The sequence below is a fragment of the Streptomyces sp. NPDC096136 genome (assembly GCF_044763325.1).
Taxonomy (GTDB): Bacteria; Actinomycetota; Actinomycetes; order Streptomycetales; family Streptomycetaceae; genus Streptomyces.
On the sequence record NZ_JBIWFZ010000008.1, the window covers coordinates 173,454 to 283,140 of the forward strand.

The 109,687-nt window shown below is 73.4% G+C and carries 107 protein-coding genes, 2 tRNA genes and 1 pseudogene (1 of these 110 running past the window's edge); 40 read left to right on the forward strand and 70 right to left on the reverse strand.

Translation table 11 applies throughout. The features are described from left to right. Positions 1-793 precede the first annotated feature (793 nt). The 7 genes from ACIRBY_RS19120 to galU form a co-directional block, all read right to left on the reverse strand. A tRNA-Ala gene (locus tag ACIRBY_RS19120) sits at positions 794-867 on the reverse strand. Positions 868-995: 128 nt separating this feature from the next. Continuing rightward, complete coding sequence (locus tag ACIRBY_RS19125; RefSeq protein ID WP_403901821.1) at positions 996-2,036, reverse strand: hypothetical protein; 1,041 nt, start codon at positions 2,034-2,036, stop codon at positions 996-998. Between the two features lie 184 nt (positions 2,037-2,220). Then, a complete protein-coding gene (locus ACIRBY_RS19130; RefSeq protein WP_403901823.1) occupies positions 2,221-2,811 on the reverse strand; it encodes a GNAT family N-acetyltransferase in 591 nt (196 codons plus the stop codon). 17 nt (positions 2,812-2,828) lie between these two features. Further along, positions 2,829-3,389 (reverse strand): molybdenum cofactor biosynthesis protein B, encoded by a 561-nt coding sequence (locus tag ACIRBY_RS19135; RefSeq protein ID WP_403902044.1) that lies wholly within the window; start codon positions 3,387-3,389, stop codon positions 2,829-2,831. 32 nt (positions 3,390-3,421) lie between these two features. After that, on the reverse strand, positions 3,422-3,901 hold the full coding sequence (gene moaC, locus ACIRBY_RS19140) for a cyclic pyranopterin monophosphate synthase MoaC (RefSeq protein WP_403901824.1): 480 nt from the start codon (positions 3,899-3,901) through the stop codon (positions 3,422-3,424). 163 nt (positions 3,902-4,064) lie between these two features. After that, complete coding sequence (glp, locus tag ACIRBY_RS19145) at positions 4,065-5,408, reverse strand: gephyrin-like molybdotransferase Glp (RefSeq protein ID WP_403901825.1); 1,344 nt, start codon at positions 5,406-5,408, stop codon at positions 4,065-4,067. A gap of 4 nt (positions 5,409-5,412) precedes the next feature. Further along, a complete protein-coding gene (gene galU, locus ACIRBY_RS19150; protein ID WP_403901826.1) occupies positions 5,413-6,315 on the reverse strand; it encodes a UTP--glucose-1-phosphate uridylyltransferase GalU in 903 nt (300 codons plus the stop codon). 94 nt (positions 6,316-6,409) lie between these two features. On the opposite strand from galU, the gene ACIRBY_RS19155 reads away from it, so the two are divergent. Continuing rightward, complete coding sequence (locus ACIRBY_RS19155) at positions 6,410-7,036, forward strand: 5-formyltetrahydrofolate cyclo-ligase (RefSeq protein ID WP_403901828.1); 627 nt, start codon at positions 6,410-6,412, stop codon at positions 7,034-7,036. A gap of 58 nt (positions 7,037-7,094) precedes the next feature. Here the strand turns inward: ACIRBY_RS19155 and ACIRBY_RS19160 are convergent, their stop codons facing one another. Next, positions 7,095-10,040 (reverse strand): penicillin acylase family protein, encoded by a 2,946-nt coding sequence (locus ACIRBY_RS19160; protein WP_403901829.1) that lies wholly within the window; start codon positions 10,038-10,040, stop codon positions 7,095-7,097. Between the two features lie 281 nt (positions 10,041-10,321). Here ACIRBY_RS19160 and ACIRBY_RS19165 point away from each other — a divergent pair, with 281 nt between their 5' ends. The 7 genes from ACIRBY_RS19165 (at position 10,322) to mscL (ending at position 16,967) form a co-directional block, all read left to right on the forward strand. Then, positions 10,322-11,782 carry a potassium/proton antiporter gene (locus ACIRBY_RS19165; protein ID WP_403901830.1) on the forward strand — a complete coding sequence of 487 codons (1,461 nt, stop codon included), beginning with the start codon at positions 10,322-10,324 and terminating at the stop codon, positions 11,780-11,782. 414 nt (positions 11,783-12,196) lie between these two features. Then, positions 12,197-13,528 (forward strand): MFS transporter, encoded by a 1,332-nt coding sequence (locus ACIRBY_RS19170; protein WP_403901832.1) that lies wholly within the window; start codon positions 12,197-12,199, stop codon positions 13,526-13,528. A 67-nt stretch (positions 13,529-13,595) separates the two neighbouring features. Continuing rightward, complete coding sequence (locus ACIRBY_RS19175) at positions 13,596-13,907, forward strand: FmdB family zinc ribbon protein (protein WP_366450878.1); 312 nt, start codon at positions 13,596-13,598, stop codon at positions 13,905-13,907. A 79-nt stretch (positions 13,908-13,986) separates the two neighbouring features. Further along, positions 13,987-14,820, forward strand: coding sequence for an S-methyl-5'-thioadenosine phosphorylase (locus ACIRBY_RS19180; protein WP_403901834.1), 834 nt, complete (start codon positions 13,987-13,989; stop codon positions 14,818-14,820). Between the two features lie 253 nt (positions 14,821-15,073). After that, a complete protein-coding gene (locus tag ACIRBY_RS19185) occupies positions 15,074-15,631 on the forward strand; it encodes a carboxymuconolactone decarboxylase family protein (RefSeq protein WP_403901835.1) in 558 nt (185 codons plus the stop codon). Between the two features lie 160 nt (positions 15,632-15,791). Beyond that, positions 15,792-16,343, forward strand: a complete 552-nt coding sequence (locus ACIRBY_RS19190; RefSeq protein WP_403901836.1) for a hypothetical protein — start codon at positions 15,792-15,794, stop codon at positions 16,341-16,343. Between the two features lie 123 nt (positions 16,344-16,466). After that, entirely contained in the window at positions 16,467-16,967 is a 501-nt protein-coding gene (mscL, locus tag ACIRBY_RS19195; protein ID WP_403901837.1) for a large conductance mechanosensitive channel protein MscL, read from the forward strand. A gap of 13 nt (positions 16,968-16,980) precedes the next feature. Here mscL and ACIRBY_RS19200 read toward each other — a convergent pair whose 3' ends face one another. From ACIRBY_RS19200 to ACIRBY_RS19230, 7 genes and pseudogenes are all read right to left on the reverse strand, one after another. Then, positions 16,981-17,208, reverse strand: a complete 228-nt coding sequence (locus tag ACIRBY_RS19200) for a hypothetical protein (protein ID WP_403901838.1) — start codon at positions 17,206-17,208, stop codon at positions 16,981-16,983. A 73-nt stretch (positions 17,209-17,281) separates the two neighbouring features. Further along, entirely contained in the window at positions 17,282-18,709 is a 1,428-nt protein-coding gene (locus ACIRBY_RS19205; RefSeq protein WP_403901839.1) for a NarK family nitrate/nitrite MFS transporter, read from the reverse strand. 2 nt (positions 18,710-18,711) lie between these two features. Further along, complete coding sequence (locus ACIRBY_RS19210) at positions 18,712-19,080, reverse strand: hypothetical protein (protein ID WP_403901840.1); 369 nt, start codon at positions 19,078-19,080, stop codon at positions 18,712-18,714. Next, entirely contained in the window at positions 19,077-19,736 is a 660-nt protein-coding gene (locus ACIRBY_RS19215; protein ID WP_403901842.1) for a Rieske (2Fe-2S) protein, read from the reverse strand. The genes ACIRBY_RS19210 and ACIRBY_RS19215 overlap by 4 nt, the downstream gene beginning before the upstream one ends. Then, positions 19,733-20,332, reverse strand: a complete 600-nt coding sequence (locus tag ACIRBY_RS19220) for a 4Fe-4S dicluster domain-containing protein (protein WP_045946573.1) — start codon at positions 20,330-20,332, stop codon at positions 19,733-19,735. Before ACIRBY_RS19220 ends, ACIRBY_RS19215 begins: the two co-directional genes overlap by 4 nt. Before the next feature lie 7 nt (positions 20,333-20,339). After that, positions 20,340-22,659 (reverse strand): annotated as a pseudogene (locus tag ACIRBY_RS19225) (molybdopterin oxidoreductase family protein). Further along, a complete protein-coding gene (locus ACIRBY_RS19230) occupies positions 22,656-23,756 on the reverse strand; it encodes an MFS transporter (RefSeq protein WP_403901844.1) in 1,101 nt (366 codons plus the stop codon). Before ACIRBY_RS19230 ends, ACIRBY_RS19225 begins: the two are co-directional and overlap by 4 nt. A 219-nt stretch (positions 23,757-23,975) precedes the next feature. Here ACIRBY_RS19230 and ACIRBY_RS19235 point away from each other — a divergent pair, with 219 nt between their 5' ends. After that, a complete protein-coding gene (locus ACIRBY_RS19235; protein ID WP_403901846.1) occupies positions 23,976-25,133 on the forward strand; it encodes a low temperature requirement protein A in 1,158 nt (385 codons plus the stop codon). 95 nt (positions 25,134-25,228) lie between these two features. Beyond that, complete coding sequence (locus tag ACIRBY_RS19240; RefSeq protein WP_403901847.1) at positions 25,229-26,500, forward strand: cytochrome P450; 1,272 nt, start codon at positions 25,229-25,231, stop codon at positions 26,498-26,500. A 225-nt stretch (positions 26,501-26,725) separates the two neighbouring features. Here the strand turns inward: ACIRBY_RS19240 and ACIRBY_RS19245 are convergent, their stop codons facing one another. Further along, positions 26,726-27,220, reverse strand: a complete 495-nt coding sequence (locus tag ACIRBY_RS19245; protein ID WP_403901849.1) for a DUF5949 family protein — start codon at positions 27,218-27,220, stop codon at positions 26,726-26,728. A gap of 57 nt (positions 27,221-27,277) precedes the next feature. After that, positions 27,278-27,886: a hypothetical protein gene (locus tag ACIRBY_RS19250; RefSeq protein WP_403901851.1), complete on the reverse strand. Its 609-nt coding sequence runs from the start codon at positions 27,884-27,886 to the stop codon at positions 27,278-27,280. Positions 27,887-28,089: 203 nt separating this feature from the next. On the opposite strand from ACIRBY_RS19250, the gene ACIRBY_RS19255 reads away from it, so the two are divergent. Further along, positions 28,090-28,527: a DUF6299 family protein gene (locus tag ACIRBY_RS19255; RefSeq protein WP_403901853.1), complete on the forward strand. Its 438-nt coding sequence runs from the start codon at positions 28,090-28,092 to the stop codon at positions 28,525-28,527. A gap of 37 nt (positions 28,528-28,564) precedes the next feature. Here the strand turns inward: ACIRBY_RS19255 and ACIRBY_RS19260 are convergent, their stop codons facing one another. The 5 genes from ACIRBY_RS19260 to ACIRBY_RS19280 form a co-directional block, all read right to left on the reverse strand. Beyond that, positions 28,565-28,738 (reverse strand): hypothetical protein, encoded by a 174-nt coding sequence (locus tag ACIRBY_RS19260; RefSeq protein WP_403901855.1) that lies wholly within the window; start codon positions 28,736-28,738, stop codon positions 28,565-28,567. Between the two features lie 120 nt (positions 28,739-28,858). Continuing rightward, positions 28,859-30,946 (reverse strand): SpoIIE family protein phosphatase, encoded by a 2,088-nt coding sequence (locus ACIRBY_RS19265; RefSeq protein WP_403901857.1) that lies wholly within the window; start codon positions 30,944-30,946, stop codon positions 28,859-28,861. 14 nt (positions 30,947-30,960) lie between these two features. Next, the gene (locus tag ACIRBY_RS19270) at positions 30,961-31,434 is read right to left on the reverse strand and encodes a hypothetical protein (RefSeq protein ID WP_403901859.1); all 474 of its coding nucleotides are present in this window, start codon (positions 31,432-31,434) and stop codon (positions 30,961-30,963) included. Between the two features lie 23 nt (positions 31,435-31,457). Beyond that, positions 31,458-32,735, reverse strand: coding sequence for an NAD(P)-binding domain-containing protein (locus ACIRBY_RS19275; RefSeq protein ID WP_403901860.1), 1,278 nt, complete (start codon positions 32,733-32,735; stop codon positions 31,458-31,460). A gap of 127 nt (positions 32,736-32,862) precedes the next feature. Next, a complete protein-coding gene (locus ACIRBY_RS19280; RefSeq protein ID WP_403901862.1) occupies positions 32,863-34,203 on the reverse strand; it encodes an ATP-grasp domain-containing protein in 1,341 nt (446 codons plus the stop codon). 292 nt (positions 34,204-34,495) lie between these two features. Between ACIRBY_RS19280 and ACIRBY_RS19285 the strand changes: the two genes are divergently transcribed. After that, positions 34,496-36,034 (forward strand): glycoside hydrolase family 26 protein, encoded by a 1,539-nt coding sequence (locus ACIRBY_RS19285; protein ID WP_403901863.1) that lies wholly within the window; start codon positions 34,496-34,498, stop codon positions 36,032-36,034. Between the two features lie 5 nt (positions 36,035-36,039). On the opposite strand, the gene ACIRBY_RS19290 is transcribed toward ACIRBY_RS19285, so the two are convergent. The 9 genes from ACIRBY_RS19290 to ACIRBY_RS19330 are packed head-to-tail and all read right to left on the reverse strand — an operon-like array spanning position 36,040 to position 47,332. Then, positions 36,040-37,182 (reverse strand): GNAT family N-acetyltransferase, encoded by a 1,143-nt coding sequence (locus tag ACIRBY_RS19290; RefSeq protein ID WP_403901865.1) that lies wholly within the window; start codon positions 37,180-37,182, stop codon positions 36,040-36,042. Next, positions 37,179-37,907: a lipopolysaccharide biosynthesis protein gene (locus ACIRBY_RS19295; protein ID WP_403901867.1), complete on the reverse strand. Its 729-nt coding sequence runs from the start codon at positions 37,905-37,907 to the stop codon at positions 37,179-37,181. Before ACIRBY_RS19295 ends, ACIRBY_RS19290 begins: the two co-directional genes overlap by 4 nt. Before the next feature lie 54 nt (positions 37,908-37,961). Next, complete coding sequence (locus ACIRBY_RS19300; protein ID WP_403901869.1) at positions 37,962-39,182, reverse strand: glycosyltransferase; 1,221 nt, start codon at positions 39,180-39,182, stop codon at positions 37,962-37,964. After that, positions 39,179-39,961: a polysaccharide deacetylase family protein gene (locus ACIRBY_RS19305; protein WP_403901870.1), complete on the reverse strand. Its 783-nt coding sequence runs from the start codon at positions 39,959-39,961 to the stop codon at positions 39,179-39,181. The genes ACIRBY_RS19300 and ACIRBY_RS19305 overlap by 4 nt, the downstream gene beginning before the upstream one ends. After that, on the reverse strand, positions 39,951-41,969 hold the full coding sequence (gene murJ / locus ACIRBY_RS19310) for a murein biosynthesis integral membrane protein MurJ (protein ID WP_403901872.1): 2,019 nt from the start codon (positions 41,967-41,969) through the stop codon (positions 39,951-39,953). Before murJ ends, ACIRBY_RS19305 begins: the two co-directional genes overlap by 11 nt. Continuing rightward, positions 41,966-43,330, reverse strand: a complete 1,365-nt coding sequence (locus tag ACIRBY_RS19315; protein ID WP_403901873.1) for an O-antigen ligase family protein — start codon at positions 43,328-43,330, stop codon at positions 41,966-41,968. Before ACIRBY_RS19315 ends, murJ begins: the two co-directional genes overlap by 4 nt. 3 nt (positions 43,331-43,333) lie before the next feature. After that, positions 43,334-44,905 (reverse strand): exopolysaccharide biosynthesis polyprenyl glycosylphosphotransferase, encoded by a 1,572-nt coding sequence (locus ACIRBY_RS19320; RefSeq protein WP_403902045.1) that lies wholly within the window; start codon positions 44,903-44,905, stop codon positions 43,334-43,336. 2 nt (positions 44,906-44,907) lie between these two features. Beyond that, entirely contained in the window at positions 44,908-46,137 is a 1,230-nt protein-coding gene (locus ACIRBY_RS19325) for a glycosyltransferase family 4 protein (RefSeq protein WP_403901874.1), read from the reverse strand. 19 nt (positions 46,138-46,156) lie between these two features. Beyond that, positions 46,157-47,332: a DUF3344 domain-containing protein gene (locus tag ACIRBY_RS19330; protein ID WP_403901875.1), complete on the reverse strand. Its 1,176-nt coding sequence runs from the start codon at positions 47,330-47,332 to the stop codon at positions 46,157-46,159. A 110-nt stretch (positions 47,333-47,442) separates the two neighbouring features. On the opposite strand from ACIRBY_RS19330, the gene ACIRBY_RS19335 reads away from it, so the two are divergent. The 5 genes from ACIRBY_RS19335 (at position 47,443) to ACIRBY_RS19355 (ending at position 50,672) form a co-directional block, all read left to right on the forward strand. Next, the gene (locus tag ACIRBY_RS19335; RefSeq protein ID WP_403901876.1) at positions 47,443-47,694 is read left to right on the forward strand and encodes a chaplin; all 252 of its coding nucleotides are present in this window, start codon (positions 47,443-47,445) and stop codon (positions 47,692-47,694) included. Positions 47,695-47,813: 119 nt separating this feature from the next. Further along, on the forward strand, positions 47,814-48,224 hold the full coding sequence (locus ACIRBY_RS19340; protein ID WP_403901877.1) for a rodlin: 411 nt from the start codon (positions 47,814-47,816) through the stop codon (positions 48,222-48,224). A 240-nt stretch (positions 48,225-48,464) separates the two neighbouring features. Beyond that, positions 48,465-48,698 (forward strand): chaplin, encoded by a 234-nt coding sequence (locus tag ACIRBY_RS19345; protein WP_403901878.1) that lies wholly within the window; start codon positions 48,465-48,467, stop codon positions 48,696-48,698. A gap of 119 nt (positions 48,699-48,817) precedes the next feature. Further along, entirely contained in the window at positions 48,818-50,152 is a 1,335-nt protein-coding gene (locus ACIRBY_RS19350; RefSeq protein ID WP_403901880.1) for a chaplin family protein, read from the forward strand. Positions 50,153-50,330: 178 nt separating this feature from the next. Next, complete coding sequence (locus ACIRBY_RS19355) at positions 50,331-50,672, forward strand: hypothetical protein (protein WP_403901882.1); 342 nt, start codon at positions 50,331-50,333, stop codon at positions 50,670-50,672. Between the two features lie 97 nt (positions 50,673-50,769). Here ACIRBY_RS19355 and ACIRBY_RS19360 read toward each other — a convergent pair whose 3' ends face one another. Further along, positions 50,770-51,012, reverse strand: a complete 243-nt coding sequence (locus ACIRBY_RS19360) for a chaplin (RefSeq protein ID WP_358897238.1) — start codon at positions 51,010-51,012, stop codon at positions 50,770-50,772. Between the two features lie 161 nt (positions 51,013-51,173). Beyond that, positions 51,174-51,695, reverse strand: a complete 522-nt coding sequence (locus ACIRBY_RS19365; RefSeq protein WP_403901884.1) for a hypothetical protein — start codon at positions 51,693-51,695, stop codon at positions 51,174-51,176. A gap of 282 nt (positions 51,696-51,977) precedes the next feature. Here ACIRBY_RS19365 and ACIRBY_RS19370 point away from each other — a divergent pair, with 282 nt between their 5' ends. Next, complete coding sequence (locus ACIRBY_RS19370) at positions 51,978-52,388, forward strand: rodlin (protein ID WP_403901886.1); 411 nt, start codon at positions 51,978-51,980, stop codon at positions 52,386-52,388. Positions 52,389-52,496: 108 nt separating this feature from the next. Here ACIRBY_RS19370 and ACIRBY_RS19375 read toward each other — a convergent pair whose 3' ends face one another. Beyond that, a complete protein-coding gene (locus ACIRBY_RS19375) occupies positions 52,497-53,135 on the reverse strand; it encodes a vitamin K epoxide reductase family protein (RefSeq protein WP_403901890.1) in 639 nt (212 codons plus the stop codon). Between the two features lie 191 nt (positions 53,136-53,326). Here ACIRBY_RS19375 and ACIRBY_RS19380 point away from each other — a divergent pair, with 191 nt between their 5' ends. Then, on the forward strand, positions 53,327-54,124 hold the full coding sequence (locus ACIRBY_RS19380; protein ID WP_403901892.1) for a DUF6227 family protein: 798 nt from the start codon (positions 53,327-53,329) through the stop codon (positions 54,122-54,124). Positions 54,125-54,194: 70 nt separating this feature from the next. On the opposite strand, the gene pfkB is transcribed toward ACIRBY_RS19380, so the two are convergent. From pfkB to ACIRBY_RS19395, 3 genes are all read right to left on the reverse strand, one after another. Further along, complete coding sequence (pfkB, locus tag ACIRBY_RS19385; RefSeq protein ID WP_403901893.1) at positions 54,195-55,142, reverse strand: 1-phosphofructokinase; 948 nt, start codon at positions 55,140-55,142, stop codon at positions 54,195-54,197. Beyond that, entirely contained in the window at positions 55,139-55,900 is a 762-nt protein-coding gene (locus ACIRBY_RS19390; protein WP_403901895.1) for a DeoR/GlpR family DNA-binding transcription regulator, read from the reverse strand. The genes pfkB and ACIRBY_RS19390 overlap by 4 nt, the downstream gene beginning before the upstream one ends. A gap of 132 nt (positions 55,901-56,032) precedes the next feature. After that, positions 56,033-57,604 (reverse strand): MFS transporter, encoded by a 1,572-nt coding sequence (locus ACIRBY_RS19395; RefSeq protein ID WP_403901897.1) that lies wholly within the window; start codon positions 57,602-57,604, stop codon positions 56,033-56,035. 62 nt (positions 57,605-57,666) lie between these two features. Between ACIRBY_RS19395 and ACIRBY_RS19400 the strand changes: the two genes are divergently transcribed. Continuing rightward, positions 57,667-58,650, forward strand: coding sequence for a helix-turn-helix transcriptional regulator (locus ACIRBY_RS19400; RefSeq protein ID WP_403901899.1), 984 nt, complete (start codon positions 57,667-57,669; stop codon positions 58,648-58,650). 65 nt (positions 58,651-58,715) lie between these two features. Here ACIRBY_RS19400 and ACIRBY_RS19405 read toward each other — a convergent pair whose 3' ends face one another. The 4 genes from ACIRBY_RS19405 to ACIRBY_RS19420 form a co-directional block, all read right to left on the reverse strand. Next, positions 58,716-59,693 (reverse strand): RNA polymerase sigma factor RpoD/SigA, encoded by a 978-nt coding sequence (locus ACIRBY_RS19405; RefSeq protein WP_403901901.1) that lies wholly within the window; start codon positions 59,691-59,693, stop codon positions 58,716-58,718. A 518-nt stretch (positions 59,694-60,211) separates the two neighbouring features. Continuing rightward, positions 60,212-61,000, reverse strand: a complete 789-nt coding sequence (locus ACIRBY_RS19410) for a dioxygenase (protein WP_403901903.1) — start codon at positions 60,998-61,000, stop codon at positions 60,212-60,214. A gap of 134 nt (positions 61,001-61,134) precedes the next feature. Then, entirely contained in the window at positions 61,135-62,685 is a 1,551-nt protein-coding gene (locus tag ACIRBY_RS19415; protein ID WP_403901905.1) for an MFS transporter, read from the reverse strand. Between the two features lie 95 nt (positions 62,686-62,780). Further along, the gene (locus tag ACIRBY_RS19420; protein ID WP_403901907.1) at positions 62,781-63,425 is read right to left on the reverse strand and encodes a TetR/AcrR family transcriptional regulator; all 645 of its coding nucleotides are present in this window, start codon (positions 63,423-63,425) and stop codon (positions 62,781-62,783) included. Positions 63,426-63,718: 293 nt separating this feature from the next. On the opposite strand from ACIRBY_RS19420, the gene ACIRBY_RS19425 reads away from it, so the two are divergent. Together ACIRBY_RS19425 and ACIRBY_RS19430 are read left to right on the forward strand one after the other, a co-directional pair. Further along, positions 63,719-64,996: a M6 family metalloprotease domain-containing protein gene (locus ACIRBY_RS19425; RefSeq protein WP_403901909.1), complete on the forward strand. Its 1,278-nt coding sequence runs from the start codon at positions 63,719-63,721 to the stop codon at positions 64,994-64,996. Positions 64,997-65,054: 58 nt separating this feature from the next. Next, entirely contained in the window at positions 65,055-65,534 is a 480-nt protein-coding gene (locus ACIRBY_RS19430) for a RidA family protein (RefSeq protein ID WP_403901911.1), read from the forward strand. A gap of 28 nt (positions 65,535-65,562) precedes the next feature. Here the strand turns inward: ACIRBY_RS19430 and ACIRBY_RS19435 are convergent, their stop codons facing one another. Continuing rightward, positions 65,563-66,444, reverse strand: a complete 882-nt coding sequence (locus ACIRBY_RS19435) for an alpha/beta fold hydrolase (RefSeq protein ID WP_403901913.1) — start codon at positions 66,442-66,444, stop codon at positions 65,563-65,565. 125 nt (positions 66,445-66,569) lie between these two features. On the opposite strand from ACIRBY_RS19435, the gene ACIRBY_RS19440 reads away from it, so the two are divergent. From ACIRBY_RS19440 to ACIRBY_RS19450, 3 genes are all read left to right on the forward strand, one after another. After that, entirely contained in the window at positions 66,570-67,199 is a 630-nt protein-coding gene (locus ACIRBY_RS19440) for a TetR/AcrR family transcriptional regulator (protein WP_403901915.1), read from the forward strand. 62 nt (positions 67,200-67,261) lie between these two features. Continuing rightward, positions 67,262-67,334, forward strand: a tRNA-Arg gene (locus ACIRBY_RS19445). A gap of 93 nt (positions 67,335-67,427) precedes the next feature. Beyond that, positions 67,428-68,174 carry a hypothetical protein gene (locus ACIRBY_RS19450; RefSeq protein ID WP_403901917.1) on the forward strand — a complete coding sequence of 249 codons (747 nt, stop codon included), beginning with the start codon at positions 67,428-67,430 and terminating at the stop codon, positions 68,172-68,174. Positions 68,175-68,272: 98 nt separating this feature from the next. Here ACIRBY_RS19450 and ACIRBY_RS19455 read toward each other — a convergent pair whose 3' ends face one another. The 3 genes from ACIRBY_RS19455 to ACIRBY_RS19465 form a co-directional block, all read right to left on the reverse strand. Further along, positions 68,273-68,494 (reverse strand): hypothetical protein, encoded by a 222-nt coding sequence (locus tag ACIRBY_RS19455; protein WP_366450941.1) that lies wholly within the window; start codon positions 68,492-68,494, stop codon positions 68,273-68,275. Positions 68,495-68,619: 125 nt separating this feature from the next. Next, on the reverse strand, positions 68,620-70,449 hold the full coding sequence (locus tag ACIRBY_RS19460; RefSeq protein ID WP_403901919.1) for an MFS transporter: 1,830 nt from the start codon (positions 70,447-70,449) through the stop codon (positions 68,620-68,622). A 118-nt stretch (positions 70,450-70,567) separates the two neighbouring features. Further along, entirely contained in the window at positions 70,568-73,519 is a 2,952-nt protein-coding gene (locus ACIRBY_RS19465) for a hypothetical protein (protein WP_403901921.1), read from the reverse strand. A gap of 278 nt (positions 73,520-73,797) precedes the next feature. Between ACIRBY_RS19465 and ACIRBY_RS19470 the strand changes: the two genes are divergently transcribed. The 3 genes from ACIRBY_RS19470 to ACIRBY_RS19480 all read left to right on the forward strand — a co-directional run bounded on the left by ACIRBY_RS19470 (position 73,798) and on the right by ACIRBY_RS19480 (position 76,179). Continuing rightward, positions 73,798-74,538, forward strand: coding sequence for a GPP34 family phosphoprotein (locus tag ACIRBY_RS19470; protein ID WP_079427798.1), 741 nt, complete (start codon positions 73,798-73,800; stop codon positions 74,536-74,538). A 292-nt stretch (positions 74,539-74,830) separates the two neighbouring features. Continuing rightward, entirely contained in the window at positions 74,831-75,715 is an 885-nt protein-coding gene (locus ACIRBY_RS19475) for a helix-turn-helix domain-containing protein (RefSeq protein ID WP_403901923.1), read from the forward strand. A gap of 251 nt (positions 75,716-75,966) precedes the next feature. Further along, positions 75,967-76,179: a DUF397 domain-containing protein gene (locus tag ACIRBY_RS19480; RefSeq protein WP_403901925.1), complete on the forward strand. Its 213-nt coding sequence runs from the start codon at positions 75,967-75,969 to the stop codon at positions 76,177-76,179. A gap of 111 nt (positions 76,180-76,290) precedes the next feature. Here ACIRBY_RS19480 and ACIRBY_RS19485 read toward each other — a convergent pair whose 3' ends face one another. Continuing rightward, positions 76,291-77,148, reverse strand: a complete 858-nt coding sequence (locus ACIRBY_RS19485; RefSeq protein ID WP_403901927.1) for a hypothetical protein — start codon at positions 77,146-77,148, stop codon at positions 76,291-76,293. A gap of 127 nt (positions 77,149-77,275) precedes the next feature. Between ACIRBY_RS19485 and ACIRBY_RS19490 the strand changes: the two genes are divergently transcribed. After that, positions 77,276-78,481: a PLP-dependent aminotransferase family protein gene (locus tag ACIRBY_RS19490; protein WP_403901929.1), complete on the forward strand. Its 1,206-nt coding sequence runs from the start codon at positions 77,276-77,278 to the stop codon at positions 78,479-78,481. 24 nt (positions 78,482-78,505) lie between these two features. On the opposite strand, the gene ACIRBY_RS19495 is transcribed toward ACIRBY_RS19490, so the two are convergent. Then, positions 78,506-80,371: an AMP-dependent synthetase/ligase gene (locus ACIRBY_RS19495; protein ID WP_403901930.1), complete on the reverse strand. Its 1,866-nt coding sequence runs from the start codon at positions 80,369-80,371 to the stop codon at positions 78,506-78,508. A 237-nt stretch (positions 80,372-80,608) separates the two neighbouring features. On the opposite strand from ACIRBY_RS19495, the gene ACIRBY_RS19500 reads away from it, so the two are divergent. Continuing rightward, positions 80,609-81,439 carry a hypothetical protein gene (locus ACIRBY_RS19500; protein WP_403901932.1) on the forward strand — a complete coding sequence of 277 codons (831 nt, stop codon included), beginning with the start codon at positions 80,609-80,611 and terminating at the stop codon, positions 81,437-81,439. Here the strand turns inward: ACIRBY_RS19500 and ACIRBY_RS19505 are convergent. Continuing rightward, positions 81,436-82,383: a DUF1648 domain-containing protein gene (locus ACIRBY_RS19505; protein WP_403901934.1), complete on the reverse strand. Its 948-nt coding sequence runs from the start codon at positions 82,381-82,383 to the stop codon at positions 81,436-81,438. The two genes, ACIRBY_RS19500 and ACIRBY_RS19505, sit on opposite strands and share 4 nt — an antisense overlap. Then, positions 82,380-82,727: a GntR family transcriptional regulator gene (locus ACIRBY_RS19510; protein WP_403901935.1), complete on the reverse strand. Its 348-nt coding sequence runs from the start codon at positions 82,725-82,727 to the stop codon at positions 82,380-82,382. The genes ACIRBY_RS19505 and ACIRBY_RS19510 overlap by 4 nt, the downstream gene beginning before the upstream one ends. 174 nt (positions 82,728-82,901) lie before the next feature. Here ACIRBY_RS19510 and ACIRBY_RS19515 point away from each other — a divergent pair, with 174 nt between their 5' ends. Then, entirely contained in the window at positions 82,902-84,752 is a 1,851-nt protein-coding gene (locus ACIRBY_RS19515; protein WP_403901937.1) for a WD40 repeat domain-containing serine/threonine protein kinase, read from the forward strand. 28 nt (positions 84,753-84,780) lie between these two features. Then, positions 84,781-85,101, forward strand: a complete 321-nt coding sequence (locus ACIRBY_RS19520) for a hypothetical protein (RefSeq protein WP_403901939.1) — start codon at positions 84,781-84,783, stop codon at positions 85,099-85,101. A gap of 18 nt (positions 85,102-85,119) precedes the next feature. Here ACIRBY_RS19520 and ACIRBY_RS19525 read toward each other — a convergent pair whose 3' ends face one another. Continuing rightward, positions 85,120-85,554: a MarR family winged helix-turn-helix transcriptional regulator gene (locus ACIRBY_RS19525; protein WP_403901941.1), complete on the reverse strand. Its 435-nt coding sequence runs from the start codon at positions 85,552-85,554 to the stop codon at positions 85,120-85,122. Between the two features lie 111 nt (positions 85,555-85,665). On the opposite strand from ACIRBY_RS19525, the gene ACIRBY_RS19530 reads away from it, so the two are divergent. Then, on the forward strand, positions 85,666-86,535 hold the full coding sequence (locus ACIRBY_RS19530; RefSeq protein ID WP_403901943.1) for an MBL fold metallo-hydrolase: 870 nt from the start codon (positions 85,666-85,668) through the stop codon (positions 86,533-86,535). A 173-nt stretch (positions 86,536-86,708) separates the two neighbouring features. Next, positions 86,709-86,975 carry a hypothetical protein gene (locus tag ACIRBY_RS19535; protein ID WP_403901944.1) on the forward strand — a complete coding sequence of 89 codons (267 nt, stop codon included), beginning with the start codon at positions 86,709-86,711 and terminating at the stop codon, positions 86,973-86,975. Here ACIRBY_RS19535 and ACIRBY_RS19540 read toward each other — a convergent pair. Continuing rightward, entirely contained in the window at positions 86,972-87,883 is a 912-nt protein-coding gene (locus ACIRBY_RS19540) for a helix-turn-helix domain-containing protein (protein WP_403901946.1), read from the reverse strand. The two genes, ACIRBY_RS19535 and ACIRBY_RS19540, sit on opposite strands and share 4 nt — an antisense overlap. Positions 87,884-88,205: 322 nt before the next feature. Between ACIRBY_RS19540 and ACIRBY_RS19545 the strand changes: the two genes are divergently transcribed. Continuing rightward, positions 88,206-89,426: a hypothetical protein gene (locus ACIRBY_RS19545; RefSeq protein WP_403901947.1), complete on the forward strand. Its 1,221-nt coding sequence runs from the start codon at positions 88,206-88,208 to the stop codon at positions 89,424-89,426. A 19-nt stretch (positions 89,427-89,445) separates the two neighbouring features. On the opposite strand, the gene ACIRBY_RS19550 is transcribed toward ACIRBY_RS19545, so the two are convergent. From ACIRBY_RS19550 to ACIRBY_RS19575, 6 genes are all read right to left on the reverse strand, one after another. Continuing rightward, positions 89,446-90,411, reverse strand: coding sequence for a glycosyltransferase family 2 protein (locus ACIRBY_RS19550; RefSeq protein ID WP_403902046.1), 966 nt, complete (start codon positions 90,409-90,411; stop codon positions 89,446-89,448). 101 nt (positions 90,412-90,512) lie between these two features. Continuing rightward, positions 90,513-91,835 carry a dicarboxylate/amino acid:cation symporter gene (locus ACIRBY_RS19555; RefSeq protein WP_403901949.1) on the reverse strand — a complete coding sequence of 441 codons (1,323 nt, stop codon included), beginning with the start codon at positions 91,833-91,835 and terminating at the stop codon, positions 90,513-90,515. Between the two features lie 388 nt (positions 91,836-92,223). After that, the gene (locus ACIRBY_RS19560) at positions 92,224-92,532 is read right to left on the reverse strand and encodes a DUF4229 domain-containing protein (protein ID WP_390688533.1); all 309 of its coding nucleotides are present in this window, start codon (positions 92,530-92,532) and stop codon (positions 92,224-92,226) included. A 127-nt stretch (positions 92,533-92,659) separates the two neighbouring features. Continuing rightward, on the reverse strand, positions 92,660-93,184 hold the full coding sequence (locus tag ACIRBY_RS19565; protein ID WP_403901950.1) for a GNAT family N-acetyltransferase: 525 nt from the start codon (positions 93,182-93,184) through the stop codon (positions 92,660-92,662). Between the two features lie 101 nt (positions 93,185-93,285). Continuing rightward, a complete protein-coding gene (gene mqnE, locus ACIRBY_RS19570; protein ID WP_403901952.1) occupies positions 93,286-94,449 on the reverse strand; it encodes an aminofutalosine synthase MqnE in 1,164 nt (387 codons plus the stop codon). Between the two features lie 60 nt (positions 94,450-94,509). Then, a complete protein-coding gene (locus ACIRBY_RS19575) occupies positions 94,510-94,965 on the reverse strand; it encodes an Lrp/AsnC family transcriptional regulator (protein WP_042811055.1) in 456 nt (151 codons plus the stop codon). Between the two features lie 121 nt (positions 94,966-95,086). Between ACIRBY_RS19575 and ACIRBY_RS19580 the strand changes: the two genes are divergently transcribed. Then, positions 95,087-95,221: a hypothetical protein gene (locus ACIRBY_RS19580; RefSeq protein ID WP_403901953.1), complete on the forward strand. Its 135-nt coding sequence runs from the start codon at positions 95,087-95,089 to the stop codon at positions 95,219-95,221. On the opposite strand, the gene ACIRBY_RS19585 is transcribed toward ACIRBY_RS19580, so the two are convergent. Continuing rightward, a complete protein-coding gene (locus ACIRBY_RS19585) occupies positions 95,218-95,889 on the reverse strand; it encodes a UbiX family flavin prenyltransferase (protein WP_403901955.1) in 672 nt (223 codons plus the stop codon). The two genes, ACIRBY_RS19580 and ACIRBY_RS19585, sit on opposite strands and share 4 nt — an antisense overlap. Before the next feature lie 82 nt (positions 95,890-95,971). Here ACIRBY_RS19585 and ACIRBY_RS19590 point away from each other — a divergent pair, with 82 nt between their 5' ends. Then, positions 95,972-96,580 (forward strand): rhomboid family intramembrane serine protease, encoded by a 609-nt coding sequence (locus tag ACIRBY_RS19590; protein ID WP_403901957.1) that lies wholly within the window; start codon positions 95,972-95,974, stop codon positions 96,578-96,580. A gap of 200 nt (positions 96,581-96,780) precedes the next feature. Here the strand turns inward: ACIRBY_RS19590 and mqnP are convergent, their stop codons facing one another. Genes mqnP through ACIRBY_RS19605 form a run of 3 tightly spaced genes read right to left on the reverse strand, consistent with a single transcriptional unit; the run spans position 96,781 to position 99,625 of the window. Further along, the gene (gene mqnP / locus ACIRBY_RS19595) at positions 96,781-97,704 is read right to left on the reverse strand and encodes a menaquinone biosynthesis prenyltransferase MqnP (RefSeq protein WP_403901958.1); all 924 of its coding nucleotides are present in this window, start codon (positions 97,702-97,704) and stop codon (positions 96,781-96,783) included. Next, positions 97,701-98,171, reverse strand: coding sequence for a hypothetical protein (locus tag ACIRBY_RS19600; protein ID WP_403901959.1), 471 nt, complete (start codon positions 98,169-98,171; stop codon positions 97,701-97,703). Before ACIRBY_RS19600 ends, mqnP begins: the two co-directional genes overlap by 4 nt. Then, positions 98,168-99,625 carry a menaquinone biosynthesis decarboxylase gene (locus tag ACIRBY_RS19605; protein WP_366450965.1) on the reverse strand — a complete coding sequence of 486 codons (1,458 nt, stop codon included), beginning with the start codon at positions 99,623-99,625 and terminating at the stop codon, positions 98,168-98,170. The genes ACIRBY_RS19600 and ACIRBY_RS19605 overlap by 4 nt, the downstream gene beginning before the upstream one ends. A 91-nt stretch (positions 99,626-99,716) precedes the next feature. Between ACIRBY_RS19605 and ACIRBY_RS19610 the strand changes: the two genes are divergently transcribed. Further along, a complete protein-coding gene (locus tag ACIRBY_RS19610; protein ID WP_403901960.1) occupies positions 99,717-100,028 on the forward strand; it encodes a PLD nuclease N-terminal domain-containing protein in 312 nt (103 codons plus the stop codon). Between the two features lie 12 nt (positions 100,029-100,040). On the opposite strand, the gene ACIRBY_RS19615 is transcribed toward ACIRBY_RS19610, so the two are convergent. From ACIRBY_RS19615 to hemL, 7 genes are all read right to left on the reverse strand, one after another. Beyond that, entirely contained in the window at positions 100,041-100,532 is a 492-nt protein-coding gene (locus tag ACIRBY_RS19615; protein ID WP_403901961.1) for an SRPBCC domain-containing protein, read from the reverse strand. A 25-nt stretch (positions 100,533-100,557) separates the two neighbouring features. Continuing rightward, on the reverse strand, positions 100,558-101,643 hold the full coding sequence (gene ccsB / locus ACIRBY_RS19620) for a c-type cytochrome biogenesis protein CcsB (protein ID WP_403901962.1): 1,086 nt from the start codon (positions 101,641-101,643) through the stop codon (positions 100,558-100,560). Further along, positions 101,640-103,340: a cytochrome c biogenesis protein ResB gene (locus ACIRBY_RS19625; RefSeq protein WP_403901963.1), complete on the reverse strand. Its 1,701-nt coding sequence runs from the start codon at positions 103,338-103,340 to the stop codon at positions 101,640-101,642. The genes ccsB and ACIRBY_RS19625 overlap by 4 nt, the downstream gene beginning before the upstream one ends. Positions 103,341-103,353: 13 nt before the next feature. Continuing rightward, the gene (locus ACIRBY_RS19630) at positions 103,354-104,130 is read right to left on the reverse strand and encodes a cytochrome c biogenesis CcdA family protein (RefSeq protein WP_403901965.1); all 777 of its coding nucleotides are present in this window, start codon (positions 104,128-104,130) and stop codon (positions 103,354-103,356) included. Positions 104,131-104,134: 4 nt separating this feature from the next. Further along, the gene (locus ACIRBY_RS19635) at positions 104,135-104,764 is read right to left on the reverse strand and encodes a TlpA family protein disulfide reductase (protein WP_403901967.1); all 630 of its coding nucleotides are present in this window, start codon (positions 104,762-104,764) and stop codon (positions 104,135-104,137) included. An 89-nt stretch (positions 104,765-104,853) separates the two neighbouring features. Next, entirely contained in the window at positions 104,854-105,528 is a 675-nt protein-coding gene (locus tag ACIRBY_RS19640; RefSeq protein WP_403901969.1) for a histidine phosphatase family protein, read from the reverse strand. Then, positions 105,525-106,847, reverse strand: a complete 1,323-nt coding sequence (gene hemL, locus ACIRBY_RS19645; protein WP_403901970.1) for a glutamate-1-semialdehyde 2,1-aminomutase — start codon at positions 106,845-106,847, stop codon at positions 105,525-105,527. The genes ACIRBY_RS19640 and hemL overlap by 4 nt, the downstream gene beginning before the upstream one ends. Before the next feature lie 469 nt (positions 106,848-107,316). Between hemL and ACIRBY_RS19650 the strand changes: the two genes are divergently transcribed. Further along, positions 107,317-107,754, forward strand: a complete 438-nt coding sequence (locus ACIRBY_RS19650) for a hypothetical protein (protein WP_045949392.1) — start codon at positions 107,317-107,319, stop codon at positions 107,752-107,754. On the opposite strand, the gene ACIRBY_RS19655 is transcribed toward ACIRBY_RS19650, so the two are convergent. Continuing rightward, positions 107,733-108,371, reverse strand: coding sequence for a DUF2867 domain-containing protein (locus ACIRBY_RS19655; RefSeq protein WP_403901972.1), 639 nt, complete (start codon positions 108,369-108,371; stop codon positions 107,733-107,735). The two genes, ACIRBY_RS19650 and ACIRBY_RS19655, sit on opposite strands and share 22 nt — an antisense overlap. Before the next feature lie 97 nt (positions 108,372-108,468). Between ACIRBY_RS19655 and ACIRBY_RS19660 the strand changes: the two genes are divergently transcribed. Next, a complete protein-coding gene (locus tag ACIRBY_RS19660) occupies positions 108,469-109,029 on the forward strand; it encodes a TetR/AcrR family transcriptional regulator (RefSeq protein ID WP_403901973.1) in 561 nt (186 codons plus the stop codon). A 42-nt stretch (positions 109,030-109,071) separates the two neighbouring features. Here ACIRBY_RS19660 and ACIRBY_RS19665 read toward each other — a convergent pair whose 3' ends face one another. Beyond that, positions 109,072-109,687, reverse strand: the 3' portion of a protein-coding gene (locus tag ACIRBY_RS19665; RefSeq protein ID WP_403902048.1) for an NADP-dependent oxidoreductase. 284 nt of this gene lie beyond the right edge of the window; the window shows 616 of its 900 coding nt (coding positions 285-900); its start codon lies off the right edge, out of view; its stop codon occupies positions 109,072-109,074.

Sequence of the window (109,687 nt, forward strand, 5' to 3'; positions counted from 1 at the left end):
GGCTCTTCCGACCCTTCGGGTTCCTGTGGTTCCTGCGGTTCCTGCGGTTCCGGAGACTCGTCCACATCAGCTTCATCGGGGCGACTCAGAGAGGTCGCCTCGCCCGGTTCCACCGGATCCGATTCATCCGGCTCCTTCCCCCCCTCCCCCGAACCGGGTCGATCGTCCACACCCCGATCCGGGGCATCGGGTTCCACTGGAGCGTCAGTGTCACCTTCCGCCCCATTCCACGCATCCTGGGATTCCAGGAGGGTTTCATGAGGACTATCGGGCTCGAGGGGCTCCACCGAATGGTCATCGAGGGTCTCACTCGGTCGCAGGTCCCGAGCAGGACCACCCTGCTCATCGCTTGCCCCCGTACCACTCTCAGCGGCGTACAGCTCGCTCATGCGACACCTCCGAGCGATCCACAGATGGCGCCGGCCCCAGGAGGCGAAGCACGATGCACCTCCGGCATGAGCACGGTCATGTTCGACACCTTCCGCCACCCCCGTGGATCGATCATGCGCAACACCCTAGCTTCGGGCTCTTCATGACCGGCAGCCAGATCCGGGCCACTCCAATCGGGCACGTAGTGCGGGAGGGGGCTCCGGAAGCCGCGGGCGACCCAGCATGGAGGTCACCTTGATCAAGTCACACAAGGCGTCGGGCGACACCGCTGCGAGCGCGCTGGTCCCACCCGCGCCCGGACACGGCCTCGAACACACTCCGGAAACGCCGAGATCCCGCCCCACCTTGCGGTGGAACGGGATCTCGTGACGATTCCTGAGAGCTACTCAAGAACTGTCGTCTGTGGACCTGTGGGGATTTGAACCCCAGACCCCCTCGATGCGAACGAGGTGCGCTACCAGACTGCGCCACAGGCCCTTGCGACGTGTGAAACATTAGCATCCCTGCGCCGCTGCTCCAAAACGCGTTCCCGGAGGGCGGCCGCCGCCCGCCGCGGGAAGCGTCCGGCAGGGTCGGTGCAGGTCACCCGCCGGACGGCGTCCCCGTCACTCGTTCGCGGCGCGCGGCCGCTCGTCGCTCTCGTACTGGTCGAAGAGCGGGGTGCGCCCGGCGTCGCGGCCGCGCGGGCGCGGGGGGGACGGCTGGGGCTGGGGCTCCGGCTTCACGGGGGCCGGGCCCGGCTGGGCGCGCAGGCGCGGGTTGGTCGGCTCGGCGGCGCTGGAGCGGGTCGCGCTCCAGCCGTCCGGGTTGACCGGGCCCGTGGCGCGCGGTGCGACGGGCGCCGTCACGTACGTCGGCAGTGGGACCGGTACGGGCTCCCAGCTGTCGCCGCGCGCCGGGCCGCGCTCGCGCTCGCGCTGCTGGTCGACCCACTCGGCGTGGTCGGTCTGCTCGACGAGCGCGCGGCGCCCGGCCTCCTGCGGGGACACCGGCGGCGCGGGGTCCGGTTCGGCGGCGCCGGCGGGCTCGGGGGCACGGTCGCGGTCGCGGTGGCGGGAGCGGCTCTCGCGCAGGGCGCGGGCGGCCGCCTCGGCGCGGCGGCGGTCCATCGTGAACTCGTAGCGCCGCCGCTCCTGGACCCGCAGGTGCACGATGTAGGCGCTCAGCAGCAGCGCCGGCACGGCCGGCGCCCACAGGTACCGCAGCCCGCCGACGGCGGCGGCGATCGCGCCGCCGCTGAAGGCGAGGAAGAGCAGGGCCGTGGTGCGCCGGCGGCGCGCGAGGACCTGGAGGCGCTGCTGGCGCCGGACCCTCTCGACCCGCTCGACCTCGACGGATCTCGGCTCGGCCCTGGTCGGGGACACGCCGAGGGCCCGGGCGTCGGCGTCCACGGAATTCACCGTTTCCGTCGCCGCGTCCGGGTCCGCGTGGGGCTGGGGCTCCGCCTGGACTTCACCGCGCTCACGCAGCCCCTTGGCGTAACGCCGCTCCATTCCCGCCCGGCCGGAAAGCAGCCGGATGGCAGTGGAGAAGCGTTCCGTCGGACGCGCTTCGTTCAGCTCGTCCTGCCTCCGGAGCCACATGGGCACCAAGTAGGCGGCCCAGGCCCCCACGATGACTGCGTAGATGAGGCCGCTGCTGCTCACACCCCACACCGTAGAGGGGTGCGGCCGACCGGATCAGCCAATTGGGCCGGTGTGTCGCACGATCCGGCTGATATCACCGACTTTTTTTGTGATTCTTCGGATCAGGTTATGGGCGAATCGACCATCAATTCGAACGCTTTTGCGATTACCTGCTTTAAGGGGCGGTCACGGGCGGCGGGCTTTCCTACTTGCGCACCCGGTTCCAGCGGCGCAGCAGCCCCTCCGGAACCTCCTCCGCGGTGAGCGCGAAGACCAGGTGGTCGCGCCACGCCCCGTCGATGTGCAGGTAGCGCGGCCGCAGCCCCTCCTCGCGGAACCCCAGCTTCTCCACGACCCGCCGGCTGGGGCCGTTCTCCGGGCGGATGCAGACCTCGATGCGGTGCAGCCCGACCTTCAGGAAGCAGTGGTCCACGGCGAGCGCGAGCGCCGTCGGCATCACCCCGCGGCCCGCCACGTCGCGGTCCACCCAGTAGCCCACGTGGGCGGCGCACATCGAACCCCAGGTGATCCCGGCGACCGTCAGCTGGCCGACCAGCCGCCCCTGGTACTCGATGACGAAGGGCAGCATCCGGCCCGCGTTCGCCTCGGCCCGCAGGTGGCGGACCATCTGCCGGTACGTCGGCCGGTGGATCACCGGCCCCCACGGCGCCGGCGGCGGGATCGTGGCCTCCCACGGCCGCAGCCAGTCGCGGTTGCGCCGGTTGACCTCGCGCCAGGCGCGCTGGTCGCGCAGTTTTATCGGCCGCAGGGTGACGTCGCCGTCCGCCAGCACCACCGGCCAGGACGGGCCGTTCAGCTCGGGCTCCCGGGTGCCGCGTCCGGTCTGGGGTGGTCGCCGCCCCGGATCTGGTCGACGGCGTGCGGCAGGATCCGCGACAGCACGGCGAGGCCGTCGCGGACGCCGCCCGTGGAACCGGGCAGGTTCACGATCAGCGTGCGGCCCGCCACGCCGGCCAGACCCCGCGACAGGGCGGCGGTCGCCACCTTGGCGAGGCCCTCGGCGCGGATGGCCTGCGGGATGCCCGGGATCTCGTAGTCGAGCACGCGGGCGGTCGCGTCCGGGGTCCGGTCGGTCGGCGAGATGCCGGTGCCGCCCGTGGTCAGGATGACGTCGTACCCCGCGGCCACCCCCTCGCGCAGCGCCTGCTCGACGGGGTCCCCGTCCGGGACCACGCGCGGGCCGTCCACCGCGAAGCCCAGCCGCTCCAGCGCCTCGGCGAGCAGCGGGCCGCCCTCGTCGGCGTACACGCCCTGCGAGGCCCGGTTGGAGGCGGTGACCACCAGGCCGCGGGGGGCGGGCGCCTCGGCGGCCGGCGGGGCCGCCTCCCGGGCCCCGTCGGCGGCGGGCGGCAGGTGGCTGTGGACCTCGCCGCCGCGCGGGGGCGTCACGAGCGGGTCCAGTCGCCGGACTTGCCGCCCGTCTTCTCCTCCACGCGGACGTCGGTGATGACCGCGCCCTTGTCGACGGCCTTCACCATGTCGATCACGGTGAGCCCGGCGACGGCGACCGCGGTCAGCGCCTCCATCTCCACGCCCGTGCGGTCGGTGGTCTTGACGGTGGCGCGGATCTCGACGGCGTCGTCGGCGACCTCCAGGTCCACCTTCACCCCGGAGACCGCCAGCGGGTGGCAGAGCGGGATCAGGTCCGGGGTCCTCTTGGCCCCCATGATCCCGGCGATCCGCGCGGTCGCGAGGGCGTCGCCCTTCGGCACCCCCTCGCCGCGCAGCAGTTCGATCACCCGGGACGAGACCAGGACGCGGCCGCTCGCGCGCGCCGTGCGGGTGGTGACGTCCTTTGTCGATACGTCGACCATCCGGGCCGCGCCGGCCTCGTCGATGTGCGTCAGCCTGCTCTGCGTACTCATGTCTACGTGCCGCTCCCGCTCCGGGCCCCGAAACGCCGGGGCCTGTGTGGTGCAACACGCTACCCGCACCGGGCGGTCCCCAGCCGGGCAGGACCACTGGCCGAACAGGGCGTCCGGCCGTGCGCGACGGCCGGCCGGACGGGACCGCGGGCGGGCGCGGGGGCTACCCGAGCGGGACGACCTCCAGCTCGGTGCCGGGCTCCACCGAGGTGACGTCCTCCGGTACGACCATCAGCGAGTCGGCGTGCGCCAGGGCGGCGATCAGGTGCGAGCCCGATCCGCCGACCGGGCTGACGGTGCCCGCCTCGGGGTCGTACGCGCCGCGCAGGAACTGCCGGCGGCCGGCCGGGGAGCGCAGCGGCTCGTCCGCCTTCAGCACGGCCCGCACGCTCTCCCGGCTGACCTGCGACGCCGGCAGCCCCATCAGGGCGCGGATCGCGGGACGCACGAACAGCTCGAAGGAGACGTACGAGGACACCGGGTTGCCGGGCAGCGCCAGCAGCGGGGTGTGGTCGGGGCCGACCGTGCCGAAGCCCTGCGGCTTGCCTGGCTGCATCGCGAGCTTGCGGAAGTCCACGCCGCCGGCCTGCGGCTCGTCGCCGTCGCCGGTGCCGGCCGCGGTGAGGGCCTCCTTGACCACGTCGTACGCGCCGACGCTGACCCCGCCGGTGGTGACCAGCAGGTCGGCGCGGATCAGCTGGTCCTCGATCGTCGCGCGCAGCGTGTCGGCGTCGTCGGCGACCGCACCGACCCGGTAGGCGATGGCGCCCGCGTCCCGGGCGGCGGCGGCCAGCGCGAAGCTGTTGGAGTCGTAGATCGTCCCGGCGGCCAGCGCCTCACCCGGCTGGACCAGCTCGCTGCCGGTGGACAGGACGACCACGCGCGGGCGCGGCCGCACCCGTACGGTGCCCCGGCCGATCGCCGCCAGCAGCGCGATCTGCGGCGGCCCGAGGACGGTGCCGGCGGCCAGCGCCAGGTCGCCCGCCTGGACGTCGCTGCCGCGCGCGCGGACGTGCGCCCGCGCCTCGGCCGCGCGGTGCACGCGCACCTCGCCGCCGGCGCCCTCGGGCGCGGCGCTGGCCGGGGTCATCCCGGAGGCGGCGGCGCCGCCCGTGCCGCCGTCGGTCCACTCGACCGGTACGACGGCTTCCGCGCCGGGCGGCAGCGGGGCGCCGGTCATGATGCGGGCGGCCTGGCCGGGGCCGACGGTGGGCAGCTCGCCGCTGCCCGCCGCGACGTCCCCGATGACCGTGAGCACCGCGGGGAACTCTTCGCTCGCGCCCTGGACGTCGGCCGTGCGGACGGCGTACCCGTCCATGGAGCTGTTGTCGAAGGGCGGGAGGGCGACGGGCACGGTGACGTCCTCGACCAGGACGCAGCCCTGGGCGTCGAGCAGCTGGAGCTCGAGGGGCTCCAGCGGCCGGACGGCTGCGAGGACGTCCGCGAGGTGCTCGTCCACCGACCACAGGCGCTGCCGGCCGGTGTCCTGCGGTGCGCTGCTGCTCAAGGTGCTACATCTCCTCCGTGACGTAACGGTGAAGCCAGGTGCGGAACTCCGGGCCCAGGTCCTCACGTTCGCACGCGAGTCGGACGATGGCCCGCAGGTAGTCCCCCCGGTCCCCGGTGTCGTAGCGGCGGCCCCGGAAGACCACGCCGTGCACCGGGCCGCCCACGCTCTCGTCGGCGGCCAGCTTCTGCAGGGCGTCGGTGAGCTGGATCTCCCCACCGCGGCCCGGCTCGGTCTCCCGCAGTATGCCGAAGATCGCGGGGTGCAGGACGTAGCGTCCGATGACCGCGTAGTTGCTGGGCGCCTCGGCGGGCTCCGGCTTCTCGACGAGGCCGGTGATGCGGACGACGTCGCCGTCGCCGGTCGGCTCGACGGCGGCGCATCCGTAGAGGTGGACGCTGGCGGGGTCGACCTCCATCAGGGCGATGACGGTGCCGCCGGTGTTCTCGTGGACCTCGACCATCCGGCGCAGCAGGGGGTCGCGCGGGTCGATGAGGTCGTCGCCGAGGAGGACCGCGAAGGGCTCGGCGCCGACGTGCGGCTCGGCGCACAGGACGGCGTGGCCGAGGCCGCGCGGGTCGCCCTGGCGGACGTAGTGCATGGTGGCGAGGTCGCTGGACTCCTGGACCTTCTTCAGCCGGTCGTCGTCGCCCTTCGCGATCAGGGCCGACTCGAGCTCGTAGTTGCGGTCGAAGTGGTCCTCGAGGGCCCGCTTGTTACGTCCTGTGATCATGAGGACGTCATCGAGGCCGGCCGAGACGGCCTCCTCGACCACGTACTGGATGGCCGGCTTGTCCACGACCGGGAGCATTTCCTTGGGGGTCGCCTTGGTCGCCGGGAGGAAGCGAGTACCGAGGCCCGCGGCCGGAATGACGGCTTTCTTGATCACGGGGTGCGACTGAGTCATGGGCAGAACCATAGTGGGTCGTACCGAACACCCGGCCAGATTCCGGTAAATAGATCCAACTCTGTCCCGATAGAAAAGGAAATGTGACCGAACTGTGGTAGAGAGCCCGCCCGGAAACCTCCCGTTCCCTCCCGAGAAGACCGCTCTGCGCCGGGAACTCCTCGCCGCCCGGCGGACCTTGTCCCCCGCGGCCCGTGGCGCCGCCGCCCGCGCGCTCGCGCGCTCCGCGCTGGCGCTGCCCGAACTGGCCGGCGCGCGCACGGTGGCCGCGTACGTCTCCGTCGGCGCGGAGCCGGGCACCCGCGAGCTGCTCGACGCGCTGCGGGACGCCGGCAAGCGGGTGCTGCTGCCCCTGCTGCTGCCCGACAACGACCTCGACTGGGCGGCGTACGAGGGCCCGGACAGCCTGGCCGAGGCCGCGCACCCGGGCAGGATGGTGCTGCTGGAGCCCTCGGGCCCGCCGCTGGGCCCGCAGGCCGTCACCGGCGCGGACGCCGTGCTGCTGCCGGGGCTGGCGGTGGACCGGCGCGGGATGCGGCTCGGGCGCGGCGGGGGCTCCTACGACCGGGTGCTCGCGCGGCTGGAGCGGGCGGGCGCGCATCCGGCGCTGGTGGTGCTCCTCTACGACGAAGAGGTGGTCGCGCGGGTCCCGGAGGAACCGCACGACCACCCCGTCCAGGCGGTCGCCACCCCGTCGGGGGTGGTGCGCTTCACGACCTGATCACGGCGTCCGGATCACGGTCCGGACCACGGCGCCGGGACCGGGTCGTGAGCGCCGCTCACGGCTTGAGCGTCAGGGTGTCCACTGTCGACTTGTCGACGGCGGCCTTCCCGAACGGCCAGTCCAGCAGCTCACCCTTGGCCCACAGGGTCGTCTGGTCCGTGTAGTTGCCGTTGTACGCGTGGCCCGAGGCGCCGGTCAGGTTGATCCAGCGGGACTTGTCCAGGTCGCTGAGGTTGACGACCATCCGCATCGACGGCACCCAGGTGACGTCGTACCCGCTGGAGGCGTTCCAGCCGGTGGCGTTGACGGTGGCCTCGCCGCCGCCCAGGTTCCACGGGCCGCGGTTGAGGAGCCACTGCATGAAGCCCGGGCCCTCCTTGCCGATGGTCTGGTTCTTCAGCGTCAGCTGGTGCAGCCGGCCCCAGCTCCAGGTCGACTGGTCCTTGCCGAGCTTGGCGGTCAGCTCCCAGCGCGCGTCCTCCATCGCCCGGGCGAAGAGCTCGTCGCGGGTCTTGATGGGCTTGTCGTGGACCGTCTTCGGGGTGGCGGTCCACCACGGCGACTTCTCGTCCTTGACCAGGCGGCGGACCACCTCGAACCACCGGTCGCCGCCGTCCGGCTGCGCGGAGTCGGGGCCGCGGGTGCCGCACTCGCGGACGGTCTTGGCGAGGTCGTCGTTGGGGCCGGTGCCCTCCTCGATGACGTTCATGCAGCTGCCCTCGACGCGCAGCTCCTTCGGCATCTTGTCGCCGAACGCCAGCTTGAGGATGTTGCGCCAGACCGCGTTGAAGTACGCGGCCGCCGCCGAGTCGTTCTCCTGGGTGTAGTTCCAGCCCTCCAGCAGCTTCTGCGCCGAACGCACGTCCGGGTCGGAGACCGGGATCTTGGCCAGCATCGGGGTCAGCAGCGCGGCGATCTCGCTGCTGTTGTCCATCTGCATGGTGCGCATGTCGTCGGTGGAGATCTTGCCGCTGTCCTTGATCTTCGCCTCGATGAGGTCGTTGATCCGCTGGCTGCGGGCGCCGTAGCCCCAGTCGGTGGTCAGCACGTACGGGTACTTGCCCGCGCCGGTGCCGGACTCGGTGACGGCCTGGTTGGCGGTGACGATGTAGCCGCGCTGCGGGTTGAGCTCCCAGGGCAGCTCGTTCTGCGGGATGTAGCCGGCGTTGCCGTCGCGGCCGCCCTTCCAGGCGTACTTGGGGTCCCAGCCGGGGGCCGGCATGCGGCCGTCGCCCTGGCCGCGGACCGGGATGCGGCCCGGGGCCTGGTAGCCGATGTTGCCGTTGGCGCCCTTGTTGTCGGCGTAGATGAGGTTCTGCGACGGGACCTCGAAGTCCGCGGCCGCGGCCCGGAAGCTCGCGAAGTCCTTGGCGCGGTCGATCTTGAAGACGGCGTCCATCGACTTGCCGGGGTCCAGGGCGGTCCAGCGCAGGGCGACGGCGTAGCCGGTGCCGCGGTCGGGGGCCGAGCTCGGGACGGGGGCGCGGGAGCCTACGGTCTCGAGCTCGTCGCTGCGGTCGGAGATCAGCGGTCCGTTGTTCGTGGTGCGGACGGTGATCTTCTTCGTCGCGCCGCCGGCGACCTTGATCTCCTCTTCACGGGTGGTGAAGGGGACGACCTTGTTGTCGTAGACGTAGCCCTCGGGACGGACCTGCTCCAGGTAGAGGTCGGTGACGTCGGCGCCGAGGTTGGTCATGCCCCAGGCGATGTCGGCGTTGTGGCCGATGACCACGCCGGGCATGCCGGAGAAGGTGAAGCCGGCGACGTCGTACTGGCACTGGGCCGAGACGGCGCGGCAGTGCAGGCCCATCTGGTACCAGACCGAGGGCAGCTGCGGGGACAGGTGCGGGTCGTTCGCCAGCAGCGGCTTGCCGGTGGTCGTGTACTTGCCCGAGACGACCCAGGAGTTCGAGCCGATGCCGCTGCCGTTGGGGCCGAGGATCGCCGGGATGTCGTCCAGGGTCTTGGCGAGGGAGGTCAGCTGCGTGCGCAGGCCGACGGTCGCGCCCTGGGCGCTCGCGTTGTCGGCGAGGCCGGTGGCGGGGTTGGTGCCGCCGTTGGGGGTCGCCTGCGAGCCGGTGCCGGTGGTGGAGCCCGTGGTGCCGGTGGTTCCGCCGGTGCCGGTGGTGGAGCCGGTGCCCGTGGTGCCGGTACCGGTCGTGCCGGTGGAGGTGCCCGTCGTGGAGCCCGTGCCCGTCGCGGAGGTGCCGGTGCCCGAGGTGGTGGCGCCCGGGGTGCCCTGGGGGGCGTACTTGCCGCCCGCGACGGTGCCCCCCTCGACGATCGACTTGTTCCGGTCGAACGGGTACGCCGGGTAGAGCTCGTCTATCTGGGCCTGCGTGAGCTTGTTCGACATCAGCGAGCGGTCGATCTCGTCCTGCATGTTGCCGCGCAGGTCCCAGGCCATCGCCTTGAGCCAGGCCACCGAGTCGACCGGCGTCCACTTCTCGGGCTTGTAGCTGTCGGTGATCTTGAGGGCGGCGTGCTCGACGGAGAGGTCCTTGCCGGACTTCCCCTTCAGGTACGCGTTGACCCCGTCGGCGTAGGCCTGGAGGTACTTCTTCGTCTCGGGCGAGAGCTTCTTGTCGTACTCCTCCTGCGCGACCTGGCGCCAGCCGAGGGTGCGCAGGAAGGCGTCGGTCTCGACCTGGCCGGAGCCGAACATCTCCGACAGCCGGCCGGAGGTCATGTGGCGGCGTACGTCCATCTCCCAGAACCGGTCCTGCGCGTGCACGAAGCCCTGCGCGCGGAAGAGGTCCTCGTCGTTGTCGGCGTAGAGCTGCGGAATGCCGTGCTCGTCGCGCTTGACGTCGACGGTCCCGGTCAGGCCGGGGACCTTGAGGGAGCCGGTGGTCTGCGGGAAAGAAGCGCGTACGGTGTCCGCGCTCCAGTACGCGCCGTAGCCGAGGACCGCCAAGAGCGCCAGGACCATGACGAGCACGAGCAGGCGTGCGCGTCGTCCCTTCTTCTTGACGGAAGGTCCGGATTCTTTGGCGGGCATCGCTGTCCTTCGAGGGGCAGGGTGGTCCTGGGAGTGCTGGGAGCAACCATAGGCGCAGGACCGCCTCCGTTGATCCGCCAGGGGTCAAGGTCCGTAGGACAGGGGCGAACTGCCGTTTCACAATGTGGGTATCGCGTAAAGAGTCCGTCAAAGATTAGGTAAGGTAACGAAGCACTTGCCGAATACGCCGCCGGTGGAACGTTCCGTCGTGCGCGCTTTGAGGAAAGGGCCGCCCACTGACTGTCCACACGCTCAATGAGCTCCTGCTGGTCTGCTCGCTCGTGCTGCTCGTCGCGGTCGCGGCGGTACGCATCTCTTCACGCAGCGGCCTCCCCAGCCTGCTCATCTACCTCGGCATAGGCATCGCGATAGGCCAGGACGGCATCGGCAACGTCGTGTTCGACAACGCCGAGCTGACCCAGGTCATCGGTTACGCCGCGCTCGTCGTCATCCTTGCCGAGGGCGGCCTGGGCACGAAGTGGAAAGAGATCAAACCGGCCCTGCCGCAGGCGGTCGTCCTGTCGCTGGTCGGCGTCGCGGTCAGCGTGAGCGTCACCGCGGCCGGCGCGCACTACCTGGTGGGACTCGAATGGCGGCAGGCGCTGCTGATCGGTGCGGTCGTCTCCTCGACCGACGCGGCGGCGGTCTTCTCGGTCCTGCGGAAGGTCCCGCTGCCCGCGCGGGTGACCGGCGTGCTGGAGGCCGAGTCGGGCTTCAACGACGCCCCCGTCGTCATCCTGGTGGTCGCCTTCGCGACGGTCGCGCCGGTGGACGCGTGGTACGTGCTGGTCGGCAAGATCGCGCTGGAGCTGGCCATCGGCGCCGCGATCGGCCTGGCCGTGGGCTTCCTGGGGGCGTACGCACTGCGGCACGTGGCACTGCCCGCCTCCGGCCTCTACCCGATCGCGGTGATGGCGATCGCCGTGAGCGCGTACGCCGCCGGCGCGATGGCGCACGGATCCGGCTTCCTCGCCGTCTACCTGGCGGCGATGGTGCTGGGGAACGCGAAGCTGCCGCACTGGCCGGCCACGCGGGGGTTCGCGGACGGGCTGGGCTGGATCGCGCAGATCGGCATGTTCGTGCTGCTCGGCCTGCTCGTCACCCCGCACGAACTGGCGGGCGACTTCTGGCCCGCCGTGATCATCGGACTGGTGCTGACGATGGTGGCGCGGCCGCTGGAGGTGTTCGTCAGCCTGCTGCCGTTCCGCGTCGCGTGGCAGGAGCAGGTGCTGATGTCGTGGGCGGGCCTGCGCGGAGCCGTGCCGATCATCCTGGCGACGATCCCGATGGTGACGGGGATCGAGGGCAGCGACCGCGTCTTCAACATCGTCTTCGTGCTGGTCGTCGTCTACACGCTGGTGCAGGGCCCCACCCTGCCCTGGCTGGCGCGCAAGCTGAACCTGCGCGAGACCGGCGAGGCCGCGGCGGACCTGGGCATCGAGTCGGCGCCGCTGGAGAAGCTGCGCGGGCACCTGCTGTCCTTCGCGATACCGGAGGCCTCGCGGATGCACGGTGTGGAGGTCGGCGAGCTGCGGCTGCCGGCCGGCGCCTCGGTGACGCTGGTGGTCCGGGACGCGAAGAGCTTCGTGCCGGCGCCGTCGACGGTGCTGCGCCGGGGGGACGAGCTGCTGGTGGTGGCCACGGATCCGGTGCGGGACGCGGCCGAGGCGCGGCTGCGGGCGGTGGCGCGCGGGGGCAAGCTCGCGGGGTGGCTGGGCACGGGCGGCGGAGCGTCACTCTAGGTGCCGGAGGGTGGCCGAAACGGCCGCCTGAGCAGGGGATTCCGGTTAGAGCGGCATTCTAATTCGGCCATTTTCGGTGGCTTGCAACCGACCTTGCCCGCATTTCGGAGGGTCGGAATGCGAAGTTCCAGTTAATCGCAGGTGAAGACATGCCTTGTCACCGTAATCACAGGGCGTGGTAGTGGATTCCCCTGTACGATGAAGGCACACCAGATCGAACCAACTCTGCCTGACGCAGAGCTGGCGCGACCGCAAAGCGGCCGTGGCACCCTCCCGCAGTGGGCGCCCAGGTATCACTCGGTTCTGCGCAAGAGGACAGCTCTCGGGGCTCCCACATGTACGGGTGCGGTCGCTCACAAGGCGGCCGGCCGTCCGCAGACGGGGAGCTCTACCAGGCAGCGGAAAGGCCAGGCCGTGACATCCGCGGTCACGACCGACACGTCCGCCCGACCCGGCTACGCGCAGCTGCTGCGCACCCCCGGCGCCCTCTCCTTCGTCCTCCCCGGCTTCGCCGCCCGTCTGCCCTTCGGCATGCTGACCATCAGCATCCTGCTGCTCGTCCGGCACGCCACCGGCTCCTACGGCGACGCGGGCATCGTCTCCGCCGTCACCGGCGTCTCCATGGCCCTGTTCGCGCCGGTCATGGGCAAGCTCACCGACCGCCGCGGCCAGAGCGCCGTCCTCGTGCCGGTCGTCCTCGCCCACGCCACTGCGGTCTCCGCTCTGACCGCGCTGGCCCTCCTCGGCGCCCCCCTGTGGGCGCTCGCGCTGGCCGCCGTCCCGGCCGGCGCCTCCGTCCCGCAGGTCGGCCCCATGGTCCGGACCCGCTGGGCGGCCAAGCTGGAAGGCTCCCCGCTGCTGCCGACGGCGGCTGCGTTCGAGTCCGTCACCGACGAGTTCACCTTCGTCGTCGGCCCGGTGCTCGCCACCGCGCTGTGCACCGGCGTCCACCCGGCCGCCGGCCTGGCCACCGAAGCGGCGCTGACCCTGCTCGGCGGCCTGTTCTTCGCCGCTCAGCGCTCCACCGAGCCGAAGACCGCCCCTCAGGCGGCCCACGGCGAGAAGCACGCCTCGGCGCTGTCCTTCCCCGGCCTGCGCGTCCTGATCGTCGCATTCCTCGGCATCGGCGCCGTCTTCGGCGGCATGCAGGTGTCGCTCACCGCCTTCGCCGGCGAGATCGGCAACCCGGGCGCCAACGGCCTGCTCTACGGCGTCTTCGCGGCCGGCAACATGATCGCCGGCATCACCATGGGCGCCGTCGCCTGGAAGATCGGCCCGCGCCGCCGCCTGATCCTGGGCTACGTCGGCCTGACCGCCACCGCCTCGGTCCTGTGGGCCGTGAACTCCGCCGTCCTGATGGGCGCGGTCGGCCTGCTCGTCGGCCTGTGCATCGCCCCCGCACTGATCACCGGCTACACGATGATCGAGCAGCTCGTGCCGGCCGCCTCGCGCACCGAGGCCTTCACCTGGCTGACCGGCGCGGTCGCCTTCGGCCAGGCCGTCGCCGTGATCGTGGCCGGCCGCCTGACGGACGCGCACGGTTCCTCGTACGGCTTCCTGGTGCCGCTGGCCGCCACCGCGCTCGCGCTGGCCACCCTGGTGGCGCTGCGCGGGAAGCTGGCGCCCAAGGCCCCGAGCCGCGTCGTGAACACGTCCGCGCCGGCCGCCGCCGCAGCCGAACCGGCCGGGCGGGAGCGCGCGGCCGAGCGTGGGCTCGGTCACCGCACGCCCGTAACGGTGGACTGATCCGCCGGAATACGTCACCATGGAGCGTCGTTAGCACTCATTGAGTCAGAGTGCCAGGAGGAAATTCGTGCCGACCTACCAGTACCAGTGCACCGAGTGCGGTGAGGGCCTTGAGGCCGTGCAGAAGTTCACCGACGAAGCGCTGACCGTGTGCCCGAGCTGCGACGGACGCCTGAAGAAGGTGTTCTCCGCCGTCGGCATCGTCTTCAAGGGCTCCGGTTTCTACCGGAACGACAGCCGTGGCGCCTCGTCGAGCAGCACGCCCGCCTCGAAGTCCACGTCCTCGTCGTCCACGACGACGTCGACCGCTTCGGCTCCGGCCGCCGCGTCCTCCTCGACGTCCTCGAGCACGGGCAGCAGCTCCAGCTCGGCCGCCTGACCTCTTACGTTTCCCGAACGGCCCCGTCAGCCCCTCCTGGGCGGACGGGGCCTTTCGCGTCCCCCGTTAGGGTGGCCGCATGGTGAACGCAGAGATCGGTGTAATCGGCGGCTCGGGCTTCTACTCCTTCCTGGAGGACGTCTCCGAGATCCAGGTCCAGACCCCCTACGGGCCCCCGAGCGACTCCCTGTACCTGGGCGAGCTGGCCGGCCGGCAGGTGGCGTTCCTGCCGCGGCACGGACGCAGCCACACCGTGCCGCCGCACAAGATCAACTATCGGGCGAACCTGTGGGCGCTGCGCTCGGTCGGCGTCCGGCAGGTGCTGGGGCCGTGCGCGGTGGGCGGCCTGCGGGCGGAGTACGGGCCGGGCACGCTGCTGGTCCCGGACCAGCTGGTCGACCGTACGAAGTCGCGCGTGCAGACCTTCTTCGACGGGGAGCCGCTGCCGGACGGCAGCGTCCCGAACGTCGTCCACACCACCTTCGCCGACCCGTACTGCCCGGTGGGGCGCTCGGTGGCGCTCGCGGCGGCGCGCGGGCGGGAGTGGGAGCCGGTGGACGGCGGCACCATGGTCGTCGTGGAGGGGCCGCGGTTCTCGACGCGCGCGGAGTCGCGGTGGCACGCGGCGGCCGGCTGGTCGGTGGTGGGCATGACCGGTCACCCGGAGGCGGTACTCGCCCGGGAGCTGGGGCTCTGCTACACGTCGATGGCCCTCGTGACGGACCTGGACGCGGGTGCCGAGACGGGTGAGGGGGTCTCGCACGCGGAGGTCCTGAAGGTGTTCGGCGAGAACGTCAGCCGACTGCGCGAGGTCCTCTTCGACGCCGTGGCGGCCCTTCCGGCGGCCGAGGAGCGCGACTGCCTGTGCACCCACGCCCACGACGGCTGGGACCTGGGGATCGAACTGCCGTAGGCGGGCTGGACACAGGCTGGAGGCGGGCGACAGCCCTGCCGGAGTCCGCACGGGCCCGGGCCCGGCCTTCGGCGCCGCGGCCGGGCCCTGCGGTGGGTGCGGCCGGGCCCTCTGGTGGGTGCGGCGCCGGCGCGAGCGGCCGGCGCCCTGCGGGAGGGGAAACGATTCCTCGCGGGTGATGTCACGTTCCGCGGGACTGTCCTGTCTCCACGGCGAAGGGGTCGACGGGACCCCCTCCCGGAAGAGGCCAGCCATGCCGCGCATCTCGCTCACCCCGCCCCGCACCCTCCTGACGCGCGTCGGCGCCTGGTACTCGCGCCGCACCTACGGCAAGGTGCTCGAACCCGGCCAGGCCTACGGGCACAACGCGCGCGTCCTGTTCTCGTACGTCCGGATGGAGCAGCGGGCGGCGAGGTGGAACACGCTAGACGCCGGGCTGAAGCACCTCGCGGTGATGGCCTGCGCCGCGCGGATCAACTGCTCGTGGTGCATGGACTTCGGTTACTGGGAGGGCCACGAGCTGGGCCTGTCGCCGGAGAAGATCGAGCGGGTGCCGCGGTGGCGGGAGGCCCGCGAGGTGTTCACCGGGACGGAGCTCCTGGTCATGGAGTACGCGGAGGCGATGACCGAGACCGAGCCGGCTGTCACCGACGAGATGGCGGCCGGGCTCATCTCGCGGCTCGGGGAGGCGGCGTTCGTCGAACTCACCGCCGTGGTCGCGCTCGAGAACTGGCGCTCGCGGGTGAACAGCGCCTTCGGTCTGAGCAGCCAGGGATTCTCGGAGGCCTGCCGGGTGCCGGGCCGGTCCTGAGCGGCGGCCCGGAGCCGCCCTGCCCCTGAGGGTGAACGGGTTGTCCACAACCTGGGGATCGTCCACAGGCCGGAGCGGGCCAGGGCGGAACGGCGGATCGTGGGAGGGTCCGGGCGCTGGACCCGGACACCGGATCTCGACCCTTTCGGCGGTGACCAGCATGTCCAGGACCTCTCCCGACTCCCCCGTACCCGCGGCTTCCCCGGATGCACCGGTTCCTCACCCGTCCCCTTCCTCCGTGTGCCGCCCCGCGCGCCCGGTGCCACCGTTTCCGCCGCTGCGCGTGGGCCGCGCCCGCGGGCGGCTGCGCCGCGCGGTGCGCCGCAAGCGGCGGCTCGCCTCGGCCGGCCTGGCCGTGGTGGCGGCCGCCCTGGCCGTGGGCGGGACGGATGCCCGGGCCTCTCGGGGCGCGGCCCCGCCCGAGGTGAAGCCGTCTCCCGCGGCGGTGCGCATGGTGTCGGCTCCCGTGCGCATCGCGGACGCGGCCACGGTGCGGCTCCTGCGGCCAGGGGACCGGGTGGACGTGGTGGCGGCGGAGCGCGCGGGGCCGCCGAGGGTGGTGGCGGCGGGGGCCAGGGTGACCGAGGTTCCGGCGCCGGAGAAGGGGTGGGGGGACGGTGGGGCGCTGGTGGTGCTGTCCGTTCCCCGGGAGACCGCGCGGGCCCTGGTGGGCGCGGGGGCGGTGGCACGGCTGGCGGTGGCGTTGTGCTGATTCGCACTGGCGCACAGTCGAGTCGCTCTGAGGTGACCGCCGATTGGACATGGCGTGCCGTGACTGCCGTAGCTTTCGGAACCGTTGGCTCCGTGTACAGCAGTGACGAAGAGAGGCTCAGTCGTGAGCGAGAAGAAGAAGGAGAGCGTACTGGCGGGCTTCAAGGCCTTCCTGATGCGCGGCAACGTGGTGGACCTGGCCGTGGCCGTGGTCATCGGCGCCGCGTTCACGAACATCGTGAACTCGATCGTGAAGGGCATCATCAGCCCGGTCGTGGGTGCCATCGGCACCAAAAGCCTGGATGTCTACACCTCGTGTCTGAAAGCACCTTGTGGGGTGGACGCCAAGGGCGAGCCGACCGGCGTCAACATCATGTGGGGCTCGGTCCTGAACGCCACGCTGACCTTCCTGATCACCGCCGCGGTCGTGTACTTCCTGATGGTCCTGCCGATGGCGAAGTACCTGTCCCGGCAGGAGGCGCGCCGCAAGGCCAGGGAGGGCGTGAAGGAGACCATCGAGATCACCGAGCTGGAGGTGCTCAAGGAGATCCGCGACACCCTGGTCGCGCAGCGCAGCGTGAACGGCGAGAACGCCAGGACTTCGGGGGCGCGCGACGCAGTCTGACCGCCGCGGCGGATCAGATGTGGTGCGGGGGCTTCTCGTCGAGGAAGCGGGCCAGGTCGGCCGCGCTTCCGCCGGCGGGAGGCCGCTCGCCCCAGCCCCGGTCGGTGTCGTCCGAGGACTGCTGGTCCAGCGGGTCGTCGAAGACCAGCTTCGGCCTGGGGCTGGCCGTCGGCTTGTGGTCGGGCTTCGTCCCGGCTGCGGGCTCGGGGGACTGCGGGTCGGAGGCGGGGGCGGTGCTCATGCGTCAAGGGTACGGGCGTCCCCGCCGCGCGCCTCGGTCCGAGGCGGGGGCCCGGCTCCGGCCCCGGCCCGGGTCAGCTGGGGGCTTCCGCGCCCGTGCGGGCGTAGAACCACCAGCAGACCGCGAGGCAGGTCGCGTAGAAGCCGATGAACATCCACAGGGCGGTCGTGACGGCGGTGGCCGCGAACATGGCGGGGATGAAGAAGAAGCCGTAGGCGGCGATGGCGGACGAGAAACCGGTGACGGCGCCGGCCTCCATCTCCGACTGCTTCAGCGCGGCCGCCTGCGCCTCGGGGCCCTGGCCCTCGGCCTGGCGCATGTGCTGGTCGCGGAAGATCACCGGGATCTGCCGGAAGGTCGAGCCGTTGCCCAGGCCGGAGAAGGCGAAGGCCACGAGGAAACCGGTGAGGAACGCCCAGAAGCCGCCCTGGTGCCCGTCGGACGGCAGCGCGAAGATCACCACGATCAGGGCGGCCGCCATGCCGACGAACGACAGCATGGTCACCCTGGCGCCTCCCATCTGGTCGGCGAGCCGGCCTCCGGCCCAGCGCATGAGCGCGCCGATGAAGGGGCCGATCCAGGCGTAGGTCGTCGCCTGGTATCCCTGCGCTTCGAAGTTGTCCTTGATGAGCAGGGGCAGTCCGGCCGCGAAGCCGATGAAGGATCCGAAGGTGCCGACGTAGAGCCAGGTCATCAGCCAGTTGTGCTTGCGCTTGAAAATGACCTTCTGCTCACTGAAAGGGGCCGCGGCCACCTTCAGGTCGTTCATCAGGGACCAGGCGAGCACCGTCATGACGACCAGCGGCGGCACCCAGAGGAAGGCGCCGTTCTGGAGCCAGACGTCCGTGTCGTTCTTCGCGTCGTGCTGCGGGCCGCCGGCCGGCGGGCCCAGCACGGCGGCGGTGACCACCAGCGGCGCGACCAGTTGGACGACGCTCACGCCGAGGTTGCCGAGGCCGCCGTTGAGGCCGTTGGCGCTGCCCTTCTCCCTCTTGGGGAAGAAGAAGCCGATGTTGGCCATGGAGGAGGCGAAGTTCGCACCTCCGACGCCGCAGACGGCGGCGATGAGGGCCAGTTCCCAGTACGGGGTGCCGTTGTCCTGGAGCGCGAGGCCCAACCAGAGCATGGGGCCGACCAGGACGAGCGTGCTGAAGGCGGTGAACTTCCGCTCGCCGACGATCGGGCCGATGAAGGTGTACAGGATGCGGAAGGTGCCGCCGGTGATGCCGGGGATGGCGGTCAGCCAGAACAGCTGCGACTTGGAGAAGGCGAAGCCGACGTCGTTCAGTTTGACCACGGTCACCGACCAGACCTGCCAGACCACGAAGCCGAGCATCAGGGCCGGGATGGAGATCCAGAGGTTGCGCTGGGCGACCGTGTGACCGGTGGACCGCCAGAAGCCGTCGTCCTCGGGTCGCCAGTCTCCGATGACGGCACCGGGCTCGTAGGTCTCCGTGCGGTGGGGGCGCACCGCGGACGGCGTGGACGTCGGAAGGGACATGGTCACCGGTCCTTCGGGTCGAGGAGCCACAGGGCGATCACGGCGAGGAAGGACAGGACCAGGAATCCCGCTCCCCACCAGGCCGTGGCCGTGTTGCCCTTCATCCACTCGTTGACGGTCACGGTCAGCGCCCAGAGCTGTCCGACGACGACCGTGAGGGCGAGGACGAGACGGGCGTTGAGCTTCGAGGAGCGCTCAGGTTCCTGTTCGGTGCCGGCGCCCGGGCCGGGGCCGGTGCGCCGGATCCGCGGGTCGCCGTAGCCGCTGGTGGGGCGGATCTGCGGGTACCGCGCGTGCACGGGGCGGTTGAGCCGGGGCTGGGCGCTTCCCGGGTGGTACTCGGGTCGGGGCGGCAGCCGGGGGTCGCTCATGTCCGCCTGCTCTCGGTGGCGCGGGCCGTTCCGGGGCAGCCCAGGCGCTGGGCCGCCCCGGGTCGGGAGTCGCCGAACTGCCGGCAGAGGGCATCCCTGGCGGTCTCGCCGGACCGGGCGGTGGCGACGGCCCAGACGCTGCCGTCGGCGCGTTCGGTGAGGAAGATCCTGGAGAGCGGGCGGGGCGGCGGGCCGGCGGTGACCTCGCCGGTGCGGGCGTCGAAGGCGCCTTCGTGGCAGGGGCAGTACAGCTCGCCGTCGGGGCCCCGGTCCTCGCGCCACAGGACGGCGCAGGCCAGGTGGGTGCAGACCGCGGAGTAGCCGACGAGGCTTCCGTCGGCGAGTCGGACGGCGAGGGCCCCGTCCTCGCCGCCGGGGAACCGGAAGGCGACGGACTGGCCGGGGGCGAGCACGTCGGTGACCTTCTTGGCCTCGGGCAGGTGCTCGCTGTCTCCGTGGCGGTGCAGGATGCCGGCGGCGACGCCGACTCCGCCGATGGCGAGGCCGCCGGAGACGGTGGCGACGATCCGCAGGTAGTCGCGCCGTGTGGTGAGGGAGTCGGCGCTGATGCGGTCGCGCAGCTGCGCGGCGGCGGCGTCCCCGTCGTCGCCGGGGCCGTGGCCTGGCGGTGGAGTGGGCTGTTCGGTCACGCTCATCGCACGTCCACCCCGTTGACCTCGACGACGGGCAGGCCGCCGGGGACGGGCCACTGGACCTTGTCGGCGGGGACGACCATGGCCACGCCGGTGGAGACGACCACGTCGCCGAAGGCGAAGGAGTCGGCTACCTGGACGCCGGGGCGCTCGGCCTGGAGCTCTTCGAGGGTTCCGTAGAAGAGGGCGCCGGTAGGGCAGACGGTGGCGCACATGGGGGCGAGGCCGTAGGCGGTGCGGTCGTAGCAGAGGTTGCACTTCATCTGGAGCTTCGCCTGGAGGTCGATCTTCGGTACGCCGAAGGGGCAGGCGTTGACGCAGTTGGCGCAGCCGATGCAGCGGGTGGTGTCGGCCTGTTGGACGACGCCGTCGGCGGTGACGAGGATCGCGTCGGCGGGGCAGACCTCGGCGCAGGGGGCGACGGGGTCCTCGCAGTGCATGCAGACGGTCGGCAGGGAGGCGACGGACTGGCCGGGGTCGCTGTAGTCGAGGTGGATCATCGACTTGCCGCGGTGCGAGTCGCATTCGCGGCAGGCGGAGACGCAGGCCTGGCAGCCGATGCAGCGGCCCGGGTCGATGAAGATCGTGCGGCCCATCATGGCGGCGTCAGCTCCTCTCCCCGGTGCCCCGGCCCTGCGGGGACGTGGGGGGGCAGGGGGTCGGTGCGGGCGGCCTGGGCCTGGGGGTAGGCCTGGCGGCCGGGGGGCGTGGGGGGCGGCGGGACGTCGTCGACGCGTTCGGCCGGCTCGATGCGGGCGGCGCAGACCTTGTACTCGGGGATCTTCGAGCGGGGGTCGAGGGCGTCGATGGTGAGGGCGTTCGCGGCCGTGGGGACGGGCCAGTGGTAGGGGATGAAGACGGTGTCGGGCCTGATGGCCTCGGTGACGAGGGCCGGGAAGACCTCGCTGCCCCGGCGGGTGACCACCCGGACGGGGTCGCCGTTGCGGAAGCCGTGGGAGGGGTGGACCTCGACCCACGGGCGCGGGGTCTGTTCGACGAGGGCGCCGAGACGGCGTGTCTGGTTGCCGGACAGGTAGTGCGCGACGGTGCGGCCGGTGGTGAGGGAGAGGGGGAAGTCCTCGGTGTGGGCGTCCACGGGAGGGTGCCATTCCACGGCCTGCAGGTGGATCTTCCCGTCGGGGTGGTAGGTCCGGCCGTCCTCGAAGAGGCGGGGAGTGCCCGGGTGCTCGGTGGAGGGGCAGGGCCAGGCGATGCCGCCGGTGGCTTCCAGGCGGTCGTAGGTGATGCCGTAGTAGTCGTTGACGGTGCCGGCCGACGCGATGCGCAGTTCCTCGAACACCTCGCGGGAGCCGTCGAAGTCGAAGTGGCGGCCGGCGCCGAGGCGGCGGGCGAGTTCGCAGATGACCCAGGTGTCGGTACGGACGCCGGCGGGGGGTTCCTGGGCCTTGTTGTGCTTGACGACGCGGGCTTCGGCGTTGGCCATGACCCCTTCGTCCTCCGCCCAGGTGGTGACGGGGAAGACGACGTGGGCGTTGGCGGCGGTCTCGGAGAGGAAGAAGTCGAACTGGGCGTGGAATTCGGCGGTGTCGTAGCCCGCCTTGACCACGTCGTAGTTGGGCAGGGAGACGAAGGGGTTGTTGCAGATGCCGATGAGGCCGCGGATCTCCTTGCGCCGCATCTGCCAGACCATCTCCATCATGGAGGTTCCGGCGCCGGGGAGTTCGGATTCCTCGATGCCCCAGATGCGGCAGATCTGGGCGCGGTGTTCGGGGTTGGTGATGGAGCGGCCGCCGGGGAGCAGGTCGGACTTCTGGCCGTGTTCGCGGCCGCCCTGCCCGTTTCCCTGGCCGGTGATGGTGCCGTACCCGGCGCCCGGTCCGCCGATGTTGCCGGTGGCGACGCACAGGTTGATGACGGACAGGCAGTTCTCGACGCCCTGGGAGTGGTGTTCGATTCCGCGGGCGTGCCAGGCCATGGCCTTGCCGGCGGTGGCGAAGGCGCGGGCGACCTGGGTGATCTGTTCGGCGGGAACGCCGCAGATCTCGGCGGATCGGCCGGGCGGGTAGTCGGCGACGGTCTTCTCGACCTCGTCCCAGCCGGTGGTGTGTGCGGCGAGGTAGGCCTCGTCGGTGAGTCCTTCGGCGACGATCACGTGCAGGACGGAGTTGAAGAACGCGGAGTCGGTGCCGGGTCTGAGGGCGACGTGGATGTCGGCGGTGCGGGCGACGGCCGTCTCGCGCGGGTCGACGACGATGAGGGTGGCGCCGCGGTCGCGTGCGCCCCACAGGTACTGGGTCATCACGGGGAAGCACTCGCCCACGTTCGAACCGGCGATGAGCAGGCAGTCGGTGAGCAGGATGTCGGAGAAGGGGTTGCCGGCGCGGTCGATGCCGAAGGCGAGTTTGTTGGCGGCCGCGGCGCTGACCATGCAGAGGCGGCCGTTGTAGTCGACGTGTCTGGTCTTGAGGGCGACGCGGGCGAACTTGCCGACGAGGTAGGTCTTCTCGGAGAACAGGCTGGCTCCGCCGAGCAGTCCGAAGGCGTCGTTGCCGTGGGCGTTCTGGATGCGGCGGATCTCGGAGACGGTGAAGTCGAGGGCCTCGTCCCAGGAGGCCTCCCGGAACTCCTCGTCGCGGGAGCGGCGCATCAGTGGCGCGGTGAGCCGGTCGGGGTGGTTGACCTGCTGGTAGGCGTTGATGCCCTTGGGGCACATCCGCATCCGGTTGATGTCGTGGTCGCGGGGTTCGACGCCGAAGACCTTGCCGCCCCGGTCGACGCGCAGGTACATGCCGCACTGCACTCCGCAGAAGCAGCAGTGGGTGGGGACGAGGGTCTCGCCGTGCTGGTCGGCGTGCCAGCGGTCGGCGGGCAGGCCCCCGGCATCGCGGAAGTTGCGGGTGCCGGGCGGGGCGATGGCGGGGTCGAGGGGCGGGCGTGCCGGTTCGGCGGGGTCCGTCGCGGTCACTTGAAGCCCTTCTTGACGCGGGTCAGGTAGGCGTTGCCGCGCAGGATCCGCTTGCAGCGGGGGCAGTACTCGGCGAAGGCGTCGAAGTCGAGGCGGAGGTCGCGCATGGTGGCGCGCAGGTTCTCCACGTACGGGGTGGTGTCGATGGGTTCGCCGCAGCGTTTGCAGGCGAAGACCTGTTCGTCCTGGCGGGCGGTGTATTTGAACAGCTGCATGCCGACGGCGGCCGGCCGCTGGACGATGTGGAAGAACTTCCCGAAGGGGATGTGGATGAGGGTGAAGACGACCGCCACCATGTGGAGGACCGCCAGGAACTCGTAGCCCCCGCCGTGGAGGAAGATCGTCGAGAAGGTGAGCAGGAGTCCCGTCACCGAGATCACGACGAGGCAGATCAGCGGGAGCAGGTCGTAGGCGAAGCGCTGGCCGGTGGTGGCGCCGCGGTCCTTCATGCGCCGCCACAGGAAGTACGAGGCGCCGGGGATGACGAGGACGGCCGCGATGTCCAGGCCGTGGAACATCAGCCAGCCGATGGGGCTCAGCGCGTTGAAGCCGAGGATCTTGATGCCCCAGATCCGCATCTCGTAGCCGGGGCCGGAGCCGGTGGCGGAGGTGAAGGTGAACCAGCCCCAGGTGAGGGGGAAGGTGATCGCGGCGGCCAGCAGGCAGCCCCAGAAGATCAGCTGGTGGGCGGCCCAGCGGGAGTGGGAGCGGGCGCCGAGGAACTTCTGGAAGCCGAGGTAGGTGGCGGCCATCCGGGGCAGGGCGGTGGGCGCCTTCTTGAAGTTGGCGGCCGAGAGGAGGCTGCCGAAGCCCTTCGTGAGGAGGCGGCGCGCGCCGGGGGCGGAGACCCAGACGGTGTACCGGTAGGCCACGCCGAAGGCCAGGAAGACGGTGGCGACGGCGTAGGGAAGCAGGGCGGAGTCGAAGTCCCGCAGGAGGCGGCTGCCGAGCACGATCGCGGCGACGAGCAGGAGGGATACGGCCGTACCGGCCAGGGTGGCCCGTGCGGTGACGGACCGGCCGGCCGGTGGCGCGGGCTCGGGCGCGCCGGGTGGTGCCGATGGGGCTGGTGCGCGTACATCTGTGGGCTCGGACACAGCACCACGCTAGGTGGTCTGTACCGTTACGTCCTGTTATCCGGTCTCTCGTTCTTACGCTGAACGGGTCATACGGCCTTCATTCCGCGCGCGGCCAAGACCGCCTTGGCCTCGGCCACCTGTCCGTCGGGGGGTGCCGCGAGTCCGCCCGGGGTACCCGGGCTCCGCGGGCCGCGCGCCTCGCCCGTGCGGCGGCCGGCCCCTGGTCTGCTGGGCGGTATGACGTACGTACCGATGACCGCCCGCAGCCGCGTCGAGGGGCACCGGACCGCGACCACGCTGGAGCTGTTCTTCGACCTCTGTTTCGTCGTCGCGATCGCGCAGGCGGGCCAGCAGCTGGTGCACGCGCTGGTGGAGGGGCATCCCGGCAGCGGGGTGGTCGGCTACTTCTTCGTCTTCTTCGGCGTGTGGTGGGCGTGGATGAACTTCACGTGGTTCGCGTCCGCCTACGACTGCGACGACGTGCCGTACCGGATCACGACGCTCGTGCAGATCGCCGGTGTGCTCGTCTACGCGGCCGGGGTGAGCCGGGCCTTCAACGACAACGACTGGACGGTGGCCGTCATCGGCTACCTGATCATGCGGGTGGCGCTGACGGCGCAGTGGCTGCGGGCCGCTGCCGGGGAGAGCGGGGCGGCGCGGACCTCCGCACTGAAGTACGCGGCCGGGCTGGTGGTGTGCCAGGCGGGCTGGGTGGCGCTGCTGTTCGCACCGGACGACTGGAAGCGCTGGCTGTTCCTGGTGCTGGTGGCGGCCGAGCTGCTGGTGCCGGTGTGGGCCGAGCACGGGCACCAGACGCCGTGGCACGCCCACCACATCGCGGAGCGGTACGGGCTGTTCACCATCATCGTGCTGGGCGAGACGATCGCCGCGAGCACGGTCGCGGTGAAGTCGGCGATCGACGAGCACGAGGCGCTGGGGGAGCTGCTGCCCATCGCCGCCGGCGGGCTGCTGATCGTCTTCGCCGCGTGGTGGATCTACTTCGCGGTGCCGGTGCACGAGCGGCTGACCTCCAACCGGGAGGCCATCCCGTGGGGCTACGGCCATCTGCTGATCTTCGCCTCGGGTGCGGCGATCGGGGCGGGCATCGAGGTGGCGGTGGAGCACGCGGTCGGCACGGCGCACATCTCGCAGGTGGCGGCGAACGCGGCCGTGACCGTCCCGTCGGCGCTGTTCCTGCTGACGGTGTGGCTGCTGCACTCGCGGCACTTCAAGCGCGGCGTCGCCCAGCAGCTGGTCCTGCCGCTCTCCGCCGCCGCCATCCTCGCCTGCACCTGGGCGGGCGCGTACGCCGTGCTCTACGCGGGCCTGGTCTCGGCGGGCGCGGTGGTGGCGGGCACGGTCCTGGCGGGGCGCACCCCGGAGCCCGCCGTCTGAGACCGCGGCGCGGCGGACCGTCACCCCCGCGCCGCCGCCACCGTTCTCCAGCGCAGGACGCCACGGCGACGGGCGACAGCAGAGAGGCACCTTCGATGACACTCCCCTCACAGAGACTCGGCACCGGCCCCGGCGGGGAACTGGCCGAGCCGGGCTTCTGGCAGCGGCCCCCCGCCGACCGCCTCGCGGCCTTCGCCCGCCTGCGCGCCCTGGACTCCCCCGTGTTCGTCCCGGAGGGCGGCGGCCGCACCGGCCACTGGGCGCTCGTACGGCACGCGGACGTGCAGGAGGCCAGCCGGCTGCCCAAGGTGTTCGCGAGCGCTCCCGGGGTCACCACGCCGGAGCCGGCCCGCTGGGTGCGGGCCCTGTTCGGGGACTCGATGGTGAACCTGGACGGCCCGGACCACGCGCAGCTGAGGAAGATCGTGCAGCGGGCGTTCACGCCCCGGCTGCTGGCGGCGGCGGAGGAGGACATCCACGCGGTCGCGGCCCGGATCGTGGACGACGTCCTGGAGCGGCGGCCCGACGAGTTCGTCTCGGCGGTGTCCTCACGGCTCCCCCTGGAGGTCATCTGCAACATGATGGGCATCCCGGAGCGCTACCGCGCGGAGATCGCCGACCGGGTCAACCACGCCTCGGAGAACATCGGTGTGGAGCGCGGCCTGGCCTCGCGGCTGCGGATGCCCGGGCGCGGGCTGCGGGCGCTGGCCCGGATGCAGCGGATGGTGGCAGGCATCGGCCGGGAGCGGCGGCGCAACCCGTCCGACGACCTGATCTCGGCGCTGGTCTGCGCGAACGTGGACGGCCAGGCGCTGGGCGCCCGCCAGTTGGGGGCCTTCTTCAGCCTGCTGATGGTGGCGGGGGTGGAGACCACCCGCAACGCCATCACGCACGGCCTGACCCTGCTGACCGATTTCCCCGACCAGCGGGACCTGCTGCTGTCGGACTTCGAGAAGTACGCGGACGGGGCGGTGGACGAGATGGTCCGCCACTCGACGCCGATCATCCAGTTCCGCCGGACGGTGACCGCGGAACACACGCTGGGCGGGCGGACGTTCGGGCCGGGCGACAAGGTGGTGCTGTACTACGCCTCCGCCAACCGCGACGAGGCGGTCTTCCCGGACCCGGACGCCTTCGACATCACCCGCTCGCCCAACCCGCACCTGGGCTTCGGCGGTGGCGGCCCGCACTTCTGCCTGGGCGCGCATCTGGCCCGGGTGGAGATGAAGGCCCTGTTCCGCGAGCTGCTGACCCGGCCGGTGGGCCTGAGGGCGGTGGGCCTGCCCGATCTGGCGGGGTCCAACTTCGACAACCGCGTCCGCTCGCTGCGGTTCGCCTTCGAGAGCCCTGAGCCCTTGAGGCCCTGAGCCCTTGAGGCCCTCAGCCCTTGAGGCCCTCAGCCCTTGAGCCCCTGAGCCCGTGAGCCCTTGAGCCCTTGAGCCCTTGAGCCCGTGAGCCCTTGAGCCCTTGAGCCCTTGAGCCCTTGAGCCCTTGAGCCCTTGAGCCCCTGGGCCGCGAGGCCGGGAAAGGGGCCGGCCGCCGGGCAGGCTGGGGGCCCGGCGGCCGGAGCGGGGCGGCGGCCGCCGCCGCGGCTACTTCTGCAGGCTCTGCACCGCGAGGACGCAGTGGGCGCTGCTGGTGAGCACGGCTTCGTCGCCGGCGAAGCCCTGGAGCATCTCGGGGGTCACGACCTGGCCCGGAACGGCCTCGGGCCAGGCCCGGGTGGCGAACAGGAAGTACGCCTGCCCACTCTCGTTCGCCGCGGCGACCCACTCGGGCGGTGCGGTGCAGGTCGCGTTCAGCCCGGGCAGGGTCAGCGCGATCTGGTCGTCGGCCAGCAGGATCTGTACGGGGAAGGTGCGCGGGCTGCGCGTGCCGTCCATGACGACGTCGCCGATCTGCAGGCCGATCTCCGCCAGCAGGCCGCGTGCGGCCGCCTCGCCGCCCTCCCGGCCCTGCGGGCCGTCGCCGAGGGTGTAGGCGATGAGGTACGGGACGTCGTGGCCCTCGGAGGGGTCACCGATCCAGGCGAGGACGGAAAGGGTGCCGAGCAGGGAGCGGTCGGCTTCGGCTTGCGTTGAAGTCATGCGCCGCACCTTAGTGCTCTCCCGCCCGGGCCTTTCACGGCCTTTCACCCGGGCGGGCTACACGGCCCAGAATCCCCCTCCGGAATTCGGCCGCATGTTCGCGTCCTGGTACTGGAGCCGCACAATGCGCTGGTTATCCGGAATTTCGAACACCACCCATCCCTCGGCCCGCTCACCGACCGCGAGGGAATCGAAGACGATCGGTTTGCCGGTCGTCAGTTCGCCGGTGCGCACCGCCGGGTGGCGCTTGCCGGCGCCGTCGTACGCCCACATGCGCCCGAGTGCCCCGTACGAGGCCCCGCCGACGTTGACGAACGACATCGAGGCCGCCACCCAGCGCTTCCCGGCGGGGGGCGCGTAGTTGGGCTCGACGCTGACCGCGGGGTCCACGAACGCCCCGAGCACCACCTGGAGGTGTCGACCCACCTCCCGCCCTTGCACCCGTACGGAGTCACCCACATGGGCATCCTTCGCGGCGCCGGCCGCGGCCCCGTCCGGTGCGGCGGGCTCCTCGTCGGCGCCGGGCGCCCCGTCGTCGACCGGGACGGCGGGCGCCGCGGCCGGGGCGAGCGCCGCCCCCTCGGGGGCGCTCTGGCAGGCGGTGGCGGTCAGGAGCAGGGCGGGCAGGAGCGCGGCGGCGGCGAGGACGGAGGCGGTCTGGCGCATACGGGGACCCCTTCGGGGCTCTTCACGGCGGGGATCGGGGATTCGTCGGAAAGCGCGTTTCCGGGGTTGTCTTCCGGCCAGTCTCACGCGCCCGAGCGGGGAATTGCACACACCGACACGAGCGCACGGCCCCTATCGGCCGCCGACTGCCAGCACAATGCGTTCCGACGCAATCGCGCCACCCGCACCCACCCGGAGGAACAATGTTCACCCCCGCCCGCCGAATGGCCCTGACCGCCTTCTCCGCCCTCGCCGCGACTTCCCTGTTCGCCACTCCGGCCCTGGCCACCGTTTTCCACCAGGGAATTTCCCTGCGGCCGGAGGCGCAGATCTCCCGGGACGGCTCCGTCCGCCTTTCCGGCACCTACCACTGCGAACTCTCGCCGACGTCGGGGGCGGTCCAGATCAAGGCCACCGTCGTCCAGGACGGCAGCCGCCTGAGCATCGGCGCCGGCGAGGTCTTCTGCGACGGCCGGGAGCACGCCTGGGAGGCGGTGAGCCCGCTGGCGGCCGGTCTGCACGCGGGCCCCGCGACGGCCGTGGCCGAGCTCCAGGAGATCCACATGGCCGGGCTGATGCCGCGTGCGGTGGACACCGTCGCCCAGGACAGCCACGACGTCGAGGTGGTCGACCACCGGTAGGGCGGGCGAGGGGCCCGGGGAGTGCCGGTGGCCGCCGCTACCGGCACTCCGGCGCGACGCCCGTCATCGACATGAACGCGACCGTCTGGCACGCGGGGGCGCTGTGCGGCCGCCCGGTCGTCCGGTCCACGACCGCCTGCCCCCCGGCCGCCAGCAGCAGCAGGAGCGTCGCCGCGACGGCCGTGACCGCGCCCCTGTTCAAGCGGCGCACGGCTCGTTCCGGAAGCCACGCGGAAGACCACGCATCGGTTTCATGGCGGCATCATCACCCCGCCCCCCGCTTCCCACAACCCGGCGTGAGCGCACGGTCACACGTCGCACGCCACGCGGGTCACGCCGTGTCGCCCGGGACCGCCCCCGCGTCGAACTCGCACCACACCGCCTTGCCGTCACCGCGCGACTCCACCCCCCAGTGCGCGGCCAGCGCGTCCACCAGCAGCAGCCCGCGCCCCGTGGTCGCCGCCTCGCCGGGGGAGCGCCGGCGCGGCCACACGCTGGAGCGGTCCTTGACCCACAGCCGGATCCTGCGCACCGGCTCCGGCAGCACCTCCATGGTCAGCACCGCCCCGCCGTCCGTGTGGAGCAGCGCGTTGACCAGCAGCTCCCCCGCCGCCAGCTCGACGTCGTCGGCGAGCTCGGCCATGCCCCAGTCGCGCAGCGCCTGCCGCAGCGCGTAGCGGGCGTCGGAGAGGCCCTCGGGGTCGGCCTGGTGGACGTACTGGTGGATGCGGGGGGCCCGGTGCGTGCCGGGGTCGGGGGCCCGCCGCAGGACGAGCAGGGCGACGTCGTCGCCGGAGCCCCAGCGCTCCCACAGCCGGTCGGAGAGGTGGTCGGCGAGCTCGCCGGCGCCCTGCGGCCCGCTGCGCACGGCGTGGGCCAGGGCGTCCATCCCGGCGGTGATGGTGGATCCGGGCTCCTCGACGAGCCCGTCGGTGCACAGGACGAGGGTCTCCCCGGGCACCAGGTCCAGCCGGGTCTCGGGGAAGTCCTCCTGCTCGAAGGCCGAGGCCAGCCCCAGGGGCAGGCCGCCGCGCACGTTGGGCCAGCCGGTGCGCCCGTCCGTGTGCCGGATCAGCGGGCCGAGGTGGCCCGCGCGGACCGCCCGTACGCCTCCGGTCTCCAGGTCCACCTGGGCGTACAGGCAGGTCGCGAAGCGCTCGGTGTCCAGTTCGGCGAGGAAGCGGGAGGCCCGGGCCAGCACGGTGGACGGCGGGTGCCCCTCGCCCGCGTAGGCGCGCAGGGCGATGCGCAGCTGGCCCATGATGGCCGCGGCGTGCGTGTCGTGCCCCTGGACGTCGCCGACGACGACCCCGACGCGGTCGCGGGGCAGGGAGATGACGTCGTACCAGTCCCCGCCGACCTCCCGTCCGCTCCACGCGGAGTGGTAGCGGACGGCGATCTCCCCGCCGGTGATCTCGGGGATGCGGCGCGGGAGCATCGAGGCCTGGAGCCCGGTGGCGAACTCGCGTTCCTGGTCGAAGAGGAGCGCCCGCTGGAGGGACTGGGCGACGATGCCGGCCAGACCCAGGCACAGGTTCTGTTCCTCGGGGCTGAACTCGGTGCGCTGGCGGTAGAAGAGCACGAGCCCGCCGATGGCGCGGGCCTGGGCGATCAGCGGCAGGTAGGCGGCGGCGTCGAAGCGGATGCGGCGCAGGTAGTCGGCGAGCAGGGGGAACTCGTCCGCGAGGGCGGTGAGGGAGGTGACGAAGCGCGCCGTGCGGGTGATCACGGCCTGGGACAGGGGCAGGGAGCCGTCCAGTCGGGTGAACTTGCGCTCGTCGAGGATCTCCAGGGACTCCCCGCTCAGCGCGATGATCTTGATGGCGTCGTTCTCGACGAGCCCCAGTGCCAGCCCGTCCGCGCCGAGCCGCTCCAGGGCGCCGGCGCCGGTGAGGGCCGCGGTCACGTCGTCGACGGTGACCGCCCGGGACAGGGCCTCGGTGGTGCGCTGGACGATGGCCGCCTGCTGGATGCGGGCGTTCTCCAGTTTCCGCAGCACGGTCGCGTGGGCGAGCTCGGCGGTGGCGTCGCGGACGATGCCGACGATCCGCAGGGCGCGGCCGTCGGGGTCGCGCAGCACCCGGCCCTGGGTGTGGGTCCACTGGTCGCGGCCGTCGCGGCGGCGCACCGTGAAGTACGAGCCGTACGTCTCCCCGCCGCCGGCGAGCACCCCGCCGACGGTGTCGTTGAGCCGGGCCGAGTCGTCGGCCGGGATCCGCAGGCCGAGGCCTTCGGGGGTGTGGTCGAACTCCTCCGCCTCCAGGTCGAGGACGAGCAGCCCGGCCTCGTCCAGGGTGAGGGTCCCGGTGTCCAGGTCCCATTCGAAGCTGCCCATGCCGTTGAGCGCGAGCCGCTCCCCGGGGCCCGTCAGGGGGCCGGGGACGGCCCCGTCCCCGCCCTCCCGCTCCGCCGCTGCCACGAGACACACACCACCTAACGGCCGGGCCAGCACGGCTGCGAGATCAGCCGCTCCCACTCCTCGTCAGGATGCCCCGGGAGGGTGCGCCCGGCCTCCCGCCAGCGCTTGACGAGGGAGAGGTAGATCGCCGCCGGGTCCCCGGGGCCGGCCCCGGCCTGCCCGTAGGGGCCGGTTCCGTACGGGCCGGTTCCGTACGGGCCGCTTCCCCGGAAGGGCCCCGGGGCGTACGGGCCTCCGCCGTACTCACCCGATCCGTACGGGCCTCCGCCGTACTCACCCGCCCCGTACGACCCCGCCCCGTACTGGCCGGTCCCGTACTGGCCCGCCCCGTACTGCCCCGCTCCGTGCTGGCCGGCCGCGTACGACCCGCCTCCGTACTGCCCCGCCCCGTACGGCTTGGCCGCCGGCGGCCCCGACGGGGGCTGTTCCGCGCGGCTGGCGGGGATGCGCACCCAGCCACGGCCGCCCTGTGCTCGCTCCGCCTCCATCGCGGACCCCTCTCAGGTGGATCTCAGCGCAGATACGTCTCCGGATGCCCGGCGGCGGCCCGGACCGGCCGGACCCCGCCGGTCGGGCCCGGCAGCGGACCCCGCGCGCCGAGGCGCTTGCGGACTCCCTTCACCAGTCTCCCCGCAGTGAAGCCCGCGCCGTGCACGAATCGCATGGAAGGTCCGAATGAGGGAGCCGTCAGCAGCCCCGCGAAGAACAGTCCCGGCCAGGAGGACTCGAATCCGGGGCCCAGCTCCGGGGCGTCCGCGTCGCCCACGGTCGTCAGGGCGGACCGCAGCCGCGCGTCGAGGAGGTCCAGCCGGGCCAGCCGCGGGGCGAAGCCGGTGGCCGCGATGACGTGCGCGGTGTCCAGGACGACGGACTCGCCGCCCACCGCGGTCAGCCCGAGCCGGGTCCGGCCGCCCACCGCCACCGCCCGGTGCAGCCGGTGCCCCATGAGCGCGGGGACCCGCCCCTCGAAGCGGTCGCGCAGCCACCAGGCACCGGCCGGCCCGAGCGCGGTGGCGGCGATCCGCTCCCGCGTCGTGGCCGGCAGCCGCCGCACCGCCCAGGGCAGCTCCGACCACGCCCAGCTGCGCCAGCCGGTGCCGAGCCCGCTGTGCGGGTCGCGCAGGGCCCGCAGCGCCGGCCGCCGCAGGGGCTGCGGGACGGTGTTCCAGTTCAGCCGGGACCGCCGGGCCACCAGGACGGGCCGGGCCCCCGACTCCGCGAGCAGCGCGGCGGTCTCCAGGGCGGCCTGCCCGGCGCCCAGGACGGCCACGTCCTGCCCGGCGAAGCGGGACAGGTCGCGGTGGCCGCTGCTGTGCGAGAAGTGGTCCGGGGGCAGGTCGCGCAGCGCCCGGGGGTAGTGGGTGAACGGCATCACCCCGACGGCCAGGGCCACCGTGCGCGCCAGCAGTGGCGGTCCCTCGACGGTGCGCACCCGGAAGCCGTCGCCCTCGGGGGCGACCTCCGTGACGGTGGCCTCCTCCACCTCGGGCAGGCCGGCGTGGCGGGCGAACCAGAGGCCGTAGGCGCTGAAGGTGCCGATCGGCAGCGGGCTGCCGTGCTCGGCCGCGAGGCCCCGGGTGGCGCAGTACTCGGCGAGGGTGTAGCGGCCGCCGGGGGCGGAGAGGTTGGAGGACCAGGGCTCCGACTTGAGGTACATGCCCTCGGGCATGTGGTCCCGCCAGGAGGCCATGGGCCGGCCCAGCACCCGTACGCCGAGCCCGGCCGCCGCCGCGTGGGCGGCGATCGACAGCCCGTACGGGCCCGCGCCGACCACCACGAGATCGTCCATCCGCCTCACGGCCGCTCCTCTCCTGCGGCACGGCCGCACGCCGCACCGCCGCACACCGCACCGCCGTGTGACGGCGCGTCACCGGGTCACCGGGTCACCGGACCGGTGTCACCCGGGCGTCACCGCGTCACCGCGTCACCAGCTCGTCGGGCCCCACCGGCGCCCCCGGCGCCCCGGGAGGCGCCACGGCCCCCGGCGGGGCCTGCCGGGGGCCTCCGGGTCCGGCTCCCGGTCCGGCCGCCGCGAGGCCCTCGCCCCGCCCCCCGCCGCGCTGGCGGGGGGCCCGCACCGCGCGGGCGCCGCGGCGCCCCTGCGCGGGGACCCCGCGCAGGACGCGCGCCCCCTTGCCCAGCCCCCGCCCGAGGAACGCGCAGAGCATCGCCAGGAACGGCGCGGGGTCGTCGGCGGCGAACCAGGCCGCCTCCACCCGCCCCCGCTCCCCCGCCTCCGGGGCTCGTACGGGCCCCGGCCGCGCGGAACCGGGCGCCGTGCCCGCGCCCCCCGAGGGGGGCGCCGCGGGCGTGCCGCCGGGGCGCCGGGGCAGTGCGCGCCCCCGGACGGCCGCCAGCAGGGCGTAGTTCTCCGCCACGAAGACGCGGCCCGGCCCGCCCGCCGGCTCCGGGACCCGCTGCCCCGTCAGGTCGAGGTACATCGCCTGGACCACGTCCAGGCCCGCGTCGTCCGCGAACAGCCGGAACTGCGCCCCCGGGCGCGGGTTGAAGTCGACCAGCCGGAAGGCGCCGCGTTCGTCGCGGCGGAAGTCGAGGTCCAGGATCCCCTGGTAGCCGAGCCGCTCGGCGAGCCGCAGCCCCGACTCCTCCACCGCCGGGTCGGCCAGCCACCGCCCCACCGCCGTCAGCCCCGCCCGCACCGGCCACGCCAGCTCCTTGCGGCCCGACCCGGCCAGCAGCGGCCGCCCGCCCCGCCCGAAGGCACCGTGGAAGAACCAGTCGGTGTCGGGTCCGGCGGGCAGGAAGCGCTGGAGCAGCAGCCGGCTCCCGGCCTCGGCGGAGCGCTCGTACAGCTCCCGCGCCCCGGCGGAGGTGTCCACCAGCGTGGTGCTGCGCAGGCCGCTGCCGGCGGGCAGCAGCCAGGGCCGGCTCCACTTCGCCACCAGCGGCAGCCCCAGCGTCCAGGCGGCCCGCGCCGCCTCGGTCCCGCTCTCGGGGACCACGGTCTCCGGGTGCGGGACGTCCCAGCGGGCGCACAGCCGCGCCAGCTCGGCCTTGTCGGCCACCCGGGCGGGCAGGTCGTCGGGCTGATGGGGGATCCGGAAACGATCCGTCAGCATCGGGGCCACGCGCGAGACGGCGATGGCGCCGATGTCGTCCATCGCCACGAGCACGGCCGGCCGGGCGATCCGCTCCGACACCCCGACGAGGCATTCCAGCAGCGCCTCGGGCGCCTCCGGATCCAGTCCGCCGGCCGGCCCCGGGTGCGTGGCGCGCAGGTACCGCGAGCGACCCACGGGACCTCCCCCGGCTTCGACGACGGCATGGACCTCCACGCCCTTGCGCCCGAGGGATCTGACGGCGCCGAGGGTTCCGTGGTGGAACGGGTTGCGATCGAGTCTGAGCAGAACTGCGGGCACATGGCCGTCGAACGCGTACATACAAACGGACTTTCACCTAGTCGGACCAAGCGGGAGGGATGCGCAGCTGCGAATGGCCCAGTCGGCGGCCACCGGACAGGCCGTTCGTCAGATGTGATGTCTAACGTCTGTGGCAAGCACACCGGTTCGGCAGAGCGCGGGAGACGACATGCCCAGACCACACCACCGCCTGGTGAGCACCTGCGTCGGTACGGTCACGGCCGGGCTGCTCGCCACCGGCGCGGCACTCGCGGCCCCGGACGACGAACCGGCCAGGGGCTCCGGCACCGCCTTCGGCGCCTATCTCGACTACGGCCCGTCCGGGGTCGCCCGGATCCCGTCCCTGTCGCGCTGGCTGGGCGGCCGCGAGATCCGGGTCGGGCACACCTACCTGCCCGGCGACTCGTGGGCGGGCATCGAGGGCCGCGTCCCGTTCCTGGAGGACTGGGCGCGCTGGCGACGGGCCAAGGAGGACCGGATGTTCGTCCTCAACGTGCCCCTGCAGGCCCGCAACGAGGGCCGGGTGCCCGACTGGCAGGTGGTCCAGCTGATCCGGGCGGGCGCGCAGGGCGAGTACGACCGGCACTTCCGGCGGCTGGCCGAGCGGCTGGTGGAACTGGGCGTCCCCGACACGGTGGTCGTGCTGGGCTGGGAGATGAACGGCACCACGTACACCCACCGCTGCGGGCCCGACCCGGAGAACTGGAAGGCGTACTGGACCCGCGTCGTCAACACGATGCGCTCCGTCCCCGGCCAGCGGTTCAAGTTCGATTTCACCCCCAACCGGGGGACCGACGCGATCCCCTGGACCAGGTGCTACCCGGGGGACGACGTGGTCGACGTCATCGGCATGGATTCGTACGACCAGGGCCCCGGCCGGACCTTCGACGACCACGTCAGCCAGCCGTACGGGCTCCAGCAGCACGTCGACTTCGCGAAAGCACACGGCAAGGAGATCTCGTACCCGGAGTGGGGGCTGTTCCGCAACGGGGACAACCCGGAGTACGTGCGGCGCATGCTCCGGTGGATCGACCAGCACCACCCGCTCTACCACACCATCACCGACTACTGCCCGCACGGCGTCTGGCAGTGCAAGCAGAACCCGAAGTCCTCGAAGGCCTTCCGCGACGCGCTGGCCGAACAGGGGCCGGTGGTGGTCCCGACCCCGGTGGTGCCCACGCCCGTGGTGCCGACGCCCGTCGTCCCGACCCCGGTGGTCCCGACCCCCGTCGTCCCCACCCCGGTCGTACCGACGCCGGACGTGCCCACCCCGCAGGTCCCCACCCCGCAGATCCCGACGCCGGAGGTGCCGACCCCGCCGGTCCCGACGCCGGAGGTCCCCACCCCGCCGGTCCCGACGCCGGAGGTCCCCTCCCCGACCGCGCCCACACCGGTCGCCCCGGAGCCCGAGGTCTCCGTCCCGCCCGTGGTCCCGCCGGCGCCCACCCCCGAGGCGTCGCCGACCCCGGCCCCGACCCAGGCCGTACCGGACCCGGCGCCGACCCGGCCGGCTCCGACGCCGTCCCAGCCGCCGAAGCCGCAGCCGAAGCCCGACCCGAAGCCGCGGCCCCAGCAGCCCGTCAACAGCACGCAGTGGTGCCTCCCGTTCGACTTCGGCGACTGGCTCTCGAAGCTGATCGGCGGCCAGTCGCTCTGCATCGGCCTCGGCTTCGGCTGGGAGGGGGACTCCGGCTTCTGGCCCTTCTAGACGGGTCATCGCACCCGCAGTTCGTTCAGCCGCGCCCGCCAGTCCCGGGCGGCCGGAAGCGCCTCGCGCAACGCCCCCACCGCCCGCTCGCGCCCCGTGACCTGCGACTCGTGCAGCCGCATCAGGGGCGCGAGCGCGTGCGTGGCCAGCAGGAGGCGCTGGTTGACGACCGTCTCGGGCCTCCAGTGGTTCTTGTACGGCTCGTTGCCGCGCAGGAAGCTCACCACCGGCCGGCCCTCCTCCAGCGCCCGCCCGGCCTCGTGGCGCAGCAGCAGCGTGGCCACGTCCACCTTCCGCTCGCGCAGGCCCGGGTCCGCCCCGTACAGGTAGCCGCCGCTCAGCGACGCGGACAGCAGGCTGACGTTGGCCGCGACCACCTTCCCGTCCAGCCGGAACTCGGTCAGCCGTCCCTCCCCCGCCCGTACCATCCGCCGGGTGGCCCGGGTCAGGTGCTCGGCGAACCGGGGCCGCAGGTGCTCCGGAGTCACCCCGCGGCCGCGCCACTGCTTCTCGTGCAGCCGCAGCAGGGTCCGTACGGCCTGCGGCACCTCGCGCTCGGTGACCTCGTGCTCCTCGATCCCGGCGGCGTCGGTCTTGCGCAGCTTGGCCCGCACCCGCTGGGCGCCGGAGGCGGGCATCCGCTTCACGAGCTGGTCGAAGGGGAGCGCGGGCAGCTCCATGCAGGTCGAGTCGGTCAGCCGGCTGGACACCCCGGGCCACGCCTCGAACACGGCCTCGGCGGCCGCCCCGGGCCGCACCTCGCGCAGGTCGACGACGGCGCTGCGGGCCGCCCGGTGCAGCCCGCGGGCCAGGGCGGGCACGACCTGCGCGGTGTGCTCCCGCGACACGAGCACGTCGAAGTAGTCGGTGATCGGCCCGCCCAGCGGCACCAGCCGCGGCAGCGGCCGGTGCACGAGCATCAGCGCGGCCGCCCCGACCAGCTCCCCGCCCCGCCGCACGAGCAGGATCCTCAGCCGGCCGTCCTTCCCGTACGACAGCCACCACGAGTGCAGCCAGGCGTGGCTCTGGAAGGGGGTGGCGGTGGGACACTCCCGGACGAGCCGGTTCCAGGACTCCTCCAGCGCCGCGAACTGCCGGGAGTCCCGGCACAGCGTCACCGACAGGGCCCCGTCGGAGCCCCGCGTCATCGCACGGACTCCTTCTCCTTGGTCTCGGAGTGCTCGCCCTGGGCCGGCAGGGAGGCGTACTCCTCCACCACCGGGTGCGCCGCCTCCTCCTGCTCCCCGGACCTGCGGCGGGCGGGACGGGCCAGCAGCCACAGCCCGCCGAGCAGCCCGCCGGCGCACAGTCCGACGGCGGCGCTGATCGCGGCGGACGGGGAGGCGGGCTCGCTCGGCGCGACGGCCTGGTTGAACAGGAGCAGCTGCACGCCGGTGTTCTTGGCGGCCTGGTTGCTGCTCAGCGAGAGGGCGTCGGCGACGGCGTTGGCGATGTCGGCGGCCTCGGCGGCGCTCCTGGAGGTGCCGGTGATCGCGATCATCGGCGAGTCGGGGGAGGTCTCGGCGCGGACCTGCGTCCGCAGCTGCCGGGCGGCGATGCCCGCGCGGGGCTGGGCGTAGGCGAGGGTGGAGCTGCTGGTGGCGATGCGGCCGTAGGCCTGGGCGAAGCCGAGGGCGGTGGCCGGCTCGGTGGTCTCGTTCGGGACGGCGACGACGTAGCTGGTGGCGGCGTACTCGGGCGCCTTGAGCACCCCGTACGCCCCGCCGGCGGCCATCCCGAGCAGGGCGCAGGCGGGCAGGGGCCACCACGCGGGCGGTGGCAGCAGCCCGCGCTTCCTGGCGGAGCGGTGGTCGGACTTCTTCTGGTCGGACTTCCTCTGGTCGGACTTCTTCTGGTCGGCGCTGTCGGCCATGGGGGTGCTCGCTTCCTGGGTGGAGGGGGGCGTAGGGGGAATGAAGGGAGGGGGTCAGCCGTCCGAGCCGGGCGAGGCCAGGTCCAGCCCCGCCGGCGGCCGGGGTGCGGGCTGCGGTGCGGGCACGGGTCCCGCCCCGCCCCTCGCCGCGGGCACGGGTGCCGCCAGCGCGAGCCCGTAGACGTCCAGCAGCCGCGCCGCGCTCCGCGCGATGTCGTACCGCCGCACCACCGGAGGTGCGGGCAGGCGGCGGGCGCCCGCCTCCATCTGCCCGCGCAGCGCGGCGACGAGCTCCTCGGTGCCCGTGCCGATCCGCCGCGCCCCCGGCGCCTGCGCGGCGGGCAGGTCGTCGATGGCGGGGCAGGTCACGTGCAGCACGGGCAGCCCGGCGGCCAGGGCCTCGACGACGGCCAGCCCGAACGCCTCCTCCCGCGACGGGGACACGAAGACGTCCATGGCGGCCAGCAGCGCGGGGATCCCGGGGGTGCGCCCGTCGGGGCTGTCGCCCAGCGGGTCCCGCTCCCCCAGCAGGTGGATCCGCGCCTGGGCGCCCAGTTCTGCGGCGAGGGCGCGCAGCGCGGCCCGCTCCGGGCCGTCCCCGGCCAGCAGCAGGTGGGCGCCGGGCAGTGCGGCGACGGCCCGGACCAGGACGTCGAACCGCTTGCCGGGCACCAGGCGTCCGACCCCGCCGACCACGAAGGCCCGTTCGGGCAGGCCGGTCCGGGCGCGGGTGGCGCGGCGCACGCCCTCGTCGAAGCGGAAGCGGGCGGCCTCGATCCCGTTCGGTACGACGTGGACCCGGGCGGCGGGCACCCCCCACCGCTCCAGGCGGGCCGCGACGGTGTCCGAGACCGCGACCGTCGCCGCCCCGAGCCGCTCGCTGGCCAGGTACAGGCCGCGGACCCCGCCGGACAGGGGCCGGCCTTCGATCTCGGCCTCGCCCAGGGAGTGTTCGGTGGCCACCGTCGCCCGGACCCCGGCGAGCCGGGCGGCGAGGCGCCCGTAGACGCAGGCCCGGTAGAGGTGGGTGTGGACGAGGTCGTAGCGGCCGCGCCGGACGAAGCGGACCAGCTTCGGCAGGGCGCCGAGGTCGCGGTTGCCGTGCATGCCGAGGTGGACGACCCGGATCCCGTCGGCGCGCAGCCCCTCGGCGACCGGGCCGGGGTTGGTGAGGGTCAGGACGTCGCAGTGCATCGGCATGTGGCGCAGCAGCAGGCGCAGTTGCTGTTCGGCGCCGCCGACGCCCAGGCCGGTGATGATGTGGAGGGCCTTCACCGCAGCACCGGCACCTTCCGCCACAGCTCGCGGGCCCCGTGCCGCAGCTCCTTGATCCGCAGCCGGGCGGCCCCGTCGGCCTGGCTGACGTGGGTGCGGGGCAGGGCGTGCGGGCCGGCGAGGCGGCCGGGGGAGATGGCGCAGGCGTACGCGTAGCCGGCGGCGCGGGTGGCGTCGACGACGCGGGCGTCGAGGTGCCCGTACGGGTAGCAGAACCCCTCGGGCAGGGTGCCGGTGAGTTCGCGCAGGAGCTCGCGGCTGCCGCGCAGTTCCTGCTGGAGGACGTCGTCGGGGGCGGCGGTGAGGTCCTGGTGGAGGAGGCCGTGGGAGCCGATCTCCTGTCCGGCGGCGGCGACCTCGCGGATCTGTTCGGCGGTGAGGAGGGACTTGCGGGGGCCGAGCGGGTCCCACACGTTGTCGACGCCGAGCCGTCCGGGGAGGGCGAAGAGGGTGGCGGTGAAGCCGTGGCGGTGCAGCAGGGGCAGGGCGCGGGTCAGGAAGTCGGTGTAGCCGTCGTCGAAGGTGAGGCCGACGAGGTCGTGGCCGCGTCCGGCGGCGCGGGCGCGCAGCAGTTCGCCGACGCCGACCCCGCGCAGTCCGCGGGAGCGCAGCCATCCCAGCTGGGCGTCGAGGGCGTCCGGGGTGACGGTGATCCCGTACGGGTCCTCGGCGGGGTCGGTGAACTCGGCGACGGAGTGGTACATCAGGACCCACGGCGATGCGGTCCGCCGGGTGGCGGCCGCCACGGCGGCGGGCGCCGTGTCGGTGTCAGCGGGCATTGCGGAACCTCTGGGTGAGCTGGGCGGTCTGGGCGGCGGTGTGGGCGGCGAGCTGGGCGATCTGGCCGGGGAGGGCGGTGATCTCCAGGGCTCTCATGGCCAGCCCGGTGGCCCCGAACATGGCGGGGACCAGCAGGCAGCCGAGGGCGGCGCTGAGCAGCGGGTCGGGGATCATCGGGCCGGCGAGCCAGCCGGTGGCGCAGGCGCAGGCGGCGGCGACGGCGAGGCGGCCGATGCTGACGGCGACGCGGCGGGCCTGGATGGCGATGATGCGGGAGCCGATGCCGGTGAGGAGCAGGGCGGCGGTGGCGGTGATGCCGGCGGCGTTGGCGGCGGCGATGCCGTAGGTGCCCCACCAGCCGACGAAGAGGGCGCCGGCCGCGATGTTCACGAGCAGCCCGGCACCCATCGCGAGCGCCGGGAACCAGGTGGGCCGGGCGGTCGAGAAGAAGGGCCGGGACAGGGCTCCGACGAGGCAGTGGCCGAGGAGCCCGAGGCCGTAGACGCGCATGACGGACGCGGTGGTGAGGGTGTCCTGGTGGGTGAAGGCTCCGCGTTCGAAGAGGACTTCGATGATCTGCGGGGCGTAGCCGATGACCAGGGCCGTGCCCAGGAGGACGGCGAGGGAGGCGAGCGCGAGGTCCTGTTCGACGCGCCGGCGGGCCTTCTCGCGCTCGCCGCCGGCCATGGCCTGGGCGACGACGGGGAAGGTGACGGTGCAGATCATCAGGGAGAGCACCATCGGCATCTGCGCGACCTTCTGCGCGTAGTTGAGGTGCGAGATGGCGCCGGGGGGCAGGGAGGCGGCGAGGAAGCGCTCGACGAGGACCTGGGACTGGCGGAAGACGGCGAAGGAGATGACGGGGGCGATCACGCCGAAGGCGATGAGGGTGGGCCGGTCGCGGTCGCGCTGGCTGCGGGGGGCGCCCTTGGCGCGGGGCGGTCCGAAGCCGACGTTGCGGATGAAGGCGGGCAGTTGCACCAGCACCATCAGCAGTCCGCCGGCGGCGACGCCGGCGGCGGCGGCCCGGACGCCCCACAGGGTGTGGAGGGCGACCATGGTGGCGATGATCCCGACGTTGTACGCGACGTAGATCGCGGCGGGCGGCAGGAACGACCGGTGGGCGCGCAGGGCGGCGCTGAAGTATCCGGCGATGCCGAAGGTGAGGACGGTCAGGGCGGTCATCCGGGTGCACTGGACGGCCAGTTCCGGGTCGGGCAGGCCGGGTGCGAGGACGCCGACGACCAGGGGGGCGGCGACGACGAGGACGGAGGCGACGGCGGCGAGGAAGACCACCAGGCGCGGCAGGGTGGCCCCGACGAGCAGGCGTACGGGGTCGGCCGCGCGGGCCTCCTTGCGGGTCAGTCCGGCCCGGCTGGCGGCGCGCCGGGCGAGGGCGTGGCTGAAGGCGGGCACCATCAGCAGGGCCATGGCGTCCTCGATCAGCAGGGTCGAGGCCATCTCGGGGACGGTCCAGGAGATGAGGAAGGCGTCGCTGTCGTGTCCGGCGCCGAAGAGGTGGGCGATGGCCTGGTCGCGCAGGAGGCCGAAGACGGCCCCGGCGGCGGTCAGTCCGGCGGTGACGGCGGCGGCCTTGGCGAGGAACCGTCCGAGGGGCACGCCGCCCTTGCCGCCGGACTTGCCGGCCCCGCCCCCGGCCCGGTCCGCGCCGGGTCCCGCGCCCGCGGCGGCGTGCGCTCCCGCGGCGGCGCCCGCGCCGACGCCCGTACCCGCGCCCGTACCCGCGCCCGCACCGGCGCCCCCGCCCGTGCGCCCGGCGGCGTCCCCGCCGGGCCCGGCGGGGGCCGGACGGGGTGGCCGGGTGGCGCCCCGGCGGGGCGGAACGGCCGCGTCGGCCCCCGCGGGCGCCGGGCGCCGGCCGGTGTACCCGGGCCGGGGCCCGGCCTGGGGCGGCCCGTCGGCGGCGGGAGCAGTGGCGGGGCCCGCGGCCGCGGCGATGTCGGTCGCCGGGGCCGCGGGCCGCCGCCAGGGGGTCGTGTCGGTCACCGGACGGCCGGCCCGTCGGCGGGCCGGCCGTCCGCGGCACCGGTGGAGGGCAGGGCCCACCAGGCCGCGAGCCCGATGATCACACCGGTCAGGACGGTGGAGGGGCCGCCGATGTCCGCGTACAGGAAGTCGGTCAGCTGCCACACGAACAGCCCGATCGCGACCAGCCCGCAGTCGCGGATCCTCCGGTCGCGGGCCGCCGCGTACCGCCGCAGCCCCGCGACGAGCAGGGCGGCCCAGCCGCCGGCGAGCGCGAGCAGTCCGATGAGCCCCTGTTCGCCGAGGACCAGCAGGTACATGTTGTGCGGGGACAGCAGCGGCTGTTTGACGAAGGCCTGGCCGGCGCCCGCGGTGTCGCTGCCGGAGGACAGGCCCAGCGAGGAGTGCCCGTCGCGGTGCGCGGGGAAGCCCTTGAGGCCCACGCCGACGGCCGGCCGCTCGCGCCACATCGACTCGGCGGCGGCCCACATCGTGTAGCGGTCGGTGACGGACTGGTCGGGGGCGCTGGAGACGCGGGTGATGGAGTCCAGCCGCTCGGCGACCATCTCGGAGCCCAGCCCGAGCCCGCCGACCAGCACCACCCCCAGGGCGGCCAGCGCCACCAGCACCGCCAGCGCCCGCCGGATCCCGGCCAGGCACATCACGAGCACCGCCGCCCCGACGGTGGCGATCCACGCGCCGCGGCTGAAGGACAGCACCAGCGGGACCACCAGCGCCAGGGCGCAGCCCGCGGCGGCCCTGCGGACCTTCGCGGGCAGTCCCGGCGCGAGGGCGGCGGCGGTGGCGACGACGAGCCCGTACGCGACGACGGTGGCCATGCCCATGACGTCGCCGGGGCCGAAGGTGCCCACGGCGCGGATGTCCTCGCCCTGGTAGGAGGCCCCGGTGTGCGTCGCGTACTGCACGACCCCCACCGCGCCCTGCACCAGCCCGAGGACCACGAAGCACCCGGCGGCGAGCCGGAACTCCCGGACGTCCCGCACCAGCAGCACCACGGCCGCCGGGACCAGCACGAACACCTGGAGGTAGCGCACGAACCCGGGCAGGGCGGCGTACGGGTCCCCGGCGGTCACGGTGGAGACGGCGAGCCCGATCCCCGGGGTCCCGAGCACGAGCACGCCCAGCGGGTTCAGCGTCCGCACCCGGCCGCGCAGGGCCTGTACGGCGCAGACGAGGGCGAGCAGCAGCGAGGCGGCGTCGGCGGGTCCGACCTTCCCGGAGGCGGTGGCGTCGCCGGCCGGGAGCGGGGCGAGCAGGAGCAGGACGGTCGCGGCGAGCGGCAGCAGCGGCCAGTGCCGGCGCAGCACGGCGGCCGCGGCGGCGGCGCGTACGGGTCCGGGTCCGGGGACGGCGAGGCTCATGGCTCAACTCCCGCCCAGCCGGAAGCGGAAGAAGGAGGCGGCGGTCCGCGCCAGGATCCACAGGTCCTGCCACAGCGACCAGGTGTCGATGTAGTGGTTGTCGAAGCGGGCCCGGTCCTCGATGGAGGTGTCGCCGCGCAGCCCGTTGATCTGGGCGAGGCCGGTGATGCCGACGGGCATCCGGTGGCGGGCCTCGTAGCCGGGGTGGAGGCTGCTGAACTTGGCGACGAAGAAGGGGCGTTCGGGGCGGGGGCCGACCAGGCTCATGTCGCCGCGCACGACGTTCCACAGCTGCGGCAGCTCGTCCAGCGAGGACTTGCGCAGGAAGGAGCCGACGGGGCTCATCCGGCGGTCGCCGGCGACGGTCCAGCGGGTGGCGGACTCGTGCTCGTCGGCGCGCAGGGTGCGGAACTTCAGCAGGGTGAAGGGGCGCCCGTAGAGGCCGACCCGCTCCTGGCGGAAGATCACCCCCGGTCCGTCGGAGAGCCGTACGGCCAGCGCGCAGGCGCCCATGACGGGGGCGGCGGCGAGCAGGGCGAGCGCGGCGAGGGCGGAGTCCACGATCCGCTTGGCGGACCGCTCCAGCGGCCGGGCGGGACGGGGCAGCAGGGGCTGTACGGCGTAGCCCCACAGCTGGTCGGCGGGGTGGGCGAGCCGCATGCCGGTGACCTTGGCGGTGCCGGCCGGGTCGGCGAGCCACAGCCGGCAGCCGTGGTCGTGGAAGAGGCGGACCAGGGCGGCGGTGCGCTCGTCGGCCTCGGGCGGGCGGGTGAACACCGCGCAGCGCACGGAGTTCTGGATGACGGCGCGGCGGACGTCCTCGTGGGTGGCGAGTACGGGCAGCGGGCCGCCCTCCCCGTCGGCGGGCTCGGCGGTGTCGGCGATCCCGACGGGCCGCAGCCCGTACTCGGGGCGCCCGTGCAGGGCGGCGGCGACGGCGCCGGCTCCCTCGCCGGGGCCGACGACGAGCGTGGAGACGGGGTGGCGCACGCCGGAGCGGCGCCGCGCCCGGTGGACCAGCCCGCGTCCCGCGCAGGCCAGGACGGCCTGGAGGCAGACGGCGGTGAGCAGCGCGTTCCAGCCGAGGGCCCGCTCGGGCGCGGCGGCGGCGAGGACGGCGGCGGCCCCGCACCACAGCGCGGCGGTCCGCCAGGCCAGCGCGGGCAGTTCGAGGAGGGCGGAGGGGGCGAGGCGGGGCCGGTAGAGCCCGCCCTGCGCCTGGAGGGCGGCGTTGACGGCGGCGAGCAGGACGGCGGCGGGCAGCGCGGCCTGGGCCGGCAGCTGCGGTCCGGGCAGAGCCGCCACGGTGGCGGCCGCGGCCAGCGCGTCGGCGGCCAGCAGCGCGGCGGCGCCCCGGCCGCGGCGGACCCGGCCCGGGCGGACGGCGGGGCGGGCCCGTTCGGCCCGGGGTCCGCGCGGCGGGTGGATGGCGGTCACGGCGCGGCGGCCCGCCGCGCGGGACGCGGCGGGCGGTACGGCGGGTGGGACGGCCGGCGACACGGAGGCGAAGGCGCTGCCGCCGGCGTGCCCCGTGCCGCTCTGCCCCCCGGTGTGCCGGGCGGGTGCGCTGTCCATCGTCATCGGCTGATGCGCTCCTGGTTCAAGGGCTGGGGGTTCCCCCCGCGCAGCCGGGGGGAGGGCCTGCCCAGCAGTTCGTGGTACAGGCCGGTGACCGCGTCCGTGGTCCGCCGCACGTCGAACTCGGTCCGCGCGTGCTGCTGGGCCTGCTCCCCGAGTTCGGTGAGCAGCCGCGGTTCGGCGAGCAGCCGTCCCAGGGCCTTGGCCAGCGCCGTCGGGTCCTCCGGCGGTACCAGGCAGAGCCGTCCGTGACCGGACGGCAGGCTCTCCCGCGCACCGCTGACGTCGGAGACCAGGACCGGTCGGCCGCAGGCCATGGCTTCGAGGGGGGCGAGCGCCATGCCTTCCCACCGCGACGGCAGTACAACGAGATCGGCGGCCCGAAGCCACGGTCGGATGTCGTGGGCCGCTCCGGCGAGGTGGACCCCGGGGGGTGCGGTGCGGCGCAGCCGTTCGGCGTCGGGGCCGTCGCCGACCAGGGCGAGGCGGGCTCCGGGGACGGTGGCGAGCACCTCCGGCCAGGCGCGCAGCAGGACGTCCTGGCCCTTCTGGGGGCAGAGCCGGCCGACGCAGACGGCGAGCGGCCCCTCGCCCCGCAGGGCCGCGGGCAGCGGGAGCGCGGCGCGTGCCCCGTCCCGGTCGCGGTCGCGGTCGGGGTGGGCGGGGCGGAAGTGGGAGAGGTCGACGCCGTTGCGGATCACCGCCCAGCGGGCGGTGATGCCCTCGGCCTCGCCGGCCCGGCGTTCTGCCTCGCTGACGCAGAGCACCCGGTCGGCCCAGCGGGCGCCGGCCCGCTCCCAGCGCAGCGCGAGCGCGGCGGTGGTCCCGCCGACGGCGTCGAAGGACCAGGCGTGCGGCTGGAAGACGGTGGGGACCGAGCCCCGTACGGCCATCCGTCCGGCCAGCCCGGCCTTGGCGCTGTGGGCGTGCAGCAGGTCGGGGCGGACGCGGCGGATCAGGCGTGCGGCGCCGAGCACCTCGGCGGGCAGCCCGGGCCCGGGGGAGCGTCCGGCGCGCCAGGTGAGGACCTCGGCCCCGGCGGCCCGGGCCGCGTCGGCGAGGGGGCCGCCGTCCGGGCAGCCGACGACGACGCGCAGGCCGGCGGCGGACTGGGCCCGTACGAGGTCGGTGACCACCCGCGCGACGCCGCCCTCGACGGGCTGGACGAGATGCAGGACAGTGAAGGACGGCGCGGCCGGGGAGCCGGCCGGCGAGGGGTGATTCGGCACGTGGAGCGGTCTCCTGCGCTCAGCGGCGCGCGTCTGTCTGAACGAAGAGCACACCGAGGAATTGACCCTGACTTTCGCCCGTGAACTTGAAGTTCAGGCTGTGGGCGCCACCGGACAGGGCGGGACTCAGGTCGAACACGTCCGCGTCATATCCGAGATTATTAATATTTTCAGGCTGTCGTACCGGTGAAGGCCGACCGAATTCCGTGATCGTGGAATTCATGAGGTCGTTGAAGGGGTTCTCCGCGTCGCTGACGTTGATGCGGCGCCCACTGTCGGCCGTCACCGTGAGTGAGTCCCCCAGGGCCCCGCGGTCCCCGTCGTACGCCACCACCCCGGCCTTGCCCGCGGCTCCGGGCGGCGCGTCCAGGCCGGTGATGCCCACCGTCTCCGCGGCGGCCTCGCCCGCCCCGGCGGCCAGCGACTCGAAGCCGTCCCACAGCGAGATCCTGCGCAGCGGCTCCTGCGGGTGCTCGTAGGCGACCACCAGCGTCCAGCCACCCCAGGCGCCCACCTCCGAGTGCCCCATGGCGACGTTGAGCTGGGCCACGGTCCACATCCCCGCACCGCCCTTGCGCACCAGCGGGGTGACGTCGGCGGAGGCCTGGTAGGCGTCGCTGCCCGCGTCCGTGCGGTGCCCGATCACGGTGTCGGCGATCACCGGCTTGTATGCGCCCCCGGGCTCGGCGACCAGGACGCGGCCGTTGTCCTCCGGCGGCTTCTGCTCCCCCACCCGCAGGTTCCCGCCCCAGTAGAGCCGGGCGTACGAGACCTTCGCGCCCTGCGGGACCTTGAGCTCGGCCCGGGTGGAGTTGTAGGTGTCGGGGTCCTTGTCGACCTCGTCGTAGAACATCTCGAAGTCGCCGTTGGTGCCCGCCGCGCCCTTCTTGACCTCCGCACAGGGCTCGGCCTGGGGGGACTCCTCGCGGCGGCAGCTGATCGCCGAGTTCGAGGCCCGGACCAGCCCGCCGTGCTGCACGGCCTGGTAACGCTGAGTGAAGGGGATCCGGGGCATTTCGCGCGCCGCCGCGGGAACCGCGGCACCCGCCGAAGGGACGTGGGCGGAAAGCGTGAGGCAGGACAGCAGACCGAGTGCGGCGAGGATTCTGCGGGAGGAACCCATGACCCCGTCTCCATTTTCGATCAAGGGGACAAAACAGGAGTGAACTTTGTCAGAAATCGGGCTGGAAATCACGTCGGACTCGCTCGTACGGCCTTTCGGGCGATAGCACGCACCCTGCCGGTGGGCGAGTCGTTATGCCGGTGCATCGTCGTTCGAGGTTTCGAACCGAAAGGAATACGGAGATGAAGAAGAGCCTGGTGCGCGGCACGACCGCGGCGCTCGGGGGCGCCGCGCTGCTGATGGGCGGCGCGGGCCTCGCCTCCGCGCACGGCGGCGGCGCGACGGCGGAAGGCCTCGCCGCGGGCTCCCCCGGCGTGCTGAGCGGCAACCTCGTCCAGGTTCCCGTCCACGTCCCGGTCAACGTCTGCGGCAACACCGTCGACGTGGTCGGGCTGCTGAACCCCGCCTTCGGCAACCGCTGCCTGAACGCCTGAGCGTCAACCGCACCGTCCGAAACGGCGGCATCCGGGTGAAGCGACGCAACCCGAACCGGAGCCGCGCCGTTGATCCGGGTGCTCCAGCATCCGGGCAATCCTGCAAAAAAGGGACGATAATGATCAAGAAGCTTGTGGCCGGCGCAGCGGTTGCCGCCTCCGCCGTCGGCCTCGGCGCCGCCATGGCCCCGCAGGCGATGGCCATCGGGAACGACAACGGCATCAACACCGTGAACGGCAACAACTCCGCGCAGATCTACGGCAACCAGGCCACCTACGGCAACATGAGCCCGCAGATGGCGCTGATCCAGGGCTCGTTCAACAAGCCCTGCATCGCCCTGCCGGCCAAGGTCAACGCCCAGTCGATCCTGGCCCTGGTCAACGTCGGCGTCCAGGACATCCCGGTCCTGTCCAGCCCGCAGAACCAGCAGTGCACCGAGAACTCGACCCAGGCCAAGGGCGACGAGGCCCTCTCGCACATCCTGGACAACATCCCGATCCTCTCCGGCAACGTCTCCTCCGGCAGCTGACCGAAGCCGCGCCGCGCGAGGCCGTCGCACCCCACGGGTCGCGGCGGCCTCGCCGTGTATCGGGACCACGAATTCCGCCCCGGTGAATTCGGGCGAGAATTCCCCGAACACACCGCCGGAGCATCGGAGTGAAATGCCCGGCACCTCTCGGAAATACTTGGATGTCGCGGTTTCTTTTCACCGCGCCACTCGTTGTTGTGTATGCAGCGGACAGACCTCTGCGGGAAGGATCGAATTCAGATGAAGTACAAGAAGGCAGTGGTGATGGCCGCCGGCGTTCTCGTGGCAGCCGGTGCCGCCTCCCCCGCCATGGCCGACGCGGGCGCGGCGGGCCAGGCCGTCGGCTCCCCCGGCGTCCTCTCGGGGAACCTCGTCCAGGTCCCCGTGCACATCCCCGTGAACGTCTGCGGCAACACCGTCAACGTCGTCGGGCTGCTGAACCCCGCGTTCGGCAACACCTGCGTCAACAACTGACGCGGCGCCTGCGCCAGCAGGGGCAGACCTCCTCGGGTGGCCCCGGAGTGCACGGCGGTGCACTCCGGGGCCGCCTTCGATTCAGGACCGGCCCCGTGCCGGTAGACAGGGAAGGACCCATGCGACAGGTACTGAGCCGACGGGTACTGGGCAAGGGGGTGCTCACGGCCGCGGCCGCCTCGAGTCTGCTGTCGATCGCGACCGGCGCGGCCTACGCGCATCCCGGGGCGATGGCCGAGGCCTCGCATTCACCGGGCGTGCTGTCCGGCAACAGCGTCTCGGTACCCATCACCTTCTCGCCGAACGTGTGCGGCAACAGCGTGGACGGGGGTGCCGCCCTCAACCCCGCGATGGGCAACACCTGCGCCACCTCGACCGGCTCCCACGCCGGCGGCCGCGACTACGAGCGCTACCTGAGCCCCGAGAACGCCGAGGCCTTCGAGCGCTACCTGGAGGAGCGCGAGGGCGGCCGGCACGCGCTGCCCGCGCAGCGCCGGGAGGACGGGAGCGGCTACGGGGAGCACGGCGACGGGGCACCCCGCGCGCACGCCCCCCGGCACGCGGCGCCCCGGCCCGAGCAGGCGCCCCCCGAGACGCCCCGTCACGAGACGCCGCGCCACGAAGCCCCGCGCCACGAGGCTCCCCGTCACGAGACCCCGCGCCATGCGGCCCCGCGCCACGACGACGGCCGCCACGGGGACGCCTACGGAGGCTCCGGCGAGGACGACCGCGGCCCGCGGGGCGGCAGGCAGGAGTGCGACGACCACCCGCCCGCCCCCCACGCGGAGCACCCGGCCCCGCACCCGGCGCCCCCCGCGCCCGCGCCGCACCACCCGAAGGCCAAGCCGCAGCCCGCGCCGGCGCCGCAGCCCCGGCCCGCGCCCCACGCGGAACACCCCGCCCCGCTCCCCGCGCCCGCGCCGGCCCCGGCTCCCGCCCCGCAGACCCCGCCCGCCGGGGTCCCCGTACCGCCGCAGGAGCACGCCCAGACGCTCCCCGCCCCGGTCGAGGAGCAGCCGCACACCCTCCCGGCCCCCGTCGAGGAGCGGCCGCACACCCTCCCCGCCCCCGTCGAGGAGCGGCCGCACACCCTCCCCGCCCCGGTCCCGGCGGCGCCCGCGCAGGAGATCCCGGCGCCCCGCCCCCCGCACGGCAGCCAGCCCGAGCGGCCGCTCCCGGCGCCCGCCCCCGCGCCGGACGTCGTCCGCCCGGCCGACCAGCCCCCGGCCGCCCCGGCCGGCGACTTCCCGGTGCACCTGCCCCCGGCTCCCGCACCGGCCCCGGCACCCGCCCCCGCCGCCGCCCCGCCGGCGACGCTCCCCGCGCCCGCCCCCGCCCAGGCGGGGCCGCAGCTGGCGGCCACCGGCGCGGGTGAGCTGGGGGCCATGGCGGCCCTCGCCTCGGCGCTGGTCCTCGGCGGCGCGATTCTCTACCGGAGGTCGGCCGCCGCCTGAGCGGGAATACCGGTAATCGGAAGAAACAGCGGCCGGAGAATCCACCCCGGATTCTCCGGCCGCTCCCGTGCGCCCGCTCTGCCGGCGTTTCCGGAGCGGCCGGGAATCGTTACCCAGGGCGAAAGCGCCGAGCCGGTCGCCGCCGCCTCGCTCCCCGAAAAGAATGAGGATTTCGACAATGAAGCTCTCCCAGGTCGCCGCCGTCGTCGTCGGCTCCGTCGCCGCCCTCGGCGCCACGGCCCCCGCCTTCGCCGCCGACGCCCCCGCGATGCCCCCCATGAGCGCGACGGGCGGAGTGACCGAGGTGCTCGACGCCGTGAACCCCGTCTCCGAGGCCCTGCCCCAGACGGCGGGCAACGCGCTGGCCGAGCAGGGCGACACCGTCGGCAAGGTGATCCACACGGCACAGGGCGTCAACAAGATCCGCAACGACGTCCCCGGCACGGCCCTGGGCCTGGCGAACGGCGCGACCAAGGCCTCCCCGCTGCTCGGCGGAGTGGAGCTCAACGGCGGCAAGTAGCCGCCGGGGGCGGCCGGTCCGGCTCCCGAAACGACCGTGGGCGCCACCGGCCGGGCCGGTGGCGCCCACGGTCACGTGGCGCGGACTGCGGAGAACGTCAGTCGTTGACGCAGACGTTGCCGAACGCCGGGTTCAGGGCGCCGATGACGTTCACGGAGTTGCCGCAGACGTTGACCGGGACGTGAACCGGAACCTGGACGAGGTTGCCCGAGAGGACACCCGGGGAGCCCACGGCCGCGCCTTCGGCCTGGGCGTCGGCGGAGGCGGCGCCCGCGGCACCGGCCACGGCGAGACCAGCGGAGGCCAGGGCCACGGCGGCCTTCTTGGCAGCAGAGTTCATGGGGAGTGCACCTTCTCGTTCGATGTCCTGCCCCGGTACCGGGGCTCACACCGAGCGAAACGGTCCACCATCCCAGACGGACACGGCCGGCGGCCAGATCTGACCTGTTCAGCCCAATAGTCGTAACCATCCTGCCCGTTGGGTTCCGCCGCGGTCGGTTTCTAGTGGCTGACGGGGATGTCGGGGATGGTGAGGTCGGGGAGCTTCGGGACGGCCGGGACCGCGGGGACGGCGGGTGCCGCCCCGGTCGCCGGCGGAACCGCGGGCACGGCCGGAACGGCGACCGGGAGGTCCGGCAGTTTGGGGACGGTGACCGGGAGGTCCGGCAGTTTGACGTCCGGCAGTTTGACGTCCGGGATCTTGATCTCCGGGAGCTTCGGCAGCTCGATCGCGGGGAGGCCGAGGCCGCCGAGCAGGCCCGTGAGCGAGCCCAGGAGGTCGGTCAGGGTCTTGGTGAGACTCCCGAGGAGGTCGTCGATCGGACCGGCCGCGACCCTCTCCCGGGATTCCGCCGCCTCCTCCAGCCGCTCGATCTGCTGCTGGACGGCCGCCGCCTTCCGCTCGACGGCGGCGGCGCCCTGGCCGTCCGCGGCACCCGCGGGGGCAGCCGCGCCGGACAGTATGACGACGGCGAGGGCCGACGGGACGAGGACGCGGAGGCGGGACGCCTTGGTGGAGTGCATGGGGAACCCTTCGGGGTGGTCGCACATAAGCGGACCGGAGTAGTCCACTTGCTCACCCACCGTGCGAACACCCCGCACGGAGCGCAACCGGAGGCGGGCGCCCCCGCGCGCGCCTGGGGCTGCGTACGGCCCTCGCGCAGGTGTCCGGGACGGCCTCACCCGCGCCGGGGAAATCCCCGCCCCGAACGGGCCGTTTGAGTGAAGCAGCGCAACCATGCCCGCCGGCGGCCGGTTGATCAGGGCGCTCCACTAGCGGGCACTCGTGCGACAAAAGGACCAATGATGCTCAAGAAGATCATGACCGCCGCCGCGGTTTCCGCCGTTGCCATCGGCGCCGGCGCCGCCGCCACCGCCCCGGCCATGGCCATCGGCAACGACAACGGGGTCAACACCGTCAACGGCAACGGCGCCCAGCAGATCTACGGCAACCAGAAGACCGCCGGCGACATGAGCCCGCAGCTCGGCCTGGTCCAGGGCACCCTCAACAAGCCCTGCGTCGGCCTGCCGGTCAAGGTCAACGCCCAGTCGATCCTGGCCGCGCTCAACATCGGCGTCCAGGACATCAACGTCCTGTCCAACCCGCAGAACCAGCAGTGCACCGAGAACTCCACCCAGGCCAAGGGCGACGAGCCGCTCTCGCACATCCTGGACAACATCCCGGTCCTCTCCGGCAACGCGTCCGCCGGCAGCTGACCCGGCTCCACCCCTCCTGGTCAGGGCCGCACCAGCCCGTGGAGCGAAGTGACGAGGGCCCCGGCGGCGGACGCCGCCGGGGCCCTCGTACGCGTGGGGCCGCCCGCCTCAGCCCGTCCAGAAGTCCCACCACCGGGTCAGGACCAGCATCCCGATCACCCCGAGGTGCAGGGCGGGCGGAGCCCAGGCGAACTCGGCGAAGAACCCCCGCAGCGGGCCGGGCGCGGGCAGGCTGCCCGTGCGGACGTTGTGGGCCGTGACCGCCCAGAACATCAGCAGCGTCGCCACCCAGGCCAGACAGCACCACAGGCACAGGGCGTTGATCTCGTAGAGCGACTGGAGCATCAGCCAGGCGCAGAAGCAGGTGCCGAAGGCGGTGCCGGCGTTCAGTCCCAGCCAGAACCAGCGGCGGTGGCGGGCCCCCGCGAGCAGTCCCGCGCCCACGCAGACCACGACGGCGTAGGCGGCCAGCCCGAGCATCGGGTTGGGGAAGCCGAAGACGGCCGCCTGCGCGCTCTTCATGACGCTGCCGCAGGACACCACGGGGTTGAGGCTGCACGCGGGCTTGAAGTCCGGGTCCTCCAGCAGGAGGAACTTGTCGAGGGTGATCACCCAGGAGGCCAGCAGTCCGGCGGCCCCGGTGGCCACCAGCAGCCAGGCCAGGGACCGGGGGGCGTCCGGTCCGCCCTCGGAGGGGGTGCTGGAGTGCCGCCGTTGGCGCGGGACGTCCACTGTGTTCGTTGCCATGGCGCCCATAGTCCCGCGCACCGCCGCAAACCCTGACGAATCCCAGCCATTCCCGGGCAAGTTGACCTGAAGGTGTGGTGGGAACCCCTGATGCTTCCCGGACGTTTTACCGAATCCCGGACGTGATGTCAGAGCCAGGGGCTACGTTGTGCTTCCGCGAAGTGACAAGCTGCGACGGCCTGGAGCCCACCTTGAGCGATCCGTACGAGACAACCGAGGCGCACCTCGAGCGACTCCTGGGCCGCGCCCTCAACTCCTTCGACCTTCCCGACCCGTTGGTCGAGCGCCTCGTCACGGCGCTTGCCCACAGCTCCTCCCTGTACACCACGCACCACAGCCCGTCGGCGGGGCAGTGGCGGGAGACCCACCGGCACACCTACCTGCTCTCCGACGGCGCGACGGCCTCCCTGTGGGAGCTGGCCTACCGGCTGAAGGGCGACGGCGGAACCCGCTACGAGGTGTTCGCCTGCCGCGAGGAACTCGCCCTGGCCGGGGCCCGGCTGTTCGGCGAGGCGGCCGCGGAGCCGGCGCACCCCCTGCCCGAGCCGTGCGGGGCCGAGGACGGGGTCCCGGACCGGTACGGCGACGCGGTGGAGGAGGATCTGGCACTGCTGAGCGCGCTGTTCGCCGCCCCGGACCCGCGGGAGCGCCACCGCGAGTACACGGCGGAGGGCTCCGCCGACCATGCCCGCCGGGTGCTGCGACGCGCCGAGAACACCGACCGGCCGGGGCCGGAGGCGGCCGCGCTGCTGCGCACGGCCTACGCGCACCGGATCACCCAGGCCTTCGGCGGCCGGCAGTCCCTGGCCGACGGCCGGGACGCCGGGTTCAGCCTGTACGAGCACGCCTTCGTCCTGCTGGACGGGAGCGAGCTCAGCCTGTGGGAGGTCGAGCACACGGCGACGCCGGACGGGCGGCACATGTGCGAGGTCTACGGGAGCGAGAGCGCCGCGCGCGGTGCGATGGAACTGCGCACGCGCGTGCGCTGACGCCGGCCGCCCGGGGCGGGACGCCATGGCGCCCGGGGCCGGGTGGCGGCCGGACTCCCGGTACGGACTCCTAATGCAGGGGGCCGTACAGGGGGAGGTCCAGGGGGAGGTCCCGGGTGATGCGCACCGCCTCCGGGCGCAGGTCGGCCGGGGTCGGCATCGCGCTGCCCGGGAGCTGGACGGCGGCCGCGCCGTGGGCCAGGGCGCGGGCGAGGGCGGCGGGGCCCGTGCCCCCGGCGATCAGGAAGCCGGCCAGGGCGGCGTCGCCCGCGCCGACGTCGCTGCGGACCGCGGCGGCCGGCGCCGTGCCGTGGAAGGCGCCCTCGGCGTCGACCAGCAGCTGGCCGTGCGGGCCGAGGGAGGCCAGGACCGCGCCGGCGCCCCGGGCGACCAGTTCCCCGGCGGCCTTGGCGGCGTCGCCGAGGGCGGCCAGGGGGCGGCCCACCGCCTCGGCGAGCTCGGCCGCGTTCGGCTTGACCAGGTCGGGGCCCGCCGGCAGGGCGGCGAGCAGGGCCGGGCCGGAGGTGTCGAGGGCGACGCGGGCGCCGGTCTCCCGGGCCCGGGTGACGAGTTCGGCGTACCAGTCCGGTCCGGGGCCGGGCGGCAGGCTGCCGCAGCAGGCGATCCAGTCGGGATCACCGGCGCAGGTGCGGACGGTGTCGAGCAGCAGGGCGGCTTCGCGGGGCGAGAGTTCCGGCCCCGCCGCGTTGATCTTCGTCAGGGTTCCGTCGGGTTCGGCGAGGGAGATGTTCGAGCGGGTCTCCCCGGCGATCGAGACGGCGGTGACGTCCACGCCCTGGGCGCCCAGGAGTTCGGCGAGCAGGGCGCCGGGGGTGCCGCCGAGCGGGAGGACGGCGGTGGTGGCCACGCCGGCCGCCGCGACGGCCCGTGAGACGTTGACCCCCTTGCCGCCGGGGTCCACCCGGTCGCCGGCGGCCCGGAGCACCTCGCCGCGGCCCAGCGAGGGGACCTCGTAGGTCCGATCGAGGGAGGGGTTGGGGGTGACGGTGAGGATCATACGAGCACGACTTCCGTACCGGCGGCTTCGATGGCCGCCCTGTCGGCCGGGCCGAGCCCGGTATCGGTGATGAGGAGGGACACGTCCGCGAGGGAGCCGAAGCGGGCGAAGCGCTCCTGGCCGGCCTTGGCGGAGTCGGCGAGCAGCACCACCCGGCGGGCGGCGGCGATCGCGGCGCGCTTGACGGCGGCCTCGGACAGGTCGGGGGTGGTCAGGCCGGCCGCGGCGCCGAAGCCGTTCGTGGCGAGGAACAGGACGTCGGCGTGGATCTCGGCGTAGGCGCGCAGCGCCCAGGCGTCGACGGCGGCCCGGGTGCGGTGGCGGATCCGGCCGCCGACCAGGTGGAGGTCGATGCCGGTGTGGCCGGCGAGGCGGGCGGCGACGGGCAGGGCGTGGGTGACCACGGTGAGCGCGGTGTCGACGGGGATGCGGTCGGCGAGGCGGGCGAGGGTGCTGCCGGCGTCGAGGATGACACTGCCGCCGACGGGGAGCTCGGCGAGGGCGGCGGCCGCGATGCGGTCCTTCTCGTCGCCTGCGGTGGCCTCGCGGGAGGGGAGGTCGGGTTCGAAGGCGAGGCGGCCGGCCGGGATGGCCCCGCCGTGCACCCGGCGCAGCAGGCCGGCCCGGTCGAGGGCGGTCAGGTCCCGGCGCACGGTCTCGGCGGTGACCTGGAAGCGTGCGGCGAGGGAGAGCACGTCGACCCGCCCGGCCTCGCGGGCCAGGCGCAGGATCTCCTGCTGGCGCTCGGGTGCGTACATGTGGGATTGCTTCCGCTCTGTGCCCGTTCGGGTGGGTTTACCCCACCGTACGCCCGCAAGAGGGCAGGAACCAAGAAAAACGGACATGCCCGCCCACGGGGGCGGACATGTCCGTGAGGGGCGCCGGGAGGCTCAGGCCTGGGCGGCCTGCTCGACGGCGCCCTCGCGCTCCGAGAGCGGGACCTGCTTGCGGGGCAGGACGAACATCACCGCGAAGATCACGACGAGCACCGCCACGACCCACCACAGCGCGCCGTGGAAGGCGTCGACGTAGGGGGCGCCGAGGACCCGGTCGTCGTCGATCGAGCCGAAGAAGACGACGGAGGTCAGGGCGAGGCCCAGGGCGTTGCCCATCTGGCCGGTGGTGTTGATCAGGCCGGAGGCCGAGCCGGCGTGCTCGCGCGGCACCTGGGACAGGATGGTGTCGTTCAGCGGGGCGACGATCAGGCCCATGCCGATGCCCATGACGATCAGCGGCGGGGCCATCTGCCAGGAGGAGATCTCCATGCCGTAGCGCTGGGACTCCCAGATGTAGAGGAGCAGGCCCGCGGCCATGACCAGCGCGCCGGCCTGGAGCACCTTGCGGCCGAAGCGGGGGACGAGCTTCTCGACGGAGAGGCCGGCTGCGACGGAGACGGCGATGGAGAAGGGGATGCCGGTGCTGCCGGCGTGCAGCGGGGTCCAGCCGAGGCCCATCTGCATGTAGAGCGTCCAGACCAGGAAGAAGATGCCGGTGGCCAGGCCGAAGGCCAGCTGGACGGTGATGCCGCCGGCGAAGCTCTTGACGTTGAAGAGGGAGAGCTCGACGAGCGGGGAGCCGTCCTTCTTGATCTTGTACTTCTCGTAGCCGATGAAGACGGCGAAGACGACCGGCGAGGCGATCATGCAGAGGAAGCCCCACAGCGGCCAGTCGTTCTCGCGGCCCTGGGTGAGCGGGTAGATCAGCAGGACCAGTGCGAGGGTCGCGAGGACGACGCCGACCAGGTCGAGGCGCAGGGCCTTGGGGGCCTTGGACTCGGAGATGAACTTGCGGCCCAGGATCACGGCGGCGATGCCGACGGGCAGGTTGATCAGGAAGATCGTGCGCCATTCGAGGCCGAAGAGGTCCCACTCGGTGAGCAGCGCGCCGAGCAGCGGGCCGGAGACCGCGCCGAGGCCGACGATCGCGCCGAACATGCCGAAGACCTTGCCGCGCTCGTGGGGCGGGAAGGTGACGTGGATGATCGCCAGCACCTGCGGGACCATCATCGCCGCCATGGCGCCCTGGAGGAGCCGGGAGGCGACGAGCATGCCCGGGTCGGGCGCGATGCCGCAGAGCAGGGAGGCGGCGGTGAAGCCCGCGACGCCGACGAGGAAGAGGCGCTTGCGGCCGAAGATGTCACCGAGACGGCCGCCGGTGATCAGACCGGCGGCGAAGGCGAGCGCGTAGCCGGCGGTGATCCACTGGATGGCACTGGTCGAGGCGCCGAAGTCCTGGCGCATGCTGGGTATCGCGATGTTGACGATCGTGACGTCGACGAGGTCCATGAAGGACGCGGTCATCACGATGGCGAGCGCCAGCCAGCGGCGGCGGTCGGCCGGGGCGTCGGCGGCGCTCGGGTCGGCGGCGGCTGCCTCCGGTGCCGCCGGGGCGGGTGCGGTCCGCTCTTCTCGTACGGGCCCGTTCTCTCTTTCGGGCGATGCTGTGGACGTCTCGGTGCTCATGGAGAGCAACCTAGACCGCATCTAGGCCAGAGTGCGTCCTATTTCCCTGGCAATCTTGAAGGATGAACGACACACCCGCCCGGCTGCTCACCCTGCTGTCCCTGCTCCAGACCCCGCGCGAGTGGCCGGGGAGCGAGCTGGCGGAGCGGCTCGGAGTGAGTGCGCGCACGATCCGGCGGGACATCGAGCGGCTGCGCGACCTGGGGTACCCGGTGGAGGCCACGCTGGGCGCGGTCGGCGGGTACCGGCTGGTCGCGGGGGCGGCGATGCCGCCGCTGCTGCTGGACGACGAGGAGGCCGTGGCCATCGCGGTGGGGCTGCGGGCGGGGGCCGGCCATGCGATCGAGGGGGTCGAGGAGGCCTCCGTGCGGGCGCTGGCCAAGCTGGAGCAGGTGCTGCCGGCGCGGCTGCGGCACCGGGTGGGGGCGCTGCAGTCCGCCACGGTGGCGGTGACCCGGGGCGACGGGCCGAGCGTGGACCCGCGGACGCTGACGGCGATGGCCGCGGCGGTGGCGGGGCCGGAGCGGCTGCGGTTCGCGTACCGGGCGCGGGACGGGGCGGACTCGCGGCGGCTGGTGGAGCCGTACCGCCTGGTCAGTACGGGCAGCCGCTGGTACCTGGTGGCCTTCGACCTGGAGCGGGAGGACTGGCGCACGTTCCGGGTGGACCGGGTGAGCGAGCCCTTCGCGACGGGGGCCCGGTTCACCCCGCGGCCGCTGCCGATGGAGGCGGCGGAGTTCGTACGGCGGGGGCTGCGGGGCGGGGAGACCTATCCGGCGGACGTGTCCTTCGCCGTGCCGCCGCAGGAGCTGCCGGGGTGGCTGCGGGAGGGGGCGGTGGCCGAGGCGCGGGGGACGCGGGTCCGCTTCGAGAGCGGGGACGCGCCGGAGTGGCTGGCGGCCCGGCTGGCGCTGACGGGGCTGGAGTTCACGGTGCGGGGGCCGGAGTTCCTGGTACGGGCGGCAGCCGCACTGGCGGCCCGGCTGGCCGGAGCGGCACCGGCCGCCGGACCGGGACCGGCCGGGGCCGGGACGGAGCCGGCGTAGGGGGGAGCCCCGGCACCTGGGGGGGGATAGGTGCCGGGGCTCGTCTCGGGGGCTTCGGGCGGGCGTCAGGCCACGGCGTCGAAGCCGGTGTCGCGCGCCATCCGCTTCAGTTCCAGCAAAGCATGCTTCTCGATCTGGCGGATCCGCTCGCGGGTCAGCCCGTGCTGCTTGCCGACCTCCGTGAGGGTCCGCTCGCGGCCGTCCTCGATGCCGTAGCGCATCTTGATGATCGACGCCGTGCGCTGGTCCAGCTTGCCGAGGAGGTCCTCCAGCTCCTCGCTGCGCAGCAGCGCGAGCACGGACTGCTCGGGAGAGATCGCGGCGGTGTCCTCCAGCAGGTCGCCGAACTGGGTGTCGCCGTCGTCGTCGACGGACATGTTGAGGCTGACCGGGTCGCGCGCCCAGTCCAGGACGTCTCCGACGCGCTTCTCGGTGGAGTCCAGCTCGGCGGCGATCTCGGCGTGCTCCGGGTCGCGGCCGTTCTCGCGGTTGAACTCGCGCTGGATGCGGCGGATCCGGCCGAGCTCCTCCACCAGGTGGACGGGGAGGCGGATGGTGCGGGACTGGTCGGCGATGGAGCGGGTGATGGCCTGGCGGATCCACCACGTGGCGTACGTGGAGAACTTGAAGCCCTTGGTGTAGTCGAACTTCTCCACCGCGCGGACGAGGCCGGCGTTGCCCTCCTGGATCAGGTCGAGCAGGGGCAGTCCGCTGCGCGGGTAGCGGCGGGCGACGGCGACGACGAGGCGGAGGTTGGACCGGATGAAGACCTCCTTGGCCCGCTCGCCCTCGGCGGCCAGGGCCTCCAGCTCCCCGCGCGCCGGGGTCTCCCCGTCGCGCTCGACCTCTCCGTCGAGGATCTGCCGGGCGTAGACGCCCGCCTCGATGATCTGCGAGAGCTCCACTTCCCGGGCGGCGTCGAGCAGCGGCGTGCGCGCGATCTCGTCCAGGTACATGCCGACCAGGTCGCGGTCGACGATCTCTCCACCCACGGCGCGGGCGCTGCTCGTGGACTGACGACGGGCGACGGCGCGGGTTGCCATGCGGTGCTCCCTTGCGATGCGATGAACGGTCGCGGTGCGTCTTCGGACACTCTCCCGAGTGCCCGCTTCCGAGGGAAACAACGACTGGAATCGGGACAGAATTCCCACACGCCTCCCTCGTTTCCGGGATCTTGCAGTATCCTGCCCCGCCACTGCGCTGGCCGGGCGCTTCAGGCGGGCCGCGAGAACCCGAAGAGATGCAGGTCAGACCCACCCCGGGACCACCGGGGCGACCCGAGCGGCCACGACGCCGATGAGACCGCCGTCACATGCGGCGCGTCCGTCCCGGCGGTGCCCGCGGGTTGCACTCCCACCCCCCAAGACGGCCCGCACCGGGTTCTGGTTGCCTGCCCGTCACCCGTTCGGGCGGGGTACGGGCATATTCCTACGGCACGGTCCCGTTGCGGACACGACAGCATCGCCCGGGCGATCTACGGCTCACCGGCGACGGCTCCCTCCGGTCCGGCCGGAGGTTTCGTCATCGGCGAGGCGATCACCGGCCCCGCCCGCGGCGCCTCCTAGCCGAACTGCACCGACCGCTTCGACAGCCCCATCCAGAAGCCGTCCACCGGGGTGGACTGGGCGGTGAGGTCGGAGCCGGCGGCGCCGAGGGTGACGAACAGCGGGGCGAAGTGCTCCGTGCGGGGGTGGGCGAGGCGGCCCGCCGGGGACTTGGCCTCGAAGTCGAGCAGGGCGTCGACGTCGTGGGCGGCCAGGGCCTCGCGGCCCCAGGCGTCGAACTCCGCCGACCAGCCGGGCACGCCGGGGCCGGTGTGGCGCAGGGCGGCCAGGTTGTGGGTGAAGAAGCCGCTGCCGACGATCAGCACGCCCTCGTCGCGCAGCGGGGCGAGCTTGCGGCCGATGTCCATCAGACGGGCGGGGTCCAGGGTGGGCAGGGAGATCTGGAGGACCGGTATGTCGGCCCCGGGGTACATCTCGACGAGGGGGACGTACGCGCCGTGGTCGAGGCCGCGGTCCGGGACGTCCTGGACCGGGGTGCCGGGGGCCTTCAGCAGGGCGCGGACCGCGGCGGCGAGCTCCGGGGCGCCGGGGGCGTCGTAGCGGACCCGGTAGTAGTGCTCGGGGAAGCCCCAGAAGTCGTACACGAGCGGGGCGGGCTCGGTGGCGCCCAGCGCCAGCGGCGCCTCCTCCCAGTGGGCGGAGACCATCAGGACGGCGCGCGGCCGGGGCAGTCCCGCCGACCAGGCGGCGAGCTCGGCCGGCCAGAGCGGGTCGTCGGCGAGCGGGGGCGCGCCGTGGCTGAGGTACAGCGCCGGCATGCGCTCGGGGGCGGGGGCTGTGGTCATCGGGCGCTCCTCGGTCCGTGGTGCGTACGTCGTCCGCGGGGAGGGCGTACCCGGTTCACCCGGAAAGACCGACCCCGCTTCGTTCAAATTTGAACGAAGCGGGGTCGTCAGTCATTCCCGTACCGGAGCCGCCGTCAGTGGGCGATCACCGGGACCGGCAGCTCGGCGTCCTCGGCCCCCGCGCCGGAGCCTGCGGCCACCGGGCCGCCCTGGCCCGGACGGCCCGTGTTGATCAGGGTGAACGCGATGGCGGCGCTGACCGCGAGGATGCCCACGGCCCACCAGATCGCCGAGGAGTAGCCCTCCACCATGGCCTGCGCCTGGACCAGCTTCCCCGCGACGCCGCCCGCCGCGGCCTCGGCCGCGTGGTCGGTCAGGTAGGCGGTGGTCGCCGAGGCGGCGATGGTGTTCAGCAGGGCGGTGCCGATCGCGCCGCCGACCTGCTGCGAGGTGTTGACCATGGCCGAGGCGACACCGGCGTCGGCCGGGTTCACCCCGTAGGTCGCCAGGGACATGGCCGGCATGAAGGCGGTGCCCATGCCGAGGCCCAGCAGCAGCTGCGCCGGCAGGATCAGCGCCGGGTAGGAGGAGCCGACCTCCAGCTGGGTCAGCAGCAGCATGCCGGTGGCGGCGAGCAGGAAGCCCGGGCCCATCAGCAGCCGCGGCGCGACCCGGGTCATCAGGCGGGCGCCGATCTGGGTGGAGCCCGTGATCATGCCCGCGATCATCGGCAGGAAGGCGAAGCCGGTCTTGACGGGCGAGAAGCCCTTCACGACCTGGAGGTAGTAGGTGAGGAACAGGAACAGGCCGAACATCGCGATGACGGCGAGGCCGAGCGAGAGGTAGACGCCGCCGCGGTTGCGCTCCAGCAGGACGCGCAGCGGCAGAAGCGGGGACTTCACCCTGGACTCGACGGCGACGAAGGCGGCGAGCAGCACGGCGGAGGCGATGAACAGGCCCAGGGTGGTCCCGTCCGTCCAGCCGGCCGACTCGGCGCGGGTGAACCCGTAGACGAGCGAGACCAGGCCCAGGGTCGAGAGGACCACGCCGGGGATGTCGAGGCGGGCGCCGTTGCGGGAGCCGGCCGGCTCGCGGACGACCATCCAGGCGCCCGCGGCCGCGACGACCGCGAAGGGGATGTTGACGAAGAACGTCCAGCGCCAGTTGAGGTACTCGGTCAGGAAGCCGCCGAGGATCAGGCCGACGGCGCCGCCGCCGCCCGCGATCGCGCCGTAGATGCCGAAGGCCTTGGCGCGCTCCTTGGCGTCGGTGAAGGTGACCGCCAGCAGCGAGAGCGCGGCGGGGGCGAGCAGCGCGCCGAAGGCGCCCTGGAGGGCGCGGGCGCCCAGCATCATCGCCTCGCCGGTCGCGGCGCCGCCGAGCGCGGAGGCCAGGGCGAAGCCGGCGAGGCCGGTGATGAAGGCGTTCTTGCGGCCCCACTTGTCGGCGATGCGGCCGCCGAAGAGGAGGAGCCCGCCGAAGGCCAGCGCGTAGGCGGTGATGACCCACTGGCGGTTGCCGTCGGAGATGCCGAGGTCGGTCTGCGCGGAGGGGAGGGCGATGTTCACGATGGTCGCGTCGAGGACGACCATCAGCTGCGCCAGCGCGATGAAGACCAGGGCCTTCCAGCGGCTGGGATCGGCGGCAGCGGCAGCCGGTGGGGCGGACGCGGCTGTTTTGGACATGGGGGTACCCACTTCACTGTACGGAATGACTGAAAAGGGAGGGGATGAAAGGAAAAGAGGCGGTTTTCGAGGCTACTGAAGGGCGGGGTGCCGCGTCACACGGTTTTCCTGCCGAGGTCCTGCAACGTGACGGCGCTGCCGGGGAGTAGGGAGCGGGCCGGGGCCCGCAGCCCGTCGAGGAAGAGCTGGAGGTGGCGGTGGGCGAAGCCGCCCACCGCCGCGCACTCCGTCCCGGGGAGGGGGCGGGCGAGCTGGGACAGGGCGAGCATCAGGTCGCCCGTGCCGATGTCGGCGCGCAGCAGGCCCGCGCCCTGCCCGGCGGCGACCAGGGTGTCCACGGCGGTCCCCAACGCCTCGCGCGCGGCGAGGAGTTCGGGGTGGTCGTGGTCGAAGCCGTCCGACAGCATCGGGCACAGGGCGCCGATCCGCTCGTCGGCCGCGGCGTGCGTGAAGCGGCAGAGCGCGGCGAAGGCGTCGGGCTCCTCGGCGAGGGCGTCCTCGGCCTGGGCGGTGACCCGGTCCATCACGTAGAGCACCACGTGGTGGACGAGGTCCGCCCGGTCGGGGAAGTGCCGGTACAGGGTGGCGTTGCCGATGCCGGCCCGGCGGGCGATCTCGTCGAGGGGGGCGTCCGCGCCGAACTCCACGAACATCTCGCGAGCCGCCCCGAGGATCCGCTCGCGGTTGCGCACGGCGTCGGCGCGCGGCTTGGGCACCCGGGCGGGGGTGGTGCTCTGCATTCCGGGCCTCCCTGGGGCTGGAACTCGTACGGACGGCCCGGCGGGCGGACCGATTGGCCTGATGACGACCCCCGAACCGGGGACTCGCTCCCCACTTGTGGGGACTCTCTTCCAAACGGGGAAACGGTCCCCGGTTATTTCACTCCCCCGAGTGACCCGCATCACAAGCGAATCCTGGGGTTTTATCCCGTTTGGACGCTTTCGACGCGCGGGCGTGTCGCAGCCGACGGAGGGTGAGCGCACAGAGAGCAGACCGGACCCGGCCGGCTGCCGCGCACCCGAAGGCGATCTCCATGCCGCAGACCCGCCACCGGATACGCAGACCCTGCCGCACCGGCGCGTTCATCGGCCTCACCGCACTGGCCCTCGGCGTCACCGCCACCGCCAGCGGCGGCATCCAGGGCCGCGGCCACGCCACCTCCGGCCCGAAGGCCGCCACCGCCGAATCCGTCCTGGCGCCCTGCCGGATCTCCGCGACCATGGGCGTCCAGCTGTCTGAGGGCCTGCCGACCGCGCCCGGGTATTCCCGGTCGACGGGCGAGATCCGCGCACTGAACCTGATGATCGACTTCCCCGACGCCAAGGGCGAGGGCTCGGCCATGGACCGGCTGGCGGAGTTCTTCCCCCAGACCTCCGAATGGTTCCGCACGAGCTCCTACGGGCGGCTGACCTACCGGGCCGAAGCCCCGATACGCAACTGGCTGCGGATGCCGATGCCCTTCGCGGCGTACGGGATCGAGCGCGGCTCCGCCTACGAGCCGGGCTACCGGCAGCTCGTCGAGCACATCGCGAGGGCCGCCGACGCCGAGGTGGACTTCAGCCGGTACGACCTGATCAACATCCTCGTCACCCCGAACGCCGGGCCGTCCGCGCTGGACACCGTCCTGTCCGTCACCTTCTCCGGCAACGGCGAGGCCCCCATGGCCGACGGGGTGCCGCTGGCGAACACGTCCTTCGTCTACAGCCGGCAGGACGACGGCTCCGGCTCCTACCGGGAGACCGGCTACCGGGTGCTGCCGCACGAGAACGGGCACGTCTTCGGACTGCCCGACCTCTACACCTCCGACGGGGGCGGCACGGTCGGCCACTGGGACATCATGAGCGAGGACTGGGGCGCCAACAACGACCTCCTCGGCTGGCACAAGTGGAAGCTGGGCTGGCTCGACGGGTCGCAGATCAGCTGCGCCTCGAAGCCCGGCGTCAGCGAGCACCTGCTGACCCCGCTGGCGGTGGAGGGCGGCACCAAGCTGGCCTTCGTCCCCCTCTCGGAGAGCGCCGGCTACGCGATCGAGGTCCGCACGCGGGACGGGAACGACGAGGCCGTCTGCAAGCCCGGCGTACTGATCTACAAGGTCGACTCGGACGTGGACACCGGGCGCGGGCCGGTCACCGTCTCCGACAGCGCGGGCGGCAGCGGCGGCTGCACCCGCCGGCCCAACGTGCACGCCGAGCTGTCGGACGCGCCGTTCCGGCCGGGCGAGACCTTCACCGACGAGAAGGCGGGCGTCTCCGTCTCGGTGGTCGCGGCCCTCCCGGGCGGCGGCTTCCGGGTCCGCGTGAGCCGCCCCTGACACCCCGCACCCGTCCCCCGCCCCCGCCTCCCCCTCCCCCTCCCAAGGAGCCGTCGCCGTGAACACGACCCCCGAAGAACGCCTGGCGGCCGCCGGGCACGAGCTGCCCCCGGTCGCCCCGCCCGTCGCCGTGTACGTACCGGCGGTGGTGAGCGGGCACTACGTCCACACCTCCGGGCAGCTGCCCGTGGTGGGCGGGGCGCTGCTGCGCACCGGCAAGGTGGGCGGCGAGGTCACCCCGGAGCAGGGCGCCGAGCTGGCCCGGCAGTGCGCGCTGAACGCGCTCGCCGCCGTGGCCTCGGTGGCCGGGGACCTGTCCGCCGTGAAACGGGTGGTCAAGGTGGTCGGCTTCGTGGCCTCCGCCCCGGACTTCACCGGCCAGCCGGGCGTGGTCAACGGGGCGAGCGAACTGCTGGGCACCGCCTTCGGCGACGCGGGCATCCACGCGCGCAGCGCGGTCGGGGTGGCGGTGCTGCCGCTGGACGCCCCGGTGGAGGTGGAGATCACGGTGGAGCTGCACGCCCCGATGGGCGTCTGAGCCCCCTCCCCCGGGGGCCGGTCCCGGACTACGGCGCGGGTGCGCGCCCGGCCGGACGGCCCGGGGCGGCGAAGGCCTCCGGGTGGGCGGCGGACAGGAGCCGGTGACCGCGCTCCAGGGTCCGCGTGAAGGCCGCGGGGTCGGTGAGGGACATGATGTGCGGCCCGCGGACGTGGAACAGTCGGGCGTCGCCGCCGCCGGAGCGGGCCGCGGCGAGGAACTCCCGCTCCCCGGTGCGGAAGAGGCGGTCGCCGACGCCGTTGACGAAGAGCACCGGCAGCCGGCAGCGGCGCGCGAGCCCGGGGAAATCGCACCGGGAGAGTTCGTCGACCACCTCGCCGAAGGCGGGCATCGCCAGGCCGCCGCGCAGCACCGCCTCCCGGCTCTCGGCCGGCAGCCGGCGCCCGAACGCCCACGCGTTGAGGCGGGCGGAGCGCTCCGGCCCGAGCGCCGCGAACGCGCGGGCGGCGGCGCGGTGGGGCAGGACGGCGGGCCCGTCGGTCCGGGCGGTGGACCCCTGGACGAGGAGCGCGGCCGCGCCCTGCGGGTGCGCGGCCCCGTAGGCGAGGGCGACGTAGCCGCCCAGCGAGGCGCCCGCCACCAGCGGGCGGCGCCCCGTGGCCCGGACGGCCTCCTCCACGGCCAGCCCCACCTGCGCGACGGCCTCCTCCAGCCGGAAGGGGCGCCCGCGCCGGGCCCCGTGGCCGGGCAGGTCGGGGGCGGTGACCCGGAAGCGGGGAGCCAGCCGGCGGGCGTGGGGGTCCCACATCAGCGCCGAGAGCCGGGTCCCGTGGACGAGGACCAGCGGCGCCCCCTCGGGCGCTCCGGCGGCCCAGATCCCGGGCGGACCGGGGACGGGCACCAGCCCCGCCGCCGTCGCCGGGGTCCCCGGTCGGTCGCTTCCGCCCATGTCTCCCCCTGACACGCATCCAACGCAACGTTGCGTTGCACATTAGGCGGGGACCGCTTGAAACACAACGCCACGTCGCGTTGCACTAGGGTGGCCGTCGGACGCACGGGGAAGGAGCGGGACCCATGACGCAGAGGCGGGACGGGACGGCCGGCGGGCCGCGGCGCAGGGCCGAGATCTTCTCGGCCGCCCTCGGCCTGCTCGGCGAGGCGGGCTTCGACGCCCTGACCGTCGAAGGGGTGGCCCGGCGCGCCGGGGTCAACAAGACGACCCTCTACCGCTGGTGGCCGTCCAAGGCGGAGCTGCTGCACGACGCGCTGCTGGACTCCGACGCCTTCCGCTTCGAACCCCCCGACACCGGCAGCCTGCGCGGCGACCTGACCGCGCTCGCCGACCGGATCGGCCACCTGCTGGACGACGAGCGCCGGCGGACGGTCGTCGAGGCCGTCCTGGTCGGCGCGGTGGGCCACCCGGCGATGCGCGCGCTCGCGGTCTCCTTCCTCGACGACCGCTTCGGCCGGCACCGTCCCCTGTTCGCCCGCGCGGTGGCCCGCGGCGAACTGCCGCCCGACGCCGACCCGGCGCCCCTGGTCGACGCCCTGGCCGGCGCCCTGTGGATGCGGATCCTCGTCCGCCGGGACGGGGCGACCGACGGCTACACCCGCGAGCTCGCGGGCCTCCTGATGGACGGAGCCGCACGCTCCGCCCCCTCCGCCGACCCCGGCGGGAAACCGGGCCCCGGAGCCGGTACCTGATCCGCTACGCTGTGCCTGGGCCGCTTTCGCGGCGGCCCAGGGCTCCGCACGGAGCCCCGAACGCCTTCGTAGCTCAGGGGATAGAGCACCGCTCTCCTAAAGCGGGTGTCGCAGGTTCGAATCCTGCCGGGGGCACAAGGGACGACGGCCCGGACCGATCACGGTCCGGGCCGTTCGACTGCACCGGCTGACGGCAACGGGGGCGGGTGTCTGGTCTAGGTTTGGCCCGTGAACCACAGTCGGTCCCACTCCGGAGCGCCCCACGAGCCCGACGTGCCGCCCTACCAGGCGGTCCTGGCGGAGACCGACTGGGATTCGCTCCAGACGGCCTTCGGGAACGGTGGAGGTCTTCCCGGGGTTCTGGCACGGCTGTTGGAGCCGGATGCCAAGGTTCAGGTCAGCGCTCTGGCGGAGCTGCGCGAGCTGGTGGGCCACCAGAACACCGTCTACGAAGCCACCGCCCCCGTCGCCCTGTTCGTCGCCGGCATCCTCGCCCACCCGGCGGCCATGACGCCCAGGCCCTATCGCGGCGTTCCCGTCCGCGCGACGCTGTTGAACTGGCTGCTTTCCACGGCCTACGACGCCTCCGACGAGGTCGTCGGCCCCAAGGAGCGGTATTTCCCCGGCTTCCTCGCCCGCGGCACCACCGTGGCGGCCTTCCGGGACCTGCGCCCGGTGCTCTACCGGGCCGTCGCGCCCCTCCTCCAGGACAGCCACGAGGACGTGCGCGAAGCCGCCGTCACCGCCGCGCTCGTCCTCGCCGAACACCCCGCGCTCGCCGGGCACCGCGACCACCTCGCCGTGCACGCCCGCCCCATCCTGGACAGCAGCGGCAACGACGCCAACCGGCGCGTCGCCCGGAAGGCGCTCGAAGCGTGGGGCCACGCCGTTCCCGGCCCCGAACCCTTCCGGGAGGAGCCCTGGGACCAGGGGCCGCGCAGCGATGGCCGCGGGGATCTCGAACCCCCCTTCTGACCGGTACGGCCACGCCCCGCTCCTGCCCGGAGCGCGAACGCGAACGGGAACGGCCCGGAGCGATCGTGCTCCGGGCCGTTTCCTCCGTACCGCCGCCGTCAGCTCAGGCCCCTGCTGCGTTCGCCGATCCGGTCGCCCTGGGGGGTGCCGGCCCGCTTGAGGTCCGCTTTCGTGTGCGCCCCGCCCTTCACCTTGGTGCGGAGGGGGCCCTCGAAGCCGTGGTGGGGGCCGTGGCCCTGCGCGCGGCGCGTGTTCAGCTGGAGCTGTTCCACCGCCTTCGCGACGGCAGCCTGGACGTCCTGCTTCTGCTCTTTGCTCATCCCGTCGTCAACTCCCTCGGGAAGCATTCACTCGATCCCATTACCGGGATCGTATGCAGATATACGGACCTATGCACCTGGATGGGGTGGAAACCGGCCCCCTCCGGGCCGGGCTCAGGGCCGGCTCACGGCCGGCCCTGAGTGTCCTGACCGGCGCGGACCAGCTCCTCCGGGCAGGGCGTGCCGCGCGGGAGCTGGTACTTCGCCGCGATGCGGTACTCGCCCGGCGCCGGGGCCAGCAGCTCCGTCCACACGTCCCCCTCGCCGTCGGGGGCCGCCTTGGCCAGGCAGCCGGCGGTGTTCGCGTACTCCTTCGGCGCCCCGGAACGCGCCGCGCCCCGCGCCTTGGACGCCGGGGTCTCCTGCGGGGGCTCCACGGCCTTCCCCGAGCCGTCCACCAGGCCCAGCCACGGCGAGTGCGGGATCCGCACCAGTACCCGGCCGGGCGCCCGGACGTCGACGACCAGCTGGTCCGCGCCCGCCCGGACCACCTGCGCCGGCCCGGTCACCAGGCTCGTCGGATCGTCCACCTCGAACAGCCGCCAGTTCTCGTCGCCCCAGATCTGCCGCAGGTACGGCAGCCCGCCGCGCAGCAGCTCGGCCTCGGCCTCGCCGCCCGAGTCGGGCTTGTCCGCGGGCAGCACCACGTAGTGCACGGCCCAGCGCTCCAGCCAGGCCCGGTAGCTCTCGGCGCCGAGGGTGTCGTCGTAGAAGAGCGGGTTGCGCTCCAGGTCGGCCTGGCGGTTCCAGCCGCGCGCGAGGTTCACGTACGCGGGGAAGGCCGAGGACTCCCGGTGGCTGCTGGCGGGGACCACCTCCACCCGGCCCCGGTCGGCGCCGGCCTTCTGCAGCTGGTCGACCAGGGGGGCCAGCTCGCGGTTCCAGGCGGCCACCGGGGTGGTGCGGACGATGTCGGTGATGCTGTTGGTGGTGATCCAGGCGTTCAGGCCGACGAACGCCAGCAGCACGGCGTACCGGCGCCGGGTGCGCGGGACCGTGTGCGGGACGGCCGCGAGGAGGACCGCCCCGCCGAAGAGCATGACCATGCGGGTGGCGTTCGAACCGATCTGGGAGTCGACCACCCAGGTCAGGAACACCCCGAGGGCGTACACGGCGCCGGAGATCCGGACCGTCTTCCACCGCTTGGGCACGAGGAAGGCGATGGCCAGCCCGAAGACGAACGGGAGCCAGGCCGAGCCGATCTTCATCGGCTGGGTCCCGGAGAAGGGGAACAGCCAGGCCGACAGGCCCACCACGGCCACCGGGGCCAGCCCCAGCGCGTACGCGCCCGGGCGCCGCCCGCTCAGGAACAGCGCGGCCGCGACCACCCCGAGGAACAGCCCCGCGACCGGGCTCGCGGCGGTCGCCAGCCCGGCCAGCGGTGCGGCGACGGCGGCCTTGGCCCAGCGCCGCCGGGCCCACTTGCGGGGCCAGCAGAAGACGGCGGCGACGGCCCCGAGGGCGAACAGGGTCCCCAGCCCGAAGGTGACGCGGCCCGAGAGGGCGTTGCAGAACAGGCCGTAGACCCCGGCCAGCGCCGGCCACAGGGGGCGCCGGACGGCGCCCCGGCAGCGGGTGAGGATCAGGGCGAGGAGGCCCGCCGAGCAGGTCCCGGCGATCATCATCGTGGTCCGGACGCCGAGCACGTGCATGACGTACGGGGACACGACGCTGTACGAGACGGGGTGCATCCCCCCGTACCAGGCGAGGTTGTACGCCGTGTCCGGGTGCCGGCCGACGAACTCCGCCCACGCGTCCTGGGCCGCGAGGTCCCCGCCGCTGTTGGCGAAGCAGAAGAACCAGACGACGTGCAGGACCGCCGCCGCGGCGGTGGCGACCGCCACCGGGTGGCGGTGGGCCAGGCCGAGGGGGCCGCCCTCCGGCCGGCCGGCGGAGGTCGGCCGTCTCTGTCCGGGCACCCGGCTCCCCGGCTTGCGCTGCTCAGCTGTGGTCACGACCGACGCCTTCTTCCCGACACCTCTTCCCGACACGACACGCGAGTCCCGTCCCGGCTCCCTGGACGCACCGCGGCGCCCCGGGGTTGCCCGGGGCGCCGCGGTGCTGCGGCCCGTATCAGCCGATACGGGTCAGCTTGCTGCCGACGCCCGGCGCGGCCAGCTCCGACTGGAGCGCGACCGGCACCTTCACCTGGCTGGCCCCGTCGCCGACGGTCAGCATGCCGACCGCCGTGCCGGCCTTCGCCGTCTCGGGGATCTTCGTGCCGCCGTCGCCGAGCTTGATGTCCACCGTCAGCGAGGACCAGCCGACCGCCTGGACGTCGGCGGTGGCGATGACCTTGGTCCGGCCGCCGACGCCGTCGTCCACGTACCCGACGACGTCGCCCTTCTTCACGACGGGCGCGCCCTCCAGGGACTTCTGGGTGGCGACCAGCAGGTTCTTGCTCACCGCGACGACCGTGTCGATGATCGGCGGCTTGTGCTGGCCGAGGACCGCGCCGACGATCAGCTGGTTGGTGTCGCCGACCTTCTTGTAGGCGGCGAAGAGGAGGTTGCCGCCGGCCTTGGTCGTCGTACCCGTCTTGATGCCGAGGGACTCGTTGTACGGCACCAGGCTGTTCCAGTTCCGCCAGCTCTTGCCGGTCTGGTCGGTCCATGAGGGCTTGCGGGTGATGTCCGTCAGCGCGTCCATCTCGACGATCTTCAGACCGAGCTTGACCTGGTCCTCGGCGGTGCTGACGGTGGTCGCGTCCAGGCCCGAGGGGTCGGTGTAGGTCGTGTTCGTCATGCCGAGCTGCTTGGCCGTGTCGTTCATCTTCTTGACGAACGCCTCCTGGGAGCCGGAGTCCCAGCGGGCCAGCAGCCGCGCGATGTTGTTGGCCGACGGGATCATGAGGGCGGAGATCGCGTCGTACTCGGAGATCTTCTCGCCCTCCTTGACCGTGTTGAGGGTGGACTCGTTGTCGGACTTGTCCTTCTGGCCCTCGGTCTCGGCGGTCTTGTCGACGTCGATCATCGCGCCCTTCTCCCCCTTCTTGAAGGGGTGGTCGCGCATGATGATGTACGCCGTCATCGACTTGGTGACACTGGCGATCGGCACGGGCTTCTGCTCGCCGGACGAGCCGATCGTGCCGAGGCCGGCGGCCGCCATCGAGGCCTGGCCCTCGGTGGGCCAGGGCAGGTCGGGCGCCCCGCCGGGGAAGGTGAACTGGGACTTCGCGGTCAGCACGAGCCGGGGCGCGGGCAGCGGGCGCACCAGCTGCACGACGGCCAGGACCACGACCAGCAGCAGCACGATCGGCGCGTAGATCTTGACCCGCCGCACGACCGTCCGCATCGGGCTGGGCGGCGGGGGCGGGTTGTTGGTGAGGTCCGCCAGCATGTCGAGCGGCGGCCTGGGCGGCAGCGGCTGCTGCGTGGTGCGCTCGCTGGGGTCCAGCCGCCGCACCGTGGGGGCGGTCGCCGGGTCGGGCTTCGGGGCGGCCGGGGCCGGGGCGGGCCCGCCTTCACCGCGCAGCGGTACGAAGGTGCTGACCCGCGCCTCGGGGGCCGCGGCCGCCTTCTGCCCGGGCGCGGGCGCGGCGGCGGGCTTGCCGGCGGACGGCTTCGCGGGCGCGGCCGCGTCCTTCCCGGCTGCGGGCTTCCCGGCCGCGGGCTTCCCGGCCGCGGGCTTCCCGGCCGCGTCCTTCCCCGATGCGTCCTTCCCGGCGGCGTCCGCCGGGGCGGAACCCGGCTTGACGGCGCGGAAGACGGCCGTGCGCTCGTCGGACTCGGCCGGCTTCGCGGCACGCGGGTCCTGCGCGGCGGACTTCCCCGGCCCGGCGGGCCTGCCGGCCGCGGCGGGCGCGCCGGGAGCGGCCGGAGCACCGGGAGCGGCCTTGCCGCCGTCCGCCGGACGGGTGCCCGGCTTGACCGTGCGGAAGACGGCGGTGCGCCGGTCCGGCTCGGCCTCGGGCGCGGAGGAGCCCGCCGGGTCCTCCTTCTTCCCGGCGTCCGCGGGGGCGGAACCCGGCTTCACGGCACGGAAGACGGCCGTCCGCTCGGAGTCCTCGGACGGCTCGGCCGGAGCCTTCTCCCCGGCCTGCCCGGCCTTCCCGCCCTTGCCCGCCTCCGCGTCGTCCGGCACCGGCTTCGCGGCACGCGGGTCCTGCGCGGCGGGCTTCCCCGTCCCGGAGGGGCCCGCCCCGCCCTCGCCCGCGGCGGCGGAAGCGGGCTTGACGGTACGGAAGACGGCCGTGCGCTCGGAATCGGCGGAGGGCCTGCGCGCGTCGGCGGAGCCGGAGCCCCGCTCCGGGCGGGCGTCCGCGTCCCGCGGGGCGGGGTCCGAGGTCACCACGCCGAAGGCGGTGGTCCGCACGTCCCCCGCAGGCTTGCCGGCACCGGCAGAACCGGATCCGGAACCGGAACCGGAACCCGGCTCGGGGTCAGCCGTACGGTCGCCGCCGGAGTCCGCCGGAGCGGAGGCCGGCCTGACGGTACGGAAGACGGCGGTGCGCTCGGAACCGGCCGCCGCACCGGCAGAGGGCTTCCCGGTGTCCGCGGACGCGGGCCGGTCCTCACCGGAGGCCCGGTCGGCACCGCCGGAAGCGGAGCCCCGCCCACCGGCCTGCTCCGGGCGGGCGTCCGCGTCCCGCGGGGCGGGGTCCGAGGTCACCACGCCGAAGGCGGTGGTCCGCACGTCCCCCGCAGGCTTCCCGCCACCGGCAGAACCGGAACCGGAACCCGGCTCGGGGTCAGCCGTACGGTCGCCGTCGGAGTCCGCCGGAGCGGAGGCCGGCCTGACGGTACGGAAGACGGCGGTGCGCTCGGAACCGGCCGCGTCCCGGCCGGACCGCTCCCCGTCCGGACCCTCGGGGGCGGAGTCCTCCGAAGGCTCCTCGGAACCCTCGGAACCCTCGGAACCCTCGGAAGCGGAACCCTGGCGGACCACCGCGGCCTTCGCCGGCGAGGGCTCGCCGTCCGCCCGCGCGTCCGCGCCGTCGTCCGCGTCCGCGTCCTCGTCCGAGGCATCGGCGGCAACCGCCCGGGACGCCACGGCGTCCTTCACCGGGACGCGCGGCTGGAACACCGAGACCCTCGGGTCCTGTTCTCCGGCCCCTGAGGACTTCGCCGCCCCCGACGCTCCTTCACTTACCGACTTGTCGGGGGACTCGCCCGCCACCGTTCCTCCTCGATCGCCGTCCGGTCACTGCCCGAACCGTCTAACAGTGTCCCGTCTCGGGGGCCTCGCCCACGTGCTAGACGAGAACGACATAGCTACTGGTTCCCCCACAAAGCGTCCAGGCGCTCTCGACAGATGAATGTGAGAGGCGTCACCCTGTCACTCATCCACGCGGGGAGGCATGGATGGGCAGGAGCCGCAGAACAATTCCAGAGGAGCTTTTGCTGCTCGCCCTGGACCCGGCCACGGGTACCACGGCGCAGCCGCAGTCGCTCGACCTCGGCCTGGCCGGGGCACAGCTAGTGGAGCTGGCTCTGGCAGGACGGATAGCCCCTGACGGGGATCGTATCGCCGTGGTGATGCCACGGCCGACAGGAGATCCGACTCTGGACTCCGCACTGGAGCTGTTGCGCAGGCGCGGCAGCCCGGTACGGGCGGTCCACTGGATCGGCGGCCCCCGGCTGGGGCTCCGCCAGATCTACCTCGCGCACCTGGAGCGCTGCGGCATGGTGCATGCCGTCGCGGGACAGATGTGCGGGGTGTTGCCGACGACTCGCTACCAGGCGACCGACACGGCCATCAGCCGGGAGATCCGTGCCCGGCTCGACAGTGCGATCCGCACCGGCGTACCGCCGGACCCGCGGACCGCGGCGCTCGCCGCACTGGCCCACGCGGTCGGACTCGGCAAGCACCTGTACCCCGGCAACGAGGGGCGGTCGTCCAGGTCCCGGCTGCGGGACCTGATCCGGCACGACCCGATGGGCGGCCTGGTGGCGCACGCCGTCATGGACGTCCAGAACGGCGTGGCCGCACAGCCGCGCCGCGACCGCGCTCCGGCTCCGCAGCCGGCCGCCCGGGCCACGGCGGGCGGCGTGCCGCTCCAGCCGCGCCGGACGGGTGCGATGGCCCGCGCGGCCGCGCACTGAGCGCACGGCACGTACGACCCGAAGGGCCATGAGGCCCGGAGGGCCGCAGAACCCGCTACACCCCTTGGTCCACCAGCGGGACACCGATCCACCTCCGCAGCCGGCCGTCCCCCAGAGACCCGGTGCGCGAGCCGCGGACACGCGGGGTGGCGGGGCCGATACGCCGGCCCCGCCACCCCGCGTGGCTGCTTTCCGGGCCGTTCCCCAGCGCCGTCGCACCCTTCGGTGGCAGTCTGCTGAACATCAGACACGCAGAGAGACAGCTACTGAAGAAGGCGGAGGTGCCGATCCCGTGGCGTCCAATGTCAATCCCACCGTCCGACGCCGCCGACTGGGCATGGAGTTGCGCAAGCTGCGCGAGGACAAGGGCATGACGGCCGAGCAGGTCGCCGAGCGCCTCCTCGTCTCCCAGTCGAAGATCAGCCGTCTGGAGAACGGCCGCCGTTCCATCAGCCAGCGCGACGTCCGCGACCTGTGCGAGGTGTACGAGGTGGAGGACCCCCGTCTGGTGGACTCGCTCATGCAGATGGCCAAGGACTCCCGTCAGCAGGGCTGGTGGCACGCCTTCGGCGACATCCCGTACAGCGTCTACATCGGCCTGGAGACGGACGCGGCCAGCCTGCGCACCTACGAGCCGCAGATGGTCCCGGGGCTGCTCCAGACCCCCGAGTACGCCCAGGCCCTGATCCGCGGCGCGCTGCCGGAGACGGCGCCCGCCGACGTGGAGAAGCGCGTCCAGGTCCGGATGCACCGGCAGAAGCGGCTGTCCGAGACGGAGAACAACAATCCGGAGGTCGGGCCGCTGCGCCTGTGGGCGGTCATCGACGAGGCGGTGCTGCGCCGGCACGTGGGCGATCCCCAGCTGATGATCCGGCAGTTGCAGTTCCTGATAGAGCAGTCGCAGCAGCCGTACATCACCGTGCAGGTGATGCCGTTCTCGATGGGTGCCCATCCGGGAGTGAACGGGCAGTACGCGATTCTGGAATTCCCGGACGCCTCGGACTCGACGGTGGTCTACATCGAGGGCGTCACGAGCGATTTGTACCTGGAGAAGGCGAACGACGTCCAGAAATACAGCGTGATGTACGAGCACTTGCGCGCGCAGGCCCTCAATGTGGAACAGACCCGGGAGTTCATCTCCGGGATCATCGACCACTACGCGGCCCTGGCGAAGTAGCCGGAGGCGTCCCGCGGGTAGCCGGAAGTAGTCGGGCATGTGCGGGAAGTAGGGAGGTGGCGGGGGGTCCGGCACGGTACACCGTCGGTCCCCGGCCACAGAAGGCCTGAATGGAATATGCCACCCGGTCGAGTGAATGTCTCCTTCCCCGCTCGGAAGGTGCCGGTAGCGTCGATCACGTCGGCCCGGGAATTGGCGCCGGCGTTCGGCCGGGAACTCCCGGAACCACTCTCTTGAACCGGAGAAGAACCATGGGCATTCGTCAGGGCGGCACCGAGAACTGGACCAAGTCCTCCTACTCCGGCGGAAACGGCGCCTGTGTCGAGGTCAAGTCCCCCGTCTCCGAGGCGATCGCCGTCCGCGACTCCAAGGTGCAGGACGGTCCCTCGATCACCGTCGCCCCCGGCTCCTGGACCTCCTTCGTGACCGGCGTCGCCGAGGGCCGGCTGGGGCACCTCGCCTGAACCCCGCGACGCGCGACACCCACTGGAGCCCTCTCGACCGGCACGCCGTCCTGGCCGAGGGGGCTCGGCCGTGTCCGCGTGCGGGCGGCCGGCCCCCGCTCCGCCCGGGGGTCAGCGCAGCCGGTCCACGTACCGGTCGGTCCCCGGCACCGTCGGGATGAACGGCGCCACCAGCTCCACCCGCCCCAGCCCCGCCTCCGCGACCTCCGCGTCCAGCCCCTGGAAGCGGTCCCAGCAGGTGCGCGGATCGGCCTCCAGGAACCACAGCAGCGTGAGGCGGGTGTCCACCCCCTCGACCTGCTTGACGTAGGTCATCCGGTCCCCGGGCAGCGGCGTCGGCCGGAAGGCGGTCACCATCGCCGCGGGCGAGCCGTGCAGCCGGCGCGGCAGGGCCCTGGAGCGCAGCCACTCCAGCAGCTCAGCACGCCGCTCGGGGCCCTCGGCGTCGACGACCTGGAGGACGAGCCCGGCGTACGGGTGGTCCAGGGCGTGGAAGTCGCGGGGGCCGGCGGCCCCGTCGCGGTAGACGGTGGCCTCGTGGTCCTGGAAGGCCGTGAAGACGTGCGTGCGGTCCTGGTAGACGCGGCCGTCGCGGTTCAGGCGCCTGTTGATGCCGACGGTCCACTTCATGTGCTCGTCGTAGCGGCCCTCGGTCACCCAGTACGTCGACAGGTAGCAGCCGGCCGTCACCGGCTGGGCCACCGCCGACTTCTCCGGGTAGCGCAGCTCCTGGAGGTCGCGGGTGGCCACCCAGCGGCGGCCCGCGAACATCCAGGGCATGGCCATCGCGCCCGCGTAGTAGTGGTCGTCCTCGTACCAGCGGTTGTAGGCGTACTCGTGGCCGGGATGCGGTTCGACCATGGTGATCAGCGCGTGGCCGGGGCGGACCCCGTACGGGCCGACGGCCGCGAGCCCGGCGTAGTCCCCGGCCCTGGTGTCCTCTGGTTCCCGCTCTCGTCTGCTCGTCATGGCACCGGTTTAGCTGATGCATCATCAGTTCGCGAGGGGGCGGGCGCTGTTCACTCCTCGAACTGGTAGGTGCCGCCTGCATCTTTCCTGGCTAGGCTGCGGTCACCCGCCACCCGAAGGAGCCCCCATGCCCCTCGAAAGCCGCGACGCCGCCGCCCTGCCCGGCTTCGCCTCCCGCGCCGCCACCGTGGGCGGTTCGCCCGTACGGGAGATCCTGGCGCTCACCGAACGGCCCGGGGTGATCTCCTTCGCCGGCGGCCTGCCCGCCCCCGAGCTCTTCGACACCGCCGGACTGCGCGCCGCCTACGACAGCGCCCTCGCCGGAGCCGCCGCCGCCTCCCGCGCGCTCCAGTACTCCACCACCGAGGGCGCCCCCGAGCTCCGCACGGCCGTCGCGGCCCGCGCGGACCGGCGCGGGCTGCCCACCACCGCGGACGACGTGCTCGTCACCACCGGCTCCCAGCAGGCGCTGACCCTGGTCACCGCCACCCTCGTCGAGCCCGGCGACACCGTCCTCGTCGAGAACCCCACCTACCTGGCGGCCCTCCAGTGCTTCGGGATGGCCGGGGCCCGCGTCATACCCGTCCCCTGCGACGAACAGGGCCTGCTCCCCGACGCCCTGGCCGAGATCACCGCCCGGGAGCGCCCCAAGCTGCTCTACACCGTCCCCACCTTCCAGAACCCCACCGGGCGCACCCTGCCCGGCGAGCGCCGGGCGGAGGTCGCGCGGACCGCGGCCCGCCTCGGACTGTGGCTGGTGGAGGACGACCCGTACGGGGACCTGCGCTACGAGGGCGACCACGAGCCCTGGCTCGCCGCCCACCCGGGCGCGGAGGACCGCACCGCCCTGATCGGCAGCTTCTCCAAGATCATGGCCCCGGGGCTGCGGCTGGGCTGGCTGCGCGCCCCGGCCGCCCTGCGCCGGGCGGCGGTGGTCGCCAAGCAGGCGGCCGACCTGCACACCTCGACGGTGGACCAGCTGGCCGCCGCCCACTACCTGGGCGCCCACGACCTCGACGCCCACGTCGCCCGGGTCCGCGAGGCCTACCGGGCCCGGCGCGACGCCCTCCTGGCGGGCCTGGCCGGGGCGCTTCCGGAGGGCTCGGAGTGGAACCGCCCGCAGGGCGGCATGTTCGTCTGGGCCCGGCTCCCGGAGGGGTACGACGCGACGGCCCTGCTGAAGTCGGCCGTCGCGCACGACGTGGCGTACGTGCCCGGCGCCCCCTTCTTCACCGGCGCCCCGGACCCGCGCGCCCTGCGGCTGTCCTTCACCACGCACACCCCGGACGAGATCGCCGAGGGGCTGGACCGGCTGCGCCGGGCCCTGGGGTAGGGGCGGGGGCGGGCGGCCCGCGGCTCAGGAGCCGCGCGGCGCCCGGTACAGGGCCTCGATCTCGTCCTCGTGGTCCCGTGCGACGGCGGCCCGCCTGAGCTTCATGGAGGGGGTCAGGTGCCCGCGGTCCTCGGTGAACTCCCCGGGCAGGACGGCGAAGCGGCGGATGGACTCGGCCCGCGAGACCAGCTTGTTCGCCTCGTCGACCGCCCGCTGGAGGTCGGCCAGCAGCTCCGGGTCCGTGACCAGCTCGCGGAGCGGGACGCCCTGCTTCCGGTGCATCTGCCGCCAGTGCGCCAGCCCGTCCGGCTCCAGGGTGATCAGGGCCGCGACGTAGGGCCGGTTGTCGCCGATCACCATGCACTGGCCGACCAGCGGGTGGGCGCGCAGCCAGTCCTCCAGGGGTGCGGGGGCGACGTTCTTGCCGCCGGAGGTGATGATCAGGTCCTTCTTGCGGCCGGTGATGGTGAGGTAGCCGTCGGCGTCGAGCTCGCCGATGTCCCCGGTGGCCAGCCAGCCGCCGGGCGGCTGCGCGGAAACGTTCCAGTACCCGGCGAAGACGTGCCCGCCCCGCAGCAGCACCTCCCCGTCGTCGGCGATGCGCACCGCCGTTCCGGGCAGCGGCCAGCCGACCGTGCCCAGGCGGGGCCGCAGCGGCGGGGTGACCGTCGCGGCGGCCGTCGTCTCGGTGAGCCCGTACCCCTCGAAGACCTCGATGCCCGCGCCCGTGTAGAAGGCGGCGAGGCGCCGGCCGAGGGGGGAGCCGCCGCTGAGGACGTAGCGGACGCGGCCGCCGAGCGCGGTGCGGATGCGCCGGTAGACGAGCGGGTCGTACAGGGCGTGGGCGGCCCGCAGCAGCAGTCCGGGCCGGGCGCCCTCGGGTGCCTCCCCGATGCGCCGGGCGATCCGGGCGGCCCGGTCGAAGGAGGAGGCGCGGCCCATCCGTTCGGCGGTGGCGCGGGCGGTGTTGTAGACCTTCTCCAGGACGTAGGGGATGGCGAGCAGGAAGGTGGGCCGGAAGCCGGCGAGGTCGGCGAGGAGGTCCTCGGTGGCGATGCTCGGAGCGTGGCCGAGCTTGACCCGGGCGCGCAGGCAGCCGACGGCGACCATCCGCCCGAAGACGTGCGACAGCGGGAGGAAGAGCAGGGTGGAGGCGGGGTCCTTGCTGACGGACCGGAAGACCGGGTGCAGCAGCTCCACCGCGTTGTCGACCTCGGCGAAGAAGTTGCCGTGGGTCAGCACGCAGCCCTTGGGCCGGCCGGTGGTGCCGGAGGTGTAGACGAGGGTGGCGTAGGACTCGGGCGTACGGGCGGCCCGGCGGGCCTGCACGATCGCGTCGGGGAGGTGCTCCCCGGCCTTGACCAGGCGGGCGACGGCCCCGGTGTCGAACTCCCACAGGTGCGCGAGGCCGGGGAGGTGGGCGCGCTCGGCGCTGATGAGCCGGGCCTGGACGGTGTCCTCGACGGCGCAGGCGACGGCGCCGGAGTCGTGGATGATCCAGCGGGCCTGGAGGGCGGAGGAGGTGGGGTAGATGGGGACGGTGACCAGCCCGGCGGCCCAGCCGGCGAAGTCCAGCAGGGTCCACTCGTAGGTGGTCCGGGCCATGATCGCGAGCCGGTCTCCCTCCGCGAGCCCCTCGGCGATGAGCCCCTTGGCGACGGCGAGCACCTCGGCCGCGAACTCGGCGGCGGTGACGTCCCGCCAGGTCCCGTCGCGTTGCTTGCGGGCGAGTACGGGCCCGCCGGGGGCCTCGCGGGCGTTGAGGAAGGGCAGGTCCCCGAGCGATCCGCCGGCCGGCGCCCCGGCGAGGGCGGGCACCGCCACCTCGCGCACCACCCCGGCGACGATCGTCTTGACGGGTTCGACCAGCTTCGGCTCGGCAGCGTCCACGGCTCGTTCTCCTCGGTCGATCGGGGGTTACCGCCGGTAATCTACGCACGCGCGTCTCCCGGGGAACACCCCTCGAACCGGCCCTCCTCCACAGCTCCACACCCCGCGAACGATCTCCACCCCGGGTCCGCACACCTGCGGGGCCGGGCCTGCGGGCCGGAACGGCTGCGTCGGCGAGGGCGGAGGGGGAAGAATCCGTGAAGTCCGCCAGGGCACCGCCACCTTGAGGAGCAGCCGGTGTCGTCAGAGGAGATCCAGTTAACGCTCACCCCCGCGCAGGCCGCCGGCGGCACCACCGTCGACGTCCCGCTCCCGTCCGGGGCCGCGCGGCTGCGCATACCGCCGACCCGCGACGGCGACCTCGTACGGGCCCGCGTCGGCGGCACGGAGGTGCTGCTGCGCATACGGGTGTCCGGCCCCAGCGCGGCCGGCCCCTCCGGCCCCAGCGCGGCCGACGCCTCCGGCCCCGCCGCGGGCGCCCCCTCCGGCTTCACGGTGCCGGGCCCCTTCGGCCCCATAGCCGTCGAACAGCCCCCGCCCGGCAAGAAGTCCGGGCCCCTCGGCTGCCTGCTGGCGCTCGGCGTCGGCGCGGCCCTGGTCATCGGCATCGCCGTGGCGGGCGGTGACGACGACTCCCGCCCCACCGGCGGCGCAACGCCCTCGCCCTCGCCCTCGTCCTCGTACACCCCGTACAGCCCGCCGGCCTCCTCCCCCGGCCCGGAGACCGGCCCGGGGACCGGGCCCGACACCACCCCGACGTACGAGCCCCCCACCCCCTCGCCGACCACCGAGGCCCCCCGCCCCTTCGACGAGGGGACCTGCCTCAACGGGCAGCTGCCGGACTCGACGACGGCGACGCGCGTCACCGGCGTCCACGACGTCCCCTGCTCCGCCGACGACGCGCACTACCGGGTCGTCCAACGCTTCCCGGGCACCTCGGACATGAGCCGCTGCGACCAGAACTCCGCCACGGAGTACGGCTTCTCTTACCGCTACACCATCAACGGCAGCGTCATCAACGAGTACGTGTACTGCCTGGTCGGCCTGGGCTCGTACGCCCGCCGCTAACCCTTCTTCGCGGGGAGCGAGTTCAGCAGGGCGGCGCCGCGCGCGGCGTCGTCCACGCTCACCGCGAAGTCCCGCCCCTTCACCCGTACGACCAGGCATTCGCCGCCCCGCAGCATCACCGTCGTGCCGAGCCCGTTGATCCGGTAGCCCCAGCCGCCGGCCCGGGCCGGCGTCCGCTCCTCGGCGCGGGCCGACTCGATGTCCGCGGCGGCCCAGCGCCGCACCGGGTACCCGAGCGGACCGAAGGCGACCTCCAGCCCGCGCTGCGTCACCCGCGCCCGGACGGAGGAGCAGACCAGGACCGCCAGGGCGGCGAAGGCGAGGGGCGCGACCATCGGCCACGGCCCGTCGAGCAGCCCCGCCAGCCCGGCGAGGAGGCCGCCCAGCGCGGCCAGCCCGAGGAGGCCCCCCAGCAGCTGCAGCCAGGGGTTGGCGGCGCTCGACAGCCAGACGAGCCGCTCGCCGCCCGGGATCTCCATCCGCGGCCCCTCCGCGGCCGCGGGCCCCTCCGCCGGGGACCGGCGCCCCAGCGCGGCCCCGCCGGCGCCGGCCAGCACGGCGACCGCGACCATCACCGCCACGCCCCACCCCGTCACGGACCCGGCCTGCCGCCAGTCGGGGGCGTCCAGGTTGGCCCGTACGATCGACGCCTGCGTTCCCGCGAGGAGCACACCGGTGGAGGCCAGGGTCGCCAGGCTCCATCGGGGAAGGGGCCCGCGCCGGGCCCCGAACGCCGCGGCGGCCGCCACGACCACCCACACCAGCGCCGGGAACAGCACCGCCGCCCACAGCCCCATCGACCCGTCGGGCCCCCCGGAGCCGCCGCTCCAGTGGGTGGCCACCGGATCGGGCAGCCGCCCGCCCGCGGCCAGCGGCAGCCCCACCACCAGGGCCAGCACCCCGGCCCCCCACCCGGCGACCCCCCACACCCCGCGGTTCCTCACGGCATCCCCCTGATCATCTCGATGAGCTCGGCCTTGCCGTACCCCAGCCGCGCCCCGTCGGCCACCAGGGCGCGTACGCGTTCCAGCAGCTCCGAGCGCCCGTCCGCCCCGCCGGCCACGGTCACCCCGCGGCCGCGCCGGAACTCCAGCAGCCCCTCGTCGCGCAGGGCCCGCAGGGCGCGCAGCACGGTGTTGGCGTTGACCCCCAGCGCCTGCGCGAGGTCGCGCGCGGGCGGGATCCGGTCGCCGGGGGCGCATTCGCCCTCGGCGATGGCACGGCGGACCGCACCCGCCACCTGCTCGTGCAGGGGGCGGGTGTCGGCGGTGTTCAGCCTCAGCAACATGGTGCCAATGACACTAGCACCATTACCTCGATGGAGCCACTGCCCGGGAGCCCCGGCGCGGGCCGCGGGAGCGTGACGAGAGGGCGCGTTCGCCACCCTCTGACGGACCCGTGTTGCAGAATGGCCCCGGCCGCGGGGGCGGTTGGACCGGTCCGGGGGCAGCAGGGGGTGGCGATGCGGACGGGAGAGGAACTGGCCGGGCGGTACCGGCTCGGCGTCCGGCTCGGGCAGGGCGGGGTCGGCGAGGTGTGGCGGGCCCATGACCTGGAACTCGGGCGGGCCGTCGCGGTGAAGGTGCTGCTGGAGTTCGACGCCTCCGAGGAACTGATGGGCCGCTTCCGGCGGGAGGCGGAGATCGGGGCGCGCCTCCAGCACCCCGGGATCACCGTGGTCCACGACACGGGGCGGCACGGGAACCGGCTGTTCATCGTGATGGAGCTGCTGGAGGGCCAGGACCTCGCCCAGCGCCTGGCCGCGCGCCCCGGCCAGGGGCTGCCGCTGCCCGAGGTGCTCGGCCTCGGGCTCCAGGCGGCCGAGGCCCTGGGCGCGGCGCACGCGCAGCAGGTGGTGCACCGGGACCTGAAGCCCGCCAACCTCTTCCTGCTCGCCGACGGCCGCCTGAAGATCTGCGACTTCGGCATCGCCCGCACCGCCGACGCCACGGCCACCCTGACCGCCACCGGCCGCGTCTTCGGCACGCCCGCCTACATGGCGCCCGAGCAGTGGCGCGGCGAACAGGTCGGCGCGGCCTGCGACATGTACGCGCTCGGCGGCGTGCTGCACGCGCTGCTGACCGGCGCGCCGCCGTTCCCGGTCACCGAGACCCCGTGGGTGCTGATGCGGCGCCACCTGGACGAGACGCCGCCCGCGGCGGACACCGTACGGGCGGACGTGCCGGCCCCGCTCGCGGCGCTGGTCGCCGACCTGCTGGCCAAGGAGCCGCGGGCACGGCCGGACGCCACCGCCGCCGCCGCGCGGCTGCGCGCCCTGCTGGACCCGGACGCGCCCGTCGCGCCGCCCCGGACCCGGCCGGCCCTGCCCCGGCCGACCGCCGGGCCGGCGCGCCGCACCGTGCTCCTCGGGGGTCTGGCCGCCGCGGCCGGGGTGACGGGCGGGACCTACGCCGTGCTGCGGATGTCCGGCGGGGGCGGAGGCCGGGCGGGGACCGTCATCACCCACCACACCGACGCCGTCGGGTCGGTGGCGTTCAGCCCGGACGGCAGGCTCCTGGCGAGCGGGGGCAGCGACCGCACGGTCCGGCTGTGGGACCTCGCGGCCGGCTCCGGCTCCTCCCCCTTCCCCGCCCGCGCCGCGACCGTGACGTGCGTGGCGTTCAGCCCCGACGGCAAGGTCCTCGCGAGCGCCGGCCTGGACCGCTCGATCGCCCTGGCGGACGTCGGGCGCCGCAGCGACCGGGCCGGGCTGAAGGCCTCCGCGGGCGTGCTGTCGGCGGCGTTCAGCCCGGACGGCACGCTCCTCGCCGACGCCGACGACCGGACCGTCCGCCTCTGGGACCTCGCCTCCGGCACCGTCGCCGCGACCCTCGACGCGCACGGGGGCACCGTGCGCTCGGTGGCGTTCAGCCCCGACGGCAGGACCCTGGCCGGCGGCGGCGAGGACGGCACCGTACGCCTCTGGGACGTCGCCGGCCGCACCGTCACCGCCACCCTCACCGGCCACGTCGGGCACGTGGCCTCGGTGGCGTTCAGCCCGGACGGCCGGACCCTCGCCAGCGGCGGCGCCGACGCCACCGTACGCCTCTGGGACCCCGCCGCGGCCGCCGCCACCGCCTCCCTCGACGGCAGCAACAGCACGGTCCGGTCCGTCGCGTTCAGCCCCGACGGCAGGATGCTGGCCGCGGGCGGCGGCCGGACCGTACGGCTGTGGGACGTGGCCGCGCGCTCGGCGGCGGCCAGGCTCAACGGGCACACCGGGGCCGTCGCCTCCGTGGCCTTCAGTCCGGACGGGGTCCACCTGGCCAGCGGGAGCGACGACTCCACCGTCCGGGTGTGGCGGATCCCCTGACGGCCCGTCCGGCGGTGATGATGTGGGCATGACCTACCGCAGCCGCGAGAGCATCGACCTGCCCGAGGACCGGGGCTGCCTGCGGTGGGTGCTCGGCGCGCCGCTGGCCGCATTCGTCTACCTGCCGGCCGCCTACCTCTGCCAGGTCTCGCTCACCCTGCGACCCGACGGCCCCTACGACCGGATCCGGGACGACGTCCTGTTCACCGCGCACGCCTGTGTCGTCCTGTGCTTCGCCGGCCTGCTGCTGACCGCCGTGCCGCTCTTCCACCGCACCCTGGGCCGCTGGTGGTACGCGGCGCCGTTCCTCCTGGCGTCGGTGGCCTTCCTCCGCGGCCAGACGGCCTGACCCCGGCTCCGCCGGCCCTCAGGGGCCGGTGACGGCCCGCTCCAGCAGGTCGCGGAGCAGGTCCTGCTCCTGCGGGGCGAGGCCGGCCAGCGGCGAGTCCGCGTGGAGGAGCGCGAGGAGCCGCTCGCGCAGCGCCGTGCCCTCGCCGGTCAGGACGAGCTGCTTGGCGCGGCGGTCGGTGGGGTGCGGGTGGCGCTCGACCAGCCCCTGCCTCTCCAGCCTGTCGATGACGAAGGTGGTGTTGGAGGGCTCGCAGCTCATCCGCTCGGCGAGCTCCCGCATGGTCATCGGCCCGCTCATCTCCCGCAGCGCGGTCGCCTGGGACGCGGTGAGGCCGAGGGTGGCGGCCCGCTCCCGCACGTGCTCGCCGATCCGCTGGGCGAGCCCGTTCACCAGACCGCACAGCTGCCGTTCGGCGACGGCCTGCGCCTGCGGGTCCGGGGGCTTCGTCATGCCGCCCACCCTAACAACCCCATCAAGCCAAAACATTTACAGCTTGAATGATTCAAGCTTGATGCTTATGGTGATCACCGCCGCCCACCCGCACCCCACCAGGGAGAAGACATGGCCGACTCGACGACACCCATGCACCCGGACGAACGCCTCCGCCGCCCCTCCGGCATCCGCTCCCTGCGCCTGGGGGACACGAAGGTGTCCTACGTTCCGGACGGCGACGTACGGCTCCGCCCGCTGCGCCTGCTTCCCGACAGCAGCGACACGACCTGGGCCGCGCACCCGGAGTACCTGGACGACACCGGCCACCTGGTGGGCAGCGTCGGCGCCCTCCTCGTCGAACACGGCGACCGCGCCCTGCTGATCGACGCGGGCTTCGGCCCCCAGACCTACGGGTCCCCGGACGGCCCCCTGCACACGGTCCGCGGCGGCGCCCTGCCCGACGGCCTCGCGGAACTGGGCCGGCGCCCGCAGGACATCGAGGCCGTGGCCTTCACCCACCTCCACGCCGACCACCTCGGCTGGGCCTGCGAACCCCTCCTCGGACACGCCGAGTTCCTGGTATCCGCACCGGAGTGGGACCGCCGCGACCTGCTGGTGGAGCAGGGCATGGGCGCCCAGGCCGCGGCCCTGGCCCCGCGCGTGCGCACCGTCGCCGACGGCGAGGAGGTCTTCCCCGGCGTCCGCGTCCGCATCACCCCGGGCCACACCGTCGGGCACGCCGAGTACGTCGTCACCGGCGGCGGACGGCGCCTGATCGCCTTCGGCGACGCGATGCACTCCCCGATCCAGGCGTCCCGCCCGGACTGGTCCTCGGGCTTCGACCACGACCTCACCGCCACGGCCGGCCACCGCCACCGCCTCGTCGCCGAACTGGCGGAGCCGCACACCCTCGGCTTCGGCGTCCACTTCGCCGACGTGGTCTTCGGCCGCGTCCGCCACGAGGGCGACGGCCCGGCCTGGCGCCCCGTCGACGCCTAGGCCGGAGTCGAGCCGGAGTGCGGGCGCCGGAGGGGTGTTCTAGCGTCGGAAGGGCGGGGGTGACCGATGCGTCGAGCCGGTCGCCCCCCGGAGTGCCCGCTCCGCGCCGCCCCCGCCCGCGGTCCGGCACGCGTCCGGACCGCGCCACCGACCGAGAGAGCAGGTGCATCCGCATGCGTCGTCCGTCGGCCCGCATCCCCAGCGTCCTCGCCGCCCTGGTCCTCGCCGCCGGCGGCGCCGCCTTCGCCGCCCCGGCCGCGTCCGCCAGCGTCCAGGACTGCACGCAGTACGTCGTGTCGCACGGCAAGAAGTCCTCGCCCGACATCACACAGGCCTGCTACGAGGGCTCCATCGGCAACCAGACCAGCTGCGTCGCGAGCCTCCAGGCGGCCGGGGTCTCCTCGAACGACGCCAACGGCGCCTGCCGGGCGTCCCATTAGGTGGCCGCGTCCATCCCCTCGGGCGGGCACGTACGGCAACGGCCGGGCACGGGGGCGCGGAAGGCGCGGTCGCAGCCGTCGCAGTTCTGCATCGGGTCGGGCCGCCGGGCGGCCGCCGGCGCGGGCGCGCGGGGCAGCTCCGGCGGGAGCCCGGACCGGAGCCGGTAGTCGATGAGCGCGGCGGGGCTGCGCATGTCGTCCGGCAGCCCGGTGGCGAGCACGCGCCGGACGGCCTCGGGCTCGGCCCCGCGCTCCAGCCAGGCGGCCACCCCGGGCGCGAGCCGGCGCACGTCCCGTTCGGCGAGCAGCAGCCGGGGGTCGTCGCCGCGCAGCCGGGCGAGCAGGGCCACGGCCTCCTGCCGCACCGGCCCCGCCGGGGCGGCGGGCACGGGCGCGGGGGCCCGGGGCGGGGCTGCGGCCACCGGTTCCGCGACGGGCTCCGGCTCGGGCGCGGGTTCCGCGACGGGCTCCGGCTCGGGCTCGGGCGCTCGGCCGCCCGGGGGCGTAGGGGGCGGCTCGGGCGGCTCGGGCGGCGGCGGGAGCGCCCTCGGCCGGTTGTAGGAGACGGTCCTGCTCACCAGGCGCCCGTCGGCCGTCCGCACGCGGCTGCGCTCCAGGTACCCGTGGGCCTCCAGCTCCCGCAGGGCGGCGGCGATCCGGACCACCCCCTCGGGGAACCGGTCGGCCAGCAGCTTGATGCCGACCCTGGAGCCGGCGGGCAGCGACTGGATGCGGAGCGCCAGCCCGATCGCGACCAGCGACAGGGCGCGGTGCTGCGCGAGGTGGTTGCCGACCACGGTGTAGTGATCGCCGTGCTTGACGTTGACGTGGATGACACCTGATGGGGCGGCCCCGCAGGGAACACGGGACGCGGTGCGCACGGGCGCGTTAGGCTGGCTGCGAGCCATCGGGAAGCCTTACTTCCTGCTTGGTCAGGCCCTCGCACGGGATGCCAGTCCCGACGGGGGCCGTCTCATGTCTGCGGTTGCCGCGGCGAGCACATGCCAGCCAACCTCCCCCAAATCCAGTCCAGTTGGCACAGTTCACCCATGCGGGTGACGGCGCCGCGCGGGGATCCGCAGGGGGACCGGAAGGGGGGTCGGTCGGTTCACCCACCGGGTACTTGGTAGGTGTCGAAGCCCCCCGGATCCCGACCCCCCGCACCGCGGCCGCCCCTGCGGCCCTCCTCCGGGTGCGGGGTCCGGGGCCCTTCGCCAGACTGGCCCGGAGATGACCGAATCCCCCACGCCCGTGCACCCGGCGCGGGCCGGCCGGGTCCGGCGTGCGCTGCCGCCGGTCGTCGCCTGGCTGGTCTCGAACCTGGTCACCTGGCTGGTGGCGCTCGCCTCCGTCGCCGGTGACGGATCCCGGGTGGCCTACTGGTCCACGGCCGCCCGCCGGCGCTGGGACTCCGAGCACTACCTCTCCATCGCCCGGGGCGGCTACGAGATGTTCCGGTGCCGGGACCGCTACCCGGAGTTCCCGGACGTGGTGTGCGGGAACGTGGCCTGGTTCCCCGGGTACCCGATGGCCGTGCGGGCGCTCTCCGGCACCGGGCTCTCCTACGAGCTCTCCGCCGCCGTCGTCACCGAGGCGGCGCTGCTCGGCATGTTCGCGGTGCTGTGGTGGCTGCTGGGGGCCGTGCTCACCCGGGCCACCGGACTCACCCTCGCCATCGGCGCCGTGTTCCCCGGCGGCGTCTACTTCCACGCGGTGTTCCCGATCGCCCTCGCGACCCTGGCCCTGCTCGTCTGCGTCGCCGGGGTGCGGCGCGGGTCCTGGTGGACGGCGACGGCGGGCGGCTTCGTGGCGGTCTCCTGCCACCCGGTCGGCGCCGTCGCCGTCGTCATGCTGCTGTCGAGCGCCCTGTTCGCGTGGCGCGGGGACGCCTGGCCGCTGCGGTGTGCGAAGGCGGGGCTGTCGGCGGCCGTCGCCGCGTGCGGGGTGCTCTGGGCCGAATGGCTGATGTGGCAGGCGACGGGCCGCTGGGACGCGTACGCGACGATCCAGCGGGTCAGCTACGGGCAGGGCGACCTGCGCGAGCCCTTCGCGGAGCTGCTCCGGGCCTACGACGTCCCGTTCCGCTCCTGGTACACGCCCGAGGGGCGGCTGCCGTGGCTGGTGGAGCACGCCCTCGCCGCCCACCGGCCGCAGCTGTGGCTGAACGCCGCCTTCGTGGTGCTCGTCGTGGCGACGGCCGCGGTCCTGCTGGTGCGGGAGCGGCGCCTGGCCGTCGAGGAGTGGGCCGCGCTGGTCCTGACGGTGGCGGTCTTCCTGGTGCCGTTCCTCGCCGGGGCGCAGATGTCCTGGTACCGCAACCACGCGCAGATGTTCGTGGGCCTGGTCCTGGTCCGGCGGATGTCCCCGTGGGTGCAGGTGCCGCTGCTGGCGGCCTGCGCGGTCCAGTACGCCCTGCTGGGGGCGATGTTCTTCGCGGGCGTGCTGGTGTGACGGGGCGGGGCGCCGCCGCCTACGCCTCCTCCTCGCCGGTGTCGCGGGCGACGCAGTAGGTGGGCCGGGCCTGGACGGCGGTGTGGATGCGGGCCACGTACTCGCCGAGCATGCCGAGGCAGAAGAGCTGGACGGCGCCGAAGAACAGCATGGTGATGATCAGGGAGGTCCAGCCGGGCAGGGGGTTGCCCGTGGCGTAGACGGTGAGGGCCCAGATGAGGAAGGCGAGGCAGACCACGGAGCTCAGGGCGCCGATCGCCGTGGCAAGGCGCAGCGGGACGGCCGAGAAGCCGGTGACGCTGTCGAACGCCAGGAGGACCATCTTGTGCAGCGGGTACTTCGAGGTGCCCGCCGCCCGCTCCGCGCGCTCGTAGGCGATCCGGCCGCTGGGGAAGCCCAGCCAGGGGATGAGCAGGCGGTAGATCTGCTGCTGGTCGGGGAGGGACTTGAGGGTCTCCACGACGGCGCGGGACAGCAGCCGGAAGTCGCCCGCCTGGGCGGGGACGCAGGAGCCGGCGAGGCGGCGCATCAGCCGGTAGTAGGCGGCGGCGGTCCGGCGCTTGAACGCGCTGTCCGTGGAGCGGTCGGTCCGTACGCCGTAGACGATGTCCAGGCCCTCGGTCCGGGCGAGGGCGAGCATGTCGGGGATGATCTCCGGCGGGTCCTGGAGGTCGGCGTCGATGCTGACCACGTGGGCGCCGCGGGCCCGGCGCAGGCCGGCGGTGAGGGCGGCCTGGTGGCCGCTGTTGCGCCGCAGGGTCACCACGCGCAGCTGCGGCCAGCCGGTGCGCAGGTCCTCCAGGAGGCGGGGGGTCGCGTCGGTGGAGCCGTCGTCCACGGCGAGGACCTCGTAGGGTTCGCCGCACCCGTCCAGGACCGGGCGGAGCCGCGCCGCCAGGACGGGCAGCACCTCCTCCTCGTCGAAGACGGGGACCACGACCGACAGGGTGGTCGCGTCCCCGGGGGTGTCGTGCACAGCCCTCATCATGCGGGAAGGCCCCCGCCCCGGCATGCGGAGCGCGGACGCGCCGCGGCCCCCGCCCGGACGGGGGCGGGGGCCGCGGCGTGCGGTGCGCGGGCGCTGCGTCAGGCGGCGACGGCGACCGGGGCCGGGGTGGCGGCGGAGGGCTCGTCCAGCGGGGAGGACGAGGCGGCGGCGTAGGCCTCCTTGTCGAGGATCCCCTCGCGGGCGGAGACGAGGACCGGGACGACGGCCTGGCCGGCGACGTTGGTGGCCGTGCGCATCATGTCGAGGATCGGGTCGATCGCCATCAGCAGGCCGACGCCGGCCAGCGGGAGGCCCAGGGTGGACAGGGTCAGGGTGAGCATGACCGTCGCACCGGTGAGGCCGGCCGTGGCGGCCGAGCCGACGACCGAGACGAACGCGATGAGCAGGTACTCCTTGATGCCCAGCTGCACGTCGAAGATGTTCGCGATGAAGATCGCGGCGAGGGCCGGGTAGATCGCGGCGCAGCCGTCCATCTTGGTGGTGGCGCCGAACGGGACGGCGAAGGAGGCGTACTCCTTCGGGACGCCGAGGCGCTCGGTGACCTTCTGGGTGACCGGCATGGTGCCGACCGAGGAGCGGGAGACGAAGGCCAGCTGGATGGCGGGCCAGGCGCCCTTGAAGAACTGGACCGGGTTGACCTTGGCGACCGTGGCGAGGAGCAGCGGGTAGACGCCGAACATGACGAGCGCCGAGCCGACGTAGATGTCGGCGGTGAAGGTGGCGTACTTGCCGATCAGGTCCCAGCCGTAGCTGGCGATGGCGGTGCCGATGAGGCCGACGGTGCCGATGGGGGCCAGGCGGATGACCCACCACAGGGCCTTCTGGAGGAGCTCCAGGACGGACTCGGCGAGGTTCAGGACCGGCTGGGCCTTGGAGCCGAGCTGGAGGGCGGCGATGCCGGCGACGGCGGCCAGGAAGACGATCTGGAGGACGTTCAGCTCGGTGAACGGGGTGACGATGTCCTTGGGCACGATGCCGGTCAGGAAGTCGATCCACGAGCCGTGCCGCTTGGGCTCCTTGCCGTCGGCCGGGGTGAGGCCGGTGCCGGCGCCCGGGTCGGTCAGCAGGCCGATCGCGAGGCCGATGCCCACCGCGATCAGCGAGGTGATCATGAACCAGAGCAGGGTGCGGGAGGCGAGGCGGGCGGCGTTGTTCACCTTCCGCAGGTTGGTGATGGACACCAGGATCGCGAAGAAGACGAGCGGGGCGACGGCCAGCTTGAGCAGCTGGATGAAGATGTCGCCGACCTGCTCCAGGGTGGTCTTGAGCCAGCTGACGTCCTGGCTGCGGGCTATCCAGCCGAAGAGGACGCCGAGCGCGAGACCGGTGACGATCTGGGCCCAGAAGGGGAACTTGAACGAGGCCTTGGCGGGAGCCTGGGCCTGGGGGGACGCGGACACGGCATTCTCCGGGGGACGCGCGGACGTACGGCGGAAGGTTTCTGCGGGGGATGCGGTACGGCGGCAGCCGGAAAGGGGCCGGGCCGGCCGGCGACCGCTGCTGCGGGCGCTTCAGCGGCAACAGCAACAGGCCGCGGACACGCGGCGGCAGAGGTCGACGTGCAGGCGCGCCACGAGCGGGAGGCTCGGGCCCATCGGGTGCGCGGCTGCGGTCAACATGTTGAACACGCTAACACTTCGACTTTGAGAAACCCAAAGAGATGCTTTGAGCACTGATCGCGCGGGGCTGGAGCCCCGGGGTGCGCACGCCCCCGGGAACGCCGAAACCCCGGCGCAGCGGGGGGTGTTCCCGGCGCCGGGGTCCGTCGAGGGGACCGCTGGTGTCAGTTCACGCGCGGGCGGCGTCGTCGGCCGCGTCCTCCTGGCTGCGGTTCGCGGCGAGCTTCTGCTTCGCATCCGCGACGCGTCCGGAGATCTGCTCGGACATCGCGTCGCGCTGCTTGCGCAGCAGGATGAAGGAGAGCGGCGCGGAGAGCACCAGCGCGAGGAGCACGACCCAGGCGGGGTTGGCGGCGCCGAGCCCGGCGGGCACCCAGCCCAGGTTGACCAGGACGGCGACGAGGACCAGGCATCCGACGAAGATGCCCAGGCGCATCGCGGTGTAGCGGATCGTCGCACTCGGCTTGAGGGACACGATGACCCCTTCTTTCTCATCGGAAACGTCGGCCACGTCGGCACGTGCCCGTCCAGTGAAGCACGCCCGGCCCCCGCCGCGGCCCGCCGGGGGTCGGTGCGCAGCGGGCGGGCGGGATCGGCGCGGGCGGTCAGTGCAGGGGCAGCAGCATCGTGATGCCGTCGCGGTCGTCGCCGGGGGCCACGCGGATGGCGCCGGGGATCCGGCCGACCTCCTTGTAGCCGCAGGCCGCGTAGAAGTGCTCCAGGCCGAGGCCGCCGCGGCATTCCAGGACGACGGCCTCGATGCCCTCCAGCGTGCGGGCCGCGTCGGCGAGGGCGGCCATCAGGGCCCGCCCGGCGCCGCGGCCCTGGAGGGCGGGGCTGACCATGACCGTGTACGCGTACACCCAGTGCTTCATGAGCCGGTGCGGGTTGAAGGCGAGGAAGGCCGCGGCGGCCACGGCCCCGTCCCCGTCGCGGCCGACCAGCAGCCGGTGGCGGCCCTCGGCCATCGCGACGAGGTGCTTGACCAGGGCGGGCCGGACGTCGTCCAGGGTGACGGGCGGGACGAAGCCGACCGCCCCGCCGGCGTTGGAGACCTCGGTCCACATCTCCGCGATGCCGTCGCGGAGAGCGGGGTCGACGACGGGATCGAAGGTAAAAGTAAGGGTCACTTTCGAAGGCTATCCATTACCCACTCGCGGGGCAACGGGTTTTCGGCACGCGAAAGGCCCCGGTCCGCGCGGGACCGGGGCCTTTGGCGTGCCGGGCGGCGTCAGACGCGCATCGCCTGCGGGGTCTCGCGCAGCGAGGCGTCGGGGCCGGGGTACTCGCGGATGACCTCGTAGCGCGTGTTGCGCTCGACCGGGCGGAAGCCCGCCTCGCGGATCAGCTCCAGGAGGTCGTCGCGGGTCAGCTTGTTCGGGGTGCCGTAGTTGTCCGCATCGTGCGTGATCTTGTACTCGACCACCGAGCCGTCCATGTCGTCGGCGCCGTGCTGGAGCGCGAGCTGGGCGGTCTGCACGCCGTGCATCACCCAGAAGACCTTGACGTGCGGCACGTTGTCGAACAGCAGCCGCGAGACGGCGAAGGTCTTGAGCGCCTCGGCGCCCGTCGCCATCGTCGTGCGCGCCTGGAGCCTGTTGCGGACCTTGCCGTCCTTCATGTCCACGAAGTCGTGCTGGTAGCGCAGCGGGATGAAGACCTGGAAGCCGCCGGTCTCGTCCTGGAGCTCGCGCAGCCGCAGCACGTGGTCCACGCGGTGGCGCGGCTCCTCGATGTGCCCGTAGAGCATGGTGCTCGGGGTCTTGAGCCCCTTCTCGTGCGCCAGGCGGTGGATGCGCGACCAGTCCTCCCAGTGGGTCCGGTGGTCGACGATGTGCTGGCGGACCTCCCAGTCGAAGATCTCCGCGCCGCCGCCGGTCAGGGACTCCAGCCCCGCGTCGATCAGCTCGTCGAGGATCTCGGAGGCCGACAGGCCCGAGATGGTCTCGAAGTGGTGGATCTCCGTCGCCGTGAACGCCTTCAGCGAGACGTTCGGCAGCGCCTCCTTGAGGGCCGACAGCGACCGGGGGTAGTACCGCCACGGGAGGGAGGGGTGCAGGCCGTTGACGATGTGCAGCTCGGTGAGGTTCTCGTTCTCCATGGCCTTGGCCAGGCGGACGGCCTCCTCGATGCGCATCGTGTACGCGTCCTTCTCGCCCGGCTTGCGCTGGAACGAGCAGTACGCGCAGGAGGCGGTGCACACGTTCGTCATGTTGAGGTGGCGGTTGACGTTGAAGTGGACGACGTCGCCGTTCTTGCGGGTGCGGACCTCGTGGGCGAGACCGCCCAGCCACGCCAGGTCGTCCGACTCGTAGAGGGCGATGCCGTCCTCACGCGTCAGCCGCTCGCCGGAGCGGACCTTCTCCTCCAGCTCGCGCTTGAGCCCAGCGTCCATGCCGGTGTCTCCCTGTCTTTCCCTGTCCCAGCCTGTGTGCAACCGCCACCCACCGTACTCTCAGGCGTCCTCGGGCAGCTCGCCGACCCGGTTCTCCCACTTGGTGGAGAGGACGATCGTGGTGCGGGTGCGCGAGACGCCCTTGGTGCCCGAGAGCTTGCGGATGATCTTCTCCAGGCCGTCGACGTCGCTGGCGCGGACCTTGAGCATGAAGGAGTCGTCGCCGGCGATGAACCAGCAGTCCTCGATCTCGGCGAGGTCGCGCAGCCGGCGGGCCACGTCCTCGTGGTCGGCGGCGTCGGAGAGGGAGATGCCGATCAGCGCGGTGACGCCGAGGCCGAGCTCGGCGGCGGCCACGGTCGCGCGGTAACCGGTGATCACGCCGGCCGTCTCAAGACGGTTGATCCGGTCGGTGACGCTGGGGCCGGAGAGGCCCACGAGACGGCCCAGCTCCGCGTACGAGGCACGCCCGTTCTCCCGGAGTGCCTGGATGAGCTGCCTGTCCACCGTGTCCATTACGTGGAGCCTTCCATTATTCGGCGATCCTGCAAGTTTAGGTATAGAATCAAAGGCGCACAGGGTCAACACCCTGTGAATCTTTCAACAGATCAAAGACGATCTTCAGGAGTGGTTCACCGTGTACACGATCGAGATGGCCTACGCGCACATGCGACAGCTCCAGGAGCTGGCCAACCGATCCCGCACCGACCAGCCCGCCGCCGCCCACCGGAACGACAAGACCCGCAGGCCGATCCGCGCCAAGAAGCGCTAGGCACGGGGGCGGGCGCTGCCAAGCTCCCCCTCCCAACGGCGGTACAGGCCGTGCGGCACCCCTGCCGCATCGAGCACCCGCCCCGCGACGAAGTCCACGAGGTCCTGGATGTGCGTCGCACCCGCGTAGAACGCCGGAGAGGCGGGCAGCACGACCGCGCCCGCCTCGTCCAGCGCCACCAGATGCCGCAGCGTCTGCCCGTTCAGCGGGGTCTCCCGCACCGCGACCACCAGCCGGCGCCGCTCCTTGAGCGTCACGCTCGCGACGCGCTGGAGCAGGTCCTTCGACAGCCCGAGCGCCACGCCGGCCACGCAGGCCGTGGACGCGGGCACGATCAGCATCCCCTTGACCGGGTACGAACCCGAACTCGGCCCGGCGGCCAGGTCCCCGGCCCCCCAGTACCGCACGTCGTCCAACGCCGACACCTCGAAGGTCCCCGGCTTGCCGTCGGCGCCGCGCGCGAGCCACTCGGCCAGATCGTCCCGCCAGTGCGCGTCCCGGAAGGCGATCCCGGTCTCGTCCAGCAGCGTGAGCCGCGAGGCCCGGCTGACCACCAGGTCCACCGGCTCGCCCGCCGCCAGCAGCCCTCGGATCACCGAAGCCGCGTACGGCGTCCCGGACGCCCCGGAAACCCCCACCACCCAGGGGGTGCGCTTGCGCTCAGTCATACCTCCGAGACTATCCGGCCACACCGGCGGGCCACTCGTTAAGGTGTGCCGGACGCTCGACACGCCCCGGGGGACACAGCACATGAGTACGAACACGGCGGACACGGCTGTCCCGGAGTGGAGCCAGAAGGACCGCGCGGTGGCCGCCGCCAAGCTGATGCTGGGCTGGGTGGCCCTCCTGTGGACCCTGGAGGCGATCGACTACGCGACGGGCCACGCGCTGGACCAGTACGGGATCGCGGGCCGCGACCCGGGCACCCTCACGGGAATCCTCACCGGGTCCTTCCTGCACTACGGCTTCGGCCACGTGGCCTCCAACAGCGTCCCCCTGCTGGTCCTCGGCTTCATCACCGCCTTGTCCGGGATCCGGCGCTTCCTGGCGGTGTCCGTACTGATCCTGCTGGCGGACGGCATCGGCACCTGGCTGATCGCCCCGTCGGACGGCATCACGCTGGGCGCCTCGGGCGTCGTCTACGGTCTCTTCGGCTACGTCGTGGTGCGCGGGTTCGTGGAACGGAAGGTGCTGCGCATCCTGGTGGGCGTGGCCGTCGCCGCCTACTGGGGCGGAACGTTCTTCCTGGGCCTGCTGCCGCTGGACCCGACGATCAGCTGGCAGGGCCACCTGTGCGGCCTGGCGGGCGGGGTACTGACCGCCCTCTACTATCGCCGCCCGGCCCCCCGGCTCAGCTGACGGCGGAGAGGTCCACCGGCAGACCGGACGTGTCCACGGAGAGCTTGCCGAGCCCGCTGTCCACGACGACCGTCCCAGGCGTCCCTGAGCGTGCTCGCGTGGAACGGGCGGGAGCCCCGCGGTCGCGGGGGCCAATGTCCCGAGCCGAGCAGGAAAGGGCGCGACCGGCTGCGGGTTCCGGCGGCCGCCGCCCGTTCGGGCTACAGCGTGAAGCCGCGGACGAGGAGGTCGACGAGGGTCGCCGCGAACAGGCAGATGCCGATCACGCCGTTGACCGTGAAGAACGCCCGGTTCAGGCGGGACAGGTCGTGCGGCTTCACGATCGTGTGTTCGTAGAGGAACGCCGCCGCGACGATCAGGAGGCCCAGCCAGAGGAACGGGCCGCCGTCCGTCAGGAACGCGTACGCCGCGAGGAGGGCCGTGGTGACGGCGTGGCAGGCGCGGGCGCCCCACAGGGCGCCCGGGACGCCGAAGCGGGCCGGGACCGACTTGACGCCCTCGGCGCGGTCCGACTCCACGTCCTGGCAGGCGTAGATCAGGTCGAAGCCGCCGATCCAGACGCCGATGGCCAGGCCGAGGACGACGGCCTCCCAGGACCACTCCCCCGTGACCGCCAGCCAGGCGCCGACCGGGCCCATGGCCTGGGCCAGACCCAGGATCGCCTGCGGGAAGTTCGTGAACCGCTTGCCGTACGGGTAGACCACCATCGGGACCACCGCGACCGGCGCCAGCGCCAGGCAGAGCGGGTTGAGGAGGGCGGCCGCGCCGAGGAAGACGACCAGGGCGATGGCCGCGCCCGTCCAGGCCGAGCGCACCGACACCGCGCCGGTGACCAGCTCGCGCCCGGCGGTGCGCGGGTTGCGGGCGTCGATCTCGCGGTCGATGATCCGGTTCGCGGCCATCGCGAAGGTCCGCAGGCCCACCATGCACACGGTGACGAGCAGCAGCTCCCGCCAGTGCATGTGCCCGTCCAGCCGGAACATGGCGGTGAGCGCGGCGATGTAGGCGAAGGGCAGCGCGAAGACCGAGTGCTCGATCATCACCAGGCGCAGGAAGGCCTTGACCCTGCCGGTGGGCTGCGGCGCCTGTCCGGGGCCGAGCACGCCTTCGGCGGTGGTCGTCATGCGAGGCTCCCGCGGAACTCTTCGAGGTCGGCGCGGAGCGCGTCGGCGTCCACCCCCGGGATGTCCAGGGTCACCGGGGCGAGCTCCTCGCCCTCGGGCGGGGTGATCGTGGAGACGAAGCGGCAGCCGTCGCCGGCCGGGTAGGCCTGGACGTGCAGCACCTCGCCCGCGCCGACGGTGAACGGGCCGGACTCGAAGGACAGCTCGGCCAGCAGCCGGTCGGCGAAGTCCTCGGCCTCCGCGTCCCGCAGGCCCGGCAGCTCGAAGCCGCCGCCCTCGCCGTTCTCCTGCTCCCACATCAGCGCCCAGACGGTGCCGGGGCCGGCGAACTCCTCGGGGCTCACGCCGGCCTGCTCGGCGGCCTCGCGGACTTCCGGGTCGGCCGGGTCCAGGCGCGGGCGCGCGAGGGCCACGTAGGCGGTGTCGGTGCCGATGAAGAGGGCGGGGCCGCCCATGGGCGTGCTCACAGGCCGTACTCCTTCCAGCGGCGGTCCACCAGGGCCGCCGTCGCCGGGTCGGACTCGACCATGTCGGGCCAGCCGCCGTCGCGGGTGTAGCCCTCCTCCGGCAGCTTCTTGGTCGCGTCGATGCCCGCCTTGCCGCCCCAGAACTGCTGGTACGAGGCGTGGTCCAGGTGGTCCACCGGTCCCTCGACCACGGTGAGGTCGCGGGAGTAGTCGGTGTTGCCGAGGGCCCGCCAGGACACCTCGTGCAGGTCGTGGACGTCGCAGTCCTTGTCCACCACGATGATCAGCTTGGTCAGCGACATCATGTGCGCGCCCCAGATGGCGTGCATGACCTTCTGGGCGTGCTTGGGGTACTTCTTGTCGATCGAGACGATCGCGCAGTTGTGGAAGCCGCCGGACTCGGGGAGGTGGTAGTCCACGATGTCCGGGACGATGATCTTGAGGAGCGGGAGGAAGAAACGCTCCGTCGCACGGCCCAGCGGGCCGTCCTCCGTCGGCGGCCGGCCGACGACGATCGACTGGAGCAGCGGCCGCTTGCGCATCGTCACGCAGTCGATCTTCAGCGCGGGGAAGGGCTCCTGCGGGGTGTAGAAGCCGGTGTGGTCGCCGAAGGGGCCTTCGGGGAGCATCTCGCCGGGCTCCAGCCAGCCCTCGATCACGACCTCGGCGTTGGCCGGGACCTGGAGCGGGACCGTCTTGCAGTCGACCATCTCGATCCGCTTGCCCGCGACGAACCCGGCGAACAGGTACTCGTCGATGTCGCCGGGCAGCGGCGCGGTGGAGGCGTAGGTGACGGCCGGCGGGCAGCCGAAGGCGATCGCGACGGGCAGCCGCTCGCCGCGCGCGGCGGCGACGGCGTAGTGGTTGCGGCTGTCCTTGTGGATCTGCCAGTGCATGCCGATGGTGCGCTTGTCGTGCCGCTGGAGGCGGTAGAGGCCGAGGTTGCGCACGCCGGTCTCGGGGTGCTTGGTGTGGGTCAGGCCGAGGTTGAAGAAGTCGCCGCCGTCCTTGGGCCAGGTGAACAGCGCCGGCAGCATGTCCAGGTCCACGTCGTCGCCGGTGAGGACGACCTCCTGGACGGGCGCGGACTCGCCCTTCACCTTCTTCGGCGGCACGTGCACCATCGAGCCGAGCTTGCCGAAGGCCTCGCGGACGCCGATGAAGCCCTGGGGCAGCTCGGGCTTGAGGAGGCCGCCGATCTTCTCGCTGATCTCGCCGTACGACTTGAGGCCGAGGGCCTTCAGGAGGCGGCGGTCGGTGCCGAAGACGTTCATGGCCAGCGGCATCGCCGAGCCGCGGACGTTCTCGAAGAGCAGCGCGGGGCCGCCCGCCTTGTTCACTCTGTCGACGATCTCCCCGACCTCCAGGTACGGGTCGACTTCGGCCTTGATGCGCTTGAGGTCGCCCTCCCGCTCCAGGGCCCGGAGCAGGGAGCGGAGATCGTCGTAAGCCATGGGCCCCAGTATCCGTCACCGAATACCCTGGGGGCGTCACCGGGGCCCCGTGCGGGCCCGCCGCCACTGCCCGGGGAGTCGGTCCCACACCGTGCTGCGCTATCTGCCGTTCCTGCTGATCCTCGCGCTGACCATCTACGCCTTCATCGACTGCCTGAACACCCCGGAGGAGGAGGTCAAGAGCCTCCCGAAGGCGGTGTGGGTGCTGATCATCCTGCTGTTCTCGATCGTCGGCCCGGCGGTGTGGCTGCTCGCGGGCAAGAAGCGGACGGCGGCCGGCGGGGGCGGATTCGGCGGGGGCGGCCGGGCGCGCCGTACGCAGTGGGTGGCGCCCGACGACAATCCGGAGTTCCTGCGCTCGCTGCGCAAGGACGAGGAGAAGGACAAGGACGACCAGGGCTAGGACGGCCGAGGCCTAGGAGGCGTACGCGGCGCGCAGCTGCGAGCGGCGGGTGTCGGTCCAGGAGGGCCAGTCCGCCGGGTGCCCCTCCAGGGCGGCCTCCAGCAGCTCGAAGTGGTCGTGCCAGGCGGCCAGGCGGTCGAGGCGTTCCTCGTCGCTGCCGTCGCGTTCGTTCAGGAAGCGGATCACCGTCGAGTCGGTGCCGACGGGCTCCAGGTGGAAGCGGATCCGTCCCTGCCCGGAGACCGTGTACTCCACGACCCGCTCGACGTCCCAGGCCGTGATCTCGCCCGACGCCGTGGTGCCGGAGGTCGGCCAGTGCAGGGTGACGGGGCCGCCGAGGCGGCGTTCGGGCAGGTCCGCCGCCGCCAGCCAGGTGCGCAGCCCGTCACCGGTGGTCAGGACGGGCCACAGGGCCTCGTAGGCGTAGGGGACGTGCACCTCGAAGCGCAGGAGCCAGCGGCCGGGGCCGCGGGGCTCGCTGGTGGCATGGCTCACGGGAGGCATACCACCAGCGTCCCACCGACCGGGCTCAGACGCCCGCGTAGGAGTGCTTGCCGCTGAGCAGGATGTTCACGCCGTAGTAGTTCCAGATCCAGCAGGCGAAGGCGAAGAGCGCCAGGTAGGCGGCCTTGCGGCCCTTCCAGCCGGCGGTGGCCCGCGCGTGCAGGTAGCAGGCGTACGCCACCCACGTCACGAAGGACCAGACCTCCTTGGGGTCCCAGCCCCAGTAGCGGCCCCAGGCGTCGCCGGCCCAGATGGCGCCCGCGACGATGGTGAACGTCCACAGCGGGAAGACGGCCGCGTTGATCCGGTACGAGAACTTGTCGAGGGTGGCCGCCGACGGCATCCGCTCCAGGACCGAGGTGCGGAAGCGGCCGGGGGTCTTGCCGGCCTCCAGGTCGCTCTCGTAGCCGTCGCGGAACAGGTAGAGGACCGCGCCGGCCGCGCCGATGTAGAAGACGGCTCCGCAGAAGATGGCGGTGGAGACGTGGATCCACAGCCAGTAGGAGTGCAGGGCCGGGACGAGCTGGTCGCTGGCGGTGTAGAGCCAGGTGGTGGCGATGCCCAGGTCCAGCAGGACGGAGGTGACCAGGATCAGACCGAGCCAGCGGACGTTCTTCCTGAAGGCCAGGAGCGCCAGGTAGGCGCCGACGGCGACCGTGGAGAAGGTCAGGTTGAACTCGTACATGTTGCCCCAGGGGGCACGCTCCACCGACAGGGCGCGGGAGACCACGCCCGCCGCCTCGATGAGGAAGCCGAGGACGGTCAGCGAGACCGCGATCCGCCCGTACAGGTCGCCCTTCTCGGTGCCGCCGGCGGCGCCGGGGCCGTCCGGGACGTCGCGGGATCCGGTGGCCGAGCGGGTGACGACCTTCGGCCTGTCGAGGACGGCCGTGCCGCCGCCCTGGGTCCGCACCTGCACGGCCGGCGCGGCGCCGGCCGCGGCGGCCGGGGTCAGCGCGGCGGCCGTACGGCCCACCTTGCTGCGGCTGCCGAAGACCCATTCGGTGATGTGCGCGAAGAAGGCGAGCATGTAGACCGCCATCGACGCGTAGACCAGCTTGTTGCTGAGATCGGCGAGGCTCTCGTTCGTCGCCGCCGCGAGCAGCGTCATGCGCGCTCCCCTTCTTCTCCTGTTGTGGTGTCGGCTTCCGCCGGCTCGGCTTGCGCCGGGCTCGGCGCCGTCTCGTAGAGGGCGGCGGAGAGCGCCGACAGCTCCTCGGGGAGCTTGGCGGACTCGCTGCGGCCCAGACCCGCCATCTCGACGACGGTCACCCCGTCCTCGCCGCGCACCGCGCGGACCCAGATCCGGCGGCGCTGGACGAACAGGGACGCGGCCAGGCCGCCGATGGCGACGACGGCGCCCGCGAGCGCCAGCCCGGAGGCGGGCTGGTGGGTGACCGAGAAGGTGGCCCAGCGCTCGATGCCCTCGAACTTCACCGTGCCGGCGCCGTCCGGGAGGGTCATCGTCTCCCCGGGCAGCAGCCGCTGCTTGAACAGCTGCCCCTCGGGGTCCTTGAACTCCTGCATCTTGGAGGTGTTCAGCTGGTACACGTTCTGCGGCAGGCCCGCGTCCACGCCCAGGCTGCCGTGGTAGGCGCTGAGGGCGAGGACGGGGAAGTTCAGGTCAGGGAACTGGGAGAGCATCGTGCCCTTGCCGGCGCCCGCGAACGTCGGCACGAACATGGCGTTGAAGCCGAGCTGCTCCTTGTCGCCGTTCTTGTTGCGGTAGCCGTCCGGGACCTTCACGGCGCCGGAGGAGCTGAGGTTGCCGTCGAAGGGCAGCATCGGGACGGCGTCCCGGTAGACGACCTGGCCGCTCGGGTCGGTCACGGAGATGACCGGGGCGTAGCCGTGGCCCAGCAGGTAGACCTTCGAGCCGTCGATCTCCAGCGGCTTGTTGACCTCGATCTCGGCCTTCTTCGGCTCGCCCTCGGCGCCCTCGCTGTAGGTGACGTACGCCTTGAAGTCGCGGGCGGTGCCCTTCTGCGGGCCGGCCTTCTCGTAGCTGGCGTCGAACTTGTCCAGGGTGAACGAGAACGGCGCGAGGTCGTCGGCGGAGAAGAGGCTGCCGGACTTGAAGTCGTCGTACTGGGTGAGCGTGTTCGAGAAGCCCTTGCCGCGCAGGACGAGCTTGCCGCCCTCGGACTTGAACAGCTGCCCGCAGGCGAAGGCCACGAGCATCACGATCAGGGCGATGTGGAAGGCCAGGTTGCCGGCCTCGCGCAGGTAGCCCTTCTCGGCGGCGACGGCGCCGGGGGAGGGCTCGGTGCGGAAGCGGCGCCCGCCGAGCAGGCCCTTGGCGGAGGCGAGCACCTCGTCGGGGCTCTTGTCCGTGCGCCACGTCGTGTAGGCGGGCAGCCGGTCCAGGCGGCGGGGCGCGCCCGGCGGGCGGCCCGTGAGCTGGCCGACGAACTGCCAGGTGCGCGGGACGATGCAGCCGATCAGCGAGACGAACAGCAGGATGTAGATCGCGGAGAACCACACCGAGCTGTACACGTCGAAGAGCTGGAGCTTCTCGGCGACCGGGACCCAGAACTCGTGGGTCTTCTTCCACTCCGCGACCTTCATCGCGTCGACCTGGGTCTGCGGGATGAGGGAGCCGGGGATGGAGCCGAGGGAGAGCAGGAAGAGCAGGATCAGCGCCACCCGCATGGAGGTGAGCTGGCGCCAGAACCAGCGGGCCCAGCCGATGACCCCGATGCCGACGGGGGCGGCGGGGTTGTCGTCGACGGGGGCCGTGGACAGCTGCGCGCGGGCGGCCGCGTCCTCGTTCGGCGCCTCGGCGGGCGCCTTGTCGGTCGTACTCATGTGCGTGTAGTCCTCAGATCCCCACCGTGAAGCCTTGGGTCCAGCCCTGCATCTCGTTGACGATGCTGAACCACATTCCTGTGACGAGCAGCAGACCGGTCAGGATCAGCATGCCGCCGCCGATGCGCATCACCCACGCGTAGTGCTTCTTCACCCACCCGAACGCGCCCAGCGCCTTGCGGAAGGCGACGGCCGCGAGGATGAAGGGCACACCGAGGCCGAGGCAGTAGACGGCCGTCAGCAGGGCGCCCCGCCCTGCGGTGGCCTCGTTGATGGACAGGGTGCCGACGGCCGCGAGGGTCGGGCCCATGCAGGGGGTCCAGCCGATGCCGAAGAGGACACCGAGCACGGGAGCCCCGAGCAGGCCCGCCGTCGGCTTCTTGTGGAAGCGGAACTCGCGCATCGTCAGGCCCGGGATCCAGCCCATGAAGAAGAGGCCGAGGAGGATCACCAGGACGCCCATCACGCGGGTGATGGTCTCCTTGTTCTCGCCCTGGAAGACCTCGCCGAACTGGCCGAAGAGCGCGCCGGTCGAGACGAAGACGGCGGTGAAGCCGAGGACGAACAGGCCCGCGCCGGCCACCATCCGCCCGCGCCGGGCCTCGGCGAGGTCGGCGCCGCTGACACCCGTCACGTAGGACAGGTAGCCGGGGACCAGGGGGAGGACGCAGGGGGAGAAGAAGGAGACGAGCCCCGCGAGCAGGGCGATCGGCAGGGCGATCAGCAGCCCGCCGGTCAGTACGGTGGAGTTCACGCCGGTCGGCTCGGCGGCGAGGAGGTGCTCGACCACGAGGTCACTTCTCCGCGAGGAGCGGGTCGATCATCGAGCGCAGCTGCTCCTCGTTGACCGCGGCCAGCGTACGGGCCGCGATCTTGCCCTCCTTGTCGAGGACGACGGTGGAGGGGATCGCCGACGGGTTCAGGGTGCCCTTGGGGAAGCGCAGGATCAGCTTGCCGTCCGGGTCGTACAGGCTCGGGTAGGTGATCCCGAAGTTCTGCTCGAAGGCGGCGGCGTTCTGCGTGCTGTTGTCGCGGGTGTTGATCCCGACGAACGCCACGTCCTTGCCGGCGTCGCCCAGCTCCTTGCTCACCTTCGCGAAGTACGGGGCCTCCGCCCGGCAGGGCGGGCACCAGGAGCCCCAGACGTTGAGGACGACGACCTTGCCCTTGAGGGCGGTGGTGTCCAGCGTCTTGCCGTCGACGGTCGCACCGTCCAGCTTCGGGGCCTCCGCCCGCTCGCCCCGGGCGACGGTGGAGATGCCGCTGGGGCCCGTCACGTAGTTGCCGCCGGCGGAACCGGCCGAAGTGCTGCCGCTGTCGCCGCACGCCGTCAGGGTCAGGGCGCTCGCGAGGGTCACCGCGGTCAGCAGGATGGCGCGGCCGCTGGTCGAGCGGCGGCGACGGGGGGCGCGGCTAAGGCTCATGTGAAAAGTTTCGCATGAGCGATTTGCGGATCTTCCGCACCCCCCGGCGGGGTGTCAATGCGCAGGTCAGGCCCGGCCGCGCCACAGCGCTACGCGCCGAAGGCCTTCGACTTGCCCTTCACCGGCTTGGCGCCGGCCAGCAGGTGCGCCGGGACCAGGTCGCGCGCCGGCTCGCTGTAGCCCACCGACACCAGCTTGTCGTCCTGGTACGTGAACGACGTCAGCGAGGCCAGCGTGCACTGCCGGCGCCGCGGGTCGTGCCACAGCCGCCGCTTCTCCGCGAAGCTGCGCACGATCCAGATCGGCAGCTGGTGGCTGACGGCCACCGCCTCGTGGCCGCGCGCCGCGTCCCGGGCCGCCTCGATCGCGCTCGTCATCCGGACGACCTGCTCGACGTAGGGCTCGCCCCACGACGGCTTGAACGGGTTCGTCAGGTGCTTCCAGTTGCCCGGCTTGCGCAGGGCGCCGTCGCCGACGCCGAAGGTCTTGCCCTCGAAGACGTTGCCCGCCTCGATCAGCCGGCCGTCGGTGGCCAGCTCCAGGCCGTGCACCTTCGCGATCGGCGAGGCCGTCTCCTGCGCGCGTTCCAGCGGGGAGGCCACCACGTAGGTGACGTCCCGGTCCTGGAGGTGCTCGGCGACCCGGTCGGCCATCTGCCGGCCCAGCTCGGACAGGTGGTAGCCGGGCCGGCGGCCGTAGAGGACGCCGTCCGGGTTGTGGACCTCTCCGTGCCGCATCACGTGGACGACGGTGATGTCGCTCATGCGGTCGCCTCCGCGGCGGCTCGGGCGGCGGCGGGCAGCGCGGCCGCGACGCGCTCGATCGCGCGCGCGTCGTGGGCGGTGGACACGAACCAGGACTCGAACGCCGACGGGGGCAGGTAGACGCCCTGCGACAGCATCGAGTGGAAGAACGCGTTGAAGCGGAAGCCTTCCTGCTGCTTGGCCTCGTCGTAATTGCGGACCTCGTCCGGGGTGAAGAAGACGGAGAACATGTTGGACGCCGTCTGCAGGCGGTGCGCCACGCCCTCCTTGGCCAGCGCCGCCGTCACCAGGCCCTGGATCTCCTCGGAGACCGCGTTCACCTTCGCGTACGCCGCGTCGTCCAGCAGCCGCAGCTGCGCGAGGCCGGCGGCGGTGGCGATCGGGTTCCCGGAGAGGGTGCCCGCCTGGTAGACGGGGCCGGCCGGGGCCAGGTGGCCCATGACGTCGGCGCGGCCGCCGAACGCCGCCGCGGGGAAGCCGCCGCCCATGACCTTGCCGAAGGTCATCAGGTCGGGCTTGACGCCGTCGACCCCGTACCAGCCGGCGCGCGAGGTGCGGAAACCGGTCATCACCTCGTCGGAGATGTAGAGCGCGCCGTTCTCGCGGCAGAGGTCGGCGAGACCCTGGTTGAAGCCCTCCAGGGGGGTGACCACGCCCATGTTGCCGGGGGCGGCCTCGGTGATCACGCAGGCGATCTCGCCCGGGTGCGCGGCGAACGCCGCGCGGACCGCGTCGAGGTCGTTGTAGGGGAGCACGATCGTGTCGCCGGCCTGCGCGCCGGTCACGCCGGGGGTGTCGGGCAGGGCGAAGGTCGCCAGGCCGGAACCGGCGGCGGCCAGCAGCGCGTCGACGTGACCGTGGTAGCAGCCGGCGAACTTGACGACCTTGGCCCGGCCGGTGAAGCCGCGGGCCAGCCGGATCGCCGACATGGTCGCCTCGGTGCCGGAGGAGACCAGGCGGACCTGCTCGACGGGCTCGATGCGGGCGACGATCTCCTCGGCGAGGGCGACCTCGCCCTCGCCGGGCGTGCCGAAGGAGGTGCCGCGGGCGACCGCGGCCTGGACGGCCTCGATCACTTCCGGGTGGGAGTGGCCGAGGATCATCGGCCCCCACGAGCAGACCAGGTCGACGTACTCGCGCCCGTCGGCATCGGTCAGGTAGGGACCGGTACCGGACACCATGAACCGGGGCGTACCGCCCACGGCGCGGAAGGCGCGGACGGGAGAGTTCACGCCGCCGGGGGTCACGAGGGACGCGCGCTCGAAGAGCGTCTGCGAAACTGGGGCTTCATACGGGTACGGGTAGCTCACACCAGCCATGGTCTCAGAGGCCGCGACAGACTTGCGGAGGGGCGTTTCACCGCGCCGCCTCGGGGGAGGTCACTGCCATGATGATCAGGCTGCGTGGCGGGGGCCGCGAAGCCGGTGCAGGCAATACCAGTCGGGTGGAGATATGCAACGCGGTGGTGGACCGGGCGAGGGTACGGACGGCCTGGACCCGCAGCGCGCCCGTGAGGCCCGCCGCCGAGGCAAGCACCGCCGGGCCGCGGAGGCCGCGGAGGCGGCCGCCGCCGGCGCCGCACCGGTCCCGGGAGGCCGGACGCCGGACGCCCCCGAGGAGCCCGTCCGCGGGGACGCCCCCGAGGACCCCGCCCGCCGGGACGGCGCGGACCGCCCCGAGGGCCGCAAGCGCAAGGACCGGCCGGCCCGCCCCGACCGCGCCGGCGACGCCGCCGAACCGGACGCCTCCGACACCGCGGACGAGGACGACCTGCCCAAGGGCCGCGGCATGGGCGTGACCTACAAGTACTTCGGCGCCCCGGACGGCGCGACGGCCGCGCGGGTGCCGGTGACGATGCGGCCGGAGGAGCTCGGCGGCGACGAGCTCGGCATGGGCGGCATGTTCACCAAGATCAAGCCGGAGACGATGGCCGCGATGGTCCTGACGGGCATCGAGGGCATACCGCTGCACAAGGTGCCGCCGCTGGAGCTGGTCGTCCTGCACCCGGACTACGCGGTGGTCAAGCTGCCGATGACGGTGGTCGACCCGCTGCGCGACGTGGGCGAGGAGTCGGTGGGAGCGGCCGCCTTCATCTGGTCGACGGTCCCCGACCGCGGCGGCCCCCGGGACGCGTTCAACGTCTACCAGCTGCTGCACGAGTGGCAGGACTTCTCCCACCGCCTCCACGAAAACGGCCACCAGGCCTACTGCCTCGTCTGGCCCTGACCCCCGCCCCCGCCCCGGGCGGCGGCGCTGCCGCGCCCGGCGTCCCTGCGCCACTCGCGGCCGATGCCGCGCAGCAGCGCCGGGTAGACCCCGAGGTAGCGGAAGGGCTTGATCCCGGCCATGTAGAGGGCGCCGAGGAAGCCGTTCGGCTTGACCAGGACGGCCATCTGGCCGCGGTGGCCGCCGGATCCGTCGGGGACCCAGCCGATGTGCATCACCGCGTGCACGGTGCGGTTGCCCGTCTCGGCCACCCATTCGTCGTGGGTCAGGTAGACGGAGGTGAACGAGACGACGCGGGGGTCGGGTCCGCGGGGGCCGTCGCGCAGGTCGGCCGGCAGCCGGTCCCGCAGGCTGTGCAGGTGCGCCCCTCCGATGCCCTGGTCGGGGGTGTCCCAGCCGAGGAGCCTGCCGATCCTGCGGCGGAGAGCGAAGAGGATCCGGGTGCCGGGCGAGGAGAGGGCGGTCTCGTCGTCGTTCGTGAACCGCCCGACCAACCGGGCCAGGTCGTCGGGCCCGCCGGGGGTGGGCAGGGCCCATACGTCCTCGACCCGGAAGTCGGCGGCGATCTCGTGGATCCGCCAGGGCCGGGAGGTGTGTGCCGTCGTGGGAAGCCTCATGGAACAACCCTTCTATACGATGCCGTATAGAACGAGCCTAGCAGCGCTTTATACGCCACCGTATAGAGCGGGTGGAGAAAGAACAGGGAGCCGGACCATGCGCGCACCACGCACCCCCCGCGGCAAGTGGATCGAAGAAGGGCTGCGGGCCCTGGCCGAGGGCGGCCCCGAGGCCGTGCGGATCGAACCGCTGGCCCAGGCGCTGGGGGTCAGCAAGGGCGGCTTCTACGGCTATTTCCGCAACCGCGACGCCCTGCTGGAGGAGATGCTCGACACCTGGGAGCACGAGGCCGCCCAGGCGGTGATCGAGCAGGCCGAGAGCGGCGGGGCCGACGCCCGGGCCAAGCTGGACCGGCTGTTCACGATCGTCGCCGCGTCCGGCGAGGGCCCGGTCCGGGGGGTGCCCATCGAACTCGCCGTCCGCGACTGGGCCCGTCGCGACGAGGCGGTCGCCGAGCGGCTGCGCCGCGTCGACGACCGGCGGATGGACTACCTCCGCTCCCTCTTCTCCTCGTTCTGCCCCGACCCGGACGAGGTGGAGGTCCGCTGCCTGCTCGTCTTCTCCCTCCGCATCGGCGGCGAGTTCATCACCGCCGGCCACGCGGGCCGCACCAGGGAAGAGGTCATGACGCTCACCAAGCACTGGCTCCTGCGCTAGGGCCTCCCCTCCCGGCCCCCAGCCGACGCGCGCCGGCGCGGGTCAGGAGACCGTGAGGACCACGCGGCCCCGGGTGCCCGGGGTGGAGAGGGCCTCGTGGGCCTGCTGCGCGTCCGCGAGGTCGAAGGTCCGGGCGACGCGGAGCGTCAGGGCGCCCTCGTCGACGAGGGCGGCCAGCCGGGCCAGGCGGGCGCCGTCGGGGGCGACTTCCTGCACCGCCACCCGCACCCCCCGCTCCGCGGCCGGAGCGGCGCCGGGGATCAGGCCGACGTAGGCGCCGCCGTCGCGGACGGCGGCCAGCGCGGGCGCGCCCAGGACCGCCGCGTCCAGCACCCCGTCGACACGCGCCGCGGGAGCCGACCCGCGCGGGACGAACTCCGTCGCGCCCAGGGCCCGTACGAGCTCCTCGTCCCCCTCGCCCGCCAGGGCCGTCACCACCAGCCCGGCCCGGGCGGCCAGCTGGACCGCGAGCCCGCCGACCGAACCGGCCGCGCCGGTGACCAGCACCGAGTCGCCGGGGGCCAGCCCGAGCAGGTCCAGCGCGCGGGCGGCCGTCAGCCCGCTCAGCGGGAGCGCCGCCGCGACGGCCGTGTCGACCGAGGCGGGGGCCGCCGCCACCGCCGAGGCGTCCAGCACCGCGTACTCGGCGTGCGTGCCG

Bases quoted from the DNA above. Each gene is read 5' to 3' on its own strand.
- moaC (WP_403901824.1), bottom strand. From the start codon at position 3,901: ATGAGTACGCAGAGCAGGCTGACGCACATCGACGAGGCCGGCGCGGCC.
- galU (WP_403901826.1), bottom strand. From the start codon at position 6,315: ATGACTCAGTCGCACCCCGTGATCAAGAAAGCCGTCATTCCGGCCGCG.
- ACIRBY_RS19160 (WP_403901829.1), bottom strand. From the start codon at position 10,040: ATGCCCGCCAAAGAATCCGGACCTTCCGTCAAGAAGAAGGGACGACGC.
- ACIRBY_RS19180 (WP_403901834.1), top strand. From the start codon at position 13,987: ATGGTGAACGCAGAGATCGGTGTAATCGGCGGCTCGGGCTTCTACTCC.
- ACIRBY_RS19185 (WP_403901835.1), top strand. From the start codon at position 15,074: ATGCCGCGCATCTCGCTCACCCCGCCCCGCACCCTCCTGACGCGCGTC.
- ACIRBY_RS19190 (WP_403901836.1), top strand. From the start codon at position 15,792: ATGTCCAGGACCTCTCCCGACTCCCCCGTACCCGCGGCTTCCCCGGAT.
- ACIRBY_RS19200 (WP_403901838.1), bottom strand. From the start codon at position 17,208: ATGAGCACCGCCCCCGCCTCCGACCCGCAGTCCCCCGAGCCCGCAGCC.
- ACIRBY_RS19205 (WP_403901839.1), bottom strand. From the start codon at position 18,709: ATGTCCCTTCCGACGTCCACGCCGTCCGCGGTGCGCCCCCACCGCACG.
- ACIRBY_RS19210 (WP_403901840.1), bottom strand. From the start codon at position 19,080: ATGAGCGACCCCCGGCTGCCGCCCCGACCCGAGTACCACCCGGGAAGC.
- ACIRBY_RS19215 (WP_403901842.1), bottom strand. From the start codon at position 19,736: ATGAGCGTGACCGAACAGCCCACTCCACCGCCAGGCCACGGCCCCGGC.
- ACIRBY_RS19220 (WP_045946573.1), bottom strand. From the start codon at position 20,332: ATGATGGGCCGCACGATCTTCATCGACCCGGGCCGCTGCATCGGCTGC.
- ACIRBY_RS19235 (WP_403901846.1), top strand. From the start codon at position 23,976: ATGACGTACGTACCGATGACCGCCCGCAGCCGCGTCGAGGGGCACCGG.
- ACIRBY_RS19240 (WP_403901847.1), top strand. From the start codon at position 25,229: ATGACACTCCCCTCACAGAGACTCGGCACCGGCCCCGGCGGGGAACTG.
- ACIRBY_RS19245 (WP_403901849.1), bottom strand. From the start codon at position 27,220: ATGACTTCAACGCAAGCCGAAGCCGACCGCTCCCTGCTCGGCACCCTT.
- ACIRBY_RS19250 (WP_403901851.1), bottom strand. From the start codon at position 27,886: ATGCGCCAGACCGCCTCCGTCCTCGCCGCCGCCGCGCTCCTGCCCGCC.
- ACIRBY_RS19255 (WP_403901853.1), top strand. From the start codon at position 28,090: ATGTTCACCCCCGCCCGCCGAATGGCCCTGACCGCCTTCTCCGCCCTC.
- ACIRBY_RS19270 (WP_403901859.1), bottom strand. From the start codon at position 31,434: ATGGAGGCGGAGCGAGCACAGGGCGGCCGTGGCTGGGTGCGCATCCCC.
- ACIRBY_RS19275 (WP_403901860.1), bottom strand. From the start codon at position 32,735: ATGGACGATCTCGTGGTGGTCGGCGCGGGCCCGTACGGGCTGTCGATC.
- ACIRBY_RS19285 (WP_403901863.1), top strand. From the start codon at position 34,496: ATGCCCAGACCACACCACCGCCTGGTGAGCACCTGCGTCGGTACGGTC.
- ACIRBY_RS19290 (WP_403901865.1), bottom strand. From the start codon at position 37,182: ATGACGCGGGGCTCCGACGGGGCCCTGTCGGTGACGCTGTGCCGGGAC.
- ACIRBY_RS19295 (WP_403901867.1), bottom strand. From the start codon at position 37,907: ATGGCCGACAGCGCCGACCAGAAGAAGTCCGACCAGAGGAAGTCCGAC.
- ACIRBY_RS19305 (WP_403901870.1), bottom strand. From the start codon at position 39,961: ATGCCCGCTGACACCGACACGGCGCCCGCCGCCGTGGCGGCCGCCACC.
- ACIRBY_RS19315 (WP_403901873.1), bottom strand. From the start codon at position 43,330: ATGAGCCTCGCCGTCCCCGGACCCGGACCCGTACGCGCCGCCGCCGCG.
- ACIRBY_RS19320 (WP_403902045.1), bottom strand. From the start codon at position 44,905: ATGGACAGCGCACCCGCCCGGCACACCGGGGGGCAGAGCGGCACGGGG.
- ACIRBY_RS19335 (WP_403901876.1), top strand. From the start codon at position 47,443: ATGAAGAAGAGCCTGGTGCGCGGCACGACCGCGGCGCTCGGGGGCGCC.
- ACIRBY_RS19340 (WP_403901877.1), top strand. From the start codon at position 47,814: ATGATCAAGAAGCTTGTGGCCGGCGCAGCGGTTGCCGCCTCCGCCGTC.
- ACIRBY_RS19345 (WP_403901878.1), top strand. From the start codon at position 48,465: ATGAAGTACAAGAAGGCAGTGGTGATGGCCGCCGGCGTTCTCGTGGCA.
- ACIRBY_RS19350 (WP_403901880.1), top strand. From the start codon at position 48,818: ATGCGACAGGTACTGAGCCGACGGGTACTGGGCAAGGGGGTGCTCACG.
- ACIRBY_RS19355 (WP_403901882.1), top strand. From the start codon at position 50,331: ATGAAGCTCTCCCAGGTCGCCGCCGTCGTCGTCGGCTCCGTCGCCGCC.
- ACIRBY_RS19360 (WP_358897238.1), bottom strand. From the start codon at position 51,012: ATGAACTCTGCTGCCAAGAAGGCCGCCGTGGCCCTGGCCTCCGCTGGT.
- ACIRBY_RS19365 (WP_403901884.1), bottom strand. From the start codon at position 51,695: ATGCACTCCACCAAGGCGTCCCGCCTCCGCGTCCTCGTCCCGTCGGCC.
- ACIRBY_RS19370 (WP_403901886.1), top strand. From the start codon at position 51,978: ATGCTCAAGAAGATCATGACCGCCGCCGCGGTTTCCGCCGTTGCCATC.
- ACIRBY_RS19375 (WP_403901890.1), bottom strand. From the start codon at position 53,135: ATGGCAACGAACACAGTGGACGTCCCGCGCCAACGGCGGCACTCCAGC.
- pfkB (WP_403901893.1), bottom strand. From the start codon at position 55,142: ATGATCCTCACCGTCACCCCCAACCCCTCCCTCGATCGGACCTACGAG.
- ACIRBY_RS19390 (WP_403901895.1), bottom strand. From the start codon at position 55,900: ATGTACGCACCCGAGCGCCAGCAGGAGATCCTGCGCCTGGCCCGCGAG.
- ACIRBY_RS19395 (WP_403901897.1), bottom strand. From the start codon at position 57,604: ATGAGCACCGAGACGTCCACAGCATCGCCCGAAAGAGAGAACGGGCCC.
- ACIRBY_RS19400 (WP_403901899.1), top strand. From the start codon at position 57,667: ATGAACGACACACCCGCCCGGCTGCTCACCCTGCTGTCCCTGCTCCAG.
- ACIRBY_RS19405 (WP_403901901.1), bottom strand. From the start codon at position 59,693: ATGGCAACCCGCGCCGTCGCCCGTCGTCAGTCCACGAGCAGCGCCCGC.
- ACIRBY_RS19410 (WP_403901903.1), bottom strand. From the start codon at position 61,000: ATGACCACAGCCCCCGCCCCCGAGCGCATGCCGGCGCTGTACCTCAGC.
- ACIRBY_RS19415 (WP_403901905.1), bottom strand. From the start codon at position 62,685: ATGTCCAAAACAGCCGCGTCCGCCCCACCGGCTGCCGCTGCCGCCGAT.
- ACIRBY_RS19420 (WP_403901907.1), bottom strand. From the start codon at position 63,425: ATGCAGAGCACCACCCCCGCCCGGGTGCCCAAGCCGCGCGCCGACGCC.
- ACIRBY_RS19425 (WP_403901909.1), top strand. From the start codon at position 63,719: ATGCCGCAGACCCGCCACCGGATACGCAGACCCTGCCGCACCGGCGCG.
- ACIRBY_RS19435 (WP_403901913.1), bottom strand. From the start codon at position 66,444: ATGGGCGGAAGCGACCGACCGGGGACCCCGGCGACGGCGGCGGGGCTG.
- ACIRBY_RS19440 (WP_403901915.1), top strand. From the start codon at position 66,570: ATGACGCAGAGGCGGGACGGGACGGCCGGCGGGCCGCGGCGCAGGGCC.
- ACIRBY_RS19455 (WP_366450941.1), bottom strand. From the start codon at position 68,494: ATGAGCAAAGAGCAGAAGCAGGACGTCCAGGCTGCCGTCGCGAAGGCG.
- ACIRBY_RS19470 (WP_079427798.1), top strand. From the start codon at position 73,798: ATGGGCAGGAGCCGCAGAACAATTCCAGAGGAGCTTTTGCTGCTCGCC.
- ACIRBY_RS19480 (WP_403901925.1), top strand. From the start codon at position 75,967: ATGGGCATTCGTCAGGGCGGCACCGAGAACTGGACCAAGTCCTCCTAC.
- ACIRBY_RS19485 (WP_403901927.1), bottom strand. From the start codon at position 77,148: ATGACGAGCAGACGAGAGCGGGAACCAGAGGACACCAGGGCCGGGGAC.
- ACIRBY_RS19490 (WP_403901929.1), top strand. From the start codon at position 77,276: ATGCCCCTCGAAAGCCGCGACGCCGCCGCCCTGCCCGGCTTCGCCTCC.
- ACIRBY_RS19510 (WP_403901935.1), bottom strand. From the start codon at position 82,727: ATGTTGCTGAGGCTGAACACCGCCGACACCCGCCCCCTGCACGAGCAG.
- ACIRBY_RS19515 (WP_403901937.1), top strand. From the start codon at position 82,902: ATGCGGACGGGAGAGGAACTGGCCGGGCGGTACCGGCTCGGCGTCCGG.
- ACIRBY_RS19520 (WP_403901939.1), top strand. From the start codon at position 84,781: ATGACCTACCGCAGCCGCGAGAGCATCGACCTGCCCGAGGACCGGGGC.
- ACIRBY_RS19525 (WP_403901941.1), bottom strand. From the start codon at position 85,554: ATGACGAAGCCCCCGGACCCGCAGGCGCAGGCCGTCGCCGAACGGCAG.
- ACIRBY_RS19530 (WP_403901943.1), top strand. From the start codon at position 85,666: ATGGCCGACTCGACGACACCCATGCACCCGGACGAACGCCTCCGCCGC.
- ACIRBY_RS19535 (WP_403901944.1), top strand. From the start codon at position 86,709: ATGCGTCGTCCGTCGGCCCGCATCCCCAGCGTCCTCGCCGCCCTGGTC.
- ACIRBY_RS19540 (WP_403901946.1), bottom strand. From the start codon at position 87,883: ATGGCTCGCAGCCAGCCTAACGCGCCCGTGCGCACCGCGTCCCGTGTT.
- ACIRBY_RS19545 (WP_403901947.1), top strand. From the start codon at position 88,206: ATGACCGAATCCCCCACGCCCGTGCACCCGGCGCGGGCCGGCCGGGTC.
- ACIRBY_RS19550 (WP_403902046.1), bottom strand. From the start codon at position 90,411: ATGAGGGCTGTGCACGACACCCCCGGGGACGCGACCACCCTGTCGGTC.
- mqnE (WP_403901952.1), bottom strand. From the start codon at position 94,449: ATGGACGCTGGGCTCAAGCGCGAGCTGGAGGAGAAGGTCCGCTCCGGC.
- ACIRBY_RS19575 (WP_042811055.1), bottom strand. From the start codon at position 94,965: ATGGACACGGTGGACAGGCAGCTCATCCAGGCACTCCGGGAGAACGGG.
- ACIRBY_RS19585 (WP_403901955.1), bottom strand. From the start codon at position 95,889: ATGACTGAGCGCAAGCGCACCCCCTGGGTGGTGGGGGTTTCCGGGGCG.
- ACIRBY_RS19590 (WP_403901957.1), top strand. From the start codon at position 95,972: ATGAGTACGAACACGGCGGACACGGCTGTCCCGGAGTGGAGCCAGAAG.
- mqnP (WP_403901958.1), bottom strand. From the start codon at position 97,704: ATGACGACCACCGCCGAAGGCGTGCTCGGCCCCGGACAGGCGCCGCAG.
- ACIRBY_RS19605 (WP_366450965.1), bottom strand. From the start codon at position 99,625: ATGGCTTACGACGATCTCCGCTCCCTGCTCCGGGCCCTGGAGCGGGAG.
- ACIRBY_RS19615 (WP_403901961.1), bottom strand. From the start codon at position 100,532: ATGCCTCCCGTGAGCCATGCCACCAGCGAGCCCCGCGGCCCCGGCCGC.
- ccsB (WP_403901962.1), bottom strand. From the start codon at position 101,643: ATGACGCTGCTCGCGGCGGCGACGAACGAGAGCCTCGCCGATCTCAGC.
- ACIRBY_RS19625 (WP_403901963.1), bottom strand. From the start codon at position 103,340: ATGAGTACGACCGACAAGGCGCCCGCCGAGGCGCCGAACGAGGACGCG.
- ACIRBY_RS19635 (WP_403901967.1), bottom strand. From the start codon at position 104,764: ATGAGCCTTAGCCGCGCCCCCCGTCGCCGCCGCTCGACCAGCGGCCGC.
- ACIRBY_RS19640 (WP_403901969.1), bottom strand. From the start codon at position 105,528: ATGAGCGACATCACCGTCGTCCACGTGATGCGGCACGGAGAGGTCCAC.
- hemL (WP_403901970.1), bottom strand. From the start codon at position 106,847: ATGGCTGGTGTGAGCTACCCGTACCCGTATGAAGCCCCAGTTTCGCAG.
- ACIRBY_RS19650 (WP_045949392.1), top strand. From the start codon at position 107,317: ATGGGCGTGACCTACAAGTACTTCGGCGCCCCGGACGGCGCGACGGCC.
- ACIRBY_RS19655 (WP_403901972.1), bottom strand. From the start codon at position 108,371: ATGAGGCTTCCCACGACGGCACACACCTCCCGGCCCTGGCGGATCCAC.
- ACIRBY_RS19660 (WP_403901973.1), top strand. From the start codon at position 108,469: ATGCGCGCACCACGCACCCCCCGCGGCAAGTGGATCGAAGAAGGGCTG.